Origin of the sequence: Niveispirillum sp. BGYR6 (assembly GCF_027568365.1) — a bacterium.
GTDB lineage: Bacteria > Pseudomonadota > Alphaproteobacteria > Azospirillales > Azospirillaceae > Niveispirillum.
This window is the reverse complement of record NZ_JANLNL010000003.1, coordinates 170,909-286,251: the sequence shown is the minus strand read 5'-3', so window position 1 is coordinate 286,251 and position 115,343 is coordinate 170,909. Positions and strand designations below refer to the sequence as shown.

Below are 115,343 nucleotides of genomic sequence, written 5' to 3'. Positions count from 1 at the left end.
GCCGAAACGCGGATGTTCCAGAAGCTTCTGCGCTTTTTCCGGGTGTGACCGGAAGTAAGCCCAGAGGGCCACCAGCAGAAAGGGCGTGGTGGGCAGCAGGGGCAGAACAGCCCCCACCATGCCCAGCCCGACGCAGAGATAGGCCAAGGCCAGATAGAACAAGCGGCCGCGCACAGGCGTCGGACGGGCCAATGGCGATTCATCCTTTATCGTCAAGGTACCGAATCCTTTCCGACCAAACGCGAGCCGTTCGCAATAAACATGGCCTTTCCAGAGATGTGTTGCAAGTAGCCAAAGGGCGTGGGCGGAGAATCGGGGCGCGATGCCGCTGCCACGAGGCTGCGGGCCATGCATAGGCCCCCGCCCGCGCCGGCCGCTGGTCGGCAACGCGCGTCCATGCAATCTTGCGCCTCTGTTTAACCTTGCCCGCCATGGAAGCATCACCCCTGAATGGACGCCTTGGTCTATACGTTGCTGGCCGTCTCCGGGCTGCTGGGTCTGGTCAGCCTGCTGCCGGCTTTGGCCAAAAGACTGCGCCTTCCCTATACAGTGGTGCTGGCCGCCGCAGGGGTGGGCATCGGCCTGCTGATCCATGGCGGCGGTTCCTGGCTGGGTGCCGGGCCGGCGGGGGATTTCATCAAGGCCCTGGGCGAGGTGGAACTGACCTCGGCCGCCTTTCTTTATATTTTTCTGCCGGTTCTGCTGTTTGAAACGGCCTTGGCCGTCGATGTCCGCCGCCTGCTGGATGATATGGGGCCGGTGCTGCTGCTGGCCATTGTCGCCGTGCTGGTCTGCACGGCTGTGGCCGGGCTGGCTACCTGGTGGGCCTGGGGCATCTGGCATGGTCAGGCCACCCAGCGGGCCCTGGTGGTCTGTCTGCTGCTGGCCTCCATCATCGCCACCACCGATCCCGCCGCTGTGGTGGGCATTTTCCGCGACCTGGGCGCGCCCCGCCGGCTTTCCATCCTGGTGGAGGGGGAAAGCCTGTTCAACGATGCCGCCGCCATCGTGCTCTCCACCTTGCTGCTGACCATGCTGACACGCGGCGGTGAGCCCGATCTGGCGGCGGCCGGGCTGGATTTTCTGGTGAAATTCCTGGGCGGAGCGGCTGTGGGCTGGGCGATGGGCTGGGCCACGGCCCTGATCGTCACGCCTTTGCGCAATCAGGCACAGTCGGAAATCACCCTTACGCTGGCGCTGGCCTATCTCTCCTTCATCCTGGCCGAACATTATCTGCATGTGTCCGGTGTGGTGGCGGTGGTGCTGGCCGGGTTGGTGATGGCGTCGCGCGGGCGCACCCGTCTCAGCCCGGAAAGCTGGCAGGGGCTGGAGCATGTCTGGGGGCAATTGGGCTTCTGGGCCAATTCGCTGATCTTTCTGTTCGCTTCCATGCTGGTGCCACCCACCCTGTTGAATGCGAAATGGAGCCATCTGGCCCTGCTGGCCGCCCTGGTGACGGGCGCGCTGGTCGCCCGCGCCTTGGTGGTGTTTGGCCTGCTGCCGATTCTGGGCTGGATCGGCGCCAGTGACCGCATCAGCGTCCCCTATCGGGCAGTGATGACCTGGGGCGGCCTGCGCGGGGCCGTCTCGCTGGCCCTGGCCCTGGCCGTCACGGAAAACCGCCATGTGCCCAACGGCATTCAGGATACGGTGGCCGTGGTGGCCACCGGCTTTGTGCTGTTCACCCTGTTCGTGCAGGGCACCAGCCTGCGCCCGCTGATCGGCCTGCTGGGGATCGACAAGCTGACGCCGATTGAACTGAACCTGCGCAACCGGGCGCTGGGCCTGTCGCTCAGCAATGTGCGGCGCGATCTGGAGGAGGTGGCGGCGCGGTTCGGCCTGGATACCAGCCGCGCCATCGACCCGCTGCTGGAACGCGGGGCGGAACTGGCGCAGGAACAGCTGGATCTGGATGCACGCTATGGCGCGCTGTCTGTGGATGACCGGCTCTATATCGGGCTCTCCACCCTGGCCCGCTATGAAGAACAGCGCTATCTGGGCTATTTCCATGACGGACTGATCTCCCGCCTGACGGTGGAGACCCTGACCGCCGGGGCCGGGCAATTGCAGGATGGCTTGAAGACCGGCGGCCCGGCCGGTTACGATCAGATCGCCCGCAAGATGGTGCGCCCTGGTCGGGGCCTGCGGGTGGCATTGTGGCTGCATCGCCGCACCGGCGTGGAACGGCCGGTAGCCGCCCGCCTGTCCGAACGTTTCGCCATGCTGATCGCGCTGCGCTTCTGCCTGCAAGAATTGCAGCTATTCACCAGGGAGCGGCTGCAGCCCATGCTGGGCAAGGAGGCCGCCGCCGCCGTCCGGGACCGGCTGGCCGCCCGCATGAAGCGCATTGATGAGGCGATGGAGATCATCCGCCTGCAATATCCGGCCTATATTGAAAGCGTGGAGGTGCAATATCTCATCCGGGCCGGCCTGCGGATGGAAGAACGGGCCACGCAGGCCCTGTTTGAAGAAGCGCTGATCAGTCGCGAAATCCTCAACACCCTGGAACGCGACCTGCGGGAGCGGCGCCAGACGGTGGAACAGCCGCCACAGCTTGATCTGGGGCTGGCCACGCATGAGCTGGTGGGGCGTGTGCCGCTGTTCAGCGGCCTGTCCCCCGACCGGTTGAAGCGTATCGAACGCTTGCTGCGCCCGCGCCTCTATTTCCCCGGCGAACCCATCGTGCGGCGCGGGGAACGCGGCGATACGGTCTATTTCATCTCGTCGGGTGCGGTGACCGTGGAGGTGCCGGGACTGGAACAGCCGATCCGGTTGGGCACAGGGGATTTCTTTGGTGAGATCGCCCTGGTGATGGACCAGCCGCGCAATGCCGACGTAACGGCCAGCGCCTATTGCCAGTTGCTGCTGCTGGACAAGCGGGATTTCAACCGTCTCTACAATAAAGACCCGGTGCTGAAGGGCCATATTGATGAGGCCATCGCCCGCCGGCTGGTGGGGTGATATCAGGCAGCGGTGAGAGCAACCCGGCACAGAAGAGCCTGGCGGGCGTACAAAAATGCCGCAAGGCACCCATCTGCCCCCGGACAGCGCGGCATCCCTTTACTTTCCGGCGATTTTCGCCTACAAGCGCCCCACATTTTTTCACGGCGTACAGCACCCCTGGAGGCTGGCGCCATACCGACCCGGACCGGTGGGAACGGATTCCACCGGGTAAGGGTCTTTTTTGCATGTCAGGAGAGTACCATGACCCAGATTATCGCGCTCGCCGCCACGGCCCGCGACCGGGCCGGAAAGGGGACCGCCCGTGCTACGCGCCGTGATGGTCGTATCCCGGCTGTCATCTACGGCAACAAGGAAAAGCCGGTGATGATCGCCCTGGACACCACGAAGTTCACCCGTGAACTGCACCGTCCGGGCTTCTTCACCCACCTGTTCGATATCGAACTGGATGGCGTGAAGCATCGCGTTCTGCCCCGCGACGTTCAGCTGGACCCGGTCTATGACCGTCCGCTGCATGTGGACTTCCTGCGCGTCAGCGACACCACCGAAATCACCCTGAAGGTGCCGGTGGAATTCGTGAACGTTGAAACCTGCCCGGGCATCAAGCGCGGCGGTATGCTGAATATCGTTCGTCACGATATCGAAGTGTATGCCCGCGCCGCTGCCATCCCGGAGAAGATCACCGTTGATCTGGCCGGTGTTGACGTGGGTGCCTCCATCCACATCTCCGCCGTGAAGCTGCCGGAAGGCGTGCGTCCGACCATCGATGACCGCGATTTCACCATCGCGACCCTCGTCGCCCCGTCGGGCGGCAGCGACGCTGCCTGATAACAGCAAGAGACTCGAACGATGCGGTTGCTGGTCGGCCTGGGCAATCCCGGCCCGGAATATGAGCGGCACCGGCATAATGTCGGGTTCATGGCGGTGGATGATATCCACCGCCATTACGGCTTCGGCCCCTGGAAGAAACGCTTCCAGGGGTTCGTCGCCGAAGGTCTGGTGGGGGGCGACAAATGCTTCCTGCTGAAGCCACAGACCTTCATGAACCTTTCCGGCCAGTCGGTCGGGGAGGCCATGCGCTTCTACAAGCTGATCCCTGATCAGGTTATCGTCTTCCATGACGAATTGGACGTCGCCCCGGCCAAGATCCGGGTGAAGCAGGGTGGTGGTCATGGCGGCCATAACGGCCTGCGCTCCATCGATGATCACATCGGCAAGGATTACTGGCGCGTGCGCATCGGCATCGGCCATCCCGGCGATAAGGACCGGGTGCACGGCTGGGTGCTGGGCAATTTCGCCAAGGCCGACGAGTCCTGGCTGCCCAAGCTGCTGGATGCGCTGACCGGTGAATTGGCCACCTTGGTAAAAGGGGAGCCGGAGAAATACGCCTCCCGCGTTGCCTCCCTGACCCAGCCGCCGAAACCGCCCAAGGCCCCCAAGCCGCCGAAGCCCGACGCGCCTGTCTGATACAAAAGGGCACGGGAATGACCCTTGAAGGCCGGCGACTGCCGGCCCGCGGGCACATGTCCGCGTAAACCAAGCTGCCGGAGGCAGCGCCCGGCACCTGAGGGAGCTTTGTATGAGACTCCCCCTACCCTTCCCGCTTGTAAGGGCTCTCCGCCATCAGGGCGGTGATTTCCTGCGCCATGGCGGCACGTTCATTGTCCAGGAAACCGGCCACCGCATCGCGCAGGCCCGGATGGGTCAGGTGATGCACGCTGTAGGTTTCCACCGGCAGATAGCCGCGCTGGATTTTATGTTCGCCTTGGGCGCCAGCCTCCACCCGCGCCAGCCCGCGCTCAATGGCGAAATCCAGCGCGCGATAGTAACAAGCCTCAAAATGCAAGAACGGGTATTCCCCGGCCCCGCCCCAGTTGCGGCCATAAAGCGTGTCGCCACCCAGCAGGTTCAAGGCACCGCCGACCCAGCGGGTGCCATCACGGGCCATGACCAGAACCACCTGATCGGCCATCGTTTCCCCTAAGCGGAAAAAGAACTCCCGCGTCAGATAGGGCCAGCCCCATTTCCGGTCAGAGGTGGCGCGGTATAGCCGGTCGAACGCATCCCAATGTTCCTCGCGCAGCTCATCCCCGGTCAGGGTGACCAGCGTCAGCCCGCTATCGGCCACCGCCTGGCGCTCCTTGCGCACCGCCTTGCGCTTGCGGGAACTGAACTGGGCCAGGAAATCGTCGAAGCTCCGATAGCCCTGATTGGTCCAATGATATTGGGTGCCGATGCGTCCTAGCCAGCCGCGTTCGGTGAAATCCTGATATTCCGCCGCCGTCACGAAATTCACATGCACGCCGGAAAGCTCATTATCCTCGGCCAACCGGCGCAGCCCCGTCATCATCACCGCCGCCACACCCGGCGGCGCATCGGCGCGCAGCAGCAGCCGAGGGCCGGTGACAGGGGTGAAGGGAACGGCGGAAAGAAGCTTGGGATAATAATCGCCGCCGGCATTTTCAAAGGCGCGCGCCCAACCCTGGTCGAAGACATACTCGCCATAGGAATGGGATTTCACATAAAGCGGCATGGCCGCGAGCAGGCGGCCGCCCCCATCGCAGAGCGTCAGGTGACGCGGCTGCCAGCCGGTGTCCCCCCCGACAGAACCGCTCTGTTCCAGAATGCGCAGAAAATCATGGCTGATGAAGGGGTTCTCGGCCCCACCCGGCACCCCGGCGGCACAGGAGGCCCAGTCGGCAGCGGGAATGTCGCTGATACTGTCCACCAGCTTCAGCGTAATGGTGCCGGGGGGCGTGCCTGTTTCCATATCGCTCAACATTCCGTCACGTCTGCGACAGACGATATGGCACCAGGGGCCGGCCCGCCAAGGGCCAACCCCTGAAAAGATAATGTTTTACGCCACTTCGAAGATCGCCTCGACCTCCACCGCCACGCCCAGCGGCAGGGAAGACGCGGAAACGGCGGAGCGGGCGTGGCGGCCAGCTTCACCGAACACTTCCTGCATCAGTTCCGAGGCACCGTTGATCACCTTGGGCTGATCATTGAAGTCGCCCGTGGAATTGACGAAGCCGACCAGCTTCACCACGCGGGTGATCCGGTCCAGATCGCCATCCAGCGCCGCCTTGGCCTGGGCGATCAGGTTCAGCGCGCAGGTGCGGGCGGCCTCGCGCCCTTCCTCAATGCCGTAACCGGCACCCAGCTTGCCGACATGGCGCAGTTCGCCATTCCACAGCGGAATCTGGCCGGAGATGAACAGCTGGTTGCCGGTGCGCACGGCCGGCACATAGGCCGCCACCGGGGCCGCCGCCTTCGGCAGTTCAATCCCCAGTTCCGCCAGACGCGCATCAATACGACCTGACATGAAATCCTCCTGTATGTTGATTGCTGCAAGTTTCGGCATACGGGTCCGGCCGAAACGCTGGTTAAGCCTCTGTTTAGCGCTTCAATGCGCCGCCATGAAAGGCCGTTCTGTTGTCTCACGGTGCCAATGTATAGAGGTGCAGAACCTCCTTACGACCCCGCGAATAGTTGAAGCCGGCCAGTTCCACCAGCAGGCGCGGCGTCCGCCCCTGGGCGGCAAGCCCCGCCATGAAGGCATCCTCCTCCCGTCCCTTGGTTACCAGACCGACGGCGCAGGCGGGATCGGCCAGCAGATGGCCGGCCACCATATCCCCGCCGCCCAGCCTTGTATTGGTGCCGACCAGAAACACCATGCTGGGTTCGTTATAGCCGCCCGCCGCCAGCACGGAATGGCCACAGGGCCGCGTGCGGGTGAAGGCATCGGCCACCTGCGGGCTGAGCCACATGGGTTTCAGCGCTGGCAAGGCCACACCGAACAGCAACACAAAGGTCGCCACCGCCCCGCCCAGGCCGGCCAACAGCAGCCGGTCACCATCGCCACGCCGGTCGAACAGGAACATGGCCCCCACCGTCACCAGCACGCCCAGCGCCGCCAGAAGGGCGGTGAAGACCGGCCCCCCGGTCAATTGAATGGGGAAGACCACCAGCGCGCCGGCAAAACCCAGCCCCACCAGCCCGCCCAGGGCCAGCGCCCCCCGGCGCCACCAGCGATCCCCCGGAACCGACAACCCATCCACCCGGTCCTGCAGGGCCGCCACCGACAGCATGGCCACCGCTGGCAGCACCGGCAGCAGGTAATGCGGCAGCTTGGTCACCACCCCCTCGTGAATCACCCAGGTGGGGATGATCCAGGCGGCACAGAAGCGCACGGCATCGACATGCCGGTGCCGCCAGGCCCATGGGATGGCCGGCAGGGCCAGGAAGGCCCAGGGCCAGAAGGTCAGCCAAAAGGTGGCCAGGAAATAGCCGGGCGGTGCGCCATGGCTTTCCTGTCCGGCATTGGCCTTGCCGAGAAATTCATGCCCGATGGCATAGCTGAAAAAGGCCCCCTTGGTGACGATGGCAATCGCCACCAGCCAGGGCAGCACCACGGCCAGCAGCAGCGGCACCCCGATGGCGGGGCGCAGCCGTTTCAGCCAGCCGGCCCGCCGGTCCATGGCCCAAAGGGCGGCGCAGGCCGTCCCCACCACCATGATGATGATCGGCCCCTTGATCAGGATGCCCAGCCCCAGTGACAGCCAGAACAGCAGCACCATCCCCAGCGGGGCGGCAAAGGGCTTTTCCCGGTCCATATAAAGATGCGCCAGCACCAGCATGGCCCCCAGAATGCAGGCCAGTTGGGCCGCATCGGTCTTTGCCATGCGTGCTTCCACGCCCAGAATGACGCAAGCTGCCATCATCAAACCGGCGGCCAACCCCACTGTGGCACCAAACAGCCGTGCCCCAATCCCAGCCGTCAGCAGCACCGACACGACCGCCCCGATCAGGGAGGGGATGCGGTACATCCAGATCGGCGCATCGGTGGCATCGCCGCCCAGCGCCTTCACCGCCGTCACCTGCGCCCAATAGATGCCCACCGGCTTCTTATGCCGCGCCTCATCCTGGAAGCGGATATCGACATAATCGCCCGTCTCCAGCATTTGCCGGCTGGCCTGGACATAGCGCGACTCGTCGCGGTCAAAGGGCGGGATACCGGCGAATCCCGGCAGAAAGGCCGCCAGCGCCACCAGGAGCAACAGCAGCCAATGCACCGGCTGCAAGACGGCCGGGCGGTAAAGCCGGCTCATTCCGCCACCGCCGCCGTCTGGCGGGCGGCCGGCACCACCCGGCCCAGCTTGTGCCGGCGGATCAGCACAATGTTGCGGGCATAGATGATCATGGCCGGGATCTGCCCGGCGATGATGACGATATCCGGCCGCAGCACGCCATAGATGATCAGCATCATGCCGCCGCCCAGAGAGAAATACCAGAAGGCTTCCGGCATCACGCTGCGCCCGGCCCGTTCAGAACTGATCCACTGCACCAGAAAGCGCATCATGAACATGATCTGCGCCGACAGGCCGAACAGCACCAGCCAGCCCTTGTCGGCAATGGCGGCATTCCACCAGGCCTCGATATGGGTCCAGATCATTCCGCTTCCTCCACGGCCTGGATGCCCGGCAGATGGGTCCGGCGCAACAGCCAGTAGACACCCATCAGGTCGAACAGGCCAACAGCCGCGCGGCTGAGATTGGTATATTTTGAGGTACCGGCTATCCGTGCCCGGTCATTCACCGGCAGGTTCACATAAACCTCTCCCCGGCTGCGCACCAGGGCCGGCAGATAGCGGTGCTGGCTGTCAAAATAGGGCAGGTCCAGGAACAGGTCGCGGCGGATCAGTTTCAAGGCACAGCCCGTATCGGGGCAGGAATCGCGCAGCACCGCCCGGCGGATGGCATTGCCCAGCCGCGAGGTGATGCGCTTGGACAGGCTGGCATCACGACGCCGCCGATTGCCGGCCACCATGCCGATACCGGGATTGCGCTGCATTTCGGCCAGCAGCAGGGGAATATCCGCCGGGTCGTTCTGCAGGTCGCCATCCATCATCAGCAGCCATTCACCCCGCGCCACTTGGCCGGCAGTGCGCATGGCCGCACTTTTTCCGGCGCGGTATTCGTGGCGGATCAGTCGGAGACCAGGATAAAGCCCCAGCAGTTCCTGCACGCGCACCACGGTTTCATCGGTGGAGCCGTCATCGACCAGCAGCAGTTCAAATTCCAGCGTGCCGCGCAGCGTTTCATAAATCTCCGCGACCAGAGGCTGGACATTATCCTGCTCGTTCATGAGCGGGATCAATATCGAGAACAAACCCGACCTCCCCTGAGCCGACGGCCCCGCTGGTGCTGTACATATTCGATTGGGATTAAACCCGCGCCGGAAAAAGGGGAAGTGACGGTTTGTTAACACTGCCAAGCGGCAGCGCGGCAGGTGTCGTATGTCCTCGCAAGACAAGCCAATCCGGGAAGTCAGAAAAATATTCATATATGAATAAATGGCATAAATTTTTAACTGGTTAAATATATGAAAGAAAAATAACCTATACAAAAGGATATGCCAGAAATAAAAAGAAGACTTTCTATCTTTAGTTATCTAGCCGGGAGAGTTGAGATGCGCCTGTCCGATTTATCTTTTCGGACCCGGATCATTGGATCCTTTGGATTGATGCTCATTGTCACAGCTTTTCTTGGGTTGTTTTCACTGAACGGTATGTCCGCCATGGGCGAAGCCGGCAATGAAGTAATGACCAACACCATGCCATCCATCGTCGCCAGCAATAAATTGCTGACGAATATCCTGCAAGTGCGTCGCTTCCAGGCTACCGCGATTATCGAAAATGATCCGGATAAGCTGAAAGAACATCAAAAGACTATTGCCGCGCTGGAAAGTGACATACTCAAGGTTCGGAGAGACTACGAAGCATTGGTGGATATAGAGCGGGCAGAAATTACCCGCTTCGATCAGGCGTGGGCCATTTTCCAGCCCAGCAGCAGCGCCATTTTGCAGAAGCTGGGCGCTGGCGATGCGCTGGGCGCAACCGCCCTGTTCCAGGGTGACAGCCGCGCAGCCGTCAATGAAATGTTCAAGGCCTTGGACAGGGCCGTCGCGGTAAATGAGAGTGAGGGCGAGAATGCCAGCCACACCATGCAATCGGAGTGGGATCGGGCGCGCACGGTAGCGATGAGCGCCCTTGCCGTCGCCCTGGTTCTGGCAGTGGCTATTGGCTTTACCATTACCCGCGCCATCACCGTCCCCACCAACCGGCTGACGCAATGCATGTCCCTGCTGAGCCAGAAGCAGTTGGGAACGGAGATTTTCGGCCTGGACCGCCAGGATGAGATCGGTTCCATGGCACGCGCCGTCCAGGTGTTCAAGGAAGGGCTGATCCAGGCCGACGCGCTGGCTGCCGCCCAGCAGTCGGAGGAGGAGGCCAAGAACCGCCGCGCGGCGCAGATCGACCGGCTGATCCAGGCCTTTGACAGCGAATCCGGTGAGACCTTGCGCAACGTCACCGACGCCGCCCATGATCTGGACAGCACCGCCCACACCATGTCGGCCCTGTCGGAACAGACCAGCCGGCAAGCCGCCGATGCTGCCGCCTCGGCAGAACAGACGACATCAAATGTGGAAACGGTGGCCGCCGCCAGCGAGCAGATGGTGGCCAGCATCACCGAGATCAATCAACAGATCTACCGCGCCAAGCAGGTGGCCGGGGAGGCCGCCTCCGGGGTGCGCCAGACCGACCAGACGGTCACCGGGCTGGCCCAGGCGGCCCAGCGGATCGGCGATGTGGTGGGGCTGATCCAGGCCATCGCGGCCCAGACCAACCTGCTGGCCCTGAACGCCACCATTGAAGCCGCAAGGGCGGGAGAGGCCGGCAAGGGCTTCGCCGTCGTCGCCTCCGAAGTGAAGAACCTGGCCAGCCAGACGGCCAAGGCAACCGAGGAAATCGCCGTGCAGATCGCCGCCATCCAGAAGGTTTCCGGTGAGACCTGCAACGCCATTCAGGCCATTGGCCGCACCATCGACGAGGTGAACGATATCTCCACCTCCATCGCCGCCGCCATGGAGGAACAGGGCGCTTCCACGGCGGAGATCAGCCGCAATGTCACCCAGGCAGCGGCCGGCACGCGGAACGTCTCCGGCAATGTCGATCAGTTGATGCAGGCGGCAGCAGAGTCGGGTGAGGCGGCCGGCCAGGTGCTGATGGCCGCCGCCGGCCTGTCCAGCCAGTCGGACAGCCTGAAACAGGCGGTGGAACGGTTCCTGGCGGCCATCAAGGCCGCCTGAACCGGAACGGCGCTATCCCGCCCAGTCACCCGTGCGGCCTGCTATTTCCCACAGGTCGCACGGGTGAACTGCACGCCGATGGCATTCATCCGGGCAACGGCCAGATCCAGCGACCCGTTCATATCGATGGGACGGCAAGCATCCTCAATCACGATGGGTTGAAAACCGCAGCGCGCCGAATCCTCCGCTGAATAGGAGACGCAGTAATCCAGCGCCAGCCCGGCAAAGAACAGCCGGCGGAAACCGCGTTCCCGGCAATAGCCGGTTAACCCGGTCGGGGTGATGCCGTCATTTTCAAAAAAGGCGGAATAGCTGTCGATGGCAGGGCGGAAGCCCTTGCGCACCACCATATCGGCAGCCAGCGTCAACAGATCGGGGTGGAATTCCGCCCCCGCGGTGCCCTGCACACAATGATCGGGCCACAGTGTCTGCGGGCCATAGGGCATCTCAACCATATCATAGGGTGCCCGGCCGGGATGAACGGAGGCGAAGGAGGAATGGCCCGCCGGGTGCCAATCCTGTGTCAGCACAATCCCCGCCCCCGCCGCCTTGAAGCGGCGGATCAGGTCATTGGCCAGCGGTACCACGGCGTCCCCGTCTGGTACGGCCAAGGCGCCACCACCACAGAAATCATTCTGGATATCCACCAGCACCAGCAGATCGCCCGCCTCGGGATCAAGAGTTGTGCGCATGGCCGCCACCCGTCATTGCCAAACCCCATCAATAGGGGATACGGTCCGCCTTCACAATCCAGTCATTAAAAACGGCGAGGGCGGCCTTGCTGGGCCGGTGCTGGCAGGGGATGATCCTGGCATCAGGGGGCAACGGTACCTGTTCATAGATCAGCGCATCGTCAAAGCCGATGGCGGCCGCCTGATCGCGGGTATTGCCATAGACGATGCGATCCACCCGCGCCCACAGGGCCGAGGCCAGACACATCGGGCAAGGCTCACAACTGGCATAAAGCGTGGCAGCGCGCAGATCAAAGCGCGACAGGCGCTGACAGGCATCCCGGATGGCCACCACCTCGGCATGGGCCGTGGGATCATTGGTGGAGGTGACGCGGTTCCAGCCCCGCCCCACCACCTGCCCCCCCAGCACCACCACGGAGCCGAAGGGGCCGCCATCACCAGCCTCCATCCCCTGGCGGGACAGCGCGGCCGCCAGGCTCAGGAAATGCTGGTCTTGGGCATCCGGGTGGTTATCGGCGTGATCGGTCATCGGGGTTCCCTTGCTATGCGTCGCCGCAGCTTCATCCAAGGCTACCCCCTCAGCAACCGATCACGCCAGCGGCATCAGATGCGTCCCATCAACAGCAGGATCAGCAGCACCACGACCACCACGGTCAACAGTCCGCTGGGCCCATAGCCCCAGGCACGGGAATGCGGCCAGGCCGGCAGCACGCCGATCAGGATGAGAATCAGGATGATCAACAGGATGGTGGTCATGGTCCGGCGGTTCCTTCTTATCGTTCAGCGCCCATTGGCGATATGTGCTGAACGCCCTGGTGCCGCCAGCGCTCCCACCAGCGGTGGGATTAACCCGCCCGAATGCCGCCGATGGCCGATCATGCGCGAAAGAGCGATGGGGATTGACGCAACCGCTGCCACCCGCTTAGCTGCACCGGTACCGGCGCGCCTGCCGGCACCTTTGCAACCTTTTGGACCATGCATCATGAACCGCAAAACCCAGATCGGCGATCCGCCCATCCGCATCCTGCGCAATGATTTGGAAAAGTTGGAAAACCTGCTGGACCATCTGCACCGCGCCTACGCCCGTGTCTCGCTTTTCCTGCAGAACGAGGTGATGCGTGCCGAACTGGTCGACCGCCAGACCCGACAACCCTTCATCCAGCTGGGTTCCTGGGTCGCCTTCTGCGATGAGGAAGGTGCCCGCCATGCCGGCACGCTGCACCTGCCGGAAGAACGGCAGGAGGCACCGCCCGACGGCATTTCCATCCTGACCCCTGTGGGGGCCGCCCTGCTGGGGCTGAGCCGGGGCCAGACCATCACCTATGAGACGATTGACCGCCGATCCAAGCAATTGACCGTGCTGGATGTGCGGGCGCCTGCCGGATAAGGGGGTTTCCCTCAACGCGGCCGGACCCTTCCGGCCGCGTTCGCGGCAGACCTCAACCGAATTTCAACAGGCTGGGCGCTTTATCAATGATCTCTTCCAGGATCATTTCCGCTGTATCCAGATCGCCCTTCAGCTTGTCACCCAGCTGTTTTTGATATTCCGGCCGGCGCAGCTTTTCCGCCGCATCGTAAAGGCTGTGCAGCTCGGAAACGAAAATATCCCGCGCACCCATGGGCAGCATGGTCTTGGCCGACAGCACGAAGAAAAAGCGCATGGAGGCCCGCACCAGCAGGCCCAGCATCAGCGTATCCAGCCGTGCATATTCCTCACGCAGGTCATCCACCCGCACCGCTTCCACCGATTTCAGCCGTCCTTCGATCAGGATGCAGAGCGCGCGGAACTCCCCCACCTTGTTGCGGAACTCGTTATAGGCCTGAAAACTGTCCTTGGCGGCCTCTTCCTCCGCCAGCTTGGCCAGACGCATGGCGTCACGCGCCTGCTTTTCCAGGGCGCCGATCAGTCCTTCAACTTCCTTGCGGGTATAGGTGCGCTTGATGGCCATAAAACAGTGCTTTGGTTAACCAGCGGAACGGTCCCCTGTATAGCCCCTGCCGCAGCGCAATGAAAGCGCCGCTAATACCAAGTTGCGATAAGGTGACCTCATCGCAACTTGGTACGGCGGCGACTGCCGCCGCGCGGCCCATGCCACGTAAAGCCAAGCCAGCGGAGGCTGGCGCCGGCGTTTGAGGGCCATGATCAGACCCGATAGAGTCTGATCATGGCAACAGAGTATAAGACGGTGCTGCCCCCTGAAACGGTTGGGTAACCAACCCCTTATTGCAACCAATGCAACCCGGTGGCACGCTCAGGGGACATAATCGGGAAGACCTGCAGGGTGGCCATGCTACAGATCAGCAATCTCAGCCATGTTTACGCCAATGGGGTGCAGGCGCTGGATAATGTCAGCCTGGACATACCGCGCGGCATGTTCGGCCTGCTGGGCCCCAACGGGGCCGGCAAATCCACGCTGATGCGCACGCTGGCCACCCTGCAGAAGCCCACCGGCGGCAGCATCCGCTTCGGCACGGTCGATGTGCTGTCCGACCCGATGGGTCTGCGCCAGATGCTGGGCTATCTGCCGCAGGAATTCGGCGTTTATCCCCGCATCTCAGCCGAGGATATGCTGGACCATCTGGCTGTGCTGAAAGGCATCACCAATACCAGGCAGCGCCGGGAACTGGTGACGGAGCTGCTGCGCCAGACCAACCTCTATGATGTGCGCAAGAAGGCGCTGGCCGGCTATTCCGGCGGGATGCGCCAGCGTTTCGGCATCGCCCAGGCCCTGTTGGGCGACCCCAAGCTGATCATCGTCGATGAACCCACCGCCGGCCTGGACCCGGAGGAACGCAACCGTTTCCACAATCTCCTCTCCGAAATCGGGGAAAACGTAGTGGTCATCCTTTCCACCCATATTGTGGAGGATGTGGCCGATCTCTGCCAGAACATGGCCATCATTGTCGGTGGTCGCATCGTCGCCCAGGGCCAGCCGCTGGCAATGATTGAGGGGATGCGCGGCCGCATCTGGCGCAAGATGCTGGATAAGGCTGCCGTGGCCGACCATCAGGCCCGTTACAATGTCATCTCCACCCGGCTGTTTGCCGGTCGCAGCGTGGTGCATGTGGTGGCCGACAGCGACCCCGGCGACGGGTTTGAGCCGGTGACCGGCGGGCTGGAGGATGTTTACTTCTCCACCCTGCGCGCCAGCCGCGCCGCCGCCTGAGCCGGGAGCCGCAGAGCATGTTCGGCAAAATCGCCTGGTTCGAGCTGCGTTACCAGATACGCCAGCCCGTTTTCATCGTCACCGCCCTGATCTTCGGGTTGATGACCTTCCTGTCCGTCACGGTCGATAATATCCAGATCGGTTCCAACGACGCGGTGCATGTCAATTCACCCTTTGCGGTGATGCAGACGCTGGCCATCCTGTCGCTGTTCGGCATGTTCATTCCGGTGGCCATGCTGGCCAATGTGGTGCTGCGTGACGGGGAAACCCGCATGGCCGGCATCATGCATTCCCTGCCGGTGGAAAAATATCCGTTCCTGGCCGGTCGCTTTACCGGTGCCTTTGTCGCCGTGATGCTGGCCTTCTCTGCCACCGCCCTGGGCATGGCCCTGGGCAGTTGCATGTGGTGGCTGGACCCGGAAACGGTGGGGCCGTTCCGTCCGGGGGATTATCTGTTCACCCTGGCCGTGATCGCCATCCCCAACCTGCTGGCCACCGGTGCCATCTTCTTTGCCGTGGCCACGGCCACCCGCAGCCTGATGGTGACCTATGCCAGTCTGGTGGCTGTGCTGGTGATTTATCTCACCCTGAACGCCATCTTCTCCGACATCGAATATCGGCAGATCCGGGCTTTTCTGGACCCGTTCGGGCTGGCGGCCCTGGGCAATGCCACCCGCTATTGGACCATGGCCGAGCGCAATGGCAGCCTGCCGCCGCTGGAAGGGGCCTTGCTGTGGAACCGGCTGATCTGGCTGGGGGTCGGGTTGGGGCTGACGGCGCTGACCCTGTGGCGGTTCAGCTTCACCGAACGCGCCCCGCGCAAGGATAAGGGGGAACGCAGCACCACCGCCCCCATTGCAGCATTGGCCCATCTGCCCGTCGTGAAGCCCGCCGCCGCCAGCCTGGCCACCGCCTGGGCCCAGCTGCGTCTGCGCACCCGGTTTGAAACCGTCGCGGTGATGAAAAGCCTGGGCTTCATCGTGCTGGTGGCGCTGGGCGGTTTCAACGCTTTCGGTGCGCTGATCCGCATGGGGTCGATGTATGGCACCGATGTTTATCCGGTGACGCGCATCGTGGTGGAACTGCTGAACGGCACCTTCAGCATCGTGCCGATGGTGGTATCCGTCTATTACGCCGGTGAGCTGGTCTGGCGCGAAAGGCAGGCCAAGTTTCATGAGATTGTCGACGCCATGCCGGTGCCGAACTGGGTGTTCGTCACCAGTAAGTTCATCGCCATGGCGCTGGTTCTGTTTATCTTGATGGTGGTGGCCAGCCTGATCGGCATCGCCGTGCAGCTTTATCGCGGCACCGCCCCGGTGGAACTGGGGCTTTATCTGAAATATCTGTTCCTGGCCCAGGGCTGGCAGATGCTGCAATTTGCCGTGCTGTCCCTGTTCTTACAGTCGCTCAGCGGCAATAAATATCTCGGCATGTTGCTGGCCACCAGCTACATCATTGCCAGCATGGTGGCCCAGGGGCTGGGGCTGGAAGATAATCTGCTGTTCTATAGCGCCAGCACGCCCTTGCGCCTGTCAGACATGAACGGGCTGGGCCATTTCGCCCTGCCCTTCTTCTGGTTTTCGCTTTACTGGACCTTTGCCGCCCTGATCCTGCTGCTGGCCACATACCGGGTGTGGACGCGTGGCACGCTGGGTGGCGTCACCCAGCGGCTGGGCCAGTTGCGCCAAGGCTGGACGCGGGTGCAGGTGGGCATTCTGTTGATGTGCCTGGGCGGCTTCATCGCCAGCGGCGGCTATATTTTCCGCAACACCCATGTGCTGAATGAATTTGAAACCAGCGACCAGGGCAAGGAAAAGCAGGTCGCGTTTGAAAAGAAGTACCGCCAATACGAAAACCTGCCCCAGCCGCGCATCATTGATGTGCACACCGATATCGACCTGTTCCCCGCCGAACGACGGGCAGAGGTGCGGGGCAGCTATCTGCTGGAAAACCGCACCACCCAGCCGATTGACCGCGTACATGTGCTGCTGGACCCTGATCTGGCCGCTGCCAGCTTCACCCTCGAAGGCCAGGCCAGCACCGATACCGACGCGCAATATGGCTACAGCATCGTCACCCTGGCCCAGCCGATGCAGCCGGGGGAAAAGCGCCGGCTGGATTTCCAGACCAGCATCCATCACCAGGGCTTCACCAATAACGGCGGGGCCACGGATGTTGTCTATAATGGCAGCTTCCTGAACAATTTCGCTGTCGCCCCGATCATCGGTTTCAGCCGGCAAATGCTGCTACAAAGCCGCAGCGACCGGCGCAAATATGGGCTGGAGCCGATTGACCGCATGGCCCTGCTGGAGGATGAGGCGGCCCGCCAGAACAATTATCTGCGCCATGACAGCGATTGGGTAGGGTTTGAAACCACCGTTTCCACGGCCAAAGACCAGATCGCTGTGGCCCCAGGCTATCTGGTGAAGGAATGGACAGAGGGCGACCGGCACTATTTCCATTACAAGATGGATAAGCCGATCCTGAATTTCTATTCCTGGCTCTCTGCCGCCTATACGGTGAAGACGGAGCAATGGAACGGCATCGACCTGTCCGTCTATTACCATGCGCCGCACGGGCGCAATGTGGATCGGATGATCCAGGCGATGAAGGCATCGCTGGAATATTACAACGCCAATTTCGGCCCCTATCAGCATCGCCAGATGCGGATATTGGAATTCCCGGATTATGCGCGCTTTGCCCAGGCCTTCCCCAACACCGTGCCCTATTCGGAAGGCATCGGCTTCATCGCTGATAACCGCGATCCGGAGAAGATCGATTATGTCTGGTACGTCACCGCGCATGAGGTGGCGCACCAATGGTGGGCGCATCAGGTGATGGGGGCCGATGTGCAGGGTGCCACCCTGCTGTCGGAAACCCTGGCCCAGTACAGCGCCCTGATGGTGATGGAAAAGCAATATGGGCCGGACAAAATCCGCCGCTTCCTGAAATATGAGCTGGACAGTTACTTGCGCGGGCGCGGCGGGGAAGACCGGGAGGAACAGCCCCTCTATCGCGTGGAAAACCAGCAATATATCCATTACCGCAAGGGGGCTGTGGCGCTCTATTTCCTGCGCGACCAGTTAGGCGAAGCCGTGTTGAACCGCGCCCTGGCCCGGCTGGTGCAGGAATCAGCATATCACTACGCCCCCTACCCCACCTCGCTTGACCTGCTGCGGCTGTTGAAGGAAGAGGCGGGACCGGATAAGGCGGAGCTGATCACCGACACGCTGGAACGCATCGTGATTTACGATGTGAAGGTGAAAAGTGCCGACGCGGAGAAGCTGCCCAGCGGCAAATACAAGGTGACGCTGGGCGTGGAGGTCGGCAAGGTGGAGGCCGATGGTGCGGGCAAGGAGACGCCCAAGCCCTTCCACCTGCCCGTCGATATTGGCCTGTTCACCGCCAACCCGGCGGATAAGGATTTCGATGCATCCAAGGTGGTGAAGCTGGAAAAGCTGCCGATCAATCAGGAGGTGGACAAAAACGCCCCGATCCCGCCGATGATCCTGCTGGTGTTTGAGGTGGACCAGCTGCCCACCTATGCCGGTATCGATCCCTATAACAAGCTGATCGACCGCAACAGCGACGATAATCTGATGAAGGTGACGCTGAAACCATAGGGTACCATCATCTGGGGCAGCGCCCGACAACCGGGGGATGCTGCCCCACATCGCAACCGTCAGACAGACGAAGGGGGCGGCTATGGGCGTGACAGGAATTGGCGGGTTCTTTTTCCGGGCAAAGGACCCCAAAGCCTTGCAGGCTTGGTACGTTCAGCATCTTGGGCTGGGTTCGGAGCCCTTTGGCATCTGGGACACGCAGGCCGGGCCTTGCGTTTTTACGCCCATGGCGGATGGTACGGATTATTTCCCCGCCGACCGGCAATGGATGCTGAATTTCCGCACCGATGATCTGGACCAGCTCTGTGCTGACTTGCACGCCGCCGGGGTGGAGATCATCCGCAAGCCGGAATGGGACATGCCCGGCGTCGGGTGCTTCGCCCGTATCCATGACCCGGAGGGCAACCCGATCGAGCTGTGGCAGCCCGATCAGGCCCCCTGAAACCACTTCGCCTTAAAGACCGCGCGCCATCGCCCGCCAGGCGATATCGCGGCGACAGAAGCCTTCCTTCCAGTCGATCAGATCGACAGCGCGATAGGCCAGCTCCCGCGCCTCGGCGATGCGGGCGGCCCCCGCCGTCACGCCCAGCACGCGGCCACCATTGGCCAGCACCGCCCCATCCGGCCCCGGCTTGGTGCCGGCATGGAAGATTTCCACGCCCGGCACCTGCCCGGCTGCGGCCAGATTACCGATGCGCGTGCCCTTCTGGTAATCGCCCGGATAGCCATCCGCCGCCATCACCACGCAAAGTGCGGCTTCATCATGCCATTGCGGCTGCTGGCCGGAAACATCACCCTGGGCAGCGGCCAAAAGCAGTTCCACCAGATCGGATTTCAGGCGGCGCATCAGCACCTGGCATTCCGGGTCGCCGAAGCGGACATTATATTCCAACAGCTTGGGCACCGGCTGGCCGTCCGGCCCGTTCACCACCATGATGCCGGCGAACAGCACGCCAACGAACGGCTTGCCCTCTGCCGCCATGCCGCGCACCGTGGGCAGGATCATCTTGTCCATGATCTCCGCCTCAATCGCCGGCGTCAGCACCGGGGCAGGGCTGTAGGTGCCCATGCCGCCGGTGTTCGGCCCCTGATCGCCATCAAAGGCGCGCTTATGGTCCTGCGCGCCGGCCAGGGCCACAGCGTTGGTGCCGTCACAGATGGCGAAGAAGCTGGCTTCCTCCCCATCCAGGAATTCCTCGATCACCAGCTCGGCCCCGGCATCGCCGAAGCGGCGGCCCACCATCGCCTCATCAATGGCGGCATAGGCTTCATCGACATTCTGGCAGATGGTCACACCCTTGCCAGCGGCCAGCCCGTCGGTCTTCACCACGATGGGGGCACCCTGCCGGGCCACAAAGGCGCGGGCGGCGTCGCGGTCGGTGAAGCGGCCATAGGCAGCGGTGGGCACGCCAAACCGCGCCACCGCATCCTTCATGAAACCCTTGGAACCTTCCAGGGCGGCGGCAGCAGCCGACGGGCCAAAGGTAGGGATGCCGGCGGCGCGCAGCTTGTCCGCCAACCCCAGCACCAGCGGTTCCTCCGGCCCGACAATCACGAAATCAATGGCGTTGGCCGTGGCGAAATCGGTGATCGCGTCGATCTTGTTGCCGGATATATCCACACATTCGGCGACAGCGGCGATGCCGGCATTGCCGGGCGCGCAATAAAGCTTGTCGCACAGGGGCGAACGGGCGACGGCCCAGCACAGCGCATGTTCACGCCCACCCGAACCCACGACCAGGATCTTCATCGCCGCCTCCCTCTCTCGCTATGGCGGCGGGGTTCTAGCACGGGTGGGTGCCGCTGGGCACCCGGCCGCTGCGGATACCGCCCTTGCTTGGATGGAACGGGGATATTCGCTCAGGCGGGCGGCCCCGACGGCACGCCCAGCATGGCACCGGCCAGCTCGGCCGGCATCGGCTTGCCATAAAGGAAGCCCTGCAGGAAGCCACAGCCCAGCCGTTCCAGCTCATCGGCCTGTTCCAGCGTCTCCACCCCCTCGGCCACCACCTCCAGGGAAAGCTGCTGCGCCAGGGCCAGCATGGTGCGCAGGATGGTGCGGCTTTCAAACCGGTCGATCATGCTGGACACAAAGGCCCGGTCCACTTTCAGGAAATCAAACGGCAAGGTCTGCAAGTAGGACAGGTTGGAATAGCCGGTGCCGAAATCATCCATGCAGAGCCGGATGCCCAGATCGCGCAGGCCCGACAGGATTTCCGCCGCATGGGCCGGGTCACCGATGATGGTGCTTTCCGTCACCTCCAGTTTCAGCAGGGTCGGATCGACCCCGCTTTCCGCCACCACCCGTTTCACATGGTCCAGGAAGCCCGGTTCGGACAGTTGCGCGGCGGAGATATTGACGCTGACCCAGATGGGCCGGCCGCTGGCGCGGGTCCATTCGGCGATGCGGGTGGCGGCTTCCCGCATCGCCCAGGTGCCGATGGGCACGATCAGCCCCGTCTCCTCCGCCGCCGGGATGAAGGCGGCAGGCACCATGATGCCGCGCGCCGGGTGCTTCCAGCGCACCAGCGCCTCAAACGCCACCACCTTGCGCGTCACCGCATCGACAATGGGCTGATAATAAAGCTCAAACTGGTTCTGTTTCAGGGCGGCATTCAGCTCCATCGTCAGGCCTAGCCGGTTCTGGTCGCTATCATCGCCGACCAGAACCTCCTGCAGGCGACCGAAGGCGCGTTTGGAGGCGTGCAGGCTCTCCTCCGCCCTTGCCAGCATCTCCTCCGCATGGCGACCGGGCAGGTTGCACCAGGCAAGGCCCGGCGTGGCCAGCGGATGCACCTCCCGCCCAGCCAGGGTCACCGGTTCGGACACGGCGGCCACGATGGCGCGCACCTGGGCGCGCGCCATTTCCAGATCCGGCCCGCCGGGCAGCATGATGGCGAACTGGTCACCAGCAGTGCGGGCACAGGCCGCCGCCGGGCCCGCCGCCTGCACCACCCGCCGGGCCGTGATGCTCAGCAGCTGGTCACCCCAGGCCACCCCCAGTTCCTGGTTGAAATCGCGGAAGCGCCGCAGATCAATCAAAGCGACAGCGCAGGAACCAGCCCCATCCTCCCCCAACAGGCCCAGCCGGGCCCCCAGCGCCGCCACCAGCCCGGTGCGGTTCAGCAGGCCGGTGGCCCGGTCATGGGTGCGGTCGCGGGACAGCTGTTCCACCAGCAGGGCGTTTTCCAGCCCGATGGCAATGGTACGGGCGAACAGGGCCATCACCCGCTGATCCGGCCCATGGTCCGGTATCAGGCCGGACAGATGGATGATCACGGCAACGCTGGGCGAAGCGGCCGTATGGATGGCCAGCCAGCCAGCGCCCTGCACCCCTGTCGGCTGGGCCAGCGCCTGCACGATCTGCTGGCAGATATCCGGCGGCACCGCGTGGGACAGCGGCCCCGCCGGCAGCAGCGGGCGGGCCTGGGGGCTACTGCCCGCCAGCCGTCCGGCCAGCAGGCGGGGTTCGCCCACCGGCTCCCCCTCCACCATCTCCACCCGCGCCAGCAGGGCACCGGCATCGGGGCCGGCCAGGGCCAGCAGGCTGTCCACCACACCGGCAGCAAAACGGTTGACGTCCCGCTGCTCGAACAGGCGGGCCGTGGCGTCCAGGATATGGGCCAGCCCGGCGCGGTTCGCCTCCAGCGCCCTGATCTGCTGATAGGCGCGCAGGGCCGTCAGTACCGAGGTCCAGAGCCGGGCCGCCGTCAGCTCATCCTTGGCGCGGTAATCATTAATGTCATAGCGGGCCACCACCTCCCGCTCCGGCGCCTGGCCGGGCTGGCCGGTGCGCAGAATGATGCGGACATATTGATTGCCCAATTCCTCCCGGATGGCGCGGGCAAGGTCCAGCCCCGCATCCTCGCTCTCCATCACCACATCCAGCAGAACCAGGGCGATATCGCTGTATGCCGCCAGGATCTGCCGGGCCTCCACCGCCGAATAGGCCGATAGAAACAAGGGCTTGCGCCCGGCATGGACCAGATCGCGCAGAGCCAGTTTGGTGACGCTGTGCACCGAAGGGTCATCATCGACGATCAGAATCAGCCAGGGGCACAGGGCGGGCGTGGGTTGGGCCAAGTCCGGCTCCGCCGCAAACACCAGAAGGTCTTCTTCCATCGGCCACTTCCCCCCACTGGGCCCACTCCCCCAGGCCCGCCCGGCACGCCTTTAGTCCGGTTAAGGAAACATAAAGAAGTACGGCTGCCAATGCCAGTGGCTGCAGAATTTCCCTAACATTTGACTATTCCAGTATTTCACAACACAGGGTCAAAGCACCCAAACAAAACGCCCCCGCCGGATAACCGACGGGGGCGCATGTCAGCATCAGAAAGGCTGGGAACGGATCAGCGTTCCAGCGGCTTGTACTTGATCCGGTGCGGCTGGTCAGCCTCCGCCCCCAGACGGCGGCGCTTGTCCGCCTCGTAATCGGCATAGTTGCCTTCGAACCAGACCACCTGGCTGTCACCCTCAAACGCCAGGATGTGGGTGGCCAGACGATCCAGGAACCAGCGATCGTGGCTGATGACCACGGCGCAGCCGGGGAAGGTGCTCAACGCCTCTTCCAGGGCGCGCAGGGTTTCGACGTCCAGATCGTTGGTCGGTTCGTCAAGCAGCAGGACGTTGGCGCCAGACTTCAGCATCTTGGCCAGATGCACGCGGTTGCGCTCACCACCCGACAGCTGGCCCAGCTTCTTCTGCTGGTCCGGCCCGCGGAAGTTGAAGGCGCTGACATAGGCGCGGCTCGGCATGGATTTCTTGCCCAGCTCGATCACGTCCAGCCCGCCGGAGATTTCCTCCCAGACATTCTTTTTGTCATCCAGGCTGTCACGGCTCTGGTCGACATAGCCCAGCTGCACCGTCTCTCCCACGCGGAAGGTACCGCCATCGGGCTGCTGCTGGCCGGTGATCATGCGGAACAGGGTGGTCTTACCGGCACCGTTGGGGCCGATGATACCGACAATGCCACCGGGCGGCAGGCGGAAGGACAGATCGTCGATCAGCAACCGGTCGCCAAAGCCCTTGCGCAGGTTCTCGGCCTCAATAACCACATTGCCCAGGCGCGGCGGCGTGGGGATGACGATGCGGGTTTCGCCAATGGCTTCCTTCTGGTTGGCGGAAGCCAGCAATTCCTCGTAAGCCTGGATACGGGCCTTGGACTTGGCCTGACGGGCCTTCGGGCTGGCGCGCACCCATTCCAGTTCCTGGGCCAACTGCTTCTGCTTGGCGCCTTCTTCCCGGCCTTCCTGTTCCAGACGCTTCTGCTTCTGTTCCAGCCAGGCGGAATAATTGCCCTCATAGGGGATGCCCGAGCCGCGATCCAGTTCCAGAATCCAGCCGGTGACGGCATCCAGGAAGTAACGATCGTGGGTGACCATCACCACGGTGCCGGGATATTCGGCCAGGAAGCGCTGCAGCCAGGCCACGCTTTCGGCGTCCAGATGGTTGGTCGGTTCGTCCAGCAGCAGCATATCGGGCTTGGACAGCAGCAGCTTGCAGAGCGCCACGCGGCGCTTCTCACCGCCCGACAGCTTGTCCACGGCGGCATCACCGGCCGGGCAGCGCAGCGCGTCCATGGCAATTTCGACCGTGCGGTCCAGATCCCAGGCGTCGGCCGCGTCAATCTTTTCCTGCAATTCGGCCTGTTCGGCCATCAGCGTGTCGAAATCGGCATCCGGGTCGCCCATGGCTTCCGACACGGCATTGAACCGGTCCAGCAGCGCCTTGGTCTCGCCCACACCTTCCATCACATTGTCCCAGACATTCTTGTCCGGGTTCAAATGCGGTTCCTGCGGCAGATAGCCGACCTTCACACCCTCGGCGGCCCAGGCCTCGCCATTATAATCCTTGTCCAGCCCGGCCATGATCTTCAGCAAGGTGGACTTACCGGCGCCATTCACGCCCAGCACGCCGATCTTGGCGCCGGGGTAGAAGGACAGCCAGATGTTTTCAAACACCTTTTTGCCGCCGGGATAGACCTTGGTCACACCCTTCATCACATAGACATATTGATAAGCGGCCATGGCGGCATCCTTCAGGTAAGCATCTGCAAAAGGTTTGCGGGCCTTGTACCGCAGCGGGCTGCCCGGTGCAATCGGGGGGTGGGGTTAGAGAGTGGGGACGCCCAAGAGAGTGGCAACCTGCAGCAGTTGCTTGTCGATGCTGGCCAGAGGCAGACCCAAATCCAGGGCCAATGCCAGATAGGCGGCGTCGTACCCGGTCAGACCATGCGTCACGGCCAATTCCGCAATCCGTGCCATGGATGTCGATTGTAGGGGCACACTATAACGGATGGGCATGATCTCCAAATCCGCGACGGCACCCTGCCTGTAAGCCGCACCGATACGGCTCCGGCGCTGTGCATTGACCAGAACATTCGTTACTTCGTAACGCAACAGGATAGGCGCATGGGCTCCTGACAAGGTCATGCGACGGAACAAGGGGCGCAAATCCTCGCGTGCCTCATCAGGCAGCAGCCACGTCAGCACAACGGAGCTGTCGACAACAAAACTCACCGACGCCCCTCGTCCCGCAGAGCCTTGCGCTCTTCATCCGTGAAAGGGGCAATCCCAGCAGCCTTAGCCCGACCCCGCATACGCCGCCAGACGGTTCCCAGTCCACGAAGCCATCCACCTCCGACGGCTCCACCGGCGACAGCCGCGCCACGGGGCGGCCATGGTCGGTAATGACCGTCTCCTCCCCCTTGCGGGCACGGTCGATCAGACGGGCAAACTGCGCCTGTGCCTCCACCGTTGACAGCTCTTCCATTTCATCCCTCCGGCTTTCCGGTGATCAGATAAGGATAATGGACCGGTTTGCGCTGGGGGCAAAGGGGCCATGAGTTGATCCATACGGAGTTGGTGAACCGTCAACTCCGAAAGAGTCCACTCCACGCAACACTATGCAACATAATTCACGTAGTGTTTCAGAGTGGTGAGGCTATCAACTCCGAATGCTGGTCTTGGGCAACGCAATTTAAGATAATCAATGGATAACAGGTGGCAACCTCACTTATCAATGATATCCTTCAACGACTTGACCACATCGGATGTCTCTTTCAACTGTGGAACCTTTTCGGCCAGGGTGGCCAAGGGGCCGGCGACATAGGCGGTGGCGGTCAGGACGCTGCCAACGATCAAGGCGCTGCCGATCTTTACAAGTTTGGGGCGTGCACCCTGGTACATATCCTTGGTCAAGGATCGCAGTTCCACCACCACCGCCTGGGCGGGGGGCTTGGACACTTTCAGCAAGACCAGCATGGCATCGCGCAGCATTTGCAGCAGACGGGCCAGCAGGCCCCGTTTTGCCTCCGGCGTTATCACCCAACCGGGCGCCGGCGTTACCATCCCACTGACGCCACAGCCAAGTGGCTTTCCATCCATGTTTGTTGATAAGCTTCTTATGTTTTTCCAGTACCCCAACCGTCATTCCCGCGAAGGCGGGAATGACGGTGATGAGATCGCGAGGTTTCGAAAAGCACGATAATTTTTCGGATAGACACTACGGCAGGGCGCCAACAGGGGAAGTTCCAGCCCCCCCTACAACCGTCGCCCTTCCGCACCCCCCATCCCGGCATCGGCAAACACATGGGCGGCCATGGCGGCGGATTCATGGCTGGGCGTCAGGCCCAGGATCGTATCAGCGGTGGGGGCCACCGGACCGTCCGCCCCGGCTGGCGGCACCGGCTGATCCGTGTGGGCGGTGCGGCGGGGAGCGGGCGGGCGGTGGCGGCTGAAATCCAGGGCCAGCCAGGCCAGACCCAACCCGATCATCAGCACCGGTACCGGGTTGCGCAGGGCCAGATCGGTTACCTCATCCACAATGGCGCGGGCCGGGCCGTTGCGCTGGAACAGGCCGAGCGCGCTATCCACCAGGGTTTCCGGTTGCAGCCGCCGCTCAATCTCCGCCGCCGCGCGGGTCATGCCGGCGCGGGCCTCTTCAATCTCCCGTTCGATAACATTGGTGCTGCCGGTCATCCTGATCCCCATTACTGCCATCGGGCCAGCCCATACCGGCCCCTTGCAGCAACACCGATCAGCGCCGGAAGTTTCATGCGCGCGAGATTATGGCCCCACCCCATCCCTATGGACACGTATCGGCTTGTATCCTGAAAAGCCGAATTGGCTTAGACTAGCCTTTCAGGCTGCGGAGATCGCCGATGGGCATGTTTGACTTCCTTAAAATAAATGTCACGGAAAAGGTTTCCGTACCGAATTACACGGCCCATCTTCATATTGACGGCAAACAATTGTCCGTGGCCAACCTGGGCATCAGCAGCGTGACCGTCACCGGCACCAAATTGAAGGTGGGGCAAAGCGTCACTTTCGATCTGGCGCTGAAGGACCCCAAGCAGAATCTGGCGCTGAAGGGGACCGGCACCGTCGCCACCGTGGATGGCAAGACGGCGAAGATCAACTTCACCAATCTGCCCGATGCCAGCAAACAGGCGGTGGCGCGCTTCCTGGCGCGCTACATGATCAACCGCTGAGGTCTTTGATTGCCAACACTGCTGCGCGCCCTGCCCTTCCTGCTGCTGGCGGGATTTGCCGCCCTGCCGGCCAGGGCGGAGATACAGCAACGCCCGCGCCCCCAGCCGGAAGGTGCCCTGGGGCGGCTGCCCTGGCAGAGCTGGCATGACGGGGCCATCGCACCGCAGCGCCCGACCCCGCAATACCAACAACGCATCGTCTTCGCCTTTGACAAACCGTCCGACACCCTGCTGACACCCAGCCGGGAACTGAGCCAGCTTTGCCGGCGGAACCTGTTCGTGCAGCAGATCAATCTGCATTACCGCGCCTTCGGTCCGGGGGAACGGCCGATGGGGGTGGGGTTCGGCTCCCTCTCCTTTAATATCTATGATCCGGGGCAAAAGCGCAGCCCGGACCGGGTCTATTTCTTCAAGGATCAGGATACAGGCCGCTGTCAGGTCTTCACCGCACGGCTGGAGGATATCCGGCGCTATTTCATTCGCCCCTGATCCGGCCCCCGTTTCAACGGGCCAACGCCACCATGTCCACCCCATCGCTGGCCAGCCGGAAGGCATCCTCCTCCCGCGGCACCTTTGTTATCATAACCCGCATCTTGCGCAGGTGATAGGTGCGCAGCAGCCGTTGCAGCCGCGCGCGGCCCGGCCCGTCCAGCGGCCCTAGCAATTCATAATCGATGGAAACAACGGAAACGCGAGTGCCCAGCGGGTCCAGCACATGATCCACGCCATTCAGTTCAATGGCGATACCTTTGCAGTGCGGACCCAGGGTCTGCACCATGCCGGAAATGCGCGAACCAGCGGTGCCGGCCGGCATCTGCACCAGATGGAACATCAGCTGCCGGCGCAGTTCCACCGGCAGGTTGCGCGCCACCTCCACATAACGGTCCAGCAGGCGCGGCAGCATCAGGTTTTCAAACCGTACCGGCATGATCAGCGTGGCATCGCGCTTGCCGGGCCGATGCCAGTCCATCGCCACCGACAGGGTGACCAGATCCGCCTCGAAGCTGACATTCAGATCATCGGCGATGGACATCAGGGCGTCGGCAATATCATCCCGCCAGGGATGGGCCAGATCGGCGATGAAGAACGGAATCGGATAGCCTTCGGGCTGGGTCACCTGAATCGGGTCCAGCGTCGCCTTCTGCAAGGCGGTTTTCAGCAGCCGGGATACCTGCTGGCGGCTTTCTTCGCGCCGTTGCGCCAGTTTGGCCAGCAGCACGTCGGCAATGCCGCCCTCGTCAAAGCCGTCATCCTCAACATCCACCTCAGCCGCAAAGCTTTCCACCTGGGCTTCCAGCGACGCAGTGCTGTTGCCCAGCAGGCGGTTGCGAATCTGCTGGGCGATCTCCCGCGCGCGGATCGATGCCTCCGCCTCCGGCAATTCGCCGAAAAAGATGACAAAGCCATCATCGGCCGTACGTTCCAGCATATCCTCCGCCCCCAGATGGCGGCGGATCACCCCCTCAGCAATGGCCAGGGCCTGGACGCGCACCTGCCCCCAGCGTTCGCCCAGGGCGGTGCGCACATCATCCAGCCCGATCAGTTGCAGGCGCCCGGCGATCAGCGGGCGCGAAGGGTCGGCCGCTGCCCGTTCCGGCAGCTCGCTCAGGCTGCCACGCGGGCCGGGCAGCATATCCTCCAGCGAGGCGCAGGTCAGCATTCGTAGCCGCCGGCCGCTGACCTGGCGCACCGGCTTGCCCTGAATTTCGACATTGATGGGCTTGCCCCGGCCGGTCAGCAGGCGCAGGGCACGCCGGCTTTCCTCATCGCTTTGCAGCGCTTCATGGAAACGGGGGGACAGTGCCGGCCAGTCATCAATCGGCACCAGCACGGAAAAATGCCGGCCCGCAATTTCATCGATGGGCCGTTCGATCAGGCGCAGCATGGCCGGGTTCACCAGCACGATGCGCCCGTCGTCACTCAACATCAGCATCGGCAGGTCGATATTGCCGATCACCGCACTCAGCATCAGCTCCGAAGAGGCGCGCGCCTGCGCCAGCTTCTGGAACTCCCCATTATCGCGGGCGACTCCCAGGAAAATGGGAATATCGTCGATGGTCCGCAGCCCCTGGCCGACCAGCCGCAGCGACACCCGGCCGCCCCGGCGCATCAGCCCGACCTCAATATCCAGCACCGATCCCTGATGCATCACCCGCATGATGGCCGGGCCAGGGTCGGGCTGCCCCTCCACCCGCTGCAGCAAGGCAGCCGACATATTCTCCATCCCCGCCGCATCCAGCCCGGCCAAGGTGCCAAACGCATCATTGGCAAAGGCAACGACAAGCCGAGCGCCATCATCGCGCAACACAAGCACGGGAAGTGGAAAGGAGGAAAAAAGATCGGCGATGCCGGTCAGGGACTCGATCAAGCAGACCCCTCCCCCGCGATGGAGTAAGAATACGAAGCGATCTAATTTTACGCGATTTTGCCGGAAGCAAAAGCCGATTTCGCGCAAATTATCGTTGTAAGCGAGGATTTTCCTACTGTTGCGTGCATTTCCCCCTTTTGGACACGATCCGGCCCATGCCTCCCGCCCGACGCATCCCAGCGCCCCAAGCTCGGCACTTCACCAATGGGTCCGACCCCTCTATATAGGCGCCTCAGCTGGACGTCCCCCGCACCTGTAGTGGGTGCAAGGGGCGTTTTCGTGCGACTATATCGCCCTTCCCGCCCGTAAGACGACGGTCCGACTGAACATGCCGAAACGCACCGACATCAAATCCATCTGCATCATCGGCGCGGGGCCGATCATTATCGGCCAGGCCTGCGAATTCGATTATTCCGGCGTCCAGGCCTGTAAGGCGCTGAAGGAGGAAGGCTACCGGGTCATCCTCGTCAATTCCAACCCGGCCACCATCATGACCGATCCCGGTCTGGCCGATGCGACCTATATCGAGCCGATCACCCCGGCCATGGTCGCCAAGATCCTGGAAAAAGAACGCCCCGACGCGCTGCTGCCCACCATGGGCGGCCAGACGGCGCTGAACACGGCGCTGACCCTGTTCCGCGACGGCACGCTGGACCGGCTGGGCGTGGAGATGATCGGCGCCAAGGCCGACGTCATCGAAAAGGCGGAAGACCGCCTGAAATTCCGCGACGCCATGGACAAGATCGGGCTGGAAAGCCCGCGCTCCCTGCTGGTGAAGACCTATGAGGAGGCGCTGGAAGGTCTGGCATTCGTCGGCCTGCCCGCCATCATCCGCCCCAGCTTCACGCTGGCCGGCACCGGCGGCGGCATCGCCTATAACCGGGCGGAGTTTGAGGATATCGTGCGCGGCGGCCTGCGGGCCAGCCCGGTGCATGAGGTGCTGATCGAGGAGTCGGTCCTCGGTTGGAAGGAATATGAGATGGAAGTTGTGCGCGACAGCCGCGACAACTGCATCATCATCTGCGCCATCGAGAATATCGATCCGATGGGCGTGCATACCGGCGACAGCATCACCGTGGCCCCCGCCCTGACGCTGACCGACAAAGAATACCAGATCATGCGCAATGCCAGCCTGACGGTGCTGCGCGAGATCGGTGTGGATACCGGCGGGTCGAACGTGCAGTTCGGCGTCAATCCCGATACCGGCCGCATGGTCGTGATCGAGATGAACCCCCGCGTGTCGCGCTCCTCCGCGCTGGCATCCAAGGCCACCGGCTTCCCGATCGCTAAGATCGCCGCTAAGCTGGCCGTCGGCTATACGCTGGATGAGCTGACCAACGACATTACCGGCACGACGCCGGCCAGCTTCGAGCCGACGATCGATTACGTCGTCACGAAGATGCCGCGCTTCGCGTTCGAAAAGTTCCCCGGCGCCGACACCACGCTGACCACCTCGATGAAGTCGGTGGGTGAGGCCATGTCCATCGGCCGCACCTTTGCCGAGTCGGTGCAAAAGGCCCTGCGGTCGATGGAAACCGGCCTGACCGGCTTCAATGAAGTGGACCTGACCGGCGGCAGCGGCGTGGTCGACCCGCTGAAGATCCGCGCCGCATTGTCGCGCCCCACCAGTGAACGGCTGCTGTATATAGCCCAGGCCTTCCGCCATGGCTTGACGGTGGATCAGGTGTTTGAGGCCTGCAAGGTCGATCCCTGGTTCCTGCGTCAGATCCAGGACATTGTTGCCGAGGAAGCGACCATCAAGGCGGCCGGTCTGGCCGGCCTGGATGCCGAGCGCTTCAACCGCATCAAGTCCATGGGTTTCAGCGATGCCCGCATCGCCGAGCTGACGGGCAGCAGCGAAGAGGCTGTGGCCGCCGCCCGCCGGGCCAAGGGCATTGTGCCGGTGTTCAAGCGCATCGACACCTGTGCCGCCGAATTCGCCAGCCGGACGCCCTATATGTATTCCACATATGAGGGCAATGGCCTGGAGCCGGCGGAATGCGAAAGCGCCCCGACGGACCGCAAGAAGGTCATCATCCTGGGTGGCGGGCCGAACCGTATCGGCCAGGGGATCGAGTTCGATTATTGCTGCGTCCATGCCGTCTATGCCCTGCAGGAAGCGGGCTATGAGACGATCATGGTCAACTGCAACCCGGAAACGGTTTCCACCGACTATGACACCGCCGACCGTCTGTATTTCGAGCCGCTGACGGCCGAAGACGTGATCGAACTGGTCCGCAAGGAGCAGCAGAATGGCGAGGTGCTGGGCCTGATCGTGCAGTTCGGCGGCCAGACCCCGCTGAAGCTGGCCCGCGATCTGGAAGCCGCTGGCATCCCCATCCTGGGCACGACGCCGGATGCCATCGATCTGGCCGAAGACCGCGAACGGTTCCAGCAGTTGCTGCACAAGCTGGACCTGCGCCAGCCAGCCAACGGCCTCGCCCGTTCGCTGGAAGAGGCGGTGGCCGTTGCCAACAAGATCGGCTTCCCCGTCGTCATCCGCCCGTCTTATGTGCTGGGCGGCCGGGCGATGGAAATCGTCCATGATATGGCCGGTCTGCACCGTTATATCGCCACCGCCGTGAAGGTGTCGGGCAAGAATCCGGTGCTGATTGACAGCTATCTGCAAGATGCCATCGAGGTGGATGTGGACGCCGTGGCCGATGCCACGGGTGCGGTCTATGTCGCCGGCATCATGGAGCATATCGAAGAGGCCGGTATCCATTCCGGTGACAGCGCCTGCGCCCTGCCGCCCTACACCCTGTCCAAGCCGGTGGTGGATGAACTGTCGGTCCAGGCGGTGAAGCTGGCCAAGGGGCTGAACGTCGTTGGCCTGATGAACATCCAGTTCGCGGTGAAGCAGTCGGCCGATGGTTCCGGCCCCGGCGGCTTCGACATCTACATTCTGGAAGTCAATCCGCGCGCCAGCCGCACGGTGCCGTTCGTGGCCAAGGCCACCGGCACGGCCATCGCCAAGGTGGCCGCCCGCGTCATGGCCGGGGAAAAGCTTTCCGACTTCAAGCTGAACGGCCCGTTCCCGCCGCATATGGCGGTGAAGGAAGCCGTGTTCCCGTTCAACCGTTTCCCCGGCGTCGACATCCTGCTGGGGCCGGAAATGCGTTCCACCGGCGAGGTGATGGGCCTGGACAAGAATTTTGCCATGGCCTTCGCCAAGAGCCAGCTGGGCGCCGGCGTCACCCTGCCGCGCGACGGCACGGTGTTCATCTCCGTGCGGGAGCGCGACAAGCCGGCCATGGTGCCGGTGGCCCGCACGCTCGCAGGGTTGGGTTTCAAGATCATCGCCACCAAGGGTACCGCCAAGTTCCTGACCGATGCCGGCATCACGGTACGGGCAGTGAACAAGGTGCTGGAAGGCCAGCCCCATATTGTAGATGAAATGATCAATGGCGCGGTCCAACTGGTGTTTAACACTGTTGAAGGACCGCAGGCGATGTCTGACAGCTTCAGCTTGCGCCGCACGGCCCTGACCAATAACATCCCCTACTACACGACGGTGGCGGGTGCTGAGGCAGCGGTCGAAGCCATCTCAGGCCTGAAGACCGGCAATCTTGAAGTGGCTCCGCTTCAGTCCTATCTGAGCGGGTCTTACTAAGAAGGTTGGTCTGCGGTGCGGCCTCATGGCCGCACCGTTGGGGTTTTTTATTTCGGCGCCACCTAATCTCTTGGGAAAAAGGTACGATGGAAAAGGTTCCCATGACGGCCCGGGGGTATAACCGGCTGCAGGATGAGTTGAAGCACCTGAAGAGCGTTGAGCGGCCGGCGGTGATCAAGGCGATCGCCGAAGCCCGTGAACACGGCGATCTGTCGGAAAATGCCGAATATCATGCGGCCCGCGAGAAGCAGAGCTTCATCGAAGGCCGGGTGATGGAGCTGGAAGACAAGATCAGCCGCGCCGAGGTGATTGACCCCACCCGGCTTTCCGGCAATGCCGTGAAGTTCGGTGCCACCATCACTCTGGCTGACGAGGACACCGATGAAGAGGTGACCTATCAGATCGTCGGTCAGGATGAGAGCGACATCAAGCAGGGCCTGATCGCCATCACCAGCCCGCTGGCCCGCGCGCTGATCGGCAAGTCCGTCGGCGACAATGTGGAAGTCACCACCCCCGGCGGCTCCAAGAGCTACGAGGTTGTGGGGATCGCCTTTAAGTAAGGTACCCAAAAGGCACCCCTTTACCGGGGGAGTCAGCAAAAGCCCGCCCGGCAGCCCGCCGCGGCGGGCTTTTTGTTTTCAGCCCCCGCATGGAAACCGCTTGTCGCCTCACCCCTTTAATGCTACACACTGTAGCACTATGAACGATAGCACTACAGACAATCACAATCCGTCAGACCTGGGCGATCTCGAACGGGAGATCATGGATCTTGTCTGGCGGCGTGGGCCGGTCAACGCTGATGCGGTGCGAGAGATGCTTAGCCGCCCGTTGAAGGAATCCACGGTTCGCACTGTCCTGAAACGGCTGGAGGAGAAAGGCTATCTCACCCATGACGTGGAAGGACGGACCTTCATCTATCGGGCCGCACAGGGGCGCGACCGGGTGGCGGCACGCGCCGTAAAGCGCATCGTCGACTGGTTCTGCGGCGGATCGGCGGAAGATGTCGTCGTCGGCATGGTGGAAACCGACATGCTGACGCCGGAACAGCTGCAAGCCCTGGCGGAAAAGATCGAACAAGCACGAAAACGGGGGAAATGATGCTGGCACTGCTGGCGGAGGCGGCCCTGCGGTCGGCTGTACTCATCGGGATGGCGTGGCTGGCCCTGCGCCTGCTGCGTATCACCAACCCTTTCACCCAGATGGCAGTCTGGGGCGGCGTGCTGGCAACATCGCTTGCCATGCCGCTGCTGATGCAGCTGGCCCCCGCAGATCGCTTGACCGTACCGCTGGACGGTATCCGGTTTTGGCTGCAGCCGGCGACGCAGCTGATCGCCCGGGCTGAACCGGCAGCCCAGGCAACCCTGACGGCCGCCAGCCCGCCCACCCTTGACATTGGCTGGTCCGATTTTGGACTGGGTCTCTATCTGCTGGTGGCCGGCACCCTGCTGCTGCGGCTGGCGCTTGGCACCCTTGCCGGCCTGCGGCTGCGGGCGCGGGCGCAGCGGCTGCGCCACGGCTGGACGCAGCCGCAGGATATCCGGGTGAGCAAGGATATCACCGTACCGCTGACCATTGCCGGCACCATCCTGCTTCCCCCTGACTTTACGGGCTGGAGTGCTGCCACCCGCAAAGCCGTGCTGGCGCACGAAGCGTCGCATATCGAGCGGCACGATTACTACACGCTGCTTCTCTCCACCCTGCATCGGGCCCTGTTCTGGTTCAGCCCGGCCGCCTGGTGGCTCGACAACAGGCTGGCGCTGCTGGCGGAAGCCAATAGCGACACGGCCGCCCTTGAACAGATGGAGGATCACTTGACCTATGCCGAAATCCTGGTGGCCATGGCTGTAAAGGCCCGCCGCCTCCCCGCCGGTCTGGCCATGGCGCGGCCTGCCACCGTCACCGCCCGCGTTGAGCGTATCCTGCAGGGTGGTACCCTGCCGCTGCGGATGAATGCCCGGCGCTGGGCGCTGGTGCTGGCCCTGCTGGCCCCCGCCAGCGTCATCAGTGCCGGCGCCACCGGCACGGACAAGGTTGATCCCGCCGTGGCAGCCCGCATGGCCGAGCAGGCCAAGCCGCGCACCGCCATCGCCCTGGCACCGGAAGCCATGGACAAGTTCACCGGCTATTATGAGACCCCGTTGATGGCCAACCGGCCGCTGAAAGTTTATCGGGAGGGCGATCATCTGCTGGCCCATGTTATCGGCCAGCCGGCCATGGCCTTCTATCCGGAAAGCCCGACCAGTTTCTTCTCCCGCGATCTGCCGGTTCAGGGCAGTTTTCAGGTGAATAGCCAAGGTATGGTCGGTGGCGTGGTGCTGCACCAGAATGGCCACGACCTGCCCGCCGCCCGTATTGACGATGCCCGCGGCAAGGCGCTGGAACAGGCCCTGGCGGAACGGGTCAAATCCAACAAGCCGCTGCCCGGCAGCGAGGCCGCCCTGCGCGCCCATATCGCCCAGATCAAGGCCGGCAAGATCGACCGCGACAGCCTGATGGCGGACAAGGCCGATGCCGTGATCTCCCTGCTGCCGAAAATCCAGGCGGAGATGCTGCCGCTGGGCGATCTGCAATCAGTGCAGTTCAAGCGCGTCGATGAAGGCGGCATGGATGTCTACCGCGCCACCTATGCCCATGGCGTGCGCGATTGGTGGGTGCTGGTGACGCCGGAAGGCAAGCTGGACAGCATGTGGTTCGGCCCCGCCTCCTGATCTCAAACGCTATTACACCAATCTCCCTTGATCGTGACCGATCCAGGGAGATTTCATGTTCCCTCAGGCGCCGGGCGGGCGCATCCGCGCCCTTGGCTCACGCCGCACGAGCGGCGGGCCAGCGGTCGCTGGCCTCAAATCCGCCTAAAGGTCAACCTTTAGGCGGATTGGTATAAAACAAAACCCGCCCGGCTTGCCTGTGGTGGGTTTTGCCATGCCGGATCAATGCCCCCGCTTGCCACCGCCCCCGCTTTCCTGGCACCTTGCCGGCAACGGATAAAAGCGAGGAAGCAATGACCGGCAACAAGCGCATCGGCATCCTGACCAGCGGCGGCGACTGCGCCGGCCTGAACGCGGTGATCCGGGCCGCCGTTCACCGTGCCCAATATTATGGCTGGGAAGTGGTGGGGATCGAAGATGGCACCCAGGGGCTGCTGACCCGCCCGGTGCGCTATGTGAAGCTGGATACCAACATGGTGGATGGTGCGATGATGCGCCAGGGTGGCACCATTTTGGGCACCACCAACAAGGGTGATCCGTTCGCCTATCCTATGGCCGATGGAACCAAGAAGGATCGCAGCCAGGAAATTATCGGCGGCCTGCGCGAACTGGGCGTCGATGGGCTGATCGGCATTGGCGGCGATGGCTCCATGGCCATTCTGCGCCGGTTGGCCCAGCAGGGCGGGTTCAAGCTGATCGGGATTCCCAAGACCATTGATAATGATCTGGGCATCACCGAAACCTCGGTCGGGTTCGATACGGCGGTGGCCGTGGCGACGGAGGCACTGGACCGGCTGCAACCCACCGCCGCCAGCCATGACCGGGTGATGGTGCTGGAGGTGATGGGCCGCGATGCCGGGCATATCGCGCTTTCCGCCGGCATTGCCGGCGGGGCCGATGTCATCCTGCTGCCGGAACTGCGCTGGTCCGTCGCCGGTATCGCCGCAAAAATCCGCAAGGTGCAGGCTGGCGGGCGCAACTTCGCCCTGGTGGTGGTGTCGGAAGCCGTCAAAACCATGGAAGGGTCTGCCGCCCAGCAGGAATTCAGCGATGGACAGAAGCGCTATGGCGGTATCGGCAATTATGTCGGCCACCTGATCGCCGAGGCGACGGGGGCGGAAACCCGCGTCACCGTGCTGGGCCATGTGCAGCGCGGCTGCCCGCCCAGCTATCGTGACCGGTTGCTAGCCTCGGCCTTCGGTGTGGCGGCGGTGGATTTGCTGGCAGACGGCAAGTCCGACCGGCTGCTGGCCTGGTCCAACCGCTGCGTCATCGATATCCCGATCGAAGACGCTATCAAGACCTATGCCGCCGTCGATGTCGCCGGCACGCTGGTGAAGACGGCGCGCGGCCTTGGCATCTATGTCGGTGATGATGCCTGAGGATGACTGGCCGCCGGCCCCGATGGTCCCGGCGGCCTCCCCTGCCCCCTGGAACAGCCTGTGGGATTTCTCCCTGGCTGTTTACGCCGCCCCCGGCGTGGCGGAGGCCTGCCTGCGGGCGCAGGATCAATATGGGCTGGATGTAAACCTGATCCTGTGGGCCGCCTGGCTGGGCGCCAATGGCCACCGGCTGACCGGCCCCGAACTGGCCGCCGCCGCCAGCGCCACCGATGCCTGGCGGCGCGAGGTGGTGCAACCGCTGCGCGCCGTGCGCCGCCGGCTGAAAAACGGCCCCCCGCCCGCCCCCAACGCCGCCAGTACCGCCCTGCGGGAGCAGGTGCAGGCGGCGGAGCTGGCGGCAGAGCGTCAGCAGCAGGAGATGCTGCAGGCATTTCCGCCCCGGCAACGTCTTGAAGCGACACCGGAATTGGCACTGGCGGCCAATATCGCCCTGTTGCTGCCGGCCGGTAACCGCCGCGCGGTTACAGAAGCGTTACACGCGGCCATTTTCAACCCGTGAGCGGTGGTGTTAGGGTCCGCACCTAAGGGCCGCCCGGACAGCGACCCGACCCTGAAACTGTCTATATTGTCGGAGTACGTGAGGATGAAGGGCTTGCTGGCCGGTTCATGCCTGGGTGCAATTGGTTTGACCCTGACCCTGGGTCTGGCCCCCCTGAACGCCGCCCACGCGGCGCAATCGAAGGTACCGGAGGTCGATAACAGCGTCAGCCCGTGCCAGGATTTCTTCCTGCACGCCTGCGGCCCCTGGATCAAGGCCAACCCGCTGCCGCCGGAACGGTCCGTCTATGGCACCTTCCATGAGCTGGCCCAGCGCAACCAGAACACGCTGCACGCGATCCTGGAGAAGGCTGCCAAGGGCAGCGAGCCGGGCACGGCCAAGATCGGCGCCTTCTATGCCGCCTGCATGGATGAAGCCGCTGCCGACAAGGCCGGCATCGCCCCGCTGAAGCCGGTGCTGTCGCAGATCGACGCGTTGAAGGACAAGAAGCAACTGGCGGCCCTGGTGGCCGCCCTGCATCAGTCCGGCATTGATGTGCTGTTCGGCTTCGGCCCGCAGCAGAGCTTTGCCAAGGCGGAAGACACCATCGCCGCCTTCGACCAGGGCGGGCTGGGTCTGCCCGACCGTGATTATTACCTGACCGATGATGAGCGGTCGGCGACGCTGCGCGGGGCCTATGAGAAGCATGTCGCCGCCATGTTCACCCTGGCCGGCGACAAGCCGGAGGTCGCGGCCAAGAAGGCCGCTGCGGTGATGGCGTTTGAGACCCGGCTGGCCCGCGTGACGATGAGCAAGCAGGACCGCCGCGATACCCAGAAGCTGAACAATCCCACCAGCTTCAAGGCCTTCACCGGCACGACCAAAGCCATCGATTTCGCAACATATGTGCGCGATGTGAAGGCACCCGCCTTTGCCGACATGAATGTCAATGATCCGGCCTTCTTCAAGGGTCTGGATCAGGCGGTAAGCGAAACCGATCTGGCCGATCTGAAGACCTATTTCCAGTGGCACGCTCTGCGCGCCGCCGCGCCCTGGCTGTCAAAATCCTTTGTGGATGAGAATTTTGCCTTCTATGGCAAGACGCTGTCCGGGGCCCAGGAACTGCGGCCGCGCTGGAAGCGCTGCACCGATGCCGCCGACAACGCGCTGGGTGAAGATCTGGGTAAGCATTATGTGGAAACGGCCTTCGGCCCGGAACACAAGAAGCGCATGTTGGTGATGCTGGATGATCTGCGCGCCGCCTATGCCGCCGACATCAAGGAACTGGACTGGATGGGGGCGGAGACCAAGACCAAGGCGCTGGAAAAGCTGGCCGCCATGGAACAGAAGATCGGCTATCCGGAAAAATGGCGCGATTACACCGCCCTGACCGTGAAGAAGGACGATCTGCTGGGCAACCAGTTCCGCTCAGCCGGGTTTGAGAATGCCTATCACCTGTCCAAGATCGGCAAGAAGGTGGACAAGAACGAATGGTTCATGACCCCGCCGACGGTGAATGCCTATTACGATCCCAGCCAGAACAATATCAACTTCCCGGCCGGCATCCTGCAGCCGCCCTTCTTCGATTTCCAGGCCGATGATGGGTTGAATTACGGCGCCATCGGTGCCGTGATCGGGCATGAAATGACCCATGGTTTCGATGATGAAGGCCGTGGCTTTGATGCCAAGGGCAATCTGAAGGATTGGTGGACCGCCGACGACGCCAAGAAATTCGAAGCCAAGGCCCAGTGTCTGGTGGATCAGTACGGCTCCTATCAGGTGGCCGGTGACACCAACCAGAATGGCAAGCTGACGCTCGGTGAGAACACGGCCGATAATGGCGGGCTGCGGCTGGCCCTGATGGCGCTGAAGCAGCGCGTCGGCGGCGACAAGGCCCTGACCACCAAGGGGGCCGATGGTTACACGCCGGAACAGAAGCTGTTCTATGGCTGGGCCAGCGTCTGGTGTTCGTCGGCCCGGCCGGAAGCCGAACGTCTGCGCGCCAAGACCGACCCGCATTCGGCCCCGCGCCACCGCGTGAATGGCACTGTCGGTAACATGGCGGAATTCGCCCAGGCCTTTAACTGCAAGCCGACGGACCCGATGGTGCGCGGCGACAAGGCTTGCAAGGTCTGGTAAGCCCAAATCCCGGTGCGGCCAATCGTCCCATTTGGAACGGTTGGCCGCGCTTGGGGATACCAGTTACCAATCCGTTACAAAAAGCACTTAGCTTTTACAGCCCGGCTTCGTGCTAATCTGCGCCCACGCTAAAAAGCCCGAAAAACGGGCATCCATACGCGTACCATCCAGCATCGGCGACCGTCGGGGTTTACATGAAGCTGAAAGGCTTGCGGGGCACGTCCCAATTGGGGGCGATCGGTTTGGCATTGTTGGTGGGCCTGACGGCCTGCACATCGAAACCAACCCGGGTGGCGGAAGCGCCGGCACCCGCCAAGCCGCAGCCACCAGCCCCCGGTCTGCCGGTGCTGGACCCTACTGTCTCCCCTTGCGATAATTTCTATCTGCACGCCTGCGGCGTCTGGATGAAGGAAAACCCGATCCCGGCGGATCAATCGCGCTGGGGCACCTTCCAGCGGCTGGCGGATCAGAATCAGGGCGTGCTGCGCACCATCCTGGACGATGCCGTCGCCAACCCGAAGCCGGAAACGGCGAAGATCGCCGCCTTCTATGCCGCCTGCATGGATGAGGCGGCGGTGGAGGCCAAGGGGCTGGCCCCCTTGCAGCCGACGCTGAGCCGGATTGACGCGCTGCGCGACAAAGAGCAGCTGGGCGCCCTGGTGGGCACGCTGCATGACCAGGGCATTGGGGCTTTTTTCAGCTTCAGCCGGATGCAGAAATTCAGCGACGCGGTGCAGACCATCGCCGTCGCCGACCAAGGCGGGCTGGGCCTGCCCGACCGGGATTTCTATTTCAAGGATGACGCCAAATCCAAGGAACAGCGGGCCGCCTATCTGGCGCATGTCACCCGCATGTTCACCCTGGCCGGTGATGCACCGGCCACCGCCGCCGCCCGCGCCAATATCGTGATGGTGCTGGAAACCAAGCTGGCGGATGCGTCGATGACGCGGGTGGAACGGCGCGACCCCAACAAGCGCAACAACCCCACCACCTTCAAGGCCTTCGCCAAAAAGCATGAAGGGTTTGACTGGGCGGCCTATGTGAAGGCCAGCGGCGCGCCGGCCTTCACCGACATGAATGTCGGCAATCCAGGCTTCTTCAAGTCGCTGGAACAGGTGCTGAAAAGCACGCCGCTGGATGAGCTGAAGACCTATCTGCGCTGGCAGACCCTGCGCGCTGCGGCCCCCTGGCTGCCCAAGGCGGTGGCGGAAGAGAATTTTGATTTCTATGGCCGCACCCTGTCCGGCACCAAGGAACAGCGCCCGCGCTGGAAGCGCTGTGTCGCTGCCACCGACAGCGCGCTGGGTGAGGATCTGGGCAAGTATTTCGTCGCCAAGACCTTCGGGCCGCAGCACAAGGCCCGGATGCAGGGCATGGTGAATGACCTGCTGGGCGCCTTCAACGACCGGTTCGGCGCGCTGGACTGGATGGGTGCGGAAACCCAGGTGAAGGCACGGGAAAAGCTGGGCGCCATTGCCACCAAGATCGGCTATCCGGAAAAATGGCAGGATTATACCGCCCTGACTGTCACGTCGGATGATCTGCTGGGCAATGTGTTCCGCGCCGCTGCCTTTGACCGGCGCGACAGCCTGTCCCATATCGGCAAGCCGCGCGATCCCAGCGAATGGGGCATGACGCCGCCGACGGTGAACGCCTATTACTCCCCGCAGCAGAACAATATCAATTTCCCGGCCGGCATCCTCCAGCCGCCCTTCTTCGATTTCTCCGCCGATGACGCCTATAATTACGGCGCCATTGGTGCGGTGATCGGCCATGAAATCACCCATGGTTTCGATGATCAGGGCCGCAAATATGCCGGCGACGGCAACCTGTCCAACTGGTGGACAGAGGATGACGGCAAGAAGTTTGAGGAAAAGGCCCAGTGCCTGGTCGACCAATATGGCGGTTACACCGCTGTTGAAGGCGTGAACCTGAACGGCAAGCAGACGCTGGGCGAAAACACGGCCGATAATGGCGGCCTGTCCATCGCCCTGGCTGCCCTGAAGAAACATCTGGGCCCGAAGGTATCGGAAAAGATCGGCGGGCTGACGGCGGAGCAGCGGGCCTTTTATGGCTGGGCCCATATCTGGTGCTCGCAGAGCCGGCCGGAGGCGCGGCGCCTGCAGGCGCTGACCGACCCGCATTCCCTGCCGGAATTCCGTGTCAATGGCACGGTGTCCAACATGAAGGAATTTGCAGCCGCCTTTAACTGCAAGCCGACGGACCCGATGGTCCGCGGCGACAAGGCCTGCAAGGTCTGGTAAAAAACAAGGGCCGGCGTGGAAAGCGCCGGCCCTTTTCTTTTTCGGATCGGGCCTATGCCGAACCAAGCCGCCGCCCTGCTGCCGCCGATCCGGCTTTCCACCGAAGCCGATATTCCGGAAATCCACCGCGTCTGGCGCGCCTCGGTCCATGCGACCCACGGCTTCATCAGCCCCACAGACCTGGATTTCTACGAACAGCTGCTGTGCACGCTCTATCTGCCCACCGCCAGGGTCTGGCTGGCCACAGACGCGTCGGGGCAGATCATGGGCTTTATCGGGTTCGGCGGGCCGAAGATCGACTGCCTGTTCGTTGATCCGGCCTTCCATCGCCGGGGTGTGGGGCAACGGCTGATCGCCCACGCCGCCAGCCTGCAGCCGAATCTGCTGGTGGATGTGAACGAACAGAATCCGGGGGCCATTGCCTTCTATGTGGCGCAGGGCTTCCGCTATGTGGGGCGCACCGACCTGGACCATTGCGGCAAGCCCTATCCGCTGGTCTATCTGGCCCGGTTCTGAAACCGAGACAAAAGCGGCGGAGTCCCCGAAAAAAGATGGGCGCCCAGGGTTGCCCCTGGACGCCCACAAGGTCGGCCGCCGCGAAATGACCGGAGAAACGGCGGCCGTGAGGACTGAAAACGGGTAAAACTGGATCAGGCGGCGGGCTTCAGCGAAGCCGCCTCGCGCGCCAGGGCTTCAATCCCTGCCCAATCGCCGGCGGCGACCAACTTGGCAGGGGTGACCCAGGAACCGCCTACGCACATCACGTTCGGCAAGGCCAGGAAATCCTTGGCATTGGTGGCATTCACCCCGCCCGTCGGGCAGAAACGGATCTGCGACAGGGGCGAACCAATCGCCTTCAGCATGTCGATCCCGCCCACCACCGTGGCCGGGAACAGCTTCTGATGGCGGATGCCACGGGCCAGCAGGGCCATCATTTCCGACGGGGTGGCGACGCCGGGCAGATAGGGGATGCCGCTATCCTGCACGGCCGTCACCAGCTCCGGATAGGTGCCGGGGCTGACGATGAACTTGGCGCCGGCCTTGGCCACGGCATCCACCTGCGAGGGCTGCACCACCGTGCCGGCACCGACCACCGCACCCGGCACTTCCGCCATGGCCGCCAGCGCGTCCAGCGCCACGGGGGAGCGCAGGGTGACTTCCAGCACCGGCAACCCGCCAGCCACCAGCGCCTTGGCCAGCGGCACGGCATCTTCCAGCCGGTCGATGATGATGACCGGAACGACGGGGGCAAGGCTGCAGATATGGGCGATATCGGTGGTCATTGAGGCTTTATCCAACTGCGTAGAGGTTATACCGGGTTGGCGGTGAAGCAGCTGCCGCCCTGTTCCGCCCCCGTGGCCACGCCACGGAAGGCACCGAACAGATTGCGGCCCATGCCCCATTCATTGCCGGACAGGTCGGGCACCACCACATCGCGGGCGGCAAATTCAGCGGCATCCACCAGCACGTCCAGCGTGCCGGCCTCGGCATCCAGGCGGATAATGTCGCCGTCGCGCACACGGGCCAGCGGGCCACCGGCCAGACATTCCGGGGTGACATGGATGGCCGCCGGCACCTTGCCGGAGGCGCCGGACATGCGGCCATCGGTGACCAGCGCCACCTTGAAACCCTTGTCCTGCAAAATGCCCAGCGAGGGGGTCAGCTTGTGCAGTTCCGGCATCCCGTTGGCGCGCGGCCCCTGATAACGGACCACCACCACCACGTCGCCGGTCAGCTTGCCAGCCTTGAAGGCGGCCAGCATGTCATCCTGGCCATCGAACACCAGGGCCGGCGCCTCAACGATGCGATGTTCCGGCTTCACCGCCGAAACCTTGATGACGCAGCGGCCGAGATTGCCGGTCAGCAGGCGGATACCACCCGTGGCATCAAAGGCATCAGCCACCGGCCGCAGCACCTTGGTATCGGCGGAAACCTTCACGCCCGGGCGCCACGTGGCCGCCCCGTAATTATCCAGGAACGCCTCCTGGCGATAAGCATCCAGGCCACCCTCACCCGCCACGGTCTTCACATCGCCATGCAGCAAGCCATTATCCAGCAGTTCGGAGATCACGAACTGCATCCCGCCGGCGGCGTGGAAATGGTTCACATCGGCCACGCCGTTGGGATAGACGCGGGACAGCAGCGGCACAACGGCGGACAGGTCGTTGAAATCCTGCCAGTCGATGGTGATGCCGGCAGCAGCGGCCATCGCCACCAGATGGATGGTGTGGTTGGTCGATCCGCCGGTAGCCATCAGGCCGATCATGGCATTGACGATGGCTTTCTCGTCAATGATGTCGGCCAGCGGCGTGTAATCATCGCCCAGCGCCGTGATCTTCGCCGCGCGTTCAGCGGCGGCGATGGTCAGCGCATCGCGCAAGGGCGTGTTGGGATGGATGAAGCTGGAGCCGGGCAGATGCAGCCCCATGATCTCCATCATCATCTGGTTGGAATTGGCCGTACCATAGAAGGTGCAGGTGCCGGGCCCGTGATAGCTCTGCGACTCCGCCTCCAGCAGCGCGTCGCGGCCGACCTTGCCCTCAGCGTACAACTGGCGAACCTTGGCCTTTTCCGGGTTGGACAGGCCAGACGTCATCGGCCCGGCCGGCACGAAGACCGCCGGCAGATGGCCAAAGGCCAGCGCGCCGATGAACAGGCCCGGCACGATCTTGTCGCAGACACCCAGATAGAGCGCGCCGTCGAACATATTGTGCGACAGGGCGATGGCCGTCGACATGGCGATGACATCGCGGGAGAACAGGGACAGTTCCATCCCCGCCTGACCCTGGGTCACGCCATCGCACATGGCCGGCACGCCACCGGCGAACTGGGCCACCGCGCCAGCCTTGCGCACCGCCTCCTTGATCAGGGCCGGATAGCGTTCCAGCGGCTGATGCGCCGACAGCATGTCATTATAGGCCGAGACGATGGCCAGGTTCGGCTCCGTCCCGGACTTCAGCTTGGCCTTGTCGTCGGCGGCACAGGCGGCGAAACCATGGGCCAGATTGCCACAGGCCAGCGTGCCGCGGCGCGGGCCGCGCTGCTGGGCAGCGCGCACCTGCGCCAGATAGGCGGCACGGCCGGCGGCACTGCGCTCGACGATACGGTCGGTGACGCGGCGGATGGCATCAATGGTCATGACGGAACTCTCCCCACCCCGGGGACATGGTCAGGTCAGGCAACCCCGCGGGGGTTCAGGGCGCCCACCAGATGGAAACCGGCACCAGATCCTGGTGCAGCACGGAACGCACGGGCAAAGCCTCCACCGGACCCGGCTCCAGCGCCTGATCCAGCACGCGGCGCTTGGCATCGCCGGTGATCAGCAGGGCGATGGCGCGGCTGTCCAGCAGGGCCGGACGGGTCAGCGTTATGCGGGCAGGGCCGGGAATGGCCGGCACCACGCCAGCCACAGCCAGCCCGCCAGCACCGCTCAACGCCTGTTCCAGCCCCTCGCCACCGGGGAAGAAGCTGGCCGTGTGCCCATCTTCCCCCATGCCCAGCAGCACCAGATCGAAGGGGCAGGCCAGCGTGGCCACCCGTTCATTGGTCGCTTCCAGCCCATCGGCCACGCTGGCACCGGGGCTTTTCAGCCCCACCAGCCGGGCACCCCTGGCCAACGCATTGGCCAGGGTGCGGCGAACCATCGCCTCATTGCTGGCGGGATCGTCCAAATCCACCCAGCGTTCATCCGACAGCGTCAGGCTTACCTTGTCCCAGGGCAGGTCCATCTGGTCCAGCACACGGAACAGGTCGGCCGGCGTGGTGCCGCCGGACAGCACCAGCGTGGCCACACCACGCGCTGCCACCGCCTGGGTGATCACACCGGCCAGATGATCGGCCAGTGCCGCCACCAGGGCGGGACGGGCATCAAAGCCCTTCAGTTCATTAGAATTCGGCATCGTGCCACCGACGGTTATCGCGGGCCAGCAGCATGGCGGAGCTGATCGGGCCCCAGCTGCCAGCGGAATAGGGTTCGGGGCGCTGTTCGGCATCGTCCCACCCCTTCAGGATGGTATCGATCCAGGCCCAGGCGGCATCCACCTCATCCCGGCGCATGAATAAAGACGGGTTGCCCCGCACCGTATCCATCAGCAGCCGTTCATACGCATCGGGATAGCGATCCTTGAACGTTTCCGCGTAGGAAAGGTTCAGCGGCACCGAACGCAGGCGCAGGCCGCCGGGGCCCGGCACCTTGGTCATGATGGACAGGTTCACGCCCTCATCGGGCTGCAGGCGGATGACCAGCTTGTTGGCCGTCAGCTCGCCGGCACCCTTGCCGAAGACATTGTGCGGGATGGATTTGAACTGGATGATGATTTCAGAGCAGCGCGTCGGCATCCGCTTGCCGGTGCGCAGGTAAAACGGCACCCCGCCCCAGCGCCAATTATCGATCTCCGCCTTGATGGCGACCAGGGTTTCGGTGTTGCTGTTGCCGTGGCCCAGCTCCTCCGGATAGCCCGGCACGGCCTTGCCGTCGATGACACCCTGGCGATACTGGCCGCGCACCGTCTTGGTCTTCACATCCTGCGCCGTGATCGGCCGCAGGGCGCGGAGAACCTTGATCTTCTCGTTGCGGATCATGTCTTCCGTCAGGGACGAGGGCGGCTCCATCGCCACCAGACAGACCAGCTGCAGGAAATGGTTCTGCACCATGTCACGCAGGGCGCCGGCACGATCGTAATAGTCGGCGCGACCTTCCACGCCGACCTTTTCCGCCACCGTAATCTGCACATGGTCGATATAGCCGGCGTTCCACAGCGGCTCAAACAGGGCATTACCGAAGCGCAGCACCATCAGGTTCTGCACCGATTCCTTGCCCAGATAATGGTCGATGCGGAAAATCTGGTCTTCGCGGAAAATCGCGCCGACCTCATCATTGATGGCATTGGCCGAGGCGCGATCCTTGCCGATCGGCTTTTCCAGCACCACGCGGGTGCGCGGGCAGATCAGCCCGGCTTCCTTGATATTGCGGCAGATGGCACCGAACAGGGCCGGCGAGGTGGCGAGATAGAAGACGCGCGCCTTCTCCCCGCCATCCTTCAGTGCGTCCGCCAGATCATTCCACCCGCCACCCGCCTTGGTGGCGTCCAGCGTCACATAGGTGATGCGGTTCAAGAACCGGTGCAGCACCTCTGCATCAATATCTTCGACCGGGATGAACTTGTCCAAGGCGGCAGCGATCTGCTGGCGGAACGGTTCGGTCCCCTGATCGGTGCGCGAGACGCCGATGATGCGGCTGTCATCGGTCATCTGGTGATCGCGTTCCCGGTAATAGAGCGCGGGCATCAGCTTACGCAGGGCCAGATCACCCGTGCCACCGAACACGACATAGTCGAAGGGGGGAACCTGCAGAATTTCAGCCATCATACCCTGCGTCCGCATACCGGATTGATTATAGGCTGCGGTAACCGCCCCATCAGCGCGGGCACCCCAACCTTTTCGTCGGCGAATGTAGCAGAATTACAAAACGACACAAGAGGCAGTTACCCACATTGTGACATGTCCGCGTCAGCCTCTGGCGCTGCCGGGTAGAGAAGTTGCGATCTTGCTGCGATGCAGCGTAACTTTACTACGCTTTAGCCCCTTTGGCCCCGGCAGGAAAGCCCATCCTGCGGAACAGGGGAGCCTTTCCGTTACCAACGCAAAGGGGTGCTTGCCAAAAGGCGGGGGATTTCGTGTAATTCCCTTACAGGCGTTACCGAACAGGCAAACGCACAGGAAATGGACATCCAGCCGCCCTGGGGGATCGTGCCCCCCACCGGGCGGCGTCCGAATGGTTGGGGAGTGTACCGGCAGTGCTGGAACGTATTCGGGCCATGCAGGCGGGGTTACGGCGATCAGAACAGAAGATTGCCGAGGTGGTGTTGAAGCGCCCCCATTCCGTGGTCAATGCCTCGGTGGCGGAGGTGGCGCGCGAGGCGCAGGTGAGCCAGCCGACAGTGGTACGCTTCTGCCGCTCCATCGGCTGTGGCGGCTTTCAGGATTTCAAGCTGCGGCTGGCCCAGGATCTCGCCACCGGCACGCCCTATGTGCATGAGGAGGTGCGGCCCGATGATGCGGTAGTGGATATCGCCGCCAAGGTGCTGAACCGCTCCATCGCCTCGCTGACCCGCGTGCGCAACCACACCAATGCCGAGGCGCTGGATGCGGCCGTGACCATCCTGGCGGAGGCGTCGCGGCTGGAATTCTACGGCTTCGGTGCGTCCGGCATCGTGGCGGCCGATGCGCAGAACAAGTTCTTCCGACTGGGCATTCCCTGCGTGGCCTATACGGATTTCCATGTCCAGGCCATGTCGGCCACCCTGCTGGGACCGACGGCGGCCGCTCTGGTCATTTCCCATACCGGACGGACGCGGGAATTGCTGCGGTCGGTCGATCTGGCGCTGGATAGCGGGGCCAAGGTGGTGGCGCTGACCAGCGGCGGCTCCCCGCTGGCGGAACGGGCCAGCGTCGCCCTGCTGGTGGATGTGGTGGAAGATACCAGCATCTATACGCCCATGGTCAGCCGGCTGGCCCATCTGGCCATGCTGGATGTGCTGCAAGTGGCCGTGGCACTGCGGCGCGGGGTCAATCTGGCGGAAAGCCTGGCGCGCTCCAAACGGCCCATCCGTGAACGCCGACTGGTGCAACGCGGCTGAAAAGGCGCATCCTTTCCAGGCCGGCCGCGTTATAAAGCCCATCGCCCCCAACCGAATACCAATAAGGACCGCCGATGTCCCTGGCCCCCTCCCCCGCCATCATCGACTCGGTCATTCAGGCCAGGTGCGCGGATATTTTCGCCGTGCTGGGGCCGCATCTGCTGGCCGATGATTCCGGCCGCGCCCGCTTGACCGTGTTCCGCCCGGATGTGGATCAGGTGGTGGTGATCGGGTCGGATGGGGTTGAACGCGCCACGCTGGAGCGGATCGAGCCGGCGGGCCTGTTCAGCGCCGACCTGCCGGCGGCGATGCTGGAAGGCTATCGCCTGCGCCTGCACCGGCTGGAATCGGTATGGGAGATTGATGACCCCTACCGTTTCCCGCCCGTGCTGGGGGAGATGGATCGGTATCTGATCGGTGAAGGGCGGCATTGGCGGCTGTATGACCGGCTAGGCGCCCATCCTGATCAGGTGGAAGGGGTGGCGGGTGTGCGTTTTGCCGTCTGGGCCCCCAATGCCCAGCGGGCTTCCGTCGTGGGTGATTTCAACAATTGGGACGGGCGCATCCATATGATGCGCAAACATCCCGGCATCGGGGTGTGGGAAATCTTCATCCCCGGCGTAGCCGCCGGTGCCGCCTATAAATATGAATTCCTCTCCGCCGATGGCACCCTGCTGCCGCTGAAGGCCGATCCGTTTGCCCTGGCGGCTGAGTTCCGGCCCAGCACCGCCTCCCTGGTTTCAGCCCCGCTGGCGGAGGGCTGGCAGGATCATGACTGGCTGGCCAAGCGCAAGGAACGCAATGCCCGCACCGCGCCCATGTCCATCTATGAGGTGCATCTGGGTTCCTGGCGGCGCGGGGCCGATGGCGGTTTCCCGACATATCGGGAACTGGCGGAAAAGCTGGTGCCCTATGTCAAAGACATGGGCTTCACCCATATTGAGGTGATGCCCGTGCATGAACATCCGTTCGATGGCTCCTGGGGCTATCAGGCACTGGGGCTTTATGCCCCCACCGCGCGTTTCGGCAGCCCGGTGGATTTCCAGTTCTTTGTCGATGCCTGCCATCAGGCCGGGATCGGGCTGATCATCGATTGGGTGCCGGGGCACTTCCCCACCGATGCGCATGGGCTCTATCAGTTCGACGGCACGCATCTTTACGACCATGCCGACCCGCGCCAGGGCTATCACCCGGATTGGAACACGGCGATCTATAATTTCGGCCGGAACGAGGTGACGAATTTCCTGATCGCCAATGCCCTGTTCTGGCTGCGCCGATACCATGTCGATGGCTTGCGGGTGGATGCCGTCGCCTCCATGCTGTACCTGGATTACAGCCGCAAGGAAGGCGAATGGATTCCCAACCGCTATGGCGGGCGGGAGAATCTGGAGGCCATTGATTTCATGCGCCGCATGAATGAACTGGTCTATGGCGAGGATGAGGGCCAGGGCGGCGGGGCCATCACCATTGCAGAGGAATCCACCGCCTGGCCCGGCGTGTCCCGCCCCGCCTATGTCGGCGGGCTGGGCTTTGGCTATAAATGGAACATGGGCTGGATGCATGACACGCTGCGCTATATGGCGCGCGACCCGATCCACCGCCGCTTCCACCATAATGACCTGACCTTCGGCCTGCTCTACGCCTTCTCCGAAAATTTCATTCTGCCGCTCTCCCATGATGAGGTGGTGCATGGCAAGGGCTCCCTGCTGGGGCGGATGCCGGGGGATGACTGGCAGAAATTCGCCAATCTGCGCGCCTATTTCGCCTTCATGTGGACCCATCCGGGCAAGAAACTGCTGTTCATGGGTGGGGAGTTCGGGCAGCGGCGCGAATGGAACCATGATGCGGAACTGGACTGGTTCCTGCTGGATGATGCCGCGACCGGCCATTGGCACCGGGGCCTGCGCGATCTGGTGCGCGACCTGAACCATCTCTACCGCGACACCCCCGCCCTGCATGAGCGCGATTGCGAGCCGGAAGGCTTCCGCTGGATCAAGGGGGCGGCCTCGGATGAGTCCATCCTGGTCTATAGCCGCCATGGTGCCGCCCCGGACCGGGCGGCGGTGACGGTGGCCAGCTTCACGCCCCTGGTGCGGGAGGAATACCGCATCGGCCTGCCCTTCCCCGGCCATTGGCGGGAAGCGCTGAACAGCGATGCCGAATGCTATGGTGGCAGCAATATCGGCAATGGCGGCGGCGTGCTGGCGGAGTCGGTGCCGTGGGACGGGCAGCCCTATAGTGCGGAAATCACCGTGCCGCCGCTGGCGACGTTGGTGTTGGTGCGGGGGTGAGTTTGCTTATCCCCCTCCGTCACCCCGGCGAAGGCCGGGGTCCAGACTCAAAGGGCGCATCGCTCTCCGAAACTGGACCCCGGCCTTCGCCGGGGTGACGGTTGAAGGAGAGCCCCCCTCACTCCGCCGCCGCCAGGAACCCGCCTGACTGGCGGTGCCAGAGCTGGGCGTAGCGGCCGCCCAGCGCCAGCAGTTCGGCGTGGCTGCCCTGTTCCACCACCTGACCGCCTTCCAGATAAAGGATGCGGTCCATCTCGGTGATGGTGGAAAGCCGGTGGGCGATGGCGATCACCGTGCGGCCTTCCATCAGGGTCCAGAGTGCCTCCTGGATCAGATGCTCGGACTCGCTGTCCAGCGCGCTGGTCGCCTCATCCAGGATCAGGATGGGGCTGTCCTTCAGCAAGGCACGGGCGATGGCGACACGCTGGCGCTCCCCGCCCGACAGTTTCACCCCCTGTTCCCCCACGATCGTGTCATAGCCGGTGGAACGCCTGGCAATGAACTCATGCGCATGGGCCTTGCGGGCGGCTTCCTCCACCTCCTGCTGGCTGGCACCGGGGCGGCCATAGGCGATGTTTTCCCCGATGGTGCGGTGGAAGACACCCGGCTGCTGCGGCACCTCGGCAATCGACTCATTCAGGCTTTCCCGCGCCACATGGGCGATATCCTGCCCGTCGATCAGCACCCGGCCATATTGCGGGTCGAACTGACGACGGATCAGCTTGACCAGCGTGCTTTTGCCGGCACCGGAGCGGCCGACCAGCCCCACCTTTTCCCCCGGACGGATGGAAAGGTTCAGCCCGTCAAACACCTTGGTGCCGTCGGGGAAGCTGAAATGGATTTCCCGCAGTTCAATCCCCCCCGCCAGCACCCGCAGGGCCGGGGCCCCCGGCACATCGGTGATCTCATGCGGGGCCGACACCAGATCCAGCGCTTCCGACAGTGTGCCCAATTCTTCAAAGAAGTTCAGCATCCGGTCGGACAGATGCCAGACCGTATTGGAAATCTGGAAGGCCAGCGTGAAGACCAGGGTGAATTCACCAACCGTCATCGCGCCTTGCAAGGTGCGGGCAATGGCCACCCAGACCAGCACCCCCAGCAGCCCCATGATGGACAACATCTGGAAGACGCGCATCACCACCAGGAACCAGCGCAGCCGGCGGGAGCGGAATCGCTCGGCATTCAGGTAATGGCCCAGGAAAGAGCGTTCGAACGCCGTGCGGGCGAACCCCCGGATCAGGTCGGCGTTGGTGACCGCATCGATGATGCGGCCGGAACTGGTGGAAACCGCATCGCTCATCGCCTCCGACAGGCGGAAGCAGTGACGCGACAGCCAGAAGGAGACGGCGACATAGAGCACCATCCACCCCGCCAGCACGGCGGAAAACAGGGGCGATGCCGTCCAGAGCAGGCCCAGCGCCACCACCAGCAGCACAATGACCCGCAGCACATCCCACATCAGGATTTCCACCAGGGACAGCACGGCATTGGCGCCCTGCTTGATCTTCTGGCCCAGCTTGCCGGCGAAGTTATCCTGGAAATAGCGCGGGCTGTGGCCCAGCAGCCAGCCGAACATCCGCTTCTGCGCCAGGGCCCGGATGGAAGGCGAGGTATAGATATCGACGATCTGATAGACGCGATACATGCCCATGCTGCCCAGCCAGATACCAAGCAGCACCAGGAACCAGCCGCCCACACCCAGCCCATGCACACCCGTTGCCGGGTCGCCGCCGGTGGCCGCCGTCAGCGCATCCACCACTGCCTTCAGGGCATAGGGCTCAAACGCCTCAATCCCCTGGCCGATGCAGACGGCCAGGGCCAACAGCAGCACGCGGCCGCGAAATTTCTCCCGCAGCAGGCCGATGGCAAAGGCAAAGGGTTTGGAAGGCAGGGGCCGGGGCGGCTCGCTATCCTCCCAGGCGAAGTCACGGTCCTGCACGGACTGATCATCAATGCGGACAGCGCGCATGGAGGCGCGCAGCAGGGCGGAAAACATGTGGGAACGACTCCAGACGCGAAATCGGATGAGCGGCACCGGGGCGGGTGGCATCAATTCATCCGATATCGGATTAGATGACGGAACGTTAAGTTTCTGTCAACCGCGAAAAAACTTGCCCCATGCATCAGGTGGTTTTGGGCATGGAAGCGCTCGCATTGTTTCAAAGGCATGACAGAACAGAGCCGGCATGACCTTTTGCGCGGCTTTCCTGTGTTCCCCGTCACATGTACACAATGTGGCTCCGCTTATTTTTCTGGAACCTTTCCCTTGAGTATCGGAATGTATCCGATAACGGGACGGGTGACGGCCTGGGCCCTTTGCCCAGTGCCAAGGGGCGGATATGGAGTTCAAGGTTAAATTCTGGGGCGTGCGCGGCACTTTCCCCTGCGCTTACGCTTCCCATCTCACCTATGGCGGCAATACCAGCTGCCTGGAGGTGACGGCCGGCGGCCAGACGCTGATCCTGGATGCGGGCACGGGTCTGCGCGCGCTGGGCAAGCGGCTGAAGCGTGATCGTGTACGCAATGCCACCTTGCTGCTGAGCCATGCGCATTGGGACCATATCAATGGTTTCCCTTTTTTCGAGGCTGGCTACTGTCAGGACTTCACCCTGAATGTCTTCGCCCGCGATCTGACCGGTTGCGAATGCATCGGCGAAGTGTTCACCAGCTGCATGGAAAAGCCGCTTTTCCCCGTGCCGCTGAAGACCATGCGCGCCAAGATCGATTTCAACAACCTCCATGCCGGCGACCGACTGGACCTCGCCCCGGGCCTGGTGGTGAAGACGGGGGAGTTGAACCATCCCGGCGGGGCCGTCGGCTACCGGATTGAGTTTGGCGGCAAGGCCTTCTGCTACATCACCGATACCGAACATGTGGCCGGCCAGATCGACCAGAATATCCTGGCCCTGATCGATGGGGCCGACATGGTGGTTTATGATGCCACCTACACGGATGAGGAATATGCCACCCGCCAGGGCTGGGGCCATTCCACCTGGAGTGAAGGCGTGAAACTGGTGAAGGAGGCGGGGGCCAAGCATCTCTGCCTGTTCCACCATGACCCCGACCATGATGATACCGCCATCGCTGCCATTGAGCGCGATGCCGCCCGCGCCTTCAGCGGTGCTTTTGCGGCCCGCGAAGGCACGGAACTGGACATGCTGAACCTGTCCCTGCCCTTTGCGGTGGCGGCGGAATAAAGGGGCTTGAGAGGGTCTTTCAAGGTGACGGCGCGGGGCAAAACCCGCGCCGTTTTGCTGATCCCCCGCCCCGCCCATGGCGCAGGGCTGCCATCCGGGGGAGATGCCGTGCTTGCTTTAGCGAACGATTTCAAAGATTGAGGCGCGGAACCCAGATCGAACCCCATACATTGGTTCCGCAACCATGCAAAAACCCCAACGCCTTTACGCCCGTATTGCGTCGATGACCGCCCTGGTGGCGCTGTCACTCACCGCCCAGCCGGGCAAGGCGCAGGAGACGCAAGCCGCCTCCCCTATTGACGAGATCATCGTCACCGCCACCCGCCGCGCCACCGCCATCCGCGACATTCCCGCCTCGGTATCCCGCGTGGACCGGGCGGATTTCGAGCCCAAGGCCACCCGTTTCATCGGGGAAGAGCTGCGCGGCCTGCCCGGCATCAATGTGCGTACCAATGACCAGGGCACCTATACGGATATCAGCATCCGTGGCGTGCCGAACCGCATCCATAACGACACGGTTGTCGTGCTGATGGATGGCGTGCCCTTCGTCACCGGCGATGACGAGGGCGATATGGAACAGCTTCCCTTTGGCGCTGTCGGCCAGGTGGAAGTGGTGCGTGGCCCCACCTCCGCGCTCTACGGCCGGGGTGCCATTGCCGGCACCATCAATTACGTCACCCGTGCGGTGACCGATGAACCGCAGGCGGCCGCCCAGGCCGGCATCGGTTCCGACGGCTGGCGGCAGGCCGCCGCCATGATCCAGCGCCCGACCGGCGATGTCGGCGCCCTGCTGTTGTCAGCGGAGTTGCAGCGTTCCGACGGTTGGCGCGAGCGTACCGGCCGGAATGAGGAGAATATCTTCGCCAAACAGCGGCTGGACCTGAATGAACGGCTGCGCCTCAACCTCACCGGCACTTACGTCAACACCAAGCAGGATCTGGCCGGCGAGCTGCCGACCGACCGGCGTGGCACCCCGATTGCCCTGCCCGGCGGGCGGGAAGGCAATTGGAACAATGACGGGGCCGGCTTCTACAAGCGCATGTGGACCAGCACCGCTGTGCTGGAGGCCGATGTCACCGACAATGTGACATCCACCACCCGCCTGCATTACCGCCACGCCAATACCCGTGCGGTACAGGGGGCGTTTCAGCGCTTCACCCCCGGCGACAGCACGGTGAATTTCAGCGGCTTCCGCGTCGATGGCAGCACCGACACCTATTTCGCCGAACAGCAGGTCGATTGGCGGATTGATGATCATTGGCGGCTGCTGGCCGGCGGTTCGGCCGAACGCATCAACGCCAATCACATTGAAAGCTGGAGCGGGGAATTCGATTTCGGTCCCCTGTTCTATATCCGCCGCCGCGATGTGGCCACGGGCAACTATATCAATCAGGGCGACTGGCTTTATAGCCGGCTGATGGATGCCCATGCCCGCAACGAAACCCAGGCCGGTTTCGCCCAGGCGGATTTCAGCTGGCAGGCCCTGACCCTGACGGCCGGTGCCCGTTATGACCGGTTCCAGCGCAAGGTCTTCTACGGTCCGTCAGGCAGCGGCTATGGCCCCGATCCGGAAGTAACCGTGAAGGACAGCGACAGCCGGCTCAGCCCCAAACTGTCGGTGCGCTGGCAGGTGGCGGAAAACGTCACCGCCTATACCACCTATGGCGAAGGGTTCAGCCCGGGTTTCGGCCCGCTCTGGTCCTTCCGCAACCGCAACACCAACCTGGCGCCGGAACTGGCCAAGAATATCGAAGCCGGTATCAAGGCCACCCTGCTGGATAACCGCCTGACCGGTACCTTAAGCGTGTATCAGTTGAAGCGCAGTGACCTGCTTCAGCTGCTGCCGGTGGGGGCGTCCGCCCGCACCATCAATTCCGGTCGCCAGCGCTCACGCGGGGTGGAGCTGGAGGCCAATGCCGATCTGCGGGATATCAATCCCGGTCTGGCACTGGCGCTCAGCTATGGTTTCACCGATGCGGTCTGGACGCAGAACGCCTTCCTGGAGCCGGACACCAACATCCCCTATGATTTCACCGGCAAGGATGTGGCCGGCGTGCCGCGCCATAGCGGCCGGGTGGAAATCAGCCAGCGGCTGGATCAGCCGGCGCTGACCCTGCGCAGCTGGGTGGATGTGTCGGGCGATTATGCTTATGACGGGGCCAACAGCCGCAAGGCCGGCGGCTATGCCCTGGTGAATGCCGCCATCACCTGGGCCCCGATGGAAGCGCTGGAACTGACCCTGACCGGGCGTAACCTGTTTGACCGCAAGGTGAACAGCGTCGTCTCCAAGAGCGATGGGCCTTACGCCTATTATCCGCAGGCCCCCCTGCAATGGATGCTGAGCGGGACGGTGAAGTTCTAGAGCCGGGTGCGTTTAAACGGAAACGCACCCGGCTCTAAGTCCTTGTTCAGCGAGCGGATTCACGCTCCAAAGCGATTCCGCTTTTCCGCGATCCGCTCTAAGGTCGATGGAAAGACCTTAAGACGCGCTTGCCGACGGGCAAGCGCGTCAATAGAGTCCGGACCATCAAGGCTGGCGGTTCACCATAACCGCCAGCCACTCCCATCGTCTGGACCGGATGCGCCCCCATGGACAGCCCGCATGATCAACAACCCGATTTTGATCATTGTGGCGGCAAATGCCGGACCCCCATGACAATACCCATCACCATGGCATTCCAGCCCATCGTCGATCTGGCGCAGGGGACGATTTTCGCCCATGAAGCCCTGGTGCGGGGGACGGAGGGCCAGTCGGCCCAATGGGTTTTGGATCAGGTCAATGATGATAACCGCTATAGTTTCGATCAGACCTGCCGGGTAAAGGCGATCGAAATGGCGGCAGCGCTGGGCATGAAGGAAAAGCTGTCGGTCAATTTCCTGCCCAACGCCGTCTATCAGCCGGCCACCTGCATCCGCACCACGCTGGAAACGGCACGCCGCACCGGCTTTCCCATTTCACAGATCATGTTCGAAGCCACAGAGGCGGAACGGGTGGAGGATGTACCCCATCTGCGCCGTATCCTGACCGAGTATAAGCGCCAGGGCTTCACCACCGCGATTGATGATTTCGGCGCTGGCTTTTCCGGGCTGAACCTGCTGGCGGAGTTTCAGCCGGATATTGTGAAGATCGACATGCAGCTGACGCGCGGCATCGAAGCTGACCGTATCCGGCGCGCCATCGTCGGCGGCATCCTGTTCGCCTGCCGGGAAATCGGCATCACCGTCATCGCCGAGGGGATCGAGACGGCGGAACAGGAACAGACCCTGCGGGAAATGGGCATCAGCCTGATGCAAGGCTATCGCTACGCCCGCCCCGCCTTCGCCGCCATGGCCGACCGGATCGACCATCTCCACCCGCAGGACTGATACAGCCGGCGGGAAGCCCCCACCGGCTGCACCTTAAAGAATCAGGCCTCTGCCGGACCCTCTGCCGCCGGCGCGGCCAGCCGTTCGTCCAATTGCGAGGCCAGCGGGTGGCCGGGATGGGCCGCCTTCCAGCGATCCACCAGGGCCAGGGCCTTGGGCCGGTCCTGTTCGGCGATGGCCAGCACCAGATTGGCGAACTGCACATGCGCCACCTGCGCCTGCGGGGCCAGCGTGGTGGAGGAGAGATAGCGTTCGGCCGCCCCTTCCAGATCGCCCAGCACTTCCAGCGTGCGGCCCAGGGCGAAAATCGCCTCCGGGAAGGGCGGGCGCAGGGTCAGCACCTCGGTAAAGGCGACGCGCGCCTCTTCCACCTGGCCCAGCCGGAACAGCAGGTTGCCCAGGTTGAAGCGCGGATCGACGGCGCGCGGGTCGGCGGCGGCGGCACTGCGATAGGCTTCCACCGCCAGCGGCAGGTCGCCCATCTGTTCACGCACCAGGGCCAGACCGACCCAGGCATTGGTGAAAGCCGGGTCCAGTTCCACGGCGCGGGACAGGCTTTCCAGCGCCTCCTCGAACTTGCCCTGCTGGGCCAGCGCCATGCCCAGATTGTGGTGCGGCGGCGGGTGATCCGGCTTCAGGGCGCGGGCCTTCTTCAGGGCCGGCACCGCCTCGTCCAGCTTGCCCAGCCCTTGCAGCGTGGCGCCCAGGTTGGACCAGGCGACGCGCACATCCGGATGGTCAGCATAGACCTTGGTGATCTTGCGATAGGTATCCGCCGCTTCCTTCAGGCGGCCCTGCCGGTGCAGTTCCGTCGCCGCGCGCATATCGGCGGGAAAGGCGGACCACATCGCATCGGTCTTGCTGATGTCGGCGATCTTGCGGCGGCGGTCGTGGCGGTTCATCGAAAGGGACACCCGGAATTCTTGGTTACGCACGGTGGCACTGCCGGCCTTGATAGCAGCGTCACGGACAAAACGGAACAAATTGCAGCGGTCTGGTCACAAGAGAGCGGACACAAGGCATCAAAACAGAAAAGAACGGGGCCGGCCCCATCGCTGGTGCCGGCCCCGCCCCCTACGGTAGCCGTAGACGATCCGCTTGGCGGTTAAGAACCCGCCGGCGGACCCAATCCGTATCAGCCGAGGATAAGCCCGGTGACGGAGAGATCCGCACGGGTCCGCAAAGTGGAACGAGACATCGGATCACCTCCTTTCATTGGTTACAGGGACAAGGGAGAGTATGGGCATTTCCCTTCCCCCCGTCAAGGCAATTAATCCGAACCCGGATGTATTGCCACAGATTCAAATGAGAATTGTTGTCATTCCTATTGCGTAAGCGCCCGGCTGGCGTATGTTTCCCGGCAATTCTGGTTGGGGAACCATTGCGATGACATGGATGGCGGGTCTGGGCTTTGTCCTGTCTGCGGCAGCATTGGCGGGCTTCCGCCTTGCCTGGGCGCGGCAGGATCAAGCCCGCTGGGCGGCGCTGGCGCTGGGGATTGCCCTGGTGCTGGCGACCCTGTGGGCATGGTCGATGGCGGCCGGGGCAGAGGTGGGGATTCCCCTGGGCATCACCTGCCTGTGTCTGGCCGGTTATCTCTTCGTTGGTGCCAATATGGAAATCCGGCCAGCGCGGGCCCGCCGGGTCACCGCCACGCCGGAGGAGCGCAAGCCGAAATTCGGCCGCGGTGTCGTGCGCTTCATCCTGGCGGGGCCGCTGGGGGCGGTTGCCTCCATCGGCATTGGCATTGCGGTCGCCATGCAGGCGCCGATGGTAGAACAGACACGGCTGGTGATCGGCGCCACGCTGGTGCCGCTGGTCTGGGCTGGCTGCATGGCCTGGACCCTATGCGATGGCCGCGTCATCCGCTCTGCCATGGTGCTGAGCGGTACGGCCATTGCCGGCTATGCCGTCGCCCTGCTGCCGCTACTGTTTAAGGGAACCGTTTGATGAGCCGGATCACACAAAACCAGGAGGCCGGCAGCAGCTTCGTCCGCTCCATGCTGGCCGGCCATTCGGCCCTGGGCATCGCCTTTGCCGCCCTGATCCTGCTGGTCTGCTTCTCCGGCACGGTGGCCGTGTTCCATGAGGAGCTGCGGCGCTGGGAGGAACCGGCCGCCCCCCTGGTGACGAATGCCGACGACATTGTCATCCAGCGAACGCTTGATCACATCGTGGCCAAGGCCCGTGAGGATCAGGCATTGCATGAAGTCACCCTGCGCCTGCCCAGGGCGGAGCTGCCCCGGCTGAGTGCCGAATATCACGATCATGACAGCGGCAAGGAAGCGCATTGGTATGCGGATACCGACGGTAATCTGACCCGACCGCAGGTGGAGGGCTGGACGGAATTCATGCGCCGGCACCATTATTCCTTCCATGGCGGCACCTGGGGCATCTATCTGGTCGGCATTTCCGGTGTGGCCCTGCTGTCACTGGTGATGTCCGGCATCATTTCGCATCCGCGCATTTTCCGCGATGCCTTCGCCCTGCGGCTGGGCGGCTCCCGCCGCCTGCAGGAAGCCGATATCCATAACCGCCTGTCGGTCTGGGGCCTGCCCTTTCACATCGCCATTTCCCTATCCGGTGCCTTTCTGGGACTGGCGGGGCTGGTAACGCTGGTGCTGGCCTATGCCGCCTATAATGGCGACACACAAAAGGCCATTCTGGCGGTTTTGGGGCCGCAGGCGACGGAAGATGAACGCCCTGCCCCCATTCCCGCCGTGGCGCCGATGCTGGCCCAGATGTGGGAGCGCGCGCCCGATGCGCGACCGGTCTTCCTTCATATCGATCATGTCGGCACCGCCGGCCAGATGGCCATGATTGCCGCCCATGACCCACACCAGCTTGCCTATACCGACCGCTATCGCTTCGATGCGGCCGGCAAGCTGATCTGGGTTGGCGGCTATGACAAGGGGACGGTCGGGATGCAGACCCTGGCGGCGATGCAGCCGCTGCATTTCGGCAGTTTCGGTGGATTGCCGGTAAAGCTGGCCTATGGCGTGCTGGGCATCGCCATCTGTCTGGTCACCTCCACCGGCATCACCATCTGGCTGGCGCGCCGGCGCGACCGGGGCAAACCGGCCCCACATTGGGAACGGGTCTGGGCCGCCATCTTCTGGGGCCAGCCCATCGCCTTCACCGTTTCCGCCCTCACCGCGCTGGCGGCGGGCTGGCCGCCCATCCCGGTTTTCTGGGCCAGCACCCTGGCCGTGCTGGCACTGGCCGCCCTGCGCTGGGAGGCGGCGCAGCTCTCCTTCCGGCTGCGGCTGGTCACCGCATTGCTGCTGGTCCTGCTGGCGGTCAGCCATGGGCTGCGCTGGCAGGGGGCCGGCGACCCGATGATGTGGTGGATCGATGGCGCCCTGCTGCTGGCCGCCGGTGCCATCGGCCTGACCCTGGCCTGGCAATGGAAGGGTGGCACGGCACTGGCCCAGACCGGCCGGGCCTGAGACGGCGAATAACCAAATAAACAGCGGGCCGGTGGCAGCGGCCCGCCTCAATCTCGCATGGCCGGAAATTGCGACTGACAATCAGAACAAGTCGCCCACCATGCACCTCATACAGGAGTGGGAATTGCAGAAGAACCTGATGCGGGCCGGTGCGGCCTTTGTCGCCCTGCTGGCCGGTGGCGTGATCGCCCAGGCGCAGGAAACCCAGGTGGCTGAAGCCGGCACCGTGGAAGAAATCATCGTCACCGGGGAAAAACAGGCCCGATCGGTGCAGGACACGCCGACCAGCGTGAAGGTGATCGGCAAGGAACAGATTGAGAATGAGCTGCTGACCAGCCTGAACGACGTGTTGCTGCGCGCCGCCAATGTGGCCGGGCGCGAAGGGCGCGGCTTCTCCATCCGGGGCATGGATAGCTGGAACGTCTCCGGTGCCGGGTCGGGGTCGATGGCGACGGTCTATGTCGATGGGGCGGCAATGCCGCGCCGGGCCATCACCTTCAATTCGATCAATATGTGGGATGTGAAGCAGGTGGAAATCCTGCGCGGGCCGCAATCCACCATGCAGGGCCGCAACGCGCTGGCGGGGGCGATCATCGTCACCACCGAAGATCCCAGCTTTGATTACAAGGGCAAGGCCCGGCTGATCGTCGGCGAAGGCGGCCGGCGGGAATATGCCGCTGCCGTCGGCGGCGGTCTGGTGGAAGATGTGTTGGCCTTCCGCCTGTCTGCCGAACGGGCGGACAGCGACGGCTATATCCGCAACGTCACCCGCAACGACCATGCCGATTACAAGCGGCTGGAAAATTACCGCGCCAAGCTGCTGTTCACCCCGGCGGGCCTGCCCGATCTGGTGGTGAAGCTCAATGCCAGCCACGCCAAGAATTTCCTGGGCGAGAATTACACTGATATCAGCACACCCAACCCGTTCAAGGACCGGCTGGCCTTTTTCGATGCCGAGACCCGCACCAAGGTCGGCACCGACATGGCGACGCTGGATGCCAGCTACAGCCTGTCCCCGGAAGTCAGCCTGACGGCGCTGACCACCTGGAGCCTGGTGAAATATAATTATGCCAGCGACAATGACCGCACGGCCAAGCCCGAGGCAACGGGCGTTCTGGGGGATCGTGCCCGCAGCCTGTCGCAAGAAGTACGGGCCAATCTGGATCTTGGCGGGTTAACCGGTGTGGCCGGGCTCTATTACGCCAAAAGCCGCAGCCACGATAAATCCGACACCGGCGTCGGGCTCAGCCTAGCCCGGGCCGGCCTTGCCGGCCTGCTGGTGGCCCCGCCGGCGCAGGGCGGCTATGGCCTGCCGCAGAGCCTGGCCAACAGCGTGATCGCGCTCTACCCCACCGATGTTCGGCTGCGGTCGCTGCAAGACACACCGGAGGATGTGGAATCCTATGCCCTGTTTGCCGACGCCACCTATGCGGTGACCGACAAGCTGAAGCTGCTGGGCGGCTTCCGCTGGGATAAGGAGAAGCAGACGCGCAGCGTGGATAACAGGGTCACCATCCTGTCCACCCTGCCCAACCCGGCCGGCTTCACCGCCCCGGTCAGCACCATCATTACCGGCATTAATGGCGAACTGGCACGTCAGGCCCGCGCCGCCAGCTCCACCCAGCCGGAAAAATCAGTGGATTTCGGGGCCTTCCTGCCCAAGGCCGGCGTCACCTACGAATGGACACCGGATCTGTCCACCAGCTTTGTCGCCCAGCGCGGCTATCGTTCCGGTGGCGTGATGATCAATACCGCCCGTGCTTCGGTGGTGGAATATGATCCGGAATATGTCTGGAACTATGAATTGTCGCTGCGCAGCCAATGGCTGGACAAGCGGCTGACGGTGAATGCCAACGCCTTCTATATGGATTTCAAGGACCAGCAGGTCTCCATCCAATTGTCCGGCAATGTCTATGATACGCAGACGGAAAATGCCGGTTCCTCCCACCTTTATGGGGCGGAGCTGGAGACCAGCTATATCGTCTCCGATGCTTTGTCAGTCTATGGCTCGGTCGGCTATACCCGCACCAAGTTCGATGATTTTTCCTATGGCAGCGGGCTGACCGCCCGCAACCTGGCCGGATATGAATTCCGCTTCGCCCCACACTGGACGATTGCCGGTGGCGGCACCTGGCGGGATGAAAGCGGCCTCTATGTCAACGTGAACGCCAACTATACCACTGATTCCTATTCGGAAATCGCCATCCAGGATGACCGGCTGAACAGCGCCCGTCTGCTGGTGGGCGCCAAGGTCGGGTATGAGACGGAGCAGTTCGGCGTCTATGCCTATGTCACCAACCTGCTGAACCGGGATTATTATTCCGGCCGCTATGTCAATTATCAGTGGGCCAATCTGGGCGACCCGCGCGCCTTTGGCGTGGTGGGGGAGGTGCGGTTTTAAAGAAGATTGGGGCGGAAGGCGGCAGCGTCTGTCGTTTTCAGGTTGAGTACCCACCGTCACCCCGGCGCAGGCCGGGGTGACGGAAAGGGAAAGCATTTCAGACAGACTCTACCGCCGCCATGCCACCAGCCGGCGGGCGGCCTCTGCCACCTCTGTTTCCGACGCAGCAAAGCTGATGCGCAGGAAATGGCGGCCACGGGCGGGATCGAAATCCAGACCCGGCGTCAGGGCCACCCCGGTTTCGGCCAGGATGCGGCGGCAGAACGCCTCGCTGTCATCGGTCAGGCCGCTGATATCGGCATAAAGATAAAAGGCCCCGTCCGCCGGGGCCAGCCGGTCGAACCCGGCCTTGGGCAACTCATTCAACAACAGGTCGCGGCTGCGGCGATAGCGGGCAACATGCTCATCCGCCTCCGCCACACTGTCAAAGGCCGCCACGGCGGCATATTGCGACAGGGTGGGCGCGGAAATATACAGATTCTGGGCCAGACATTCGGCCGCCCGCACCAGTTCCGGCGGCACAACCATCCAGCCCAGCCGCCAGCCGGTCATGCTGAAATATTTGCTGAAGCTGTTGATGATGATGGCACGGTCGGAAAAAGCCAGCGCCGTCTGGGCCGGCACCGGGCCGAACTCAATCCCATGGTAAATTTCATCACTGACCAGCCGGACACCATTTTCTTCGCACCAGTGCGCCAGTTCGCCCAGCGCCGCCGGGGACAGCATGGTGCCGGCGGGGTTGGACGGGCTGGCCACGATCAGCCCGCGTACCGGCCGGTCCAAGGCGGCCAGTTGCGCCGGGGTGGGCTGGAACCGGGTTTCCGGCCCCGTTTCAATCTCCACCGCTTCCAGCCCCAGCGCCTTAAGGATATTGCGATAGGCGGGATAGCCGGGGGACGCCAGGGCCACCCGGTCCCCCGGCTCGAACGCCGCCAGAAAGCCCAGCAGGAACCCGGCCGAGGAACCGGTGGTGACGGCAATGCGCTCGGCCGGCACCGACACGCCATAGCGGTCGCGATACCAGCGGGCAATTGCCTCGCGCAGCACCGGCACGCCGAAGGCATCGGTATAGCCGATCTTATCGGCATCCAGGGCGGCGCGCGCCGCCCCAATCACCTTGGGCGGGGCAGGGGTGCTGGGCTGGCCGATTTCCAGATGCAGCACGTCACCCCCGGCCGCCGCCCGTTCATTGGCGGCGCGCATCACCTCCATCACGATGAAGGGTGCGACAGTACCGCGCGCTGATGCCGCCCAATTCGTCCCCTGCCCCTTGAACTGCGCCCTTCCCTCGCCCCAATTTTCATGGCTAGTGTCGGGGTGAGGGGCGTTGGCAATGGATAGACTCATGTTTGCGGTTCCAAAGCGGATTGCCAGGACGGCCGTGGCCTTGCTGATCTCGGCGACCCTGATCGTGCAGCCAGCCATGGCGCAACGGTCGATCAGTTTCATCCGCGACACCGAAATCGAGCATATATTGCGCGACTACGCCACCCCCATCTTCAACGCCGCCGGCGTGGTGCCGGAGGCGGTGACGATCGGGCTGGTGCGGGCGGATTCGCTGAACGCCTTTGTGGCCGGTGGGCAGAACATGTTCTTCCATACCGGCTTCCTGATGGATACCACCCTGCCGGAGCTGATCGGGGTGACAGCGCACGAGACGGGGCATATTGCCGGCGGCCATCTGGCCCGCAGCAGCGATGCCATGTCGGATGCCGCCACCATCGCCACCATCTTCACCCTGCTGGGCTTGGCGGCGGCCCTGGGCGCCGGCCGGTCGGATATCGGCATGGGCGTACTGGGCGGCGGGCAGGAAGCGGCGATGCGCACCTTCTTCGCCTTCACCCGCGCCCAGGAAGGTTCCGCCGACGCCGCCGCCACCGTCTATCTGGAAAAGAATGGCTGGAGCTCGGAAGGGCTGCTGGCCATGATGCAGAAGCTGGCCGGACAGGAATTACTGCCGGAAAACCGGCAGGTGGAGTTTGTGCGCACCCACCCGCTGACCCAGAACCGTATCCAAGCCATCCGTTACTTCGTGGAAACCCAGTCGAAGAATAACGGCAAGCGCTTCCCGGAGGATTTCTACGACAAGCATGAGCGGATGGTGGCCAAGCTGATGGGCTTCCTGCGGCCCGATCAGGCGTTGCGCCATTATGATGCCAAGGACAATGCCCTGCCCGCCCGCTATGGCCGCGCCATCGCGCTCTACCAGAAGGGCCGCACCAGCGAGGCCCTGAACCTGACCGACGGGCTGATCGCGCAGGAAAAGAACAACGCCTATTTCTATGAATTGAAGGGGCAGATCCTGTTTGAGGATGGGCGCCCCGCCGATGCCGTGATCCCCTATCGGGAATCGGTGCGGCTGGACCCGGAATCCGGCCTGCTGCGCGCCTCGCTCGGTCATGCGCTGCTGGAGGTGGGGGATGACCGTTTTCTGGATGAGGCCATCGGCCACCTGAATGCCGCCGCCCGCCAGGAACCCGGTTCCGCCCTGGTCTGGCGCCTGCTGTCCAGCGCCTATAGCCGGGCCGACCGCCAGCCGCAGCTTGCCTACGCACGGGCGGAAGAGGCGCTGGCGCGCGGCGATATCCGCGCCGCCAAGTTCCATGCCGACCGGGCTGAACGGCTGTTGCCCGCCGGCTCACCGGAATGGATTCGCGCGCAGGATATCCGGGTGATGGTGGAAAGCCGGGCGGGGATGACCAACTGAGGCATCCCTCCGCCGTTGGCTGCGGCGGCGTTCCCCTGTAGATGTGCCGTGTGATCGGACTAACCAACGGGGCAGAAACCTGCACCCGTGCTGTTTATGAAGAACAGAACGGGTGTGCGACGCAAGACACCCACCTGACTGATTGGCATATCTATCATTCACAGCCGAGGCAACGGATCGGGTTGCTTGGTGAAAGGGGCATGGCGTGTATCGCCATGCCCCTTTCTACTTTCGACTGAGCAGTAATAGATTTCCGAATAAACGATTATATTTTGTAATTATATTAATTAATGAAATATTAAAGATGGGCCAATGGCAGCGATAGAAGGGGCGCTTATTTAATCGGGAGCCGATATGCAAATTCAAAAAGAGAAAAATCACCCACCAAGTGCCATAAGGAGCCTAATTTCTTCTCTTATCTAGGTCAACGGAACCAAAGGAAATGCGAGTTAAGAATTTCTTCATCATCTGTGTATCAATCACCGGCATGATTGCCATCATCATGTCACTGCTGGTCCTGAGCAGCCAGATTGCCCGCTACAATGCTGGGAGCGAAGCTCTGAAGCAGATTGATGCTGCCAGCAAACTGGTTAAGGTGTTGGAATTGGTGGCAATTGAACGTGGCAGCATCAATCTGGCATTGCTCAACGAAAAGCCAGCAGAAGAGACCCTGCGCAAGGCGATGACGGAACAGGTCACGGCCAGCCGGAACGCCACGGAGGCCGCTGCCGAGGTCATGCAGAAGCTGGCCAATGCGGCAAAGGCGCGTACCGCGTTCGACAATTTCCGTCGTGATGTGGAAACGCTGCGCAATGCCGCCATGGCAGAAGGGCTCAAGCCTGCCGACCAGCGCGACCAGAATATGGTGAAGAATTATTCCAACCGCCTGACGGTGCTGCTGGATTCCCTGGGGGCAGCGCTGGACCAGGTGGAAACCAATATCAACGAATTTGACGATTCTGCCGGGGATTATGTCTCCACCGCCCGTGTGGCAATGGATATGCGCCTGGCCCTCGGGGCGAAAAGCACGCTGATGACCCAGTTCGTCACCATGCGCGCCCCCGCCAAACCGGAACAGCTTGAAAAGCTGGCCGAACTGAGCGCCCGCGTCGACGAACTCTGGCGCCGCACCAAGCTGCTGGCCGGTCAGGTTGACCGCCCCGAAGCCCTGGCACCGGCTGTAGACCAGGTGGTGGCGAAATACATCACCGCCCAGGGGGAGATTTACAAGAAGGTCGAAGCCGCCATGCGCCGCGACGGTCAGACCGGGCTGGAGGTTGCCCCCTTCCGCACGCTGCAATCTTCCAATCAAAGCACGGTCATCGACTTGCGCGATACGGCCCTGACCGCTGGCCGCGACTATCTGACCGGGGAAGTGGCCTCGGCGCGGACCAATATCATCCTAGACATCCTGCTGTGTCTGGCCATTGCGGCGGCCGTCATCACCCCGGCGACCTTGTTCACCCGCCGCGTGGTCAATCCGCTGGCCCGCATCACCCAGGCCATCAACCAGATGGCCGGCGGCAATCTGACGGTTGCCATCGAAGGGGCCGAGCGCTCGGACGAGGTGGGGGACATTGCCCGTGGTCTGACCGTGTTCAAGCAAGGCGCCCTGGAACAGCGCCGTCTGGAAAGCGAAGCCGCCGCCGCCGCTGCGGCCCGTGACCAGCGCGTCGCCCGCCTGGAAGCGCTGATCGCCCGGTTCGAAGGCCAGTCGGCAGAAACATTGGGGATGCTGGCCACCGCCGCGGTGGAGCTGGACAGCACGGCCCGCACCATGTCCGGTTCCGTGGAACAGACGACGCGCCAGGTGGCCATGTCGGCCGCCGCCGCCGGCCAGACGTCGGCCAATGTGCAGACCGTGGCCGCCGCCACGGAAGAACTCGCCTCCTCCAGCCAGGAAATCGGCCGGCAGGTGGCGGAAAGCGCCAAGATCGCCGGCACCGCCGTCGGTGAGGTCCGTCAGGCCGGCGCCACGGTACAGACCCTGGCCGATGCCGCCCAGCGCATCGGTGAGGTGGTGCAGCTGATCACCGATATTGCCGGCCAGACCAACCTGCTGGCCTTGAACGCCACCATCGAGGCTGCCCGCGCCGGGGAGGCCGGCAAGGGCTTCGCCGTGGTGGCCGGTGAGGTGAAGAATCTGGCAGGTCAGACGGCCCGCGCCACCGACGATATCTCCAGCCAGGTGGCGCAGATTCAGTCGGCAACAAATGGCGTCGTCTCCGCCATCAGCGATATCGAGGCCACGATCCGGCGGGTCAGCGAAATCGCCACCACCATCGCCTCTGCCGTGGAAGAGCAGGGTGCCGCCACGGCGGAGATCGCCCGCAATGTGCAGCAAGCCGCCCATGGTTCGCAGCAGATTTCCAGCGGCCTGATCGAGGTGAAGCAGGCGGCGGAGGATACCGGCGATGCCGCCGGCAATGTGCTGACCGCGTCCGGCAAGCTGGCCCGCGATGCGGAAGAGCTGCGGGAAGAAATCGGCGAGTTCCTGAGCAATATCCGCGCCGCCTGAACCCTGGCGCACGGGCACCCGCCGGTGCCCGTGCCGCCCTTACGGCAGCCAGGGTTTTGCCCCGTCAGTATTCAAAGTGTGTTCGATATTCAGGCCAATTGTCAGCCCACCGGCGACACTGCCCGGCTCCTTGCCGGGCAGGGCGAAACTGACCTGAACACTGAACTGGCTGGTCGATTCATCAAAGCTGATGGCATCGACGAAGATGCTGTCCGGCCCCTTGGGCACCGTCTGGCTGAATTTCGCTTCATCCGCCTGCCAAAGATCACTGGGCAGCGGATCGGCCGCCAGGGTAAGGCCGGCATTGTCGAACAGTTGAATTTCAGCCACCTCCCCTTTCGATGCGGCACGCAAGCGCGCCAGCAGGGACGAGAGCGGATGGTCACGCACGGCCAGCACCAGCGGATGGTTCATGGCGGCGCGGTGTTGTTGATAGAGACCATCCCGCTCCAGGATTTGCGGCACGGACAGGCCGGCACTGGCCTGATCCGCCATCAACAAGGCTGGCAGCAGGCGCGGGTCTGCCAGCAGCATTTCCTGGATATGGCGGGCAACCAGCAGAACCGCCCGCCGCTCCATCGGGGAAAGCGACATGCTGCTGGACGGACATGCCGCGATCTCCCGATTGAACCGCTCCAGAAAGCCTGGATTCGCGTCAAGAAAGGCATTGGAGAAATAGACACCCAGCGGCATATAGCGCTCGAAGGAAATCGCCAGTGCCGTGGGATCGACCCCGGCTTCCTTCCAGGCGATATGCAATTCCGCTTCGTCCACCAGCACCGCGTCAACCCGTCGGGCAGCCAGCATCCGCAACAGCTGCACCGTCGAACGGGCACCCCCACCAATATTCGCCCCCTGCCCTTCCAGCCATTTCAACTGGTTGGAGCCCAACACCGCCGCCACCCGTTGATCCTTCTCCAAGGCAAAGCGCATCGGCTTCACGCCCGTCAGGGTCACCCAAACCCAGCGTTCCAGCGCCAAGGGCAAGGAAAGGCGGCCATTGCCGCTCTGGTCGAAATCCGACGCCACGGAGAACAGACCCTGTGCGGTGCCATTGCGCACCTGTTCCCGGGCGCGCAGCCAGGGGGCAAGGTCCACCTCGTACCGCTGATTCAACCGGGTCATCACGCAGGATAATGTGCGCATGGAACTGCCATCCAAGGCACCATCCACCATTTCCTGATAAGGCGGGGCGATATTGGTCAGGAACTGCAAAACGTCCGAGGCCGACGCCTGTGGGATGGCGACCAGACTTGTCATGAACGGCGCCAGCAGGCACAGGGCCTTTGCGGCCATGCGCATCATCGCTCCCCATTCTCTCCGGCCATGAATACCGGACCATAGCAGAAGCGATGGTACCCCCGGCCGAACCTTCTGCAAATCTATCCAGAAGGTCCGGCCGGGAATTCACCATATTCAATCCGTGAATTTATTATTCTTGGGGAAACCGTTGGGCGGGAGCTTGCCGGGCGTGCCACGGAAGGCGACCCAGCCGGACAGTTCCGGCATGGCAACGGTGCGCACCCGGCCCTCCGTCCCACCCAGCTTCCAGCTCAACCCGTCAGCCAGATTGAACAGCTTCAGGTCGGACAGGCTGGCATCCTTGTATTTCTGCAAGGCGACGCCCTTACCGCGTGCCAGCAGCGGCACTTCCTCCAGCTTGAACACCAGCAGGCGGCGGTTATTGCCGATCACCGCCACGGCATCACCTTCCACCGGCACGGCCAGCACCGCGGTGGAGCCATCGCCCGTGTTCAGTACCTGTTTGCCGGCGCGGGTCTGTGCCACCACATCATCAGCTTCCACCTGGAAGCCGCGCCCGTCGCTGGAGGCCACCAGCAGACGGGTACCGGGCCGGTGGCGCAACATGCCGATAATTTCCGCCTCGCCCAGATCAATCATCAGGCGTACCGGCTCACCAAAGCCACGGCCGCGCGGCAGCTTGTCCGCGCCCAGCGTATAGAATTTGCCGTTGCTGGCGAAGATCAGCAGCTTGTCCACCGTCTCCGCATGAAGGACGAAGCCTTCCTTATCGCCTTCCTTATATTTGGTCTCCGCCGTCTCCGCCGGGCCCAGATGCTTGGAAACCGCCCTGATCCAACCCTTTTCCGACAGGAAGATGGTCAGCGGCTCCCGCTCGATCATCGCTTCCACGGGCACGGCCAGATCGGTCGGGGCTTCGCCGATCTCCGTCCGTCGTTCGCCCAAGGCGGTGGAACGGCCAAATTTCTTGTCCATCTGCTGCACTTCCGTGCGGATGGCCTTCCAGCGCTTGCCCTCATCCTCCAGCAGGCTGGCCAGCGTGGCCCGCTCCGCCGCCAGGGCATCATGCTCCTTCTTGATCTCGAACTCTTCCAGCCGGCGCAAGGAACGCAGCCGCATGTTCAAGATGGCCTCAGCCTGCACATCGCTCAGGCTGAAGGTGCGCATCAGTTCCTTTTTGGGCTCATCCTCTTCCCGGATGATGCGGATCACCTCATCCAGGTTCAGATAGGCAATCAGATAGCCGCCCAGCACTTCCAGCCGATGGTCGATCTCCCCCAGCCGGTGGCGCGAGCGGCGGATCAGCACCTCCTGGCGGTGATCCAGGAAAGCCTTCAACACCTCGTGCAGATTCATGACACGGGGGATCAGCCCGCCATCCAGCACGTTCATATTCAGGCTGAATCGGGTTTCCAGATCCGTGTTGCGGAACAGCTGTTCCATCATCACGGCCGGATCGACATTCCGGCTCTTAGGTATCAGCACCAGCCGGATATCTTCGGCCGACTCGTCGCGCACATCTTCCAGCAGCGGCAGCTTCCGCTCTGCCAGCAGCTCAGCGATCTTCTCCACCAGGCGCGATTTCTGCACCTGATAGGGGATTTGCGTCACCACCACCTGCCAGGTGCCCTGACTCAGCATCTCCTTGGTCCAGCGCGCCCGGGTGCGGAAGGCCCCGCGCCCGGTGCGATAGGCCTCGATGATGTTGGCGCGGCTTTCCACCAGCACGCCGCCGGTGGGAAAATCCGGCCCGCGTACCCAGCTCACCAGCTCATCCACCGTCACCGGGCGGCGCTTTTCCGGGACGGGCAGCAATTCCCGCTCGATGATCAGGTTCAAGGCGCCGCAGATTTCGCCGACATTATGCGGTGGAATGCTGGTGGCCATACCGACCGCAATGCCGGCCGAGCCATTGGCCAGCAGGTTGGGGAAGGCCGCCGGCAGAACGATCGGCTCCTCGCCATCCCCGTCATAGGTGGGGCGGAAATCGGTGGCGTCCTCCTCGATCCCCTGCATCAGGGCCTTGGCCACCTCGGTCAGCTTGGCCTCGGTATATCGCATGGCGGCGGCGTTATCGCCGTCGATATTGCCGAAATTACCCTGGCCTTCCACCAGCGGGTAACGGCTGGCGAAATCCTGCGCCAGCCGCACCAGCGCGTCATAGACGGACTGGTCGCCATGGGGGTGGAACTTACCGATCACATCGCCGACCACGCGGGCCGATTTCTTCGGCATCGTGTTCGGGTCCAGCTTCAACTGGCTCATCGCGAACAGGATGCGGCGATGCACAGGCTTCAACCCGTCGCGCACGTCGGGCAGCGAGCGGGAGACGATGGTGGAGAGCGCGTAGGACAGATAACGCTCACCCAAGGCATCGGCGAGGCGCTTGTCCACGATTTCAAAAGCGGCGTCGGTCATGCGCCATCCATACCAGATATGGTTTGCTGACGGGTATAGCGTTCTACGAAGCGCCGCCGGGCCGGCGGCAGATCGACATGGCGCTGGGCGAAGACGAAACGTTCCAGGAAATAGCCTGTCAGGTCCAGCCCCTGCTTCACCTCTTCATAGCCGCCCGCCGAAAGCCCCAGCAGAAAGGGCGGCAGCGGCAACAGCTTATCCTTGAACGGCTCCGCCGCACTGGTGCTGACGGCGCGGCCGGTGCGGGGGCTGATATGGGTGAGGGTTTCATTGCCCAGTGCTGCCAATTCCCGCCCCGTGGCCGCACAGCGGGAGAAATCCAGGCCGAATCCGGCCAGCTCCAGCAACCCCACCTCCCAGCGGACATAGACCTCCGCCCAGACATCCAGCAGCAGCGCCTCGAACAGGGCCAGCGTGGCCTCATACAAAGCGGGATGCGGCTCGCGTTCGGGCAGAATCGTATCGATCAGGGCGCAGGCGGAGATCAGACAGGCCAGCCGGTCCGGCTCATCCAGCAGCTGGGCCGCCGTGGCCCGTTCCAGTTCCAGGGCATAATGGCCGAGCTGGTCCGACAGACGCGCCCGCCAATGGGCAGCAACGCGGGAACCCGGTTCCAGCGTGGCGCGGTGGCGGCTGGACTGGCCGCCATGTACCAGACCCGCATGGCGGCCATGGTCGCGCGTCAGCAGCACCGCCAGGGCAGCTGTTTCCCCATGGGGGCGGGCGGCGAGCATGATCGCCTGATCGGTCCATTCCATGAACGGCAGTTTAATATAAATTCGAACAAAAGCGAACATGCGTAGCGAAGGCGCCGTCCGATGGTATAATATCTCTATCCGATCCAATCTTCCGGCCACGCTTCCTTGCCCGACTCCTCAGAAGACACCATGGCCCAACGCTATATGCTGGCTGCTTTCGCCAGTGGTGAGGCTATCTGGGATTGGGATGTTTCGAGTGATCGGCTGTTCCTTTCCCCCGGCTTTCGGGCCTTCCTGCCGGTGCCGGCAAACGGGCAGGATATCTGCCTGGGCTTCTGGTTTTCCCATGTCCATCCCGATGACCTGCCTTGGCTGGAGGCGACATTGCGCTCGCCTGACCGGCTGGCCGGGCGTCGGGTGGTCATTGAACATCGGGTGCGCAACCCCAAGGGGGACTGGACCTGGCTGATGCTGCGCGGTGCCGTTCAGGCCGGGCCGGATGGCGGCATCACCCGGCTGATCGGCACCGCCATCGACATTACCGAACGCAAGCAGGCGGAGGAAAAACTGCGCCTGTCGGAGGAGCGGCTGGCCCTGGCGGCCGCCGCCACCAATGACGGTCTCTATGACTGGGATCTGCGCAGCGACCGGCTTTATTATGCCCCCCGCTGGAAGGCCCTGATCGGCCATACAGAGGAAGAGATTGGCGACGGGCCGGAGGAATGGCTGAACCGGGTGCATCCGGAAGACCTGATCTGGCTGCAGGCGACCCTGGATGCCCAGGTCTCCGCCGGTGCCAAGCCCTTCCAGATCGAATACCGAATCCAACATGCCAGCGCCGGCTGGCGCTGGATGCTGTGCCGGGGCATTGCGGTGATGGATGCCTCAGGGGAGCCGCTGCGCCTCGTCGGCTCGCAATCCGACATTACCGACCGCAAGGTGGCCGAAGAACAGCTGCGCATCAGCGAGGAACGCTATGCCCTGGCCGCCCAGGGCGCCAATGACGGGCTGTGGGACTGGCGGATCAGCGAGGGCGATGTCTATTACTCCCCCCGCTGGTCGGACATGCTGGGCCTGCCCCATGGCGAATGGACCGGCACGATTGAGGATTGGTTTGCCCTGATCCATGCCAGCGACCTGCCCGGCCTGCGCGCCGCCTTTTCCCTGCACCTGTCCGGCGGGACGGAGCATCTGGAACATGAGGTGCGAATCCGCCATGACAGTGGCGGGGAGCTGTGGGTCTTGATCCGGGGGGTCGCCATCCGCGACGCGCTGGGTGATGCCGTCCGCATGGCCGGGTCGATGACCGATATCACCGACCGCAAACGCGCCGAACAGCAGATCCTGTTCGATGCCTTCCATGATGGGCTGACCGGGCTGCCCAACCGCTCTCTGCTGCTGGACCGTATCAGCCAGACGCTGGGCCGCCGCCGCCGGCCGGACGATCCGCCCTGCGCCGTCATCCTGTTCGATCTGGACCATTTCAAGCGGGTGAATGACAGTCTGGGGCCGCTGGCCGGGGATGAAGTCCTGCGCCTGCTGGGCCAGCGGCTGGAACGGGAGCGGCGGGCCGGCGACACGGTGGGCCGCATCTCCGCCGATGAATATGCCGTACTGATGGATGGGGTGGTGGATGTGAAGGCAGCCCTGTCCGCTGCCACCCGGCTGGCCGCCCGCATTGCCGAACCGCTGCAGCTGACCAGCGGCGAACGGGTGGTGCTGACGGTATCGGGCGGCATCGCCATGTCACACACCGGCTATACCCAGGCGGCCGACATGCTGCGCGATGCCAGCCTGGCCATGTTCCGCGCCAAGGGCGATGGCCGCAACCGGGTGGAAATGTTTGACGAGGCGCTGCGTGACCGTGCCATGTCCCGCCTGCGCACGGAAACGGACTTGCGGCAGGCGGCCGATCTGCAGCAGCTGGCCCTGCATTACCAGCCCATCGTCCGCCTGTCCGATGGCAGCATCGCCGGATTCGAAGCGCTGATCCGCTGGAACCATCCGGAGCGCGGCATGATCGCGCCTTCCGAATTTGTCCCGCTGGCCGAAGATACCGGCCTGATCCTGCAAATCGGCCGCTGGGCCTTGGGGGAAGCGACGCAACAGCTGGCGCGCTGGCAGAAGGCGCATGGCAGCGGCCTGTTCATGAGCGTCAATGTCTCCGGCCGGCAGATGCTGGATGATGACATTGTCGGCCATGTCCATGCTGCCCTGGCCGCGTCCGGTATCGCGCCGGAAACCTTGAAGCTGGAGATTACCGAAAGCCTGCTGATGGATGATCCGGGGCGCGTGGTGGTGCTGATGCAGCAAATCCGCGATCTGGGGGTCGGCCTGTCGCTGGATGATTTCGGCACCGGCTATTCCAGCCTCTCCTATCTGCACCGTTATCCGGTCGGCACCTTGAAAATCGACCGCGCCTTCGTGCATGGCACGGGGGAGAATGATCGGCGGGAAGAGATTTCCCGCATCATCCTGCTGCTGGCCAAAAGCCTGGATATGGATGTGGTGGCCGAAGGGATTGAAACGGCGGCGGAGGTACAGTTCCTGCGCGGCCTGGAATGCCGGTATGGCCAGGGCTTCTATTTCTCCCGTCCCCAGCCGGCCGGGGTGGCGGAGGCCCTGCTCTCCTTGCAGAGCCTGCCGAAAGCCTAGGGCACTGTTACCGCCGCAGCCAGTGTGCTTCCGGCGGGCGGCGGTGCTCCCAGCCTTCCCGCTCCAGTTCCGGCCGCCCCTCCTCCGTCGCCGGATAGCCCAGGCAGAGATAGCCGACCAGCCGCCAGCCCGCCGGCACATCCAGCAGTGCCGTCACGGTGTCGGGGTCCAGGATGGAGACCCAGCCCAGCCCCACCCCATGGGCGCGGGCTGACAGCCACAGGGTGAAGATGGACATGGCGGCGGAATACAGCACGGTTTCCGGCATGGTACGCCGACCCAGCCCGTGACCCTGCTCGGGGTCGGTTTCGGCGAACACGGCCAGATGCACCGGCGCCTCCACCAGACCCGCCAGTTTCAGCCTTGCATAATCAGACCCGCGCCCGCCCTGCGCCTGTGCGGCCAGGGCGTCGGCATTGGCATGGCGGAAATCATCAATCACCGCCTGCCGCCGGGCCGCATCTTCCACGATGACAAAACGCCAAGGCTCCGACAGGCCGACGCTGGGGGCCAGGCAGGCATCGGCCAGCAGCTGTTCCAGCAATCCATCGGGCAGCGGGTCATTCTTGAAATGGCGCACATCGCGGCGCCAGCGCAAAAGCTGGCGGAACCGGTCACGGAATTCGGCATCGAAATCCGGCATGTTGCGCCCTTTCTCAGCTGTAAAGCTGTTTGGCCCGTGTCTCAAACGCCGCGACCATACGCTTCACCGCCTCATTGAACAGGGCGCCGATGATGGTCTGCAGCATCTTGTTGCGGAATTCGAAATCCACATAAAAATCAACGACGCAGCCCAGTTCGTGCGGTTCGAACACCCAGTGATTATTGAGGTGGTGGAACGGTCCCTCAACATATTCGACATGGATGGACAGCTTGTCCGGGTCCAGCGTCACCTTGCTGGTGAATTTTTCCCGGATCAGCTTGAAACCGATCACCAGATCGGCCCAGATCAGCCGTTCCTGCCGCTTGCGGATGCGGCAGGCCACGGCCCAGGGCAGAAATTCCGGATAACGCTCCACGTCAGCGACAAGATCATAGAGCTGCTGCGGCGTGTAGGGCAGTACACGCCGCTCGGCATGGGTCGGCATCTCTCTGGCGCTCCGTTCGATCCCGCCTTACAGCGACGCCTGACCGGTTGCCAGGGCAACAATATTGATGGCGGGCGCTTGCGCTGCCAGCTTGGCTTCCCGCGCGGCCCGCAATTTCCGGAAATCATCCCCGGCATGGTAGGAGCTGCGGGTCAGCGGGCTGGATGACACCATCAGGAAACCCTTGCCGCGGGCAATGGTTTCATAGGATGCGAACTCTTCCGGCGTGACAAAGCGATCCACCGCCGCATGTTTGGGCGTCGGCGCCAGATATTGGCCGATGGTCAGGAAATCCACGTCGGCGGCGCGCAGATCGTCCATCACCTGCCCCACCTCCTCCTTCGTCTCCCCCAGACCGACCATGATGCCGGACTTGGTGAAGATGGAGGGATCAACCTCCTTCACCCGCTGCAACAGGGCCAGCGAGGTAAAGTAGCGCGCCCCCGGCCGGATGGTCGGGTACAGGCGCGGCACGGTTTCGAGATTATGGTTGAACACGTCCGGCCGCGCCTCGGCCACCAGCTCCACCGCGCCCGGCTTGCGCATGAAATCCGGCGTCAGGATTTCAATGGTGGTCTTGGGCGCGGTCTGGCGGATGGCGCGGATGGTGCGGGCGAAATGGTCGGCACCGCCATCGGGCAGATCGTCACGATCGACCGAGGTGATGACGACATGTTCCAGGTCCAGCCCGCCCACGGCTTCGGCCACCTTCTCCGGCTCATGCGGGTCAAGGGCCAGCGGCTTGCCGGTGGCGACATTGCAGAAGGCGCAGGCGCGGGTGCAGATGGCACCTAGAATCATGAAGGTGGCGTGCTTCTTCTTCCAGCACTCCCCAATATTGGGGCAGGCCGCCTCCTCGCACACGGTATGCAGCTTTAACCCGCGCATCAGGTCGCGGGTTTCGGCATATTCGCGGCTGGTCGGCGCCTTCACGCGCAGCCATTCCGGCTTGCGCAGGATCGGGTTATCCGGACGGTGCGCCTTTTCGGGGTGGCGGACGCGGGGTTCTTCGATCGTCATGGCCCTGACCTTGGGAATTGCCTTGGCCTCCAAGATAAGATGTCAGGGCGTGGGAACCAAGGCCGCTGTGCCGCCACCCTCCCCCGCAGGCTTTGCAGGGCCAATGGCTTGTGGCGTCAGGGCGATCTGCGCCAGCAACGCCAGATGGTCGGATCCGAAGGGCGGCAAACGGCGGACATTGACGGCCGACACACCAGTGCCGCCTAATATATGGTCAATGGGGATACCGGTAAAAATCAACGGACCGGAGGGCCATGTGGGGCCCGTATGGGCGATGCGGGTATAGCCACTCTCGCTTACAAGCTTGATCGTGCTTGACCACGGGGCGGCATTAAAGTCGCCTGCCACCACCACTGGCTGAGGCAGGGTCGGCAGCCAGCGTGCCAGCCAAATTGCCTGTGCCCGTTGGGTTTCCGGTTCCACGGGACGGCTGAAATGAACGACCACAATCGTAAACGCCCCTTCAGGGTGTTCAATGCGCGCAGCCAGAACATTGGGAAATGGCGGACCATCATGCCAGCCACTGCGGGCTTCCAACAACGTTGCCGGCCAGCGAGACAGCACCATGTTGCCACACCCCGCATTCTCGCAATAAACCCGGTGAGGCCAAAATCCCCCCAAGCGACCTTGCCAGCGTTGCGCCTCGGGATCGGTAAGCTCAACGATACTGACGAGATCCGGTGCCTCCCTGTTCAGCATCGCCGCGATGGCCTCGGGCGTTGGGTTGAGGTGCCAGAGATTCGCGTGCAGCAAAGTGAAACGCGTCTTACCGGATGGTGCACCACCATCTTCATAAAGGCTCGGCAGCACATAGAACAGGTTCAGGGCCAAGATCAGTCCAGCCAACAGGGCCAGCAGACGGCGGCGGAACACAAGACCGACGGTGAGGATACCGGCAGCCAACCAGAGATATCCAATGCGCAGATGTTCCAGCGTCGCTAGACCGGCAACCGAGGATTCTCCCCAGAGCGGAAGCGAAACCGTGGAAAGAATGGCGGCGGCAAGCCAAAGACAAGCGATAAAGGCATGACGCATGGAAAACTTCATGGCGGCCCGGATGATAGTGGCTCACAGCCTTGCGCCCCAACGTCATAGCAGACCAAAGCGATCAAGGCACGCCACGGATAGGGGAAAATGACGGCGCCATGGAATGGGGGAAGACTTTTCCCGTGAAAAGCGTATCATATTCAATCGCTATTTCTTGACCTTAAAAGGTTGTTCGCCATGCGTAATTTTGGCATCGCTGTGTTAGCTGCGGGGGGAGTGCTTTTGCTCTCCGCCTGCTCGGTTGTCAGCACCGCAGCTTCTGTAACGGGCTCCGTCGTTGGAACCACCGTTGATGTGGCCGCTACAGCGATCAGCACGACGGCAAGCGCCGCGACAAGCCCGGTGCGGGATTGAGAGCTTTTGATCCCAAAGGCACTTTACAAAAAAGAGAGGGCTAATGCCAGAGATCGACAAGGAAGGCTCACGCGTTTGGCGTAATCGCCTCAGAGACATCTTGAACCGAGACTGGGACCCCATTGGCGGATGCCCGGACGACGAATATGACGGGTACCTTGGCACAGTTGCCGCCATGCTCCGAGAAAACGCGAGCGATGATGAGTTGGTCGCCTACTTCAAGTGGGCTGAGACCGAACACATGGGCCTTGGCTCAGAAGACCAATTCAACCGGGAGCGCATTCTCGGCGTAATTGCTGCTTTGCGCAGTGCTGGACCGCCACCTTGATAAGAAGGGCATCCCAAGAACATACGCATGGGGGTTACCTGAGCCATGGGGATAAGCCTCAATATTTTTCAAAATATGACTGAGATTCAGCAATCAAAGATGAACAGAAAAAAGGGCGGCCACCGGGGCCGCCCTTTCAACATCAAAACCACACGCGCCGATCAGTAATGGATGGCGCGACCATAAGCGGCCAGCACCGACTCGTGCATCATTTCCGACAGCGTCGGATGCGGGAAGACGGTGTGCATGAACTCGGCTTCCGTCAGTTCCGCCGTCTTGCCGATGGTGTAGCCCTGGATCAGCTCGGTCACTTCCGCACCGATCATATGGGCACCCAGCAGTTCCCCGGTCTTGGCGTCGAACACGGTCTTGACCAGACCTTCCGGCTCACCCAGCGCGATGGCCTTGCCATTGCCGATGAACGGGAAGCGCCCGACCTTCACCTCATGCCCGGCGGCCTTGGCCTTGGCTTCTGTCAAGCCGACAGAGGCGACCTGCGGGAAGGAATAGGTGCAGCCGGGGATGTTGGTCTTGTCCATCGTGTGAACATGCGGCAGGCCGGCAATCTTCTCCACGCAGATGATACCTTCATGGCTGGCCTTGTGCGCCAGCCAGGGGGCACCGGCCACGTCACCGATGGCATAAACACCGGGTTCGTCCGTGCGGCCATAGCCGTCATTGACGATGTGGCCGCGGTCCAGCTTGACCTTGGTGTTTTCCAGGCCCAGCCCTTCGGTATTGGCGACGATACCAACGGCGGAGATGATGCGGTCAACCGTGACCGTTTCCACCTTGCCGGCAACATCGATATGGGCCGTCACGCTGTCGGCATGGCGGTCCAGCTTCACCACCTTGGCACCGGTCTTGATCTTGATGCCCTGCTTGGTGAAGGCCTTGGCGGCCAGCCCGCTGATTTCCTCGTCTTCCACCGGCAGGATGCGGTCCAGCACCTCCACCAGGGTCACATCAACGCCCATGGCCTTGTAGAAGCAGGCAAATTCCACGCCGATGGCACCGGTGCCGATGACAAGCATCGATTTCGGCGTGGCGGTCGGCACCATGGCTTCCTTATAGGTCCAGACCAGCTTGCCATCGGGCTCCAGGCCCGGCAGCACGCGGGCGCGGGCGCCCGTGGCGATGATGATGTGCTTGGCCTCGGCATCCGTCACCTTGCCATCCTTGGCGGTGACGGCGATCTTGCCCTTGCCCAGCAGCTTGGCCGAGCCGTCCAGCACGGTGACTTTGTTCTTCTTCAGCAGGCCCTTGACGCCGGCGGAGAGCTGGTTGGCCACGCCACGGGAGCGCTTGACGATGGCTTCCACATCCAGCGTTACCTTGCCTTCGACCTTGATGCCGTAAGCCTGGGAATGCTGGATGTAATGCGCGATCTCCGCAGAGCGCAGCAGCGCCTTGGTCGGGATGCAGCCCCAGTTCAGGCAGATGCCGCCCAGATGCTCACGCTCCACCACGGCGGTCTTCATGCCCAACTGGGCGGCGCGGATGGCGGCAACATAGCCGCCGGGGCCGGCACCGATGACGATGAGGTCGAAATTCTCGGCCATGATCTTGGTCCTTCGTGTCAGGGCGCTGAGATCGGCAACAGGAGGCGTCAGGCCTCAACCATCACCCACCCCACCTCCGTCATCCCGGCGAAGGCCGGGATCCAGGGGCCACAAGCCCAACGTTTCAGCAGCTTTGATCGGAAAAACCCTACCGTGGTGCTCTTGGCCCCTGGATCCCGGCCTTCGCCGGGATGACGGTAGAGAGAAGCAGGAATAGGGTAGGAGCCATCGGCCCCCACCCCATCCACATCACAGCATCAGGGTGATCGGGTCTTCGATCAGGCCCTTCAGCAGCTTCAGGAACTCCGCACCCACGGCACCATCGACCGAACGATGGTCAACCGTCAGGGTCAGGGACATGACGGTGGCAATCGCCAGCGCGTCGCCCTTGACCACCGGGCGCTTCTCACCCGCACCGACTGACAGAATGCAGCTCTGCGGCGGGTTGATGATGGAGGTGAAGCTCTTGATGCCGAACATGCCCAGGTTGGACACGCTGAACGTGCCGCCCTGGAATTCTTCCGGCTTCAGCTTGCCTTCCTTGGCCTTCTTCGCCAGTTCCTTGACCTCGGCGGAGATGGTGGCCAGGCCCTTGCGGTCGGCGTTCTTCACGATGGGGGTGATCAGACCGCCATCGGTGGAAACGGCGACGGAGACATCGACATTCTCATACTGAAGAATGCCATCCTCGTGCCAGGACACATTGGCCGCCGGGTACTTGGCCAGCGCAATGGCCACCGCCTTGACCACGAAATCGTTGACGGAGATCTTCTCCCCCGACTTCGCGTTCAGTTCGGCGCGCAGCTTCAGCAGGTTGTCGATCTCGCAATCAACAGCCAGGCCAAAGTGCGGGATGGTCTGCCAGGCTTCGGTCAGGCGCTTGGCGATGGTCTTGCGCATCCCGCTGTTGGGCAGAACCTTGTACTTCATGCCCAGCTTGTCGGCCAACGCCTTGGCATCCACACCCTTCGGTGCAGCGGCCACGGGGGCCGGGGCTGCCGCCGGGGCGGCGGCGACCGGGGCAGCGGCGGCGGGTGCCGCAGCGGCCTTGGGCGCACCACCCTTCAAGGCTGCTTCCACATCGGCCTTGACGATACGACCATGCGGGCCGGTACCAGCTACGGCCTTCAGGTCCAGACCACCCTGGGACGCCAGACGGCGGGCCAGCGGGCTGGCGAACACGCGATCACCAGAGGCCGCAGCAGCCGGGGCTGCCGGGGCGGCGGCGGCCGCAACCGGGGCAGCAGCAGCGGGAGCCGCAGCAGCAGCCGGTGCAGCGGCGGCCTTGGGGGCGGCGGACAGGGCGGATGCATCTTCCCCATCTTCCAGGATGATGGCGATGCGGGTATTCACCGCCACGCCCTCGGTCCCCTCGGCCACCAGGATCTTGCCCAGCGTGCCCTCGTCCACGGCCTCCACTTCCATGGTGGCCTTGTCGGTTTCGATTTCGGCCAGCACGTCGCCGGACTTGACCTTATCGCCTTCCTTTTTCACCCACTTCGCCAGCTTGCCTTCCGTCATGGTCGGCGAGAGCGCGGGCATCAGGATATCAACGGGCATCTTAAAGCCTCCCTCTGCCTTATTTGCGGTAGGTGACGGACTTGACGGCGGCCACGACATCGTCGGGCTGCGGCAGGGCCAGCTTCTCCAGGTTTGCCGCATAGGGCAGCGGCACATCCTTGGCGCAAACGCGGACCACCGGCGCATCCAGATAATCGAAGGCGTGTTCCATCATGATTGCGGCCATTTCGGAACCGATGCCGGCGAACGGCCAGCTTTCCTCGACCGAAACCAGACGGTTGGTCTTCTTCACGCTCTCGACAATCGTGTCCACGTCCAGCGGACGGATGGAGCGCAGGTTGATCACCTCCGCGCTGATCCCTTCCGCCGCCAGCTTCTCCGCCGCGGCCAGGGCATGGCCGACGCAGATGGAGTAGGCAACGATGGTCACGTCGGTGCCGGCGCGTTCGATCTTCGCCTTGCCGATGGGCAGGATGAAGTCCGGGTCGGTCGGCACGTCGAAGCTGTGCCCGTACATGATCTCGTTCTCGAGGAACACGACCGGGTTCGGGTCACGGATGGCGGCGCGCAGCAGACCCTTGGCATCAGCGGCGCTGTAGGGCGCCAGAACCTTCAGGCCCGGCACATGCGCATACCAGGAGGCATAGCACTGGCTGTGCTGGGCACCCACGCGGGCAGCGGCACCGTTGGGGCCGCGGAACACGATGGGGCAGCCCATCTGACCGCCGGACATGTACAGCGTCTTGGCGGCAGAGTTGATGATGTGGTCGATGGCCTGCATCGAGAAGTTCATGGTCATGAACTCCACGATCGGGCGCAGACCGCCGAAAGCGGCACCGACGGCCAGACCGGCAAAACCATGCTCGGTGATCGGGGTATCGATCACGCGCTTGGCGCCGAATTCCTGCAGCAGGCCCTGGGAGATCTTGTAGGCGCCCTGGTATTCGGCAACCTCTTCACCCATCAGCAGCACGGTTTCGTCACGGCGCATTTCTTCGGCCATGGCGTCGCGCAGGGCTTCGCGGACGGTCTGGGTCTTGACCTCCTTGAAGAACCGATCCTCGTCGCTGGCCGGGCTCTTGGCCTGGGCCGGCACCGGGGCGGGTGCGGCGGCGGGAGCCGGGGCAGCCGCTTCGGCGGGCTTGGCCGCGACGGGGGCCGGGGCGGGCGCGGCATCCGCGCTCTCACCCTCTTCGCCGATGCTGGCGATGGGGGTGTTCACGGCGACATTCTCGGTGCCTTCCGGCACCAGGATCTTCAGCAGCGTGCCTTCATCGACGGCTTCCACTTCCATGGTTGCCTTGTCGGTTTCAATCTCGGCCAGAACGTCACCGCTCTTCACGGTGTCGCCTTCCTTCTTCAACCACTTGGCCAGCTTGCCTTCCGTCATGGTCGGCGACAGGGCCGGCATCAGGACCTGTACGGGCATATTCTATCCTCCGGTGACGGCAGATTTCAGGCTTCCACGAGAACATCCGTCCACAGTTCGGACGGATCGGGCTCGGGGCTGGTGGTGGCGAAATCGGCCGCCTCGGTGACGATATCCTTCACCTCACGATCGACGATCTTCAAGCTCTCCTCATCGGCATAGCCCTTTTCGAGCAGCAGCTTCTTGAGGTTGTCGATCGGATCGCTTTCCGACCGCATCTTGTTGACCTCTTCCTTCGTCCGGTACTTGGCCGGATCGGACATGGAATGGCCGCGATAGCGGTAGGTCTGCATTTCCAGGATCACCGGGCCGTTACCGGCACGGATATATTCAATGGCTTCATGGGCGGCGGCGCGGACTTCCAGCACATCCATGCCGTTAACCTGCTTGCCCGGAATGCCATAGGCGCTGCCGCGCTCAAACAACTCACCGGCCGAAGCGCGGGCCTGGGCGGTGCCCATGGCGTATTTGTTGTTCTCGATCACGAACAGGGTCGGCAGCTTCCACAGGGCGGCCATGTTGAAGGTCTCATAGACCTGGCCCTGGTTGATAGCACCGTCGCCCATATAGCAGGCGTTGAAGCCGCCATCGTTGAGATACTTGTGGGCAAAGCCCAGGCCGGCGCCGATTGGCACCTGTGCGGCAACGATGCCATGACCGCCGTAGAATTTCTTCTCACGGCTGAACATGTGCATGGAGCCGCCCTTGCCCTTGGAGTAGCCACCGGCGCGGCCGGTCAGCTCCGCCATCACGCCCTTGCTCTCCATGCCGCAGGCCAGCATATGGCCATGGTCACGATAGCTGGTGATGACGCTGTCGGCGGGGGTCATGCAGGACTGGATACCGACAACAACCGCTTCCTGGCCGATATACAGGTGGCAGAAACCACCGATCAGGCCCATGCCGTAAAGCTGGCCCGCCTTTTCTTCGAAACGGCGGATCAGCAGCATTTCGCGGTAGTAGCGAACAAGATCTTCCTTGCTCGGCAGGGTCGGGGCTTCGGGGGCCGCTGAACGGGTGGTGCGGCGCTTCGTGACTGCCACTGGCTCCTCCCAAAAATGAGATGGGGCGCAATACGCCATTCGCATTGCGTCTGCGAAACAACAGGTAACCCCCATCGCCGCTGATAGCAAGCACGTGTGCGCTGCAATATACTGTTTTATTTGAGAAATTTACCCTTAACCTAAATCAGGCTAATTCGCCTGATATCAGCCACTTACCGACCTTGGTCGGGGGTGGAACGGGCCGGTTCCGGCGTGCCCTGCGTAGATTGCGTGGCAGCACGTCGCGGAAGCAGGATGATCAACTCATCCGGGTGGGAATAGTTGAGTACGGCACGCGCCCGTTCTTCCAGCAGATCAGGGTCCAGGTTGTCCCGGCGCAGCATGTCGGCGCGGCGCTCCATCTCCTGTTTCTCCGCACTCACCTGCGCCAGGGTGGCGCTGGCTTCGGCGACCTGATCCTGCAGGCGCGTCAGCGCCACCAGCCCGCGATCACCATGCACCGTGTGATAGGCGAAATAGCCGACAACGCAGACGCCAATCAGCGGCCCCACGATCTGGCGAAGGGCACGGAAGGCAGCTTGGCGAAGGGTGTAGAGCATCGACATGGCGGAGATGGAATCACAGGGCTGAACAAAGGGTCAAATGGAATTTCGTGACATATGCTCAGTTGCCATGATCAGAACCGATCGGTTCTGATCATGGCCCTCAAACGCCGGCGCCAACATGCCAACGGCTTGGCTTCACGCGGCACGTGCCGCGCGGCGGCGGTCGCCGCCGTACCAAGTTGCGATACCTTCTGGTCATCGCAACTTGGTATAAGCGGAATTGATGTTGCCCATTTTTCGCACCCAAAGAAAAGGGCGGTCCCGCCAAGGACCGCCCCAATCATATCACCAACCGCACACAAAAATCGGTGCGGGAAAAAATAAATCAGCCGCGCTTCAGCGCATCGCGGCCGGGATAAACGGCAGCGCCGCCCAGGCCTTCCTCGATGCGGATCAGCTGGTTGTACTTGGCAATCCGGTCCGACCGGGACAGGGAGCCGGTCTTGATCTGACCGCAATTGGTGGCCACGGCCAGATCGGCGATGGTGCTGTCTTCGGTTTCACCGGAACGGTGCGACAGAACGGCGGTGTAACCGGCATTCTGGGCGATGCGCACGGCTTCCAGGGTTTCCGTCAGGGTGCCGATCTGGTTGACCTTCACCAGGATGGAATTGCCCACGCCCTTCTTGATGCCATCGCTCAGGCGGGCCGGGTTGGTGACGAACAGATCGTCGCCGACCAGTTGCACCTTGGAACCGATGGTGTCGGTCAGCAGCTTCCAGCCATCCCAATCATCTTCGGCCATGCCGTCTTCGATGGAAACGATCGGGTACTTGGCGACCAGATCGGCCCAATAGGCAACCATTTCCGCCGGGGTCAGGCTCTTGCCCTCGCCTTCCAGCTCATACTTGCCGTTCTTGAAGAACTCGGTCGAGGCCGCGTCCAGCGCCAGCAGCACATTCTCACCGGCCTTGTAGCCAGCATCGGCGATGGCGGCGACGATGAAGTCCAGCGCTTCGGTGGCCGACGACAGGTTGGGGGCGAAGCCGCCTTCGTCACCCACGGCGGTGTTGTGGCCAGCGGCCTTCAGCTTCTTCTTCAACGCGTGGAAGATTTCCGCGCCCACGCGGATGCCGTCGGCGACCGTTTCGGCGCCCACCGGCATGATCATGAATTCCTGAATGTCGATCGGGTTGTCGGCATGGGCGCCGCCATTGATGATGTTCATCATCGGCACCGGCAGGATGCGGGCATTGGCGCCACCGACATAGCGGTACAGCGGCAGGTCCAGCTCATCCGCCGAGGCCTTGGCCACGGCCAGCGACACGCCCAGAATGGCGTTCGCACCCAGGCGGGCCTTGTTCGGCGTGCCGTCCAGATCGATCATCGCCTGATCGATGGCAACCTGATCGGTCGATTCCAATCCTGCCAGCGTGTCGAAAATCTCGCCATTCACGGATTCGACGGCGCGCTGCACGCCCTTGCCCAGATAGCGCGACTTGTCGCCGTCGCGCAGTTCCACCGCCTCATGCGCGCCGGTGGAGGCGCCCGACGGCACGGCGGCGCGCCCAAAGGCCCCCGACTCCAGCCGAACCTCGACCTCGATGGTCGGGTTGCCGCGGCTGTCCAGGATTTCGCGCGCGTGAATGTCGATGATGGCGGACATGGTGCCTCTCTCTTCCGTGGGCAGAAATGCCTTGCACCCGTGAAGGGTGCTTACAGGGTCAAGGGGATACCGCCAGAAGCCATCCGCAGACAAGCGACGCTTTCAGGGGGCCGGCTTTTGTGTCGCCCTGTCCTTGCCCACCCGGATGGTCGGCGGCAATTGCCGGCGCGCACCCTTTACCCCGCCATAGAAGGCGGAAAGCTTGGTAAAATCCGCCTCCATGCTGGGCGTCGTCTCCACCGCATCACCGATACGGATCGTGCGCGTCGCATAATCCAGCGCGACAGGTATGATCGGAACGCCGGCCTGCCGCGCAATATGCCAGAAGCCCGTCTTCCACCCTGCGCCCTCTTTGGGCATCCTTGTCCCTTCCGGTGCGACACCGACCACCATGCGGTCAGCCGCCTTGATCGCCGCCACGCATTCACCCACCACGCCACCCGCCGCGCGCCGGTCAACCGGCAGCACATCGCACCAGCGCATGATCGGTCCCAACGGTCCGCGAAACAGGGTGTGCTTGCCCAGGATATGAATGCGCAGATCAATGGCCAGGATGGTGGCCATGGCGATGATGAAATCATAATTGGAGCTGTGGGGCGCCCCGATGGTGACGAACTTTTCCAGGTCGGGAAAAGCCCCGCTCACCCGCCAGCCCAGCAGACGCAGGGCCACACGGCCGACGAAACGGGAAACCGGGCCACCCCGCTGTGGTGAGCGGCGGCCCGGAGACGATATGGACATGGGTGCTGGGTTCCTCAAACCACAGGCCGGGTCATGCGCCCGGACCTTTTATTTTCGGCCCATGGTTAAGGCCAGTGCTGCGGCTTTGTCAAAGCAGCGGAAGGTCACATTTGCAGCACGCGGCAGAAATCAGATGTGAACCGGGTTCGCCTTGGCGATCCGGTCAAACGCCAGCAGCGTGGACAGCACGCCTTCCATCTGGTCCAGCGGCACCATGTTGGGGCCGTCGCTGGGGGCGCCATCGGGGTTCTCGTGGGTTTCCATGAACACGGCCGCAACACCGATGGCGATGGCGGCACGCGCCAGCACCGGCACAAATTCCCGCTGGCCGCCGCTGCTGGTGCCCTGCCCGCCCGGCTGCTGGACGGAATGGGTGGCGTCGAACACGACCGGATAACCCGTCTGCGCCATGATCGGCAGGGAGCGCATGTCGCTGACCAGGGTGTTATAGCCGAAGCTCGCCCCACGCTCGCACAGCAGCACATTATGGTTGCCGGTCGAGGCGATCTTGGCGGCGACATTCTTCATGTCCCACGGCGCCAAGAACTGGCCCTTCTTCACATTGATCGGCTTGCCCGTTTCACCGGCCGCCAGCAGCAGGTCGGTCTGGCGGCAAAGGAAGGCCGGGATCTGCAGCACATCGACAGCTTCCGCCACCGGGGCGCATTGATCGGCGCTGTGAATATCGGTCAGCACCGGGCAGCCGAATTTCTCCCGGATTTCCGCCAGGATCGGCAGGGACTTGTCCATGCCCAAGCCGCGCTGGGCAGAAACGGAGGTGCGGTTGGCCTTGTCGAAGCTGGTCTTATAGATCAGCCCAATCCCCAGCTTGCCCGTCAGTTCCGCCAGTGCCGCCGCCATGGTCATGGCATGGTCGCGCGATTCAAGCTGGCAAGGGCCGGCGATCAGCACGAAGGGCTTGTCATTGGCGATGGAAAGCGGGCCAACTTTGACGGTGCGGTTCATGGAAATCTCCTTTGAACCCGATATGGGAAGCCAGGGGTCTGAAAACCAGACAGCCGGGGAAAGGTCTCCCCCTCCCCGGCTGTCTGTTCTGTATCAACGCAACAGGATCAAACCAGCCGGCTCTGTGCGATGGCGGCCGCGATGAAGCTGGTGAACAGCGGATGCGGGTCGAACGGCTTGGACTTCAGTTCCGGGTGGAACTGCACGCCGATATACCAGGGGTGATTCGGCAGCTCCACGATCTCCGGCAGAATGCCATCCGGCGACAGGCCGGAGAAGGTCAGGCCCGACTTCTCCAACTGCTCACGGAAATTGATGTTCACTTCATAGCGGTGGCGATGGCGCTCGATGATATCGTCGCTACCATAGATTTCGCGCACCTTGGAACCGGCGGTCAGGTGGCAGTTATAGCTGCCCAGACGCATGGTGCCGCCCAGATCGCCGCCTTCCTGGCGCTTGACCAACTGGTTGCCCTGTACCCATTCCGTCATCAGGCCAACAACGGCCGGGTCGGGCTTGCCGAATTCGGTGGAGCCGGCATGGGGCAGGCCCGCCATGTGGCGCGCCGCCTCGATCACCGCCATCTGCATCCCGAAGCAGATGCCGAAATAGGGGATATTATGCTCGCGGGCGAACTGGGCCGCGCGGATCTTGCCTTCCGTCCCGCGTTCCCCAAAACCACCGGGGACCAGAATGCCATGCACATGTTCCAGCCGCTGAATGGCATCGCCGCTTTCAAAGATTTCAGCGTCGATCCAGTCCAGCTTGACCTTCACATGGTTGGCGATGCCGCCATGGGTCAGCGCCTCGCCCAGCGACTTATAGGCATCCAGCAGGCTGGTATATTTGCCCACCACGGCGATGGTGACGGTGCCTTCCGGGTTGCGCACCCGGCGGACAATCTCTTCCCAACGCGACAGGTCCGGCGTGCCCTCGCAGGGCATACCGAAATATTTCAGCACCTGATTGTCGAACCCCTGTTCGTGATAGGAGATCGGCACCTGATAGATATTGTCCACATCCAATGCTGCGATGACGCGCTCTTTCTGGATGTTGCAGAACTGGGCGATCTTGCGCCGCTCATTCTCCGGAATGTCGCGGTCGGCACGGCAGAGCAGCATCTGCGGCTGAATACCGACAGACAGCAGCTCCTTCACGGAATGCTGGGTCGGCTTGGTCTTCAGCTCACCCGCCGCCGGAATGTACGGCACCAGGGTGACATGGCAGAACAGCACCTTTTCCGGGCCGTAATCATTGCCGAACTGGCGGATGGCTTCCAGGAAGGGCAGCGATTCGATATCGCCGACGGTGCCACCCACCTCGCACAGCACGAAATCCTCACCATCCAGATCGGCGGCGATGAAATCCTTGATGGCGTCGGTGATGTGCGGGATCACCTGCACCGTGGCGCCCAGATAGTCTCCCCGGCGTTCCTTGGCCAGCACGTTGGAATAGATGCGGCCGGTGGTGATATTGTCGGACTTGGTGGCGTGAACGCCGGTAAAGCGCTCATAATGGCCCAGATCCAGGTCGGTTTCGGCACCGTCATCGGTGACGAACACTTCGCCATGCTGATAGGGGCTCATGGTGCCGGGATCGACATTCAGGTACGGGTCCAGCTTGCGCAGGCGGACCTTGTAGCCGCGCGCCTGCAGCAGCGCGCCGAGTGCTGCGGAAGCCAAGCCCTTGCCAAGGGACGAAACCACACCGCCGGTGATGAAGATGAAGCGCGTCATGGAACCCTAACCTTACGTCCGTGCCGATGGTCCTGGGCCTTGATGGCCCATCCGCAATCCGGGAACGGGCCGAACGGCCCAATAAATTGATCATCCGGGGCCGTATGCCCCGTACTCCACCATATTCATGCCCTAACGGAAAGAGGCGGCATTTCCGCCGCCTCTTCACCTATCCGTCAGGCTAAAGCCACGCCGGTGGCGCCGGCCTTACTGGCCGACGGGAACCGTGGGCTGCGCCGGAGCGGCGGGCGCAGTGCTGGCCGGCTGCTCGGCGGCGGGCGCCGGCAGACGATCGAACATGCTGCTGCTGCCACCCTTGGTGCCGGCCATGATCGCCAGGATCAGGCTGGTGCAGAAAAAGGCCGCCGCCAGAATGGCGGTGGTGCGGGTCAGCAGATTGGCGCTGCCACGGGCGGTCATGAAACCACCCATCGTGCCGCCCCCAATCCCCAGGCCACCGCCCTCGGACTTCTGCACCAGTACAACGCCGATCAACGCGACCGTGATCAGCAGATGCACCACCAGGACTACCGTTTGCATCCGCAATTCCCCAGAGACATTTTTGCCATGCCGCAGGCGCACCGTGCACCCATAGAAGCGGCCGGCCGCCCCCTGGGGGGAGCAGCCGGCGCTGCAACGTCATGAAACTCGCCGCCTGTTTAACCGCTCACGCCGCGACATGCCAGAGCGAAGTGTCACAGGCAGGATTGCGCAATGGACCAGAACTCATCCGCCCTCAGGCTGGCACCGCCAACCAGGGCGCCATCCACATCGGCCACGGCCAAGATTTCGGCGGCATTGCTGGCCTTGACCGAGCCGCCATAGAGAATGCGCACCCGCTCCGGCTGCTCCACCAGCCCCGTCAGGGTGCGCCGGATGGTGGCGTGCATGGCTGCAATGTCGGCAATTGTCGGGGTGCGGCCGGTGCCGATGGCCCAAAGCGGTTCATAGGCCACCACCAAATTATCAGCAGTAGCACCGGCGGGGATGGAGCCGCGCACATGCGCCACCACCACCGATTCCGCCTGCCCGGCATCACGTTCCGCCTCGGTTTCCCCGACACAGACAATGGCGGTCAGGCCGGCGCGCAGGGAAGCGGCGGCCTTGGCCTGAACCTGCGCATCACTCTCCGCGTGATTCTGCCGGCGCTCCGAATGGCCGACAATCACGAAACGGGCGCCCAGATCGACCAGCATTTCCGCAGCAATATCACCGGTATGGGCCCCCTGCGCCTCGGCATGGCAATCCTGCCCGCCCACCAGAACGGCACTTCCCGCCACGCTGCGGGTCACCGTTTCCACCAGCGTGGCCGGCGGGCAGAGCAGCAGGTCGAATCGCGGATGCGGGGCAGCACCCAGCTTTTCCGCCAGGGCCTGGGCCAGGGCAGAGCCATCCTGCCGCCGGCAATGCATCTTCCAATTGCCGGCGATCAGATAACGATCGGTCATTTCAAGATCCTCACTTATTATCGGGACCGGGCAGACCGGCCCCTTTATCGGCTTTTGCCGTTTTGTGACGTCCGGTTTACCAGTCCATGGCCTGAAACACCATGCGACCCTGGTTGGCGCCTCCCATCTTCCCCCCAGGCTTGCCGCGGGCGTGCCCCTTCCCTATGATGCCGCGCTCCCCGGCTGCCATGCCGGGGCGGCGGATGCGCGATCCTGCGTACCGCTCCTTACGGAAACCATGCGTCAGCCTCCATGCTCCAGATCATCCGCAGCACCGCCGGCTCCTGGGTCGTCAAGATCCTGTTCGTCGTCCTGATCATCAGCTTTGCCGTCTGGGGCATCGGCGACATCACGCGCGGCGTGCAGACCGGTGTCGCCAAGGTGGGCGATACCAACATCACGCCGCAGGAACTGGACCGCGAGTTCAAGGCGGAGATCAACCGCCTGCGTCAGGTGATGGGGCCGGACTTCGATGAAGCCAAGGCCCGCCAGCTGGGTCTGGTGGATCGGGCCCTGGAACAGCTGATCCAGCGCACCCTGCTGCTGAAGGCGGCGGAGGATGCCGGCATCCGCATCGCCGACCAGACCGTGGTGGACATGGTTTCCAAGGTGCCGGCCTTCAAGAACGGGCTGGGCCAGTTCGATCCGGCGCTGATGCGCGCCCTGCTGGCCCAGAATGGCTATACCGAGCATGGCTTTGCCGAGCAGGTGCGGGCCGATCTGGCGCAGGGTGACATTGCCGGCGCCATCACCGCCGGCACGACCGTGCCCCGCGCCCTGGCCGAACAATTGTTCCGCTATCGGGAGGAGGCCCGGCGTTTCGATCTGGTGACCATCCCCAACACCGCCATGCCGGACGCGCCCGCCCCGGAAGAGGCGGTGCTGGCCCAGTTCCACCAGGACAAGGCCGTGCGGTACACGGCACCGGAATATCGTGACCTGACCATCGGCCTGATCGAAGCCTCGGCCCTGTCCAAGGAAATCCAGGTCAGCGATGAACAACGCCAGGAATATTACGACGCCCACCAGGCCGACTATGTGACGGCTGAACGCCGGACCCTGACCCAGATCGTCTTCCCGGACAAAGCCGCTGCCGACAAGGCGCTGGCCGCCATTCAGGGCGGCAAGACGCTGGAGCAGGTGGCCAAGGATGCCAAGCAGGAAGCCGTGAAGCTGGAGGATGTGCTGAAGGCCGACCTGCCGGCGGAACTGGCCGAACCGGTCTTCACCGCCGAACAGGGCAAGCCCGTCGGCCCGGTGGAAAGCGCGTTTGGTTTCCACGTCGCCCTGGTCAGCACCATCAAGGCCGGTGGTACCCGCACCCTGGCTGAGGTGAAGGACGAGGTGACCGCCAAGGTCCGTCAGGAAAAATCCATCGACAAGCTCTATGAGGCATCGACCAAGCTGGAAGATGCACTGGCCAACGGCACCCCGGTGGCCGATGCCGTGAAGGAGTTCGGTGGCCGCACCATCAAGCTGGATGGCGTGGACAACCAGGGCAAGGACAAGAAGGGCGTGGTGAAGACCGACGGTCTGCCGACAGCGGACGCCATTCTGACCAACGCCTTCTCCCTGCCCGAAGGCCAGAATGGCAGCGTGGCGGAGGCCGGCAATGATGCCTTCTATGTCGTGCATGTCGATGCCGTCACCCCCTCGGCCGTGAAGCCGCTGGCCGAGGTGAAGGGCCAGGTTCTGGCCGATTGGCAGGCCGAGCAGAAGGCCGCCACCGCCAAGAAGAAGGCCGAGGAAGTGGCCGAGAAGCTGCGCGCCGGGGCTACGCCCAAGGATGCCGCCGCCGGCATCACCGGTGCCCTGGTCCAGCGCAGCGAACCGATGCGCCGCGCCGGTGGCCCCAACCTCTCCCTGCCGGCCAGCCTGTTTGAACCGATGTTCGCCGCCAAGCCTGACACGGTTGCGGTGGGGGCCAGCAGCAGCGGCCAGGTGGTGGCCAAGCTGGTGGAAATCATCCCCGCCGATCCGTCGCTGGTGCAAGCTGCCACAGCCATCAACATGCTGAGCAGCAATATGGCGGAAGCCATGGCCTCGGACCTGATGCTGCAATATCTGGCTGGTCTGCGGGCGCGCTACGGCGTCACCATCAACCGGTCGGTCATCGACACCATGTATCGCCCGCAGGAGTAAGCGGCCGTGCGCACCTTCCCCGACGAAAGCGCCTTTATCCGTATCTACGAATCCGGCCAGGCCCAGGTTCTGTGGACGCGACTGGTCAGCGACCTGGACACGCCTGTCTCCGCCATGCTGAAGCTGGGGCGCGGTCGCGCCAACTGCTTCCTGCTGGAATCGGTGACGGGCGGGTCGGTGCGCGGCCGCTATTCCCTGATCGGTCTGAAGCCGGATCTGATCTGGCGGTGCCGGGGTACGGCGTCGGAGATCAACCGCAATGCAGCGGCCGATCCTAACAGCTTCATCCCCTGCCAGGGTGACCCGCTGAAGGTGCTGGCCGCCTTGCTGGACGAATCACGCATCGACCTGCCGGCGGAATTGCCGCCCATGTCGGCCGGGCTGTTCGGCTATCTGGGCTATGACATGGTCCGGCTGATGGAACGGCTGCCGGACAGCAACCCCAATGAGCTGAATGTCGAAGACAGCATCATGATCCGCCCGACGGTCATGGCCATCTTCGACGGGATCGAGAATGTGGTGACGGTGGTGACACCGGTACGGCCGGTGGCCGGCCTGTCCGCCGCCGATGCCTATGCCGCCGCCCGCACCCTGCTGACGGAAACCGTGGCCGATCTGGAAGGGCCGGTTCCCGCCGCGCATGAAACGACATTGGAGGTGACGGCGCTGCCGGCCCCCAGCTCCAACACGGCGGTGCAGGAATATTACGGCATCGTGGAGAAGGCGAAGGAATATATCCGCGCCGGCGACATCTTCCAGGTCGTGCCCAGCCAGCGTTTCTCCGTGCCCTTCGCCCTACCGCCCTTTGCGCTATACCGTGCGCTGCGCCGGCTGAACCCGTCGCCCTTCATGTTCTTCCTGGATTTCGGGCACCTGTCGGTGGTGGGTTCCAGCCCGGAAATCCTGGTGCGGCTGCGGGACGATACCGTCACCATCCGCCCCATCGCCGGCACAAGGCGGCGTGGCAAGGATGCGGCGGAGGATAAGGCCCTGGCCGCCGACCTGCTGTCCGATCCCAAGGAACTGGCCGAACATCTGATGCTGCTGGATCTGGGCCGCAATGATGTGGGCCGGGTGGCGCAGACCGGCACCGTGACGGTGACGGAGAAATACACCATCGAATATTACTCCCACGTCATGCACATCGTCTCCAACGTGGAAGGCAAGCTGAACCCGAAATTCACGCCGATCGAGGCGCTGGTGGCGGGCTTCCCGGCGGGCACCGTGTCGGGCGCACCCAAGGTGCGGGCGATGGAGATCATCGACGAGCTGGAAAAGACCCGGCGCGGCATCTATGGCGGCTGCATCGGCTATTTCGCCGCCAATGGCAGCATGGATACCTGCATCGCGCTGCGCACCGCCGTGCTGAAGGACGGGGTGATGCATGTGCAGGCCGGCGGCGGCGTGGTGGCCGACAGCGATCCGGAGGCCGAATATCAGGAGACGGTGAACAAGGCCAAAGCCCTGTTCAAGGCCGCTGAGGAAGCCGTGCGCTTCGCCCAGGAACGGGGCGCTATTTGATGGACGAGCTGCTGGCAGAGGTGGCGGCCCCTTCCCCGTCGCTGGACGCGCTGGTGCTGCTGTCACCGCCGCATCTGGCGACGGCGGCCGCCCAACTGCTGGCAGCGGCCAATCCGGATATCGCCCTTATCCTGGCGCATGATCTGGCCGGGCTGGATGCTGCCTTGACGATGCGGGAAGGCCCGCGGGTGCGGCTGATCGCCATCTGCTTCGGGCAGGTGGTGCCGGCGGCGCTGCTGGTACGCTGTGGAGCCGGTGCGGTCAATCTGCATCCAGCAACGCCGGAATATCCCGGTTCCGGTGCCCTGCATCTGGCCCTTTACGAAGGGGCCGCCAGCTTCGGCGCCACGGCGCACCTGATGCAATTGCCCGTCGATTCCGGGCCTATCCTGGCGGTGGAACGCTTCGCCATCCCTGCCGGTATCGGCCATCGCAGCCTGTCCGATCTGGCCCTGGGGGCCGTGCTGAACCTGCTGAAACGGCTGGCGCCGGCATTGACCGGCGAGTTGCCGCCCCCCTGTGGCGAAAGCTGGGCCGGACGGCCGCACCGTCTGGCCGATGTCATGGCCCTGGCCAAGCTGACACCCTATATGCCAGCCGATGAAGTGCGGCGGCGCTGGCGGGCCTTTCGGGATGGCCCGGAAAGCCCGCTTTATATGGATTTTCAGGGGCTGCCGCTGCATTACCGGGCACCGGGCCGCATCCAGGGTTGGTTTGACGGCATCCAGGACGGCCATGCCCATGGCTGGGCCTATGATCCGGCCGGTGGCCCGGTGCGGCTGCGGCTGGTGGTGAATGATGCGACGGGGATGGAAGCCCTGGCCACCCTGCCCCGGCCGGATGTTGCCGCCGCCGGCCATGGGGATGGCCAATGTGGTTTCGCCATTCCACTGGAAGGGCTGCTGCCAGCGGAAGGGCAGGCCCGCATCGACATCCTGCTGCCCGATGATGAATGGCGCCGCCTGCCGGGGGCGCCACGGGTGTTATAGACTTGGCCCCTGGAAGGCCGGCGATTGCCGGCCCACGGGCTGAGGGAACTTATAAAACCGGCATGGACTGGCCGAGCCGACCGCCGATGCGGATCGGTTCGGCCCGCTTGGCCAGACCGGTACGGTCGTCGGTCTCCACAAACACGCCACAGACACTCACCGTCGCGTCATTCTCACCGGGGGAATAACGCTCGCCGGGGGTCTTGCGCAGCATCTTGTGGATGGCGGCTTCCTTTTTCATGCCGATGACGGTGTCATAGTCGCCGCACATGCCGGCATCCGTCTGATAGGCAGTGCCGCCATTCAGGATCTGCAGGTCGGCGGTGGGCACATGGCAATGGGTGCCGACCACCAGACTGGTACGGCCATCCAGCACATGGCCCATGATCATCTTTTCCGAGCTGGCCTCGCCATGGAAATCCATGATGATGGCATCCACCCCGGCCGGCCCCATGCGGGCACCGCCCAGTTGATGGATTCGCAGCAGCTTTTCCACCGGCGGGAACGGATCATCCAGCGGGTCCATGAAGACCCGGCCCATGGCATTGATCACCATCACCTTGTGCCGGCCATTCTTGGCCGGCAGCACCGTATAGCCACGCCCCGGCGTGCCATCGGGGAAGTTGATCGGGCGGACAAGCTGGGGGATACGGTCGATCTGGGACAGCAATTCCTTCTGATCCCAGGCATGGTTGCCCAGGGTCACGCAATCCACCCCGGCGGCGAACAGTTCCTGCGCGATCTTGTCAGTGATGCCAAAGCCACCGGCGGCATTCTCGCCATTCACCACGATGAAATCGGGCTTCAGCTTCTCCCGCAGGGTGGGCAGGTGCCGCAGCACCCCTTCCCGCCCGCTGCGGCCGACGATATCGCCGAGGAAAATCAAACGCATAAGAACAGTGCCTTTCGTACCGCCGGTATTTTTATGACTGGGTGGGGGCGAACCGGCTCACCCCCTTTTCCGTGACCAGCCAGTCCAGCTGCTGATCATACGGGTCGCGCGGCACGCTGGGCACTTCCTGCCCCGCATAGGCGATACCCACCGCAACCACCGGCGCACTGTCGCGCAGCACGGCCAGCGTGCGGTCATAGAAACCGCCGCCATAGCCCAACCGCCAGCCATCCTTGTCAAAGGCCAGCAGCGGCACCAGCACGATGGAAGGCTGGGCCAGCGGTGCATCGGCCATGGGTTCCATGATGCGGAACGATCCCGGCACCAGCGGATGGCCGGGCCGCCAGAGCCGGAACAGCAGCGGCCAGGCCACACCAGAGACGACGGGCAAACAGACGCCATGCCCGGCCAGGGCCAGCATCTCCAGCGTCGGGCGCAAATCCAGCTCATCCCCCTTGGGCCAATAGCCCGCCACCATGGCGGGGCCATGGGGGGAAAGCTGCGCCACCAGATCATGCACCCGCCCGGCCAGTTGTTCGGCCGCGTCGGCGCCAGCCGTATGGCAGGCGGCACGGGTGGCGCGGGCGATGCGCCTTGCCTCCCGCTTGGCGGCGACGCTGGCCTCCACCTCCTCGGCAAGGGCCTGGGGGTCCACCGGATGGGCGCTGTCGGACATGGGCGTGCCTTGGCCTGGATGTCAAAACGGCCCCATATCCGGGGCCGTTTTGACAGAATCGGGGGGAAGGTGGCCACCTTGGCCGTTGGCGTAAGCCATCCCTCGTGACCTGCTCAAGCAGGTGGGAGCCATATACCGGCACCACGGTGCCGACAGGGACAGCCCCCAGAGGTAATGATTATCGGCCCCGGGGATAAAGCAGCCTGACGCACCAGGCAGCCAGCCTTCCTGTTACCTAATCTAGGTGCGTTCGAGCCGCGCTGCAATGTCTTCTATACGTTTTGCCAAACCATCGACGGCAGCAATCACCACAGCATCATCCGATGGACGGGAAACCGGGGCCGGAATGGGGGCCGCGGGCTGCGACAGGGACGGCAAGGTCACCACATTCCCCCGCCGCTGCACCTCAGCCCGCGCCTCCTGCAACTCATCGGCCAACACCATGCAGGTGACCAGCAAATTCTGTACATCATTGCCGCCGGCACCACCCGTGATCTCCCGCATCCTTGTATCGATATAGGCGGCCAGATCAGCGACCCGCTTTTCCTGCCCATCTTCGCAATTCAGCGAATGGCTGCGCCCATTCAGGGTAAAATCGACCCGCCGCATATCAACCTTCCTCCAACACGCCCTGCAGGCCGTTAATGGCAGCATCCAGCCGGGCCCGCACGGCGCGCGCCTGATCCTGGGCCCTGCGTTCCCCGTCGCGCGCCTGCGCCAGCTCCCGCAGCAGCTTGTCATGCTGCTGCTGAAGCGCGTCCTTCTCCCCCGCCAGCCGGTCGGCGGCCGCCTTCAGCGTGCTATTCTCTTCCTTCAGGGGCGCCGCAGCTTCCTGTGCCTGCGCCAATTCCTGCAGCAGCTTGCCATGCTGCTGCTGAAGCGCGTCCTTCTCCCCGGCCAACCGGTCGGCGGCTGCCTTAAGCGTGCTATTCTCTTCCTTCAGGGGCGCCAAAGCTTCCTGCGCCTGCGCCAGTTCCAGTGACAGCTGGTCATGCCGTTGCTGAAGCTGGTCCTTCTCCGCAGTGACAGCATCGGCGGCCACCTTCAGCGTGGTAAGCTCTACCGTCAGCCGCCCCATCGCCTGCTGCGTCTGCTCCAGCGACTGCGCCAACTGGTAGCACTGAACCTGAAGCCGGTCCTTCTCCCCGGCCACCCGATCACTTGTCGCTTTCAGCTCGCCATTCTCGTCGATCAGGCGTGCCGCTGCTTGCTGTGACTGATCCCGTTCCAGGGTCAGGCGGCTGGTCTCTTCCGTCAGCCGGGCATTTTCGGTTTCCAGCCGGGTCCATTCGGCCAGCATGGTGCTGTCCAGAGACGAGCTATTATCCAGCCGTTCCAGCCGTTTGGTCAGGGCCTTGTCCAGTTGGCCGATGGCCATATCCAGGCGCTGCAACGCGGTGGTCAGGCGATCCAATTGCAAAACTCTCTCAAGCTGGTCTGAGGGAACGGTGAGAGGTGCCCCACAACACCCGCACCGACATTTCCGGCGGCGCCGCGGCGAACGATAGGGGGGCGGCCTGCTGCCGTCAATAACAGCCCCTGTCGCATAGCCAAAAGATCGTCGTTATTCCACCGCCCGCCATGTCCTATTGAACAGCGGCCATGCTTGGCTGTGGCTTGACCCTTGGGGAGCGTTACCGCAATTTGCCGCGGTTCCAAAGGGGCTTCAACCGCCGGACCGGGGTGGTGGGGCCCGCTTGTTGCTGGTCCGCGCTTCAAGATAATGCCGGCGCCCGCCCAACGCATGGCGGGCGCCCTCATGAAAGGCCCTTCGCGCAATGTCTTCCGCACCGTCTGATCTGATCGAAGGCGTCTCGCACGCCGATCTTGCCAACGCCATCCGCGCCCTTTCCATGGACGCGGTGGAAGCCGCCAAGTCCGGGCACCCCGGTATGCCGATGGGCATGGCCGATGTGGCGACGGTGCTGTTTACGAAGTTCCTGAAGTTTGACCCGAAGCGCCCCAGCTGGGCTGACCGTGACCGTTTCGTGCTGTCCGCCGGCCATGGTTCCATGCTGCTTTACAGCCTGCTGCACCTGACGGGCTATGATGATTTCCCCCTGTCGGAACTGAAGCGCTTCCGCCAGATGGGTTCGCGCACCGCCGGCCACCCGGAATATGGCTATGGTGGCGGGATTGAGACCACCACCGGCCCGCTGGGCCAGGGTATTGCCACCGCCGTCGGCATGGCCATGGCCGAGCGCATCCTGCATTCCCGCTTTGGCGACGATCTGGTGAACCATTTCACCTATGTCATCGCGTCTGACGGCGACCTGCAGGAAGGTATCAGCCACGAAGCCGCGTCGCTGGCCGGCCATCTGGCCCTGTCCAAGCTGATCGTGCTGTGGGACGACAACAAGATCAGCATCGACGGCGCCACCAGCGTTTCCTTCAGCGATGACAATCTGGCCCGTTTCCGCGCCTATAACTGGGATGTGCAGGAAATTGACGGCCATGATCCCAAGGCCATCGCCGCTGCCATCGAATATGCCCGCACGACCGAAGCGCCGTCGCTGATCGCCTGCCGCACCACCATCGGCTATGGCGCGCCGACCAAGGCCAACACCGCCTCCTCCCACGGCTCCCCGCTGGGCGCCAAAGAGATCGAAGGCGCGCGCGCCAACCTGAACTGGCCGCACGCCCCGTTCGAAATTCCCGATGCCATCCTGAACGCCTGGCGCGCCCTGGGCAACCGCGGTGCCGTTGAGGCTGACGCCTGGGTGAAGCGTCTGGCCCGCAGCGAACAGCGTCTGGCCTTCAAGGCCGCCATCGCCGGTGAAATTCCGGTGGAGGCACAGGCCGCCTTGCTGGCGCACAAGAAGGCGGTGATCGAAACCAAGCCGAACATCGCCACCCGTCTGGCTTCCGGCAATACGCTGGATGTGGTGGTGCCGCTGGTGCCGGAACTGATGGGCGGTTCCGCCGACCTGACCGGTTCCAACAATACCCGCGCCAAGGGTGCGGCGGGCGTGCAGAAGGACAATTGGTCCGGCCGCTATATCCATTACGGTATCCGTGAGCATGGCATGGCCGCGGCCATGAACGGCATGGCGCTGCATGGCGGCGTCATCCCGTTCTCCGGCACCTTCCTCTGCTTCTCCGACTATTGCCGCCCGGCCATCCGCCTCTCGGCGCTGATGAAGACCCGCGTCATCTATGTGATGACGCATGACAGCATCGGCCTGGGTGAAGATGGCCCGACCCACCAGCCGGTGGAGCATATGGCGGCACTGCGCGCCATCCCCAACCTGCTGGTCTTCCGCCCCGGTGATGCTGTGGAAACGGCCGAAGCCTGGCAGATCGCGCTGGCCAGCCGCAACCGTCCGTCGGTGCTGGCGCTGACCCGCCAGAACCTGCCGACCCTGCGCCCGGACTATAGCGAAGAGAACCTGACCGCCAAGGGCGCCTATGTGCTGCGCGAAGCCGAAGGTGCTCGCAAGGTGACCCTGCTGGCGACCGGTTCGGAAGTGGCCCTGGCCGTGGAAGCCCGCGACCGCCTGCAGGCCGCCGGCATCGGCACCGCCGTTGTCTCCATGCCGTCCTGGGAACTGTTCGCCGAACAGCCGGACGAATACCGGGCCGAAGTGCTGGGCCGTGGCACGGTGCGCATCGGCGTGGAAGCCATGGTGCGGCTGGGCTGGGACCGCTGGCTGGGTGAAGATGGCATCTTCATCGGGATGCCGGGCTTTGGCGAATCCGGCCCGTACCAGGAACTGTACAACCATTTCGGCATCACGGTGGACGCCGTGGTCGCCGCTGCCAAGAGCCGGCTGTAACAGCCGGCCCTGACGGGGTTGAAAAGAGCAACGGCGCCAGGGGCAACCCTGGCGCCGTTTGCTTTTGGGGGTCGTTAAGACTTCGTCCAGTCCTGCAGCAACAGACCCTCTACCCCGCCGAATGCCTGATCATTGCTGATCAAGGTCATCCGGCGGGAAAGTGCATAAAGCCGGTCATTCATGCCAGCCGGTAAAGGGATCACGAACGGCGGGAGGGGTCGTTCGGCGTTCCATCAGAAAATCATCCGGCACTGGCGTGTCGGCGAGCGCTTCAATAAAGCCGCTCCAATCCTGCGGACGACGGGAGAGGATGAGATCGCCGGTCGCAGGATCTTGCCGGATATAGACCTCAGAAACACCGTCGAAGCGATAAGCGGCGGGCAGGCGGACCGCCTGACTGCCACCATTGCTGAACAGCTTGGCAATATGAACCATGGCACACCCCTTCCAGCCGCTGTCACCAGCATATGGAAAGCAGTGTGTCTATATCAAGATATAGACTACTCCCCGTCCCGCACCTTGCGCCATTGCACGACGTTGCGGTTATGCTGGTCCAGCGTCTCCGCAAAGGCATGACCACCCGTGCCATCGGCAACGAAATAGAGATAGCGGTTGGCTTCCGGCTTCAGCACCGCCTGTAATGACAGCAAGCCCGGATTGGCGATGGGGCCGGCGGGCAAGCCATCGACCATGTAGGTGTTATAAGGACTGTCCAGCTTCCAGTCGGCGCGGGTCAGCGCCCGGTCGATGCTGCCTTTGCCCTGCGACAGGGCATAGATGATGGTGGGGTCGGATTGCAGCTTCATGCCCTGGCGCAGCCGGTTGATGAAGACACCGGCCACGCGCGGGCGCTCTGCCGCCACGCCCGTCTCTTTCTCCACCACTGACGCCAGGATGACGGCCTGCTCCTTGGACATAATCGGCAGGTCGGGCGCACGCTCGACCCACAGCTTTTCCAGCGCCTTGGCCATGTCCGTCTGCATCCGGGCCAGCAGATCGGCCCGCGCATCGCCATAGGAATAGTGATAGGTCTCCGGCAGCAAGCTGCCTTCCGCCGGCACTGCGGCCACATCGCCGGAAAGGGCCGGATCGGCCTTCAGCAGCTCGACAATCTGCCAGGCGGTGAGACCCTCCGGCACGGTGAAGCGCCGCACCACCGTCTTGCCGCTGAGAATCAGCTCAATCGCCGCTTTCAGGCTGACGCCGGCGGGAAAGGCATATTCCCCGGCCCGCAAGCCCGCCCCATCGCGTCGCAGGCGCATGGCGATAGCCAGTTCCAGCGGATGGCGGGTAATCCCGGCCTCTGCCAGCTGGCGCGAAATGGCGGCCACGCCACTGCCACGCGGGATGACCAGCGCCTTGTCCGCCACCAGCGGGCCAGGGCCGGTGTAACGCTGCCAGCCATAAAGACCGGCCCCGCCTGCCATTGCCGACAGCAGCAGAACAATGACTCCAAACCACAACAGCCAACGAAACGGCCGGCGCTGCTTCTGCGGGGAGTTGGGAGCGGGGGAATCGGGTTCGGTCAAAGCGGCTGGCTCTGGCTGGAACAGGGCCGAACACCATGCCGGCCCCTTGAAACAAAAAGGGCGGGCCATGACGGCCCGCCCTTATCGTTGCTGGCGGCCTTAAGAGAAGGCCTTGAACACCAGGGAGGCGTTGGTGCCACCAAAGCCGAAGCTGTTGGACAGCGCGGCCCGGACCTTGCGTTCCTTCGCCACCTTGGGCACCAGATCGGCACCCTCGGTCCCGTCATCCGGGTTTTCCAGGTTCAGGGTGGGCGGCACCACCTGATCGCGGATCGACAGCACGGAGTAAATGGCTTCCACCGCACCCGCGGCCCCCAGCAGGTGGCCGATGGCCGACTTGGTGGAGGACATGGAGGCACCGGCCAGATCATTGCCGAACAGCCGCTTCACGGCCCCCAGCTCGATCATGTCGCCCAGCGGCGTGGAGGTGCCGTGCGCGTTGATGTAATCCACCTCGTCCGGGTTCAGGCCGGCCCGCTTCAGCGCCATACGCATGGAGCGGAAGCCGCCATTGCCATCTTCCGACGGGGAGGTGATGTGATAGGCATCGCCGGACATGCCGTAGCCAACCACTTCGCCGTAAATCTTGGCGCCACGCTTCTTGGCGTGTTCCAGCTCTTCCAGCACCACGACGCCGGCGCCCTCGCCCATGACGAAACCGTCACGGCCCTTGTCATAGGGGCGGCTGCCCTTTTCAGGCGTGTCGTTATAGGCGGTGGACAGGGCGCGGGCCGCGGCAAAGCCGGCAATGCCCAGGCGGCTGCAGGCACCCTCCGCCCCGCCGGCCACCATCACGTCGGCATCATCCAGCGCGATCATGCGCGCGGCGTCACCGATGGAATGGGCACCCGTGGAACAGGCGGTGACCACCGCATGGTTCGGGCCCTTATAGCCATGCATGATCGAAATATGGCCGGAGGCCAGATTGATCAGGCAGGAAGGGATGAAGAAGGGCGAAACGCGGCGCGGGCCCTTTTCGGCCAGCAGCAGCGACGTTTCATAGATGCCGGGAAGGCCGCCGATGCCAGAGCCGACGGTCACGCCGGTCCGCTCGAACTCTTCCTCGGTGCTGGGCTTCCAGCCGCTGTCCTTGATGGCTTCATCCGCCGCCGCAATGGCGAACATGATGAAGTCGTCCATCTTCTTCTGTTCCTTGGGCGGAATGAAGAGATCGAGGTTCAGCGTGCCGTCGGTGCCATCACCGCGCGGCACCTGGCCCGCGATCTTGCAGGGAAGGTCCGAAATATCGAACCCCTGGATGGTACGGATACCCGACTGGCCTGCGATCAGGCGATCCCAATTGGTCTGCACGCCCACCCCCAGCGGGGTGACGAGACCGAGACCGGTGATGACAACGCGGCGCATGTGTCCGACCTGCGAACGTTATTGGAAAAAGGGCGCCTTTGGGCGGGGCACCCAGCCCCGGATATGGGACTTCCGCTGAGGCGTTGCGAGGCCGGCGGCGCAGTTTTCCATGAATGAAAAAGCTGCGCCCAGCCGGCCCGCCCCAACCCTTATCAGGCCTGCTTCGAGCTGATGAAGTCGATAGCATCCTTGACGGTCAGGATCTTCTCGGCCGCGTCGTCCGGGATCTCGATGCCGAACTCTTCTTCGAAGGCCATCACCAGCTCGACCGTGTCCAGGCTGTCAGCGCCCAGATCGTCGATGAAGCTGGCCGTCTCCGTCACCTTGGCCTCTTCAGCGCCCAGATGTTCGATGACGATCTTCTTCACGCGTTCAGCAACATCGCTCATTGATTTGACCTTTCAGGATCTTCCGGTGGAACCAGTCTCTGCCTGGCGTTAAGGGCGTTCGGAAAACGGGTGGGCGGCAACGCCCCAAGACCCGAATTTCCCGGACGCCGTTCGGGAAAGTGCCGTCACTTAACACGAACAGCGACCCCTGACCAGCTTTCACGCGAGGGACAGGGGTGCCGATTATGCGGGGGACGACAGAAAATATGCGTCGAAGCGGTCGCCCGCCCCGATCAGATCATCGCCATGCCGCCATTGACATGCAAGGTCTGACCCGTGACGTAACCAGCCTCAACGCTGGCCAGATACAGCACGGCGGCGGCAATGTCATCCGGCGTGCCCAGCTTGCCGGCAGGGATGCGGCTATGCATCGCCTCCTTCTGGGCATCGTTCAGCACGTCGGTCATGGCCGTGGCAATCATGCCGGGGGCGACGCAATTGACGGTGACGTTGCGGCTGGCCACTTCCTGGGCCAGCGCCTTGGACATGCCGATCATGCCGGCCTTGCTGGCGGCGTAATTCACCTGACCGGGATTGCCGGTGACGCCCACCACCGAGGTGATGCCGATGATGCGGCCCCAGCGCCGCTTCATCATGCCCTTCAGCAGCGAACGCGACAGGCGGAAGCCGGCCGTCAGATTGACATCGATGACCGACTGCCAATCCTCATCCTTCATGCGCAGGATCAGCCCGTCGCGGGTCAAGCCGGCATTATTGACCAGAATATCGACACCGCCGCCCAAGGCAGCCTCGGCCTGCTTGGCCAGTTCTTCCACCTGGGCCGGGTCGGACAGGTTGGCGGGCACCACAACGGCCCGCTCCCCCAGTTCCGCCGCCAGGGCGTTCAGCGTTTCCACCTTGGTGCCATGCAGGGCCACGGTGGCGCCGTGGGCGTGCAGCACCTTGGCGATGGCGGCACCGATGCCACCCGAGGCACCGGTGACCAGCGCCTTCTTGCCATTCAGGTCGAACATGCCTGTACTCCTTGGGAAATCGATGGATCGGGCTATCAGGCCAGGGTGAAAGCGTCAATATCCGCCGGTGCCCCGACGGAAATGGCGGCCAGTTCCTTGTCAATGCGCTTGACCAGCCCGGCCAGCACCTTGCCGGACCCCAGCTCCACCAGTTCGGTGACGCCCTGTTCCTTCATGAACAGCACGCTTTCGCGCCAGCGCACGGCCCCGGTGACCTGCTCCACCAGCAGGCGGCGGATGGTCTCCGGGTCGGTCACGGCGGAGGCGGTGACATTGGCCACCAGCGGGGCCACCGGCGACTGGATTGCCGTGCCGGCCAGCGCCGCCGCCATGGCATCGGCCGCCGGCTGCATCAGCGGGCAATGGAAGGGGGCGGAGACGGGCAGCAGAATGGCCCGCTTGAAGCCGCGCTCGGCGGCGATCTTGATGGCGCGCTCCACCGCCGCCTTATGGCCGGAAACCACCACCTGGCCCGGTGCATTATCATTGGCGGCGCTGCACACCTCGCCCTGCGCTGCTTCCGCCGCGATCTCCCGGGCGGCATCCAGATCAGCCCCCAGGATGGCGGCCATGGCGCCCACGCCCACCGGCACCGCCTTCTGCATGGACTGGCCACGCAGCTTCAACAGGCGGGCCGTGTCGGTCAGGCTGATGGCGCCAGCCGCGCACAGGGCCGAATATTCGCCCAGGCTGTGGCCGGCAACGAAGGCGGCCTTGGACAGGTCCAGCCCCTTCTCCGCCTGCAGCACGCGGGCCACGGCAACGGACACTGCCATCAGAGCCGGCTGGGCATTCTCTGTCAGCGTCAGGTCGCCTTCCGGCCCCTCAAACATCAGGGCGGAGAGATTCTGACCAAGCGCCGCATCCACCTCATCAAAGACCGATTTGGCGACGGCGAAATTCGCCGCCAGTTCACGGCCCATGCCGACGGCCTGGCTGCCCTGACCGGGAAAGACGAAAGCGCGGGTCATAGCGAAATCCTGCTGTAAATCCAGTGCGGCCTTGATACAGCGCCGCCGCGCTCTGTCAAGCCAAAGCCCCGCCTGCCCGGCCGGAAACCGTTGTGACGTAAAGGTAAGGTCGCCTCGTTACGTAACCGGAATGGACAGCACTCCAAAAAGCCATGCTATTGCATTTGCAAAACAGTATTCATGAACTTGTCAGGATCGGACGACGGAGAGTTCAATCATAATGCCTTGGGCGGGACCACAAGATGACGGCGTGCCATGAAAGGGAAAAAATCCATCGCCCTGCATGCTGACAGACAGGGCGCCAGACCATGCTTCCGCTGGTTGCAGGTCATCCTGATCGCGCTTGCCATCCCCTTTACATCCCCCGGCTTCGCCAAATCCGGCCCCCTGGACGACATCTGGATCGGGGACCATGAACAGCCGCCGATCAATCTCTATATTGCCCGCACGCAACTGACCCGCGATCCGGCGGATGTGCGTGTTCAGGCCTTGAAGACCTGGCTGGAGCATGTGGCCCGGCGGGCTTCTGTCAGCTTTCAGCTGCGCCCTTCCAGCGTTGAACGCTGGCAGGTCGAGCTGACACAGGAGGCCGACAGTTGCGCGCTGGCCAATGCCCGGCTGCCGGATCGAGAGCAGTCTGCCCATTGGCTGCTGCCGGTGCTGCGTGACAGTCTCGCCATCGTCGGGCGGGCGGACGATTCGTTCCAGGGCGATATCAACGCCTTGCTGCGGCAGGCCGACGGGGCCATCGGTGCGGCATCCGGCATCTATCGCGTCACCCTGGAACAGCGCGGCATCCGCTATATTCCCGTTGATGATCAAGGTGCCATCATCCAGATGATTGATATGGGGCGCCTGCGTTTCGGCCTGCTGGTCGGCAGTGCCGCGCTAAGCCATACCGGCCCCGGCCACATCCGCATTCTGGGCAAGATCGCCGATATCGATTTCTGGTTCTCCTGCAGCCACTTGATGGAGCCGGAACGCGTCGCACGGCTGCGCCAAGCCCTTGAACAGGGGGAGAGCGAGAGGCTGCGCCTGGAATTTCTGTCACTCTGGGCACGCCGCCCCGCACCCTGACCCCATGCGGAAATGCGCACGAGCCCATGCCGGAAAGCGGGCCCAAGCCGGCTTGCACCTGGGGAAACTTGCTGTATAGTCCCGCGCTTCCGTAACCCCGCCGGTGCCCTGCCTTGGCATCGGCTAGGTCCGTGCGGCTGCCTTCCGGCTCCTAACCGAACCGGTTCAGCGGCGGATCATCAATAGCCATGGGGAGTTTAATGGCACTGTATGAAACCATCCTGATCTGCCGCCAGGACATCTCGTCCGCGCAGGTCGAGAGCCTGACCGAAACCTTCAGCAACATCCTGAAGGAACAGGGCGGCTCCGTCGTCAAGACCGAACAGTGGGGTCTGAAGACCCTCACCTATCGGATCAAGAAGAACCGCAAGGGTCATTATGTCTATCTGGGTCTGGACGCGCCTGCCGCGGCCGTGGCCGAGATGGAACGCAACATGTCGATCAACGAAGACGTGCTGCGCTACATGACCGTCAAGGTTGAGAAGATCGAGGAAGGCCAGACCGCCATGCTGGCCAACAAGGGCGAGCGCGCTGAGCGTGGCCCGCGCGGTGGCTTCGGCGACCGTGGTCCTCGTCGTGAATTTGGTGATCGTGGCGACCGTGGTGACCGTCCGGGCCGTGGCCCGCGTCGTGACGCCGCTGTTGAAGGTGAAGGAGACCGCGCATGAACGCCGAACGTCCCCAGGGTGCCGCTCCGGCCGCTGGCGCTCCCCGCTCCGGCGGTGGTGGCCGTCGTCCGTTCTTCCGTCGCCGGAAGACCTGCCCGTTCTCCGGCCCGAACGCGCCGGCGATCGATTACAAGGACGTCAAGCTGCTGTCCCGCTTCATCTCCGAGCGCGGCAAGATCGTCCCGTCCCGTATCACCGCCGTGTCGGCGAAGAAGCAGCGTGAGCTGGCCCGTGCTATCAAGCGCGCCCGCTTCCTGGCTCTTCTGCCGTACATTGTGAAGTAAGCGAGCCAGGAGAAAAGACCATGGACGTCATTCTGCTGGAACGCGTCGAAAAGCTGGGTCAGCTGGGCCAGGTTGTGAAGGTCAAGGCGGGTTATGCCCGCAACTTCCTCCTGCCCAAGAAGAAGGCCCTGCGCGCGACCAAGGAAAACCTTGCTTACTTCGAAGGCCAGAAGGCGCAGCTGGAAGCGCGCAATCTGGAGCTGAAGAAGGAAGCGGAAGTTGTGGCCACCAAGGTCGACGGTCTGGCCGTCGTCGTGGTGCGTCAGGCCGCCGAGTCGGGTGTGCTGTACGGTTCCGTCACCTCGCGTGACGTTGCCGATGCGGTCACCGCCGCCGGTACCACCATCTCCCGTGCTCAGGTCGCCATCGTCGACCCGATCAAGACCCTGGGCCTGTTCAAGGTCAAGGTTGTCCTGCACCCGGAAGTGTCGGTGTTCGTGACCGTCAACGTTGCCCGCTCGGTGGAAGAAGCCGCCGTGCAGGCCCAGCGTGGCGGCATGGTCGTCGGCAACGACGAGGATGAGGAAGACGACGTGGCTGAGGAAGTCGAAGCCACCGAGGAAGCCGAGGCCTGATCAAGGCCACGGGGTGCCGGATGAAAACATCCGGCCACTATGGTAAAGATTAAGGGCGGTCCCGTCGAGGGATCGCCCTTTTTCTTTTGGCAAGCTGCGCGGGCCGCCATGCCAGTTGGAGAGATGTCCTGTGCCGTTGAAACCATCCATACCGGCTATCGGGCCGCTTTATCTCTGCGCCATTGTCCGCGACGAAGAGGAAGGTTTGGCGGAATGGATCGCCTATCACCACCTGATCGGCATCGACCATTTCATCATTTATAACAATGGCAGCACGGACGGTACGGCCACCCTGCTGGACCGGTTTGCCGCCGCAGGGATCGTCACGCGTCTCGACTGGCCCGCCCCCCCCCCGCCGCAATGGCTCAGCTATCCCGACATGCTGCACCTGCTGGAGCAGGTGCCAGACCCGCGCCGGGCACACTGGGGGGATCTTGGGGCCCTGGGCCCGCAGATCACCGCCTACAATGATGCCCTGTCCCGGTTTGGGGATAAGGCTGACTGGATGCTGTTCATTGATGCGGATGAGTTCCTGCTGCTGCCCCAGGACGGGCATCTGCAGCCCTTTCTGCGCAGGATCTGCACGCCGCAGATCGGCGCCATCGGCTTCAACTGGCGCTATTTCGGATCGGCGGGACAGATCAGGCCCGATGGTAGGCTGGTTATCGAACGTTTCACCCGCTGCGCTGAACCGAATTTTCCCGGTCACGCCCATATCAAGACCCTGGCGCGTACAGCAGCGCTGGACCGGATGGCAGTCCATGCCGGGATGCTGCGGCCCGGCTATGGCTATGTGAATGATTGTGGTGAGGCGTTTACACCCCGACATCTGGCCTTTTCCAACCACATCTCACACCACTACAGCCAGTTGAACCATTATTCAGTGAAATCGCGGGCGGAGTTTGAGCGAAAGCGCGCCAAGGGCAATGCCACCCTGGGCAGCCGGCACCCCCAAGGTGAAATCGAAGCAGAATATTTCCAGCGCCAGGACCTGAACAATGCGCAGGATGCGCGGCTTTCGGCATATGCCACAGCCGTGCAGGAGCATATCAGCCGGCTGCTGACCGTCCCGCGCTAAAGATATCCCCAGTTTATCCACAGGTTTAATCCCCCGCCATTATGGACCCGGAACCGCTGATCAGGTGACGTCGGCCCAGCGGGTGGTTAGAATGCCGCCATCATGGATACAAAGCTGATCGACCCCTCCGGCTTCACCGGCAACACCCCCTCCTATCGCAGCCCGCCCCATAATGAGGAGGCGGAACAGACCGTGTTGGGCGCCATTCTGGTGAACAACAAGGCCTTCGAAAAGGTGGGCGAATTTCTGCGCCCGGAACATTTCTTCGATCCGGCCAACCAGAAGATTTTCCAGGCGATCTTGAAGATGATTGATCGGGGGCAAGTGGCCAACCCGATCACGCTGAAGGCCTTTTTCGAACAGGATCGCGATCTGGCCGATATTGGCGGCCAGGAATATCTGGCCCGCCTGGCCGCAGCCATCGTCACTGTCCACAATGTGGAAGATTACGGCCGCATCATCCATGACAGCTATCTCCGCCGCCAGCTCATCGAGGTGGGCGAGGAGATGGTCAATCAGGCCTATAAGCACGATATCGACATTGCCGCCAACGACCAGATCGAAGAGGCGGAAAAGAAGCTGTTCGAACTGGCGGCCACGGGCGACATCAAGGGCGATTTTGTGCCCTTTGAGCGGGCGCTGAAGGCGGCCATCGAAACGGCGGAGGCGGCCTTCCGCCGCTCCACCCATGTTACCGGCGTCACCTCGGGCTTGCGCGATCTGGATGCCAAGCTGGGCGGCCTGCATCCCAGCGATCTGTTGATCCTGGCCGGCCGCCCCTCCATGGGTAAGACGGCGCTGGCCACCAATATCGCCTTCAATGCCGCCAAGGCCTACATGCTGTCCGGCGGTAAGGAGGGGGCGCCCGTCGGCTTCTTCTCCCTGGAAATGTCGGCTGAACAGCTGGCTTTGCGTATCCTGGCCGATCAGGCGGAGGTCTCCGGCGACAAGATCCGCCGGGGTGATATCGCCGCCACCGATTTCCCGAAATTCGTCGAGGCCAGCCAATATCTGGCCCGCGTCCCCTTCTTCGTCGATGACACGCCCGCCCTGTCCATCACCGCCGTGCGCACCCGCGCCCGCCGGCTGAAACGTACCCATGGGCTGGGCCTGGTGGTGGTCGACTATCTTCAGCTGTTGCGCGGCGGCGGCACCGGCCGGGGCGAACAGAACCGCGTGCAGGAAATCTCCGAGATCACGCGCGGCCTGAAGGCCATCGCCAAGGAACTAGAGCTACCCGTCATCGCGCTGTCGCAGTTGTCGCGTAGCGTGGAAAGCCGTGAGGATAAGCGCCCCCAGCTGTCCGACCTGCGTGAATCCGGCTCCATTGAGCAGGATGCCGACGTGGTGATGTTCGTGTTCCGCGAACAATATTACCTGGAGCGTGCCGAACCCGGCCGCCGGCCGGATGAGAGCGAAGACAAATATAATGACCGTTACCAGCAATGGCAGGAACGGCTGGCCCAGGTACATAACACCGCCGACGTGATCATCGGCAAGCAGCGTCACGGCCCGGTGGGCACCGTGCGCCTGTTCTTCGATGGCAATTACACGCGCTTCGGCGACCTCGACACCACCCATGGCGGTGGTGATTACGACGATTAAGCGACGCGCCACTCCGCGACGCAGGATACAGCAAACATGATTGACCTTCCTTCCCCCCTCGCCGCTGCGCTGGAAACACCGGACGCAGCCCGCGTGGGGGCGGTGCTTGCCATTGATCTGGGCGCCCTTACCGCCAACTGGCGCGATCTTGCCGCCCGCGTCGGCCCGGCCGAATGCGGTGCCGTCGTCAAGGCCGATGCCTATGGGTTGGGCGCCGTGCCCGTGGGCCGCAGCCTGTGGCAGGCCGGTGCCCGCAGCTTCTTCGTCGCCGATATTGAAGCCGGGGTGCGGCTGCGCGCCGCCCTGCCCCAAGCCCGCATCATTGTGCTGCATGGGGTGCCCGCCGGCACCCAAGGGGAAATCGCCGACCAAAGGCTGGTGCCGGTGCTCTCCACCCTGGCGGAGATTGAGCGCTGGCGGGATCACGCGGCCCAGCTGGGCCGCAAACTGCCGGCCATTATTCATATCGATACCGGAATGAACCGCCTGGGCCTACCGCTCAGCGACTTAGATCGAATCCGAAACGATTTACCTTCCCTGTTGGCCGGCCTGGATTTGCAGGCGTGGATGAGCCATCTGGCCTGCGCCGATGACCCGCAGCACCCGCTGACGGCTGAGCAGCGCCAGCGCTTTCTCACAGCCCTGGAAGGGTTGCCGTCGGCTCCGCTGAGCCTGAGTAATTCTGCCGGTATTTTCCACGGGCCTGATTACCATTTTGATCTGGTCCGCCCCGGCATCGCCCTTTACGGCCCCAACCCCGCCCCCTGGATGCCCAACCCGATGCGGCCGGTGATCCGCCTGCTGGGCCGGATCTTACAGGTGCGGTCGGTTTCGGCCGGCGTCACCGTCGGTTATGATGCCACCCATCGGGTGACGCGCCCCGGCAAGGTGGCGGCCCTGGGCCTGGGTTACGCCGACGGCTATCCCTGGTCGCTGGCCGGCAAGGGACAGGTGATGATTGCCGGCCATTCCTGCCCCGTCATCGGCCGCGTCTCGATGGACCTGCTGACCGTGGATGTGACCGATGTCCCCGAGCCCCTGTTGAATGTGGGCGGTTGGGCAGAGGTGATCGGCCCTGCCCGCGACGTGGATCAGGTGGCGCGGGAGGCCGGGACCATCGGCTATGAAATCCTCACCCGTCTGGGGGCCCGCTATCATCGGGTCTATCACGGCGGATGATGGCTGGCGGAACCGATGGCCGCCTCCTATGTTCATGGCTCTGTTGCAGCGCAGCCGCACGTCCCTTGGCGCCATTGACAGGGCGGATGTCAGGGGCTAGCCGTTAACCCATCCGCCCCGCGCCCTGAGAGGTCAGGTTAATGCAGTTCCTTCGTGCGATTGGTCGCGCCACCCTGACCTTCCTGGAAGCGACGGGTCGGCTGGCCATGTTTACCCTGACGGCCCTGTCGCATTGCGTGCGCCCGCCCTTCTATTTCCGCCATATCGGCCGGCAGATGGTGGAGATCGGCTATTACAGTCTGCCCGTCGTCGGCCTGACCGCCGTGTTCACCGGCATGGTGCTGGCGCTGCAGAGCTATAGCGGCTTCTCCCGCTTTTCGGCCGAAAGCGCCATCGCTACCGTGGTGGTGCTGTCCATCACCCGCGAGCTGGGGCCCGTGCTGGCAGGCCTGATGGTGGCTGGGCGCATCGGTGCCGCCATGGCGGCGGAGCTGGGCACCATGCGGGTGACGGAACAGGTGGATGCGCTGACCACCCTGTCCACCAACCCCTTCAAATATCTGGTGGTGCCGCGCCTGCTGGCCGGCACCACCATGCTGCCGCTGCTGGTGCTGGTGGCCGATATCATTGGCGTGTTCGGCGGCTATCTGGTGTCGGTCTACCGGCTGGGCTTCAACCCCTCCAGCTATATCAACAATACCTGGCATTATCTGGAATTCATGGATGTGGTGTCGGGGCTGGTGAAGGCCGGTGCCTTCGGCTTCGTCATCTCCCTGATGGGCTGCTACCACGGCTATAACTCGCGCGGGGGCGCGCAGGGCGTGGGGGCGGCCACCACCAATGCCGTGGTTTCCTCCTCCATCCTTATCCTGGTGCTGAATTATCTGCTGACGGGGATCTTCTTCTCATGAGCGAGACACTGGAATTGAACACCGCCATGGAAGTGCCGAAGATCGCCCTGAAAGGTGTGAAGAAGGCCTTTGGTCCCAAGGTCGTGCTGGATGGCGTTGATCTGGAGATCAAGCGCGGTGAAAGCATTGTTATTATTGGCGGTTCCGGCACCGGTAAATCGGTGCTGCTGAAAAGCATCCTGGGCATCCTGACACCGGATTCCGGGACGATCCAGATTGATGGCGAGGATACGACCCATATCGGGGGACGCGACCGCGAACGGGCTTTGGCCAAGTTCGGCATGTTGTTTCAGGGTGCGGCCCTGTTTGACAGCCTGCCGGTCTGGGAAAATGTCGCCTTCGGCCTGATCCAGGGTCATGGGGTGGGCCGCAAGGAGGCACGGGAACGCGCCATCGCCACGTTGGGTGCCGTCGGCCTGACGCCGGATGTGGCAAACCTGTCGCCATCTGAGCTTTCCGGCGGGATGCAGAAGCGCGTCGGCCTGGCCCGCGCCATCTGCACCAACCCGGAAATCATCTTCTTCGATGAACCGACCACCGGGCTGGACCCGATCATGGCCGACGTCATCAATGATCTGATCGTGAAATGTGTGAAGGATCTGGGCGCCACCGCCCTGTCGATCACCCA

97 protein-coding genes and 1 other RNA gene (2 of these 98 running past the window's edge) are annotated in these 115,343 nt (G+C 63.3%); 44 read left to right on the top strand and 54 right to left on the bottom strand.

What is annotated here, in order from left to right:
* Window positions 1–216, bottom strand: partial view of a YbaN family protein gene (locus tag PCJ49_RS09455; protein WP_269910711.1) — the start only. It extends 246 nt beyond the left edge of the window; only the first 216 of its 462 coding nucleotides appear in the window; its start codon is at window positions 214–216; its stop codon lies beyond the left edge, outside the window.
* 234 nt (window positions 217–450) lie between these two features.
* Between PCJ49_RS09455 and PCJ49_RS09450 the strand changes: the two genes are divergently transcribed.
* The 3 genes from PCJ49_RS09450 (at window position 451) to pth (ending at window position 4,428) form a co-directional block, all read left to right on the top strand.
* Window positions 451–2,961: a cation:proton antiporter gene (locus tag PCJ49_RS09450; RefSeq protein WP_269910710.1), complete on the top strand. Its 2,511-nt coding sequence runs from the start codon at window positions 451–453 to the stop codon at window positions 2,959–2,961.
* Window positions 2,962–3,204: 243 nt separating this feature from the next.
* Complete coding sequence (locus PCJ49_RS09445) at window positions 3,205–3,789, top strand: 50S ribosomal protein L25/general stress protein Ctc (protein WP_269910709.1); 585 nt, start codon at window positions 3,205–3,207, stop codon at window positions 3,787–3,789.
* A gap of 21 nt (window positions 3,790–3,810) precedes the next feature.
* On the top strand, window positions 3,811–4,428 hold the full coding sequence (gene pth, locus PCJ49_RS09440) for an aminoacyl-tRNA hydrolase (protein WP_269910708.1): 618 nt from the start codon (window positions 3,811–3,813) through the stop codon (window positions 4,426–4,428).
* Between the two features lie 124 nt (window positions 4,429–4,552).
* Here pth and PCJ49_RS09435 read toward each other — a convergent pair whose 3' ends face one another.
* The 5 genes from PCJ49_RS09435 to PCJ49_RS09415 all read right to left on the bottom strand — a co-directional run bounded on the left by PCJ49_RS09435 (window position 4,553) and on the right by PCJ49_RS09415 (window position 9,120).
* Complete coding sequence (locus PCJ49_RS09435) at window positions 4,553–5,743, bottom strand: GNAT family N-acetyltransferase (protein ID WP_269910707.1); 1,191 nt, start codon at window positions 5,741–5,743, stop codon at window positions 4,553–4,555.
* Window positions 5,744–5,818: 75 nt separating this feature from the next.
* Window positions 5,819–6,286: a RidA family protein gene (locus PCJ49_RS09430; protein WP_269910706.1), complete on the bottom strand. Its 468-nt coding sequence runs from the start codon at window positions 6,284–6,286 to the stop codon at window positions 5,819–5,821.
* A 115-nt stretch (window positions 6,287–6,401) separates the two neighbouring features.
* On the bottom strand, window positions 6,402–8,072 hold the full coding sequence (locus tag PCJ49_RS09425; protein ID WP_269910705.1) for a glycosyltransferase family 39 protein: 1,671 nt from the start codon (window positions 8,070–8,072) through the stop codon (window positions 6,402–6,404).
* A complete protein-coding gene (locus PCJ49_RS09420) occupies window positions 8,069–8,416 on the bottom strand; it encodes a lipid-A-disaccharide synthase N-terminal domain-containing protein (RefSeq protein ID WP_269910704.1) in 348 nt (115 codons plus the stop codon). Before PCJ49_RS09420 ends, PCJ49_RS09425 begins: the two co-directional genes overlap by 4 nt.
* Window positions 8,413–9,120: a glycosyltransferase family 2 protein gene (locus PCJ49_RS09415; RefSeq protein WP_269910881.1), complete on the bottom strand. Its 708-nt coding sequence runs from the start codon at window positions 9,118–9,120 to the stop codon at window positions 8,413–8,415. The genes PCJ49_RS09420 and PCJ49_RS09415 overlap by 4 nt, the downstream gene beginning before the upstream one ends.
* 255 nt (window positions 9,121–9,375) lie before the next feature.
* Between PCJ49_RS09415 and PCJ49_RS09410 the strand changes: the two genes are divergently transcribed.
* Window positions 9,376–11,112, top strand: a complete 1,737-nt coding sequence (locus PCJ49_RS09410) for a methyl-accepting chemotaxis protein (protein ID WP_347710431.1) — start codon at window positions 9,376–9,378, stop codon at window positions 11,110–11,112.
* A gap of 41 nt (window positions 11,113–11,153) precedes the next feature.
* Here PCJ49_RS09410 and pncA read toward each other — a convergent pair whose 3' ends face one another.
* From pncA to PCJ49_RS09395, 3 genes are all read right to left on the bottom strand, one after another.
* Window positions 11,154–11,804 (bottom strand): bifunctional nicotinamidase/pyrazinamidase, encoded by a 651-nt coding sequence (gene pncA, locus PCJ49_RS09405; protein WP_269910702.1) that lies wholly within the window; start codon window positions 11,802–11,804, stop codon window positions 11,154–11,156.
* A 28-nt stretch (window positions 11,805–11,832) separates the two neighbouring features.
* Window positions 11,833–12,333, bottom strand: coding sequence for a nucleoside deaminase (locus PCJ49_RS09400; protein WP_269910701.1), 501 nt, complete (start codon window positions 12,331–12,333; stop codon window positions 11,833–11,835).
* Window positions 12,334–12,407: 74 nt separating this feature from the next.
* Window positions 12,408–12,560: a DUF3309 family protein gene (locus PCJ49_RS09395; RefSeq protein WP_089288086.1), complete on the bottom strand. Its 153-nt coding sequence runs from the start codon at window positions 12,558–12,560 to the stop codon at window positions 12,408–12,410.
* Window positions 12,561–12,786: 226 nt separating this feature from the next.
* Here PCJ49_RS09395 and PCJ49_RS09390 point away from each other — a divergent pair, with 226 nt between their 5' ends.
* Window positions 12,787–13,191, top strand: a complete 405-nt coding sequence (locus tag PCJ49_RS09390; RefSeq protein WP_269910700.1) for a GreA/GreB family elongation factor — start codon at window positions 12,787–12,789, stop codon at window positions 13,189–13,191.
* 52 nt (window positions 13,192–13,243) lie between these two features.
* On the opposite strand, the gene PCJ49_RS09385 is transcribed toward PCJ49_RS09390, so the two are convergent.
* Complete coding sequence (locus PCJ49_RS09385) at window positions 13,244–13,753, bottom strand: hypothetical protein (protein ID WP_153202201.1); 510 nt, start codon at window positions 13,751–13,753, stop codon at window positions 13,244–13,246.
* A 339-nt stretch (window positions 13,754–14,092) separates the two neighbouring features.
* On the opposite strand from PCJ49_RS09385, the gene PCJ49_RS09380 reads away from it, so the two are divergent.
* From PCJ49_RS09380 to PCJ49_RS09370, 3 genes are read left to right on the top strand one after another with little or no spacing between them, the layout of a single operon-like run.
* Complete coding sequence (locus tag PCJ49_RS09380) at window positions 14,093–14,971, top strand: ABC transporter ATP-binding protein (RefSeq protein ID WP_269910699.1); 879 nt, start codon at window positions 14,093–14,095, stop codon at window positions 14,969–14,971.
* Window positions 14,972–14,988: 17 nt separating this feature from the next.
* Window positions 14,989–18,594 (top strand): M1 family aminopeptidase, encoded by a 3,606-nt coding sequence (locus PCJ49_RS09375; RefSeq protein ID WP_269910698.1) that lies wholly within the window; start codon window positions 14,989–14,991, stop codon window positions 18,592–18,594.
* 37 nt (window positions 18,595–18,631) lie between these two features.
* Window positions 18,632–19,036, top strand: a complete 405-nt coding sequence (locus PCJ49_RS09370) for a VOC family protein (protein ID WP_347710430.1) — start codon at window positions 18,632–18,634, stop codon at window positions 19,034–19,036.
* A 12-nt stretch (window positions 19,037–19,048) separates the two neighbouring features.
* Here PCJ49_RS09370 and purD read toward each other — a convergent pair whose 3' ends face one another.
* The 7 genes from purD to PCJ49_RS09335 form a co-directional block, all read right to left on the bottom strand.
* Window positions 19,049–20,344 (bottom strand): phosphoribosylamine--glycine ligase, encoded by a 1,296-nt coding sequence (purD, locus tag PCJ49_RS09365; RefSeq protein ID WP_269910696.1) that lies wholly within the window; start codon window positions 20,342–20,344, stop codon window positions 19,049–19,051.
* Window positions 20,345–20,454: 110 nt separating this feature from the next.
* Window positions 20,455–22,716, bottom strand: coding sequence for an EAL domain-containing protein (locus PCJ49_RS09360; RefSeq protein ID WP_269910695.1), 2,262 nt, complete (start codon window positions 22,714–22,716; stop codon window positions 20,455–20,457).
* A gap of 227 nt (window positions 22,717–22,943) precedes the next feature.
* Window positions 22,944–24,620, bottom strand: a complete 1,677-nt coding sequence (gene ettA / locus PCJ49_RS09355) for an energy-dependent translational throttle protein EttA (protein WP_089286610.1) — start codon at window positions 24,618–24,620, stop codon at window positions 22,944–22,946.
* Window positions 24,621–24,704: 84 nt separating this feature from the next.
* Window positions 24,705–25,112: a type II toxin-antitoxin system VapC family toxin gene (locus tag PCJ49_RS09350; protein ID WP_269910694.1), complete on the bottom strand. Its 408-nt coding sequence runs from the start codon at window positions 25,110–25,112 to the stop codon at window positions 24,705–24,707.
* Window positions 25,063–25,365, bottom strand: a complete 303-nt coding sequence (locus PCJ49_RS09345; RefSeq protein WP_269910693.1) for a type II toxin-antitoxin system prevent-host-death family antitoxin — start codon at window positions 25,363–25,365, stop codon at window positions 25,063–25,065. Before PCJ49_RS09345 ends, PCJ49_RS09350 begins: the two co-directional genes overlap by 50 nt.
* A gap of 239 nt (window positions 25,366–25,604) precedes the next feature.
* A complete protein-coding gene (locus PCJ49_RS09340; RefSeq protein ID WP_269910692.1) occupies window positions 25,605–25,943 on the bottom strand; it encodes a hypothetical protein in 339 nt (112 codons plus the stop codon).
* A gap of 192 nt (window positions 25,944–26,135) precedes the next feature.
* Entirely contained in the window at window positions 26,136–26,573 is a 438-nt protein-coding gene (locus PCJ49_RS09335) for a DUF3618 domain-containing protein (protein WP_269910691.1), read from the bottom strand.
* Window positions 26,574–26,755: 182 nt separating this feature from the next.
* Here PCJ49_RS09335 and PCJ49_RS09330 point away from each other — a divergent pair, with 182 nt between their 5' ends.
* Together PCJ49_RS09330 and PCJ49_RS09325 are read left to right on the top strand one after the other, a co-directional pair.
* On the top strand, window positions 26,756–27,085 hold the full coding sequence (locus tag PCJ49_RS09330; RefSeq protein WP_089286606.1) for a PilZ domain-containing protein: 330 nt from the start codon (window positions 26,756–26,758) through the stop codon (window positions 27,083–27,085).
* Between the two features lie 9 nt (window positions 27,086–27,094).
* Window positions 27,095–27,574 (top strand): hypothetical protein, encoded by a 480-nt coding sequence (locus tag PCJ49_RS09325; RefSeq protein WP_269910690.1) that lies wholly within the window; start codon window positions 27,095–27,097, stop codon window positions 27,572–27,574.
* Window positions 27,575–27,587: 13 nt separating this feature from the next.
* On the opposite strand, the gene PCJ49_RS09320 is transcribed toward PCJ49_RS09325, so the two are convergent.
* Window positions 27,588–29,453: a PAS domain-containing protein gene (locus PCJ49_RS09320; RefSeq protein ID WP_269910689.1), complete on the bottom strand. Its 1,866-nt coding sequence runs from the start codon at window positions 29,451–29,453 to the stop codon at window positions 27,588–27,590.
* Between the two features lie 328 nt (window positions 29,454–29,781).
* On the opposite strand from PCJ49_RS09320, the gene carB reads away from it, so the two are divergent.
* The 9 genes from carB (at window position 29,782) to PCJ49_RS09275 (ending at window position 42,574) form a co-directional block, all read left to right on the top strand.
* Window positions 29,782–33,066, top strand: coding sequence for a carbamoyl-phosphate synthase large subunit (gene carB / locus PCJ49_RS09315; RefSeq protein WP_269910688.1), 3,285 nt, complete (start codon window positions 29,782–29,784; stop codon window positions 33,064–33,066).
* A gap of 86 nt (window positions 33,067–33,152) precedes the next feature.
* Window positions 33,153–33,626: a transcription elongation factor GreA gene (gene greA / locus PCJ49_RS09310; RefSeq protein WP_089286602.1), complete on the top strand. Its 474-nt coding sequence runs from the start codon at window positions 33,153–33,155 to the stop codon at window positions 33,624–33,626.
* On the top strand, window positions 33,562–34,164 hold the full coding sequence (locus tag PCJ49_RS09305; protein WP_347710429.1) for a BlaI/MecI/CopY family transcriptional regulator: 603 nt from the start codon (window positions 33,562–33,564) through the stop codon (window positions 34,162–34,164). Before greA ends, PCJ49_RS09305 begins: the two co-directional genes overlap by 65 nt.
* Window positions 34,161–35,774, top strand: a complete 1,614-nt coding sequence (locus tag PCJ49_RS09300; protein WP_269910687.1) for a M56 family metallopeptidase — start codon at window positions 34,161–34,163, stop codon at window positions 35,772–35,774. Before PCJ49_RS09305 ends, PCJ49_RS09300 begins: the two co-directional genes overlap by 4 nt.
* A 293-nt stretch (window positions 35,775–36,067) precedes the next feature.
* The gene (locus PCJ49_RS09295) at window positions 36,068–37,156 is read left to right on the top strand and encodes an ATP-dependent 6-phosphofructokinase (RefSeq protein WP_269910686.1); all 1,089 of its coding nucleotides are present in this window, start codon (window positions 36,068–36,070) and stop codon (window positions 37,154–37,156) included.
* The gene (locus PCJ49_RS09290) at window positions 37,146–37,676 is read left to right on the top strand and encodes a TIGR02444 family protein (RefSeq protein ID WP_269910880.1); all 531 of its coding nucleotides are present in this window, start codon (window positions 37,146–37,148) and stop codon (window positions 37,674–37,676) included. Before PCJ49_RS09295 ends, PCJ49_RS09290 begins: the two co-directional genes overlap by 11 nt.
* 84 nt (window positions 37,677–37,760) lie before the next feature.
* Window positions 37,761–39,794 carry a M13 family metallopeptidase gene (locus tag PCJ49_RS09285; protein WP_269910685.1) on the top strand — a complete coding sequence of 678 codons (2,034 nt, stop codon included), beginning with the start codon at window positions 37,761–37,763 and terminating at the stop codon, window positions 39,792–39,794.
* 194 nt (window positions 39,795–39,988) lie between these two features.
* Window positions 39,989–42,058: a M13 family metallopeptidase gene (locus PCJ49_RS09280; RefSeq protein ID WP_269910684.1), complete on the top strand. Its 2,070-nt coding sequence runs from the start codon at window positions 39,989–39,991 to the stop codon at window positions 42,056–42,058.
* A gap of 54 nt (window positions 42,059–42,112) precedes the next feature.
* Window positions 42,113–42,574, top strand: coding sequence for a GNAT family N-acetyltransferase (locus PCJ49_RS09275; protein WP_269910683.1), 462 nt, complete (start codon window positions 42,113–42,115; stop codon window positions 42,572–42,574).
* A gap of 134 nt (window positions 42,575–42,708) precedes the next feature.
* Here the strand turns inward: PCJ49_RS09275 and PCJ49_RS09270 are convergent, their stop codons facing one another.
* The 4 genes from PCJ49_RS09270 to zwf are packed head-to-tail and all read right to left on the bottom strand — an operon-like array spanning window position 42,709 to window position 47,422.
* Complete coding sequence (locus tag PCJ49_RS09270; protein ID WP_269910682.1) at window positions 42,709–43,341, bottom strand: bifunctional 4-hydroxy-2-oxoglutarate aldolase/2-dehydro-3-deoxy-phosphogluconate aldolase; 633 nt, start codon at window positions 43,339–43,341, stop codon at window positions 42,709–42,711.
* A gap of 26 nt (window positions 43,342–43,367) precedes the next feature.
* On the bottom strand, window positions 43,368–45,197 hold the full coding sequence (gene edd, locus PCJ49_RS09265; RefSeq protein ID WP_269910681.1) for a phosphogluconate dehydratase: 1,830 nt from the start codon (window positions 45,195–45,197) through the stop codon (window positions 43,368–43,370).
* Window positions 45,198–45,252: 55 nt separating this feature from the next.
* On the bottom strand, window positions 45,253–45,957 hold the full coding sequence (gene pgl, locus PCJ49_RS09260) for a 6-phosphogluconolactonase (protein ID WP_269910680.1): 705 nt from the start codon (window positions 45,955–45,957) through the stop codon (window positions 45,253–45,255).
* Window positions 45,944–47,422, bottom strand: a complete 1,479-nt coding sequence (zwf, locus tag PCJ49_RS09255; protein ID WP_269910879.1) for a glucose-6-phosphate dehydrogenase — start codon at window positions 47,420–47,422, stop codon at window positions 45,944–45,946. Before zwf ends, pgl begins: the two co-directional genes overlap by 14 nt.
* A gap of 431 nt (window positions 47,423–47,853) precedes the next feature.
* Between zwf and hexR the strand changes: the two genes are divergently transcribed.
* Window positions 47,854–48,696 (top strand): transcriptional regulator HexR, encoded by an 843-nt coding sequence (hexR, locus tag PCJ49_RS09250; protein ID WP_089286502.1) that lies wholly within the window; start codon window positions 47,854–47,856, stop codon window positions 48,694–48,696.
* A gap of 74 nt (window positions 48,697–48,770) precedes the next feature.
* Entirely contained in the window at window positions 48,771–50,987 is a 2,217-nt protein-coding gene (gene glgB, locus PCJ49_RS09245) for a 1,4-alpha-glucan branching protein GlgB (RefSeq protein WP_269910679.1), read from the top strand.
* A gap of 118 nt (window positions 50,988–51,105) precedes the next feature.
* On the opposite strand, the gene PCJ49_RS09240 is transcribed toward glgB, so the two are convergent.
* Window positions 51,106–52,983 carry an ABC transporter ATP-binding protein gene (locus PCJ49_RS09240; protein WP_269910678.1) on the bottom strand — a complete coding sequence of 626 codons (1,878 nt, stop codon included), beginning with the start codon at window positions 52,981–52,983 and terminating at the stop codon, window positions 51,106–51,108.
* Between the two features lie 343 nt (window positions 52,984–53,326).
* Here PCJ49_RS09240 and PCJ49_RS09235 point away from each other — a divergent pair, with 343 nt between their 5' ends.
* The 3 genes from PCJ49_RS09235 to PCJ49_RS09225 all read left to right on the top strand — a co-directional run bounded on the left by PCJ49_RS09235 (window position 53,327) and on the right by PCJ49_RS09225 (window position 57,550).
* Window positions 53,327–54,184, top strand: a complete 858-nt coding sequence (locus PCJ49_RS09235) for an MBL fold metallo-hydrolase (protein WP_269910677.1) — start codon at window positions 53,327–53,329, stop codon at window positions 54,182–54,184.
* A 184-nt stretch (window positions 54,185–54,368) separates the two neighbouring features.
* Window positions 54,369–56,546 carry a TonB-dependent receptor gene (locus PCJ49_RS09230; RefSeq protein ID WP_269910676.1) on the top strand — a complete coding sequence of 726 codons (2,178 nt, stop codon included), beginning with the start codon at window positions 54,369–54,371 and terminating at the stop codon, window positions 56,544–56,546.
* Between the two features lie 290 nt (window positions 56,547–56,836).
* Entirely contained in the window at window positions 56,837–57,550 is a 714-nt protein-coding gene (locus PCJ49_RS09225; protein WP_269910675.1) for an EAL domain-containing protein, read from the top strand.
* Window positions 57,551–57,591: 41 nt separating this feature from the next.
* Here the strand turns inward: PCJ49_RS09225 and PCJ49_RS09220 are convergent, their stop codons facing one another.
* Window positions 57,592–58,452 (bottom strand): tetratricopeptide repeat protein, encoded by an 861-nt coding sequence (locus PCJ49_RS09220; protein ID WP_269910674.1) that lies wholly within the window; start codon window positions 58,450–58,452, stop codon window positions 57,592–57,594.
* A 484-nt stretch (window positions 58,453–58,936) separates the two neighbouring features.
* Between PCJ49_RS09220 and PCJ49_RS09215 the strand changes: the two genes are divergently transcribed.
* The 3 genes from PCJ49_RS09215 (at window position 58,937) to PCJ49_RS09205 (ending at window position 63,400) form a co-directional block, all read left to right on the top strand.
* Complete coding sequence (locus PCJ49_RS09215) at window positions 58,937–59,500, top strand: hypothetical protein (protein WP_143270683.1); 564 nt, start codon at window positions 58,937–58,939, stop codon at window positions 59,498–59,500.
* Entirely contained in the window at window positions 59,500–60,999 is a 1,500-nt protein-coding gene (locus PCJ49_RS09210) for a PepSY-associated TM helix domain-containing protein (protein ID WP_269910673.1), read from the top strand. Before PCJ49_RS09215 ends, PCJ49_RS09210 begins: the two co-directional genes overlap by 1 nt.
* Before the next feature lie 124 nt (window positions 61,000–61,123).
* A complete protein-coding gene (locus tag PCJ49_RS09205) occupies window positions 61,124–63,400 on the top strand; it encodes a TonB-dependent receptor (protein ID WP_269910672.1) in 2,277 nt (758 codons plus the stop codon).
* A 108-nt stretch (window positions 63,401–63,508) separates the two neighbouring features.
* Here PCJ49_RS09205 and PCJ49_RS09200 read toward each other — a convergent pair whose 3' ends face one another.
* Window positions 63,509–64,612 (bottom strand): pyridoxal phosphate-dependent aminotransferase, encoded by a 1,104-nt coding sequence (locus PCJ49_RS09200; RefSeq protein ID WP_269910878.1) that lies wholly within the window; start codon window positions 64,610–64,612, stop codon window positions 63,509–63,511.
* A 133-nt stretch (window positions 64,613–64,745) separates the two neighbouring features.
* On the opposite strand from PCJ49_RS09200, the gene PCJ49_RS09195 reads away from it, so the two are divergent.
* Window positions 64,746–66,107 (top strand): M48 family metalloprotease, encoded by a 1,362-nt coding sequence (locus PCJ49_RS09195; RefSeq protein WP_269910671.1) that lies wholly within the window; start codon window positions 64,746–64,748, stop codon window positions 66,105–66,107.
* 442 nt (window positions 66,108–66,549) lie between these two features.
* Window positions 66,550–68,625 (top strand): methyl-accepting chemotaxis protein, encoded by a 2,076-nt coding sequence (locus PCJ49_RS09190; RefSeq protein WP_269910670.1) that lies wholly within the window; start codon window positions 66,550–66,552, stop codon window positions 68,623–68,625.
* Between the two features lie 39 nt (window positions 68,626–68,664).
* Here PCJ49_RS09190 and PCJ49_RS09185 read toward each other — a convergent pair whose 3' ends face one another.
* From PCJ49_RS09185 to recO, 3 genes are all read right to left on the bottom strand, one after another.
* Complete coding sequence (locus tag PCJ49_RS09185; protein WP_269910669.1) at window positions 68,665–69,921, bottom strand: hypothetical protein; 1,257 nt, start codon at window positions 69,919–69,921, stop codon at window positions 68,665–68,667.
* A 120-nt stretch (window positions 69,922–70,041) separates the two neighbouring features.
* Complete coding sequence (parC, locus tag PCJ49_RS09180; protein ID WP_269910668.1) at window positions 70,042–72,306, bottom strand: DNA topoisomerase IV subunit A; 2,265 nt, start codon at window positions 72,304–72,306, stop codon at window positions 70,042–70,044.
* On the bottom strand, window positions 72,303–73,064 hold the full coding sequence (gene recO, locus PCJ49_RS09175; protein WP_269910667.1) for a DNA repair protein RecO: 762 nt from the start codon (window positions 73,062–73,064) through the stop codon (window positions 72,303–72,305). Before recO ends, parC begins: the two co-directional genes overlap by 4 nt.
* A gap of 129 nt (window positions 73,065–73,193) precedes the next feature.
* Here recO and PCJ49_RS09170 point away from each other — a divergent pair, with 129 nt between their 5' ends.
* Window positions 73,194–75,659 carry a GGDEF domain-containing phosphodiesterase gene (locus tag PCJ49_RS09170; RefSeq protein ID WP_269910666.1) on the top strand — a complete coding sequence of 822 codons (2,466 nt, stop codon included), beginning with the start codon at window positions 73,194–73,196 and terminating at the stop codon, window positions 75,657–75,659.
* 7 nt (window positions 75,660–75,666) lie between these two features.
* Here the strand turns inward: PCJ49_RS09170 and bluB are convergent, their stop codons facing one another.
* The 4 genes from bluB to PCJ49_RS09150 are packed head-to-tail and all read right to left on the bottom strand — an operon-like array spanning window position 75,667 to window position 78,802.
* Entirely contained in the window at window positions 75,667–76,302 is a 636-nt protein-coding gene (gene bluB, locus PCJ49_RS09165; RefSeq protein WP_269910665.1) for a 5,6-dimethylbenzimidazole synthase, read from the bottom strand.
* Between the two features lie 13 nt (window positions 76,303–76,315).
* The gene (locus tag PCJ49_RS09160) at window positions 76,316–76,747 is read right to left on the bottom strand and encodes a type II toxin-antitoxin system RatA family toxin (RefSeq protein WP_269910664.1); all 432 of its coding nucleotides are present in this window, start codon (window positions 76,745–76,747) and stop codon (window positions 76,316–76,318) included.
* A 27-nt stretch (window positions 76,748–76,774) separates the two neighbouring features.
* Window positions 76,775–77,767, bottom strand: coding sequence for a lipoyl synthase (gene lipA / locus PCJ49_RS09155; protein ID WP_089286484.1), 993 nt, complete (start codon window positions 77,765–77,767; stop codon window positions 76,775–76,777).
* Between the two features lie 42 nt (window positions 77,768–77,809).
* Window positions 77,810–78,802: an endonuclease/exonuclease/phosphatase family protein gene (locus PCJ49_RS09150; protein ID WP_269910663.1), complete on the bottom strand. Its 993-nt coding sequence runs from the start codon at window positions 78,800–78,802 to the stop codon at window positions 77,810–77,812.
* A gap of 409 nt (window positions 78,803–79,211) precedes the next feature.
* Here PCJ49_RS09150 and PCJ49_RS09145 point away from each other — a divergent pair, with 409 nt between their 5' ends.
* Window positions 79,212–79,496 carry a hypothetical protein gene (locus tag PCJ49_RS09145; RefSeq protein WP_269910662.1) on the top strand — a complete coding sequence of 95 codons (285 nt, stop codon included), beginning with the start codon at window positions 79,212–79,214 and terminating at the stop codon, window positions 79,494–79,496.
* A gap of 161 nt (window positions 79,497–79,657) precedes the next feature.
* Here the strand turns inward: PCJ49_RS09145 and lpdA are convergent, their stop codons facing one another.
* The 11 genes from lpdA to tpiA all read right to left on the bottom strand — a co-directional run bounded on the left by lpdA (window position 79,658) and on the right by tpiA (window position 92,114).
* Window positions 79,658–81,058 carry a dihydrolipoyl dehydrogenase gene (gene lpdA / locus PCJ49_RS09140; protein WP_269910661.1) on the bottom strand — a complete coding sequence of 467 codons (1,401 nt, stop codon included), beginning with the start codon at window positions 81,056–81,058 and terminating at the stop codon, window positions 79,658–79,660.
* Window positions 81,059–81,307: 249 nt separating this feature from the next.
* A complete protein-coding gene (locus PCJ49_RS09135) occupies window positions 81,308–82,618 on the bottom strand; it encodes a pyruvate dehydrogenase complex dihydrolipoamide acetyltransferase (RefSeq protein WP_269910660.1) in 1,311 nt (436 codons plus the stop codon).
* Window positions 82,619–82,637: 19 nt separating this feature from the next.
* A complete protein-coding gene (locus tag PCJ49_RS09130; RefSeq protein ID WP_269910659.1) occupies window positions 82,638–84,008 on the bottom strand; it encodes a pyruvate dehydrogenase complex E1 component subunit beta in 1,371 nt (456 codons plus the stop codon).
* A gap of 26 nt (window positions 84,009–84,034) precedes the next feature.
* Window positions 84,035–85,051, bottom strand: coding sequence for a pyruvate dehydrogenase (acetyl-transferring) E1 component subunit alpha (gene pdhA / locus PCJ49_RS09125; RefSeq protein WP_269910658.1), 1,017 nt, complete (start codon window positions 85,049–85,051; stop codon window positions 84,035–84,037).
* Between the two features lie 173 nt (window positions 85,052–85,224).
* Window positions 85,225–85,617 (bottom strand): septum formation initiator family protein, encoded by a 393-nt coding sequence (locus PCJ49_RS09120; RefSeq protein ID WP_269910657.1) that lies wholly within the window; start codon window positions 85,615–85,617, stop codon window positions 85,225–85,227.
* Between the two features lie 325 nt (window positions 85,618–85,942).
* The gene (gene eno / locus PCJ49_RS09115) at window positions 85,943–87,223 is read right to left on the bottom strand and encodes a phosphopyruvate hydratase (protein ID WP_269910656.1); all 1,281 of its coding nucleotides are present in this window, start codon (window positions 87,221–87,223) and stop codon (window positions 85,943–85,945) included.
* Window positions 87,224–87,325: 102 nt separating this feature from the next.
* Window positions 87,326–87,964, bottom strand: coding sequence for a lysophospholipid acyltransferase family protein (locus tag PCJ49_RS09110; protein ID WP_269910655.1), 639 nt, complete (start codon window positions 87,962–87,964; stop codon window positions 87,326–87,328).
* Window positions 87,965–88,093: 129 nt separating this feature from the next.
* Window positions 88,094–88,930: a 3-deoxy-8-phosphooctulonate synthase gene (gene kdsA / locus PCJ49_RS09105; protein WP_153202140.1), complete on the bottom strand. Its 837-nt coding sequence runs from the start codon at window positions 88,928–88,930 to the stop codon at window positions 88,094–88,096.
* 107 nt (window positions 88,931–89,037) lie between these two features.
* The gene (locus tag PCJ49_RS09100) at window positions 89,038–90,666 is read right to left on the bottom strand and encodes a CTP synthase (RefSeq protein WP_269910654.1); all 1,629 of its coding nucleotides are present in this window, start codon (window positions 90,664–90,666) and stop codon (window positions 89,038–89,040) included.
* Window positions 90,667–90,873: 207 nt separating this feature from the next.
* Window positions 90,874–91,206, bottom strand: a complete 333-nt coding sequence (gene secG / locus PCJ49_RS09095; protein ID WP_089286472.1) for a preprotein translocase subunit SecG — start codon at window positions 91,204–91,206, stop codon at window positions 90,874–90,876.
* 155 nt (window positions 91,207–91,361) lie between these two features.
* Entirely contained in the window at window positions 91,362–92,114 is a 753-nt protein-coding gene (gene tpiA, locus PCJ49_RS09090) for a triose-phosphate isomerase (protein ID WP_269910653.1), read from the bottom strand.
* A 252-nt stretch (window positions 92,115–92,366) separates the two neighbouring features.
* On the opposite strand from tpiA, the gene PCJ49_RS09085 reads away from it, so the two are divergent.
* Genes PCJ49_RS09085 through PCJ49_RS09075 form a run of 3 tightly spaced genes read left to right on the top strand, consistent with a single transcriptional unit; the run spans window position 92,367 to window position 96,766 of the window.
* Window positions 92,367–94,256 (top strand): peptidylprolyl isomerase, encoded by a 1,890-nt coding sequence (locus tag PCJ49_RS09085; RefSeq protein ID WP_269910652.1) that lies wholly within the window; start codon window positions 92,367–92,369, stop codon window positions 94,254–94,256.
* Between the two features lie 6 nt (window positions 94,257–94,262).
* A complete protein-coding gene (gene trpE, locus PCJ49_RS09080; protein ID WP_269910651.1) occupies window positions 94,263–95,777 on the top strand; it encodes an anthranilate synthase component I in 1,515 nt (504 codons plus the stop codon).
* Complete coding sequence (locus PCJ49_RS09075; RefSeq protein ID WP_269910650.1) at window positions 95,777–96,766, top strand: formyltransferase family protein; 990 nt, start codon at window positions 95,777–95,779, stop codon at window positions 96,764–96,766. The genes trpE and PCJ49_RS09075 overlap by 1 nt, the downstream gene beginning before the upstream one ends.
* A gap of 49 nt (window positions 96,767–96,815) precedes the next feature.
* Here PCJ49_RS09075 and PCJ49_RS09070 read toward each other — a convergent pair whose 3' ends face one another.
* From PCJ49_RS09070 to PCJ49_RS09050, 5 genes are all read right to left on the bottom strand, one after another.
* The gene (locus PCJ49_RS09070) at window positions 96,816–97,658 is read right to left on the bottom strand and encodes a TIGR00282 family metallophosphoesterase (protein WP_153202146.1); all 843 of its coding nucleotides are present in this window, start codon (window positions 97,656–97,658) and stop codon (window positions 96,816–96,818) included.
* Window positions 97,659–97,689: 31 nt separating this feature from the next.
* The gene (locus PCJ49_RS09065; protein ID WP_269910649.1) at window positions 97,690–98,334 is read right to left on the bottom strand and encodes a 5-formyltetrahydrofolate cyclo-ligase; all 645 of its coding nucleotides are present in this window, start codon (window positions 98,332–98,334) and stop codon (window positions 97,690–97,692) included.
* Window positions 98,335–98,400: 66 nt separating this feature from the next.
* Window positions 98,401–98,559: non-coding RNA, 6S RNA (gene ssrS / locus PCJ49_RS09060), on the bottom strand.
* A 15-nt stretch (window positions 98,560–98,574) separates the two neighbouring features.
* Complete coding sequence (locus PCJ49_RS09055) at window positions 98,575–98,943, bottom strand: cell division protein ZapA (protein ID WP_089286466.1); 369 nt, start codon at window positions 98,941–98,943, stop codon at window positions 98,575–98,577.
* A gap of 1 nt (window position 98,944) precedes the next feature.
* On the bottom strand, window positions 98,945–99,748 hold the full coding sequence (locus PCJ49_RS09050) for a hypothetical protein (RefSeq protein WP_269910648.1): 804 nt from the start codon (window positions 99,746–99,748) through the stop codon (window positions 98,945–98,947).
* 364 nt (window positions 99,749–100,112) lie between these two features.
* Between PCJ49_RS09050 and tkt the strand changes: the two genes are divergently transcribed.
* Window positions 100,113–102,110 (top strand): transketolase, encoded by a 1,998-nt coding sequence (tkt, locus tag PCJ49_RS09045; RefSeq protein WP_269910647.1) that lies wholly within the window; start codon window positions 100,113–100,115, stop codon window positions 102,108–102,110.
* A gap of 174 nt (window positions 102,111–102,284) precedes the next feature.
* Here tkt and PCJ49_RS09040 read toward each other — a convergent pair whose 3' ends face one another.
* The 6 genes from PCJ49_RS09040 to fabD form a co-directional block, all read right to left on the bottom strand.
* On the bottom strand, window positions 102,285–102,545 hold the full coding sequence (locus tag PCJ49_RS09040) for an AbrB/MazE/SpoVT family DNA-binding domain-containing protein (protein ID WP_269910646.1): 261 nt from the start codon (window positions 102,543–102,545) through the stop codon (window positions 102,285–102,287).
* Window positions 102,546–102,610: 65 nt separating this feature from the next.
* On the bottom strand, window positions 102,611–103,639 hold the full coding sequence (gene mltG / locus PCJ49_RS09035) for an endolytic transglycosylase MltG (RefSeq protein ID WP_269910645.1): 1,029 nt from the start codon (window positions 103,637–103,639) through the stop codon (window positions 102,611–102,613).
* Window positions 103,640–103,738: 99 nt separating this feature from the next.
* The gene (fabF, locus tag PCJ49_RS09030; protein ID WP_089286460.1) at window positions 103,739–105,004 is read right to left on the bottom strand and encodes a beta-ketoacyl-ACP synthase II; all 1,266 of its coding nucleotides are present in this window, start codon (window positions 105,002–105,004) and stop codon (window positions 103,739–103,741) included.
* Window positions 105,005–105,156: 152 nt separating this feature from the next.
* The gene (locus PCJ49_RS09025; protein WP_089286459.1) at window positions 105,157–105,393 is read right to left on the bottom strand and encodes an acyl carrier protein; all 237 of its coding nucleotides are present in this window, start codon (window positions 105,391–105,393) and stop codon (window positions 105,157–105,159) included.
* A 233-nt stretch (window positions 105,394–105,626) separates the two neighbouring features.
* The gene (gene fabG / locus PCJ49_RS09020; RefSeq protein ID WP_269910644.1) at window positions 105,627–106,367 is read right to left on the bottom strand and encodes a 3-oxoacyl-[acyl-carrier-protein] reductase; all 741 of its coding nucleotides are present in this window, start codon (window positions 106,365–106,367) and stop codon (window positions 105,627–105,629) included.
* Window positions 106,368–106,402: 35 nt separating this feature from the next.
* Window positions 106,403–107,338, bottom strand: a complete 936-nt coding sequence (fabD, locus tag PCJ49_RS09015) for an ACP S-malonyltransferase (protein WP_269910643.1) — start codon at window positions 107,336–107,338, stop codon at window positions 106,403–106,405.
* Between the two features lie 255 nt (window positions 107,339–107,593).
* Between fabD and PCJ49_RS09010 the strand changes: the two genes are divergently transcribed.
* The 9 genes from PCJ49_RS09010 to PCJ49_RS08970 form a co-directional block, all read left to right on the top strand.
* Complete coding sequence (locus tag PCJ49_RS09010; RefSeq protein WP_269910642.1) at window positions 107,594–108,415, top strand: hypothetical protein; 822 nt, start codon at window positions 107,594–107,596, stop codon at window positions 108,413–108,415.
* Between the two features lie 200 nt (window positions 108,416–108,615).
* Window positions 108,616–109,083, top strand: a complete 468-nt coding sequence (gene rpsF / locus PCJ49_RS09005; protein ID WP_089286455.1) for a 30S ribosomal protein S6 — start codon at window positions 108,616–108,618, stop codon at window positions 109,081–109,083.
* Window positions 109,080–109,367 (top strand): 30S ribosomal protein S18, encoded by a 288-nt coding sequence (rpsR, locus tag PCJ49_RS09000; RefSeq protein WP_089286454.1) that lies wholly within the window; start codon window positions 109,080–109,082, stop codon window positions 109,365–109,367. The genes rpsF and rpsR overlap by 4 nt, the downstream gene beginning before the upstream one ends.
* A gap of 20 nt (window positions 109,368–109,387) precedes the next feature.
* A complete protein-coding gene (gene rplI / locus PCJ49_RS08995) occupies window positions 109,388–109,942 on the top strand; it encodes a 50S ribosomal protein L9 (RefSeq protein ID WP_269910641.1) in 555 nt (184 codons plus the stop codon).
* A 130-nt stretch (window positions 109,943–110,072) separates the two neighbouring features.
* Complete coding sequence (locus tag PCJ49_RS08990; protein WP_269910640.1) at window positions 110,073–111,020, top strand: glycosyltransferase family 92 protein; 948 nt, start codon at window positions 110,073–110,075, stop codon at window positions 111,018–111,020.
* Window positions 111,021–111,122: 102 nt separating this feature from the next.
* Entirely contained in the window at window positions 111,123–112,625 is a 1,503-nt protein-coding gene (locus tag PCJ49_RS08985; protein ID WP_269910639.1) for a replicative DNA helicase, read from the top strand.
* A gap of 36 nt (window positions 112,626–112,661) precedes the next feature.
* On the top strand, window positions 112,662–113,804 hold the full coding sequence (gene alr, locus PCJ49_RS08980; protein WP_269910638.1) for an alanine racemase: 1,143 nt from the start codon (window positions 112,662–112,664) through the stop codon (window positions 113,802–113,804).
* Window positions 113,805–113,944: 140 nt separating this feature from the next.
* Complete coding sequence (locus tag PCJ49_RS08975; RefSeq protein ID WP_269910637.1) at window positions 113,945–114,715, top strand: ABC transporter permease; 771 nt, start codon at window positions 113,945–113,947, stop codon at window positions 114,713–114,715.
* Window positions 114,712–115,343, top strand: the 5' portion of a protein-coding gene (locus PCJ49_RS08970; protein WP_269910636.1) for an ATP-binding cassette domain-containing protein. Its footprint extends 172 nt past the window's final position; 632 of the gene's 804 nt are visible here — the first part of the coding sequence; the start codon lies at window positions 114,712–114,714; the stop codon falls past the right edge of the window. Before PCJ49_RS08975 ends, PCJ49_RS08970 begins: the two co-directional genes overlap by 4 nt.

Excerpts from the sequence above, each read along its gene's own strand:
- PCJ49_RS09065 (WP_269910649.1), bottom strand. The coding sequence starts at position 98,334 with ATGTCCGACAGCGCCCATCCGGTGGACCCCCAGGCCCTTGCCGAGGAG.
- PCJ49_RS09185 (WP_269910669.1), bottom strand. The coding sequence starts at position 69,921 with ATGGCCGCAAAGGCCCTGTGCCTGCTGGCGCCGTTCATGACAAGTCTG.
- PCJ49_RS08975 (WP_269910637.1), top strand. The coding sequence starts at position 113,945 with ATGCAGTTCCTTCGTGCGATTGGTCGCGCCACCCTGACCTTCCTGGAA.
- PCJ49_RS09025 (WP_089286459.1), bottom strand. The coding sequence starts at position 105,393 with ATGAGCGATGTTGCTGAACGCGTGAAGAAGATCGTCATCGAACATCTG.
- lipA (WP_089286484.1), bottom strand. The coding sequence starts at position 77,767 with ATGACGATCGAAGAACCCCGCGTCCGCCACCCCGAAAAGGCGCACCGT.
- PCJ49_RS09130 (WP_269910659.1), bottom strand. The coding sequence starts at position 84,008 with ATGCCCGTACAGGTCCTGATGCCGGCCCTGTCGCCGACCATGACGGAA.
- tkt (WP_269910647.1), top strand. The coding sequence starts at position 100,113 with ATGTCTTCCGCACCGTCTGATCTGATCGAAGGCGTCTCGCACGCCGAT.
- PCJ49_RS09010 (WP_269910642.1), top strand. The coding sequence starts at position 107,594 with ATGAAAGGGAAAAAATCCATCGCCCTGCATGCTGACAGACAGGGCGCC.
- PCJ49_RS09085 (WP_269910652.1), top strand. The coding sequence starts at position 92,367 with ATGCTCCAGATCATCCGCAGCACCGCCGGCTCCTGGGTCGTCAAGATC.
- purD (WP_269910696.1), bottom strand. The coding sequence starts at position 20,344 with ATGAAGATCCTGGTCGTGGGTTCGGGTGGGCGTGAACATGCGCTGTGC.
- PCJ49_RS09200 (WP_269910878.1), bottom strand. The coding sequence starts at position 64,612 with ATGGAGGTGATGCGCGCCGCCAATGAACGGGCGGCGGCCGGGGGTGAC.
- PCJ49_RS09425 (WP_269910705.1), bottom strand. The coding sequence starts at position 8,072 with ATGAGCCGGCTTTACCGCCCGGCCGTCTTGCAGCCGGTGCATTGGCTG.
- PCJ49_RS09270 (WP_269910682.1), bottom strand. The coding sequence starts at position 43,341 with ATGACCACCGATATCGCCCATATCTGCAGCCTTGCCCCCGTCGTTCCG.
- bluB (WP_269910665.1), bottom strand. The coding sequence starts at position 76,302 with ATGCCGGATTTCGATGCCGAATTCCGTGACCGGTTCCGCCAGCTTTTG.
- fabG (WP_269910644.1), bottom strand. The coding sequence starts at position 106,367 with ATGTTCGACCTGAATGGCAAGAAGGCGCTGGTCACCGGTGCCTCGGGT.
- PCJ49_RS09215 (WP_143270683.1), top strand. The coding sequence starts at position 58,937 with ATGACATGGATGGCGGGTCTGGGCTTTGTCCTGTCTGCGGCAGCATTG.
- pgl (WP_269910680.1), bottom strand. The coding sequence starts at position 45,957 with ATGCCGAATTCTAATGAACTGAAGGGCTTTGATGCCCGTCCCGCCCTG.
- PCJ49_RS09240 (WP_269910678.1), bottom strand. The coding sequence starts at position 52,983 with ATGTTTTCCGCCCTGCTGCGCGCCTCCATGCGCGCTGTCCGCATTGAT.
- zwf (WP_269910879.1), bottom strand. The coding sequence starts at position 47,422 with ATGGCTGAAATTCTGCAGGTTCCCCCCTTCGACTATGTCGTGTTCGGT.
- parC (WP_269910668.1), bottom strand. The coding sequence starts at position 72,306 with ATGACCGACGCCGCTTTTGAAATCGTGGACAAGCGCCTCGCCGATGCC.
- PCJ49_RS09305 (WP_347710429.1), top strand. The coding sequence starts at position 33,562 with ATGTGGAAGTCACCACCCCCGGCGGCTCCAAGAGCTACGAGGTTGTGG.
- PCJ49_RS09195 (WP_269910671.1), top strand. The coding sequence starts at position 64,746 with ATGTTTGCGGTTCCAAAGCGGATTGCCAGGACGGCCGTGGCCTTGCTG.
- PCJ49_RS09300 (WP_269910687.1), top strand. The coding sequence starts at position 34,161 with ATGATGCTGGCACTGCTGGCGGAGGCGGCCCTGCGGTCGGCTGTACTC.
- PCJ49_RS09445 (WP_269910709.1), top strand. The coding sequence starts at position 3,205 with ATGACCCAGATTATCGCGCTCGCCGCCACGGCCCGCGACCGGGCCGGA.
- rpsF (WP_089286455.1), top strand. The coding sequence starts at position 108,616 with ATGGCACTGTATGAAACCATCCTGATCTGCCGCCAGGACATCTCGTCC.
- PCJ49_RS09075 (WP_269910650.1), top strand. The coding sequence starts at position 95,777 with ATGGACGAGCTGCTGGCAGAGGTGGCGGCCCCTTCCCCGTCGCTGGAC.
- kdsA (WP_153202140.1), bottom strand. The coding sequence starts at position 88,930 with ATGAACCGCACCGTCAAAGTTGGCCCGCTTTCCATCGCCAATGACAAG.
- PCJ49_RS09285 (WP_269910685.1), top strand. The coding sequence starts at position 37,761 with ATGAAGGGCTTGCTGGCCGGTTCATGCCTGGGTGCAATTGGTTTGACC.
- carB (WP_269910688.1), top strand. The coding sequence starts at position 29,782 with ATGCCGAAACGCACCGACATCAAATCCATCTGCATCATCGGCGCGGGG.
- PCJ49_RS09380 (WP_269910699.1), top strand. The coding sequence starts at position 14,093 with ATGCTACAGATCAGCAATCTCAGCCATGTTTACGCCAATGGGGTGCAG.
- PCJ49_RS09295 (WP_269910686.1), top strand. The coding sequence starts at position 36,068 with ATGACCGGCAACAAGCGCATCGGCATCCTGACCAGCGGCGGCGACTGC.
- PCJ49_RS09150 (WP_269910663.1), bottom strand. The coding sequence starts at position 78,802 with ATGCGTCATGCCTTTATCGCTTGTCTTTGGCTTGCCGCCGCCATTCTT.
- lpdA (WP_269910661.1), bottom strand. The coding sequence starts at position 81,058 with ATGGCCGAGAATTTCGACCTCATCGTCATCGGTGCCGGCCCCGGCGGC.
- PCJ49_RS08985 (WP_269910639.1), top strand. The coding sequence starts at position 111,123 with ATGGATACAAAGCTGATCGACCCCTCCGGCTTCACCGGCAACACCCCC.
- PCJ49_RS09145 (WP_269910662.1), top strand. The coding sequence starts at position 79,212 with ATGCCAGAGATCGACAAGGAAGGCTCACGCGTTTGGCGTAATCGCCTC.
- PCJ49_RS09135 (WP_269910660.1), bottom strand. The coding sequence starts at position 82,618 with ATGCCCGTTGATATCCTGATGCCCGCGCTCTCGCCGACCATGACGGAA.
- PCJ49_RS09280 (WP_269910684.1), top strand. The coding sequence starts at position 39,989 with ATGAAGCTGAAAGGCTTGCGGGGCACGTCCCAATTGGGGGCGATCGGT.
- PCJ49_RS09210 (WP_269910673.1), top strand. The coding sequence starts at position 59,500 with ATGAGCCGGATCACACAAAACCAGGAGGCCGGCAGCAGCTTCGTCCGC.
- pth (WP_269910708.1), top strand. The coding sequence starts at position 3,811 with ATGCGGTTGCTGGTCGGCCTGGGCAATCCCGGCCCGGAATATGAGCGG.
- PCJ49_RS09070 (WP_153202146.1), bottom strand. The coding sequence starts at position 97,658 with ATGCGTTTGATTTTCCTCGGCGATATCGTCGGCCGCAGCGGGCGGGAA.
- PCJ49_RS09170 (WP_269910666.1), top strand. The coding sequence starts at position 73,194 with ATGGCCCAACGCTATATGCTGGCTGCTTTCGCCAGTGGTGAGGCTATC.
- PCJ49_RS09225 (WP_269910675.1), top strand. The coding sequence starts at position 56,837 with ATGACAATACCCATCACCATGGCATTCCAGCCCATCGTCGATCTGGCG.
- PCJ49_RS09410 (WP_347710431.1), top strand. The coding sequence starts at position 9,376 with ATGCCAGAAATAAAAAGAAGACTTTCTATCTTTAGTTATCTAGCCGGG.
- PCJ49_RS09390 (WP_269910700.1), top strand. The coding sequence starts at position 12,787 with ATGAACCGCAAAACCCAGATCGGCGATCCGCCCATCCGCATCCTGCGC.
- greA (WP_089286602.1), top strand. The coding sequence starts at position 33,153 with ATGGAAAAGGTTCCCATGACGGCCCGGGGGTATAACCGGCTGCAGGAT.
- PCJ49_RS09385 (WP_153202201.1), bottom strand. The coding sequence starts at position 13,753 with ATGGCCATCAAGCGCACCTATACCCGCAAGGAAGTTGAAGGACTGATC.
- PCJ49_RS09230 (WP_269910676.1), top strand. The coding sequence starts at position 54,369 with ATGCAAAAACCCCAACGCCTTTACGCCCGTATTGCGTCGATGACCGCC.
- PCJ49_RS09100 (WP_269910654.1), bottom strand. The coding sequence starts at position 90,666 with ATGACGCGCTTCATCTTCATCACCGGCGGTGTGGTTTCGTCCCTTGGC.
- PCJ49_RS09275 (WP_269910683.1), top strand. The coding sequence starts at position 42,113 with ATGCCGAACCAAGCCGCCGCCCTGCTGCCGCCGATCCGGCTTTCCACC.
- recO (WP_269910667.1), bottom strand. The coding sequence starts at position 73,064 with ATGGAATGGACCGATCAGGCGATCATGCTCGCCGCCCGCCCCCATGGG.
- PCJ49_RS09055 (WP_089286466.1), bottom strand. The coding sequence starts at position 98,943 with ATGCGGCGGGTCGATTTTACCCTGAATGGGCGCAGCCATTCGCTGAAT.
- PCJ49_RS09040 (WP_269910646.1), bottom strand. The coding sequence starts at position 102,545 with ATGGTTCATATTGCCAAGCTGTTCAGCAATGGTGGCAGTCAGGCGGTC.
- ettA (WP_089286610.1), bottom strand. The coding sequence starts at position 24,620 with ATGGCCGCTTATCAATATGTCTATGTGATGAAGGGTGTGACCAAGGTC.
- PCJ49_RS09375 (WP_269910698.1), top strand. The coding sequence starts at position 14,989 with ATGTTCGGCAAAATCGCCTGGTTCGAGCTGCGTTACCAGATACGCCAG.
- PCJ49_RS09340 (WP_269910692.1), bottom strand. The coding sequence starts at position 25,943 with ATGGTAACGCCGGCGCCCGGTTGGGTGATAACGCCGGAGGCAAAACGG.
- PCJ49_RS09335 (WP_269910691.1), bottom strand. The coding sequence starts at position 26,573 with ATGACCGGCAGCACCAATGTTATCGAACGGGAGATTGAAGAGGCCCGC.
- pncA (WP_269910702.1), bottom strand. The coding sequence starts at position 11,804 with ATGCGCACAACTCTTGATCCCGAGGCGGGCGATCTGCTGGTGCTGGTG.
- PCJ49_RS09330 (WP_089286606.1), top strand. The coding sequence starts at position 26,756 with ATGGGCATGTTTGACTTCCTTAAAATAAATGTCACGGAAAAGGTTTCC.
- eno (WP_269910656.1), bottom strand. The coding sequence starts at position 87,223 with ATGTCCGCCATCATCGACATTCACGCGCGCGAAATCCTGGACAGCCGC.
- PCJ49_RS09395 (WP_089288086.1), bottom strand. The coding sequence starts at position 12,560 with ATGACCACCATCCTGTTGATCATCCTGATTCTCATCCTGATCGGCGTG.
- fabF (WP_089286460.1), bottom strand. The coding sequence starts at position 105,004 with ATGCGCCGCGTTGTCATCACCGGTCTCGGTCTCGTCACCCCGCTGGGG.
- PCJ49_RS09400 (WP_269910701.1), bottom strand. The coding sequence starts at position 12,333 with ATGACCGATCACGCCGATAACCACCCGGATGCCCAAGACCAGCATTTC.
- fabD (WP_269910643.1), bottom strand. The coding sequence starts at position 107,338 with ATGACCCGCGCTTTCGTCTTTCCCGGTCAGGGCAGCCAGGCCGTCGGC.
- PCJ49_RS09160 (WP_269910664.1), bottom strand. The coding sequence starts at position 76,747 with ATGCCGACCCATGCCGAGCGGCGTGTACTGCCCTACACGCCGCAGCAG.
- PCJ49_RS09450 (WP_269910710.1), top strand. The coding sequence starts at position 451 with ATGGACGCCTTGGTCTATACGTTGCTGGCCGTCTCCGGGCTGCTGGGT.
- secG (WP_089286472.1), bottom strand. The coding sequence starts at position 91,206 with ATGCAAACGGTAGTCCTGGTGGTGCATCTGCTGATCACGGTCGCGTTG.
- PCJ49_RS09360 (WP_269910695.1), bottom strand. The coding sequence starts at position 22,716 with ATGGAAGAAGACCTTCTGGTGTTTGCGGCGGAGCCGGACTTGGCCCAA.
- PCJ49_RS09120 (WP_269910657.1), bottom strand. The coding sequence starts at position 85,617 with ATGTCGATGCTCTACACCCTTCGCCAAGCTGCCTTCCGTGCCCTTCGC.
- PCJ49_RS09345 (WP_269910693.1), bottom strand. The coding sequence starts at position 25,365 with ATGGAAGAGCTGTCAACGGTGGAGGCACAGGCGCAGTTTGCCCGTCTG.
- glgB (WP_269910679.1), top strand. The coding sequence starts at position 48,771 with ATGTCCCTGGCCCCCTCCCCCGCCATCATCGACTCGGTCATTCAGGCC.
- PCJ49_RS09370 (WP_347710430.1), top strand. The coding sequence starts at position 18,632 with ATGCTGCCCCACATCGCAACCGTCAGACAGACGAAGGGGGCGGCTATG.
- PCJ49_RS09110 (WP_269910655.1), bottom strand. The coding sequence starts at position 87,964 with ATGTCCATATCGTCTCCGGGCCGCCGCTCACCACAGCGGGGTGGCCCG.
- rplI (WP_269910641.1), top strand. The coding sequence starts at position 109,388 with ATGGACGTCATTCTGCTGGAACGCGTCGAAAAGCTGGGTCAGCTGGGC.
- PCJ49_RS09420 (WP_269910704.1), bottom strand. The coding sequence starts at position 8,416 with ATGATCTGGACCCATATCGAGGCCTGGTGGAATGCCGCCATTGCCGAC.
- PCJ49_RS09220 (WP_269910674.1), bottom strand. The coding sequence starts at position 58,452 with ATGAACCGCCACGACCGCCGCCGCAAGATCGCCGACATCAGCAAGACC.
- tpiA (WP_269910653.1), bottom strand. The coding sequence starts at position 92,114 with ATGACCGATCGTTATCTGATCGCCGGCAATTGGAAGATGCATTGCCGG.
- rpsR (WP_089286454.1), top strand. The coding sequence starts at position 109,080 with ATGAACGCCGAACGTCCCCAGGGTGCCGCTCCGGCCGCTGGCGCTCCC.
- PCJ49_RS09435 (WP_269910707.1), bottom strand. The coding sequence starts at position 5,743 with ATGTTGAGCGATATGGAAACAGGCACGCCCCCCGGCACCATTACGCTG.
- PCJ49_RS09430 (WP_269910706.1), bottom strand. The coding sequence starts at position 6,286 with ATGTCAGGTCGTATTGATGCGCGTCTGGCGGAACTGGGGATTGAACTG.
- PCJ49_RS09190 (WP_269910670.1), top strand. The coding sequence starts at position 66,550 with ATGCGAGTTAAGAATTTCTTCATCATCTGTGTATCAATCACCGGCATG.
- PCJ49_RS09235 (WP_269910677.1), top strand. The coding sequence starts at position 53,327 with ATGGAGTTCAAGGTTAAATTCTGGGGCGTGCGCGGCACTTTCCCCTGC.
- alr (WP_269910638.1), top strand. The coding sequence starts at position 112,662 with ATGATTGACCTTCCTTCCCCCCTCGCCGCTGCGCTGGAAACACCGGAC.
- edd (WP_269910681.1), bottom strand. The coding sequence starts at position 45,197 with ATGACCATTGATGCCATCCGCCGCGTCACCGACCGTATCGTCGAGCGC.
- PCJ49_RS09290 (WP_269910880.1), top strand. The coding sequence starts at position 37,146 with ATGATGCCTGAGGATGACTGGCCGCCGGCCCCGATGGTCCCGGCGGCC.